Annotated in this window: 97 protein-coding genes, 3 tRNA genes and 1 riboswitch (2 of these 101 cut by a window edge); of the genes, 56 read left to right on the top strand and 44 right to left on the bottom strand. The window is 51.2% G+C overall.

Features of this window, described 5'->3' with window-relative positions; translation table 11 throughout:
- Nucleotides 1-1,433: the 5' portion of an acyl-CoA dehydrogenase FadE gene (fadE, locus tag CX650_RS17270; RefSeq protein ID WP_101096522.1), read on the bottom strand. 1,018 nt of this gene lie to the left of the window's left edge; only the first 1,433 of its 2,451 coding nucleotides appear in the window; it begins with the start codon at nucleotides 1,431-1,433; the stop codon falls past the left edge of the window.
- A gap of 253 nt (nucleotides 1,434-1,686) precedes the next feature.
- Between fadE and CX650_RS17265 the strand changes: the two genes are divergently transcribed.
- The gene (locus CX650_RS17265; RefSeq protein ID WP_039035273.1) at nucleotides 1,687-2,487 is read left to right on the top strand and encodes a class II glutamine amidotransferase; all 801 of its coding nucleotides are present in this window, start codon (nucleotides 1,687-1,689) and stop codon (nucleotides 2,485-2,487) included.
- Here CX650_RS17265 and CX650_RS17260 read toward each other — a convergent pair.
- Both CX650_RS17260 and CX650_RS17255 read right to left on the bottom strand, forming a co-directional pair.
- Complete coding sequence (locus tag CX650_RS17260) at nucleotides 2,431-3,159, bottom strand: DUF3108 domain-containing protein (protein WP_373297498.1); 729 nt, start codon at nucleotides 3,157-3,159, stop codon at nucleotides 2,431-2,433. The two genes, CX650_RS17265 and CX650_RS17260, sit on opposite strands and share 57 nt — an antisense overlap.
- Before the next feature lie 19 nt (nucleotides 3,160-3,178).
- Nucleotides 3,179-3,541 carry an MGMT family protein gene (locus tag CX650_RS17255; RefSeq protein ID WP_101096520.1) on the bottom strand — a complete coding sequence of 121 codons (363 nt, stop codon included), beginning with the start codon at nucleotides 3,539-3,541 and terminating at the stop codon, nucleotides 3,179-3,181.
- Between the two features lie 176 nt (nucleotides 3,542-3,717).
- On the opposite strand from CX650_RS17255, the gene def reads away from it, so the two are divergent.
- Entirely contained in the window at nucleotides 3,718-4,212 is a 495-nt protein-coding gene (def, locus tag CX650_RS17250; protein ID WP_101096519.1) for a peptide deformylase, read from the top strand.
- On the opposite strand, the gene CX650_RS17245 is transcribed toward def, so the two are convergent.
- Complete coding sequence (locus tag CX650_RS17245) at nucleotides 4,209-5,636, bottom strand: HAMP domain-containing sensor histidine kinase (RefSeq protein WP_229799932.1); 1,428 nt, start codon at nucleotides 5,634-5,636, stop codon at nucleotides 4,209-4,211. The two genes, def and CX650_RS17245, sit on opposite strands and share 4 nt — an antisense overlap.
- A 536-nt stretch (nucleotides 5,637-6,172) precedes the next feature.
- Here CX650_RS17245 and CX650_RS17240 point away from each other — a divergent pair.
- The 4 genes from CX650_RS17240 to CX650_RS17225 are packed head-to-tail and all read left to right on the top strand — an operon-like array spanning nucleotide 6,173 to nucleotide 12,616.
- Complete coding sequence (locus CX650_RS17240) at nucleotides 6,173-6,985, top strand: ImuA family protein (protein ID WP_157823074.1); 813 nt, start codon at nucleotides 6,173-6,175, stop codon at nucleotides 6,983-6,985.
- A 1-nt stretch (nucleotide 6,986) separates the two neighbouring features.
- The gene (locus tag CX650_RS17235; RefSeq protein ID WP_101096517.1) at nucleotides 6,987-8,708 is read left to right on the top strand and encodes a Y-family DNA polymerase; all 1,722 of its coding nucleotides are present in this window, start codon (nucleotides 6,987-6,989) and stop codon (nucleotides 8,706-8,708) included.
- Nucleotides 8,708-11,926 carry an error-prone DNA polymerase gene (locus CX650_RS17230; RefSeq protein ID WP_101096516.1) on the top strand — a complete coding sequence of 1,073 codons (3,219 nt, stop codon included), beginning with the start codon at nucleotides 8,708-8,710 and terminating at the stop codon, nucleotides 11,924-11,926. The genes CX650_RS17235 and CX650_RS17230 overlap by 1 nt, the downstream gene beginning before the upstream one ends.
- 27 nt (nucleotides 11,927-11,953) lie before the next feature.
- Nucleotides 11,954-12,616, top strand: a complete 663-nt coding sequence (locus CX650_RS17225; RefSeq protein ID WP_157823072.1) for a tRNA-uridine aminocarboxypropyltransferase — start codon at nucleotides 11,954-11,956, stop codon at nucleotides 12,614-12,616.
- A gap of 74 nt (nucleotides 12,617-12,690) precedes the next feature.
- Here CX650_RS17225 and trhA read toward each other — a convergent pair whose 3' ends face one another.
- The gene (gene trhA, locus CX650_RS17220) at nucleotides 12,691-13,371 is read right to left on the bottom strand and encodes a PAQR family membrane homeostasis protein TrhA (RefSeq protein ID WP_101096515.1); all 681 of its coding nucleotides are present in this window, start codon (nucleotides 13,369-13,371) and stop codon (nucleotides 12,691-12,693) included.
- 605 nt (nucleotides 13,372-13,976) lie between these two features.
- Between trhA and CX650_RS17215 the strand changes: the two genes are divergently transcribed.
- From CX650_RS17215 to CX650_RS17180, 8 genes are all read left to right on the top strand, one after another.
- A complete protein-coding gene (locus CX650_RS17215; protein WP_101096514.1) occupies nucleotides 13,977-14,936 on the top strand; it encodes a hypothetical protein in 960 nt (319 codons plus the stop codon).
- A 164-nt stretch (nucleotides 14,937-15,100) separates the two neighbouring features.
- A riboswitch (TPP riboswitch) is annotated at nucleotides 15,101-15,200 on the top strand.
- A gap of 228 nt (nucleotides 15,201-15,428) precedes the next feature.
- Complete coding sequence (gene thiC / locus CX650_RS17210; RefSeq protein ID WP_101096513.1) at nucleotides 15,429-17,537, top strand: phosphomethylpyrimidine synthase ThiC; 2,109 nt, start codon at nucleotides 15,429-15,431, stop codon at nucleotides 17,535-17,537.
- Between the two features lies 1 nt (nucleotide 17,538).
- Nucleotides 17,539-20,202 (top strand): bifunctional hydroxymethylpyrimidine kinase/phosphomethylpyrimidine kinase, encoded by a 2,664-nt coding sequence (locus tag CX650_RS17205; protein WP_229799931.1) that lies wholly within the window; start codon nucleotides 17,539-17,541, stop codon nucleotides 20,200-20,202.
- A complete protein-coding gene (gene thiS / locus CX650_RS17200) occupies nucleotides 20,192-20,392 on the top strand; it encodes a sulfur carrier protein ThiS (protein ID WP_101096511.1) in 201 nt (66 codons plus the stop codon). The genes CX650_RS17205 and thiS overlap by 11 nt, the downstream gene beginning before the upstream one ends.
- A 1-nt stretch (nucleotide 20,393) precedes the next feature.
- Nucleotides 20,394-21,173, top strand: coding sequence for a thiazole synthase (locus CX650_RS17195; protein ID WP_039035259.1), 780 nt, complete (start codon nucleotides 20,394-20,396; stop codon nucleotides 21,171-21,173).
- Nucleotides 21,166-22,323: a 2-iminoacetate synthase ThiH gene (thiH, locus tag CX650_RS17190; protein WP_101096510.1), complete on the top strand. Its 1,158-nt coding sequence runs from the start codon at nucleotides 21,166-21,168 to the stop codon at nucleotides 22,321-22,323. Before CX650_RS17195 ends, thiH begins: the two co-directional genes overlap by 8 nt.
- Before the next feature lie 124 nt (nucleotides 22,324-22,447).
- Nucleotides 22,448-22,702 carry a hypothetical protein gene (locus CX650_RS17185; protein ID WP_025888106.1) on the top strand — a complete coding sequence of 85 codons (255 nt, stop codon included), beginning with the start codon at nucleotides 22,448-22,450 and terminating at the stop codon, nucleotides 22,700-22,702.
- A 3-nt stretch (nucleotides 22,703-22,705) separates the two neighbouring features.
- Nucleotides 22,706-24,088, top strand: coding sequence for a putative metalloprotease CJM1_0395 family protein (locus tag CX650_RS17180; protein WP_101096509.1), 1,383 nt, complete (start codon nucleotides 22,706-22,708; stop codon nucleotides 24,086-24,088).
- 140 nt (nucleotides 24,089-24,228) lie between these two features.
- On the opposite strand, the gene CX650_RS17175 is transcribed toward CX650_RS17180, so the two are convergent.
- From CX650_RS17175 to cmoA, 9 genes are all read right to left on the bottom strand, one after another.
- Nucleotides 24,229-24,774 (bottom strand): NMCC_0638 family (lipo)protein, encoded by a 546-nt coding sequence (locus tag CX650_RS17175; RefSeq protein WP_101096508.1) that lies wholly within the window; start codon nucleotides 24,772-24,774, stop codon nucleotides 24,229-24,231.
- Between the two features lie 428 nt (nucleotides 24,775-25,202).
- Nucleotides 25,203-26,099 (bottom strand): LysR family transcriptional regulator, encoded by an 897-nt coding sequence (locus CX650_RS17170; protein WP_028779246.1) that lies wholly within the window; start codon nucleotides 26,097-26,099, stop codon nucleotides 25,203-25,205.
- A 58-nt stretch (nucleotides 26,100-26,157) separates the two neighbouring features.
- Nucleotides 26,158-27,228 (bottom strand): DUF3541 domain-containing protein, encoded by a 1,071-nt coding sequence (locus CX650_RS17165; RefSeq protein WP_229799951.1) that lies wholly within the window; start codon nucleotides 27,226-27,228, stop codon nucleotides 26,158-26,160.
- Nucleotides 27,188-29,026, bottom strand: a complete 1,839-nt coding sequence (locus CX650_RS20250; protein WP_157823070.1) for a M3 family metallopeptidase — start codon at nucleotides 29,024-29,026, stop codon at nucleotides 27,188-27,190. The genes CX650_RS17165 and CX650_RS20250 overlap by 41 nt, the downstream gene beginning before the upstream one ends.
- A complete protein-coding gene (locus CX650_RS17160; RefSeq protein ID WP_039032903.1) occupies nucleotides 28,998-29,945 on the bottom strand; it encodes an alpha-L-glutamate ligase-like protein in 948 nt (315 codons plus the stop codon). Before CX650_RS17160 ends, CX650_RS20250 begins: the two co-directional genes overlap by 29 nt.
- A gap of 1 nt (nucleotide 29,946) precedes the next feature.
- The gene (locus tag CX650_RS17155) at nucleotides 29,947-31,452 is read right to left on the bottom strand and encodes an inactive transglutaminase family protein (protein ID WP_039032904.1); all 1,506 of its coding nucleotides are present in this window, start codon (nucleotides 31,450-31,452) and stop codon (nucleotides 29,947-29,949) included.
- An 8-nt stretch (nucleotides 31,453-31,460) separates the two neighbouring features.
- Entirely contained in the window at nucleotides 31,461-32,225 is a 765-nt protein-coding gene (locus CX650_RS17150) for an ATP-dependent zinc protease family protein (RefSeq protein ID WP_039032905.1), read from the bottom strand.
- A 63-nt stretch (nucleotides 32,226-32,288) separates the two neighbouring features.
- Nucleotides 32,289-33,257: a tRNA 5-methoxyuridine(34)/uridine 5-oxyacetic acid(34) synthase CmoB gene (gene cmoB / locus CX650_RS17145; protein ID WP_101096506.1), complete on the bottom strand. Its 969-nt coding sequence runs from the start codon at nucleotides 33,255-33,257 to the stop codon at nucleotides 32,289-32,291.
- Entirely contained in the window at nucleotides 33,254-33,985 is a 732-nt protein-coding gene (gene cmoA / locus CX650_RS17140) for a carboxy-S-adenosyl-L-methionine synthase CmoA (RefSeq protein WP_039032907.1), read from the bottom strand. Before cmoA ends, cmoB begins: the two co-directional genes overlap by 4 nt.
- Before the next feature lie 155 nt (nucleotides 33,986-34,140).
- Between cmoA and CX650_RS17135 the strand changes: the two genes are divergently transcribed.
- The 9 genes from CX650_RS17135 to CX650_RS17095 all read left to right on the top strand — a co-directional run bounded on the left by CX650_RS17135 (nucleotide 34,141) and on the right by CX650_RS17095 (nucleotide 47,219).
- The gene (locus CX650_RS17135; protein ID WP_373297497.1) at nucleotides 34,141-36,948 is read left to right on the top strand and encodes a diguanylate cyclase domain-containing protein; all 2,808 of its coding nucleotides are present in this window, start codon (nucleotides 34,141-34,143) and stop codon (nucleotides 36,946-36,948) included.
- 188 nt (nucleotides 36,949-37,136) lie between these two features.
- A complete protein-coding gene (aspS, locus tag CX650_RS17130; RefSeq protein WP_039032908.1) occupies nucleotides 37,137-38,918 on the top strand; it encodes an aspartate--tRNA ligase in 1,782 nt (593 codons plus the stop codon).
- Nucleotides 38,919-39,024: 106 nt separating this feature from the next.
- On the top strand, nucleotides 39,025-39,771 hold the full coding sequence (locus CX650_RS17125; RefSeq protein ID WP_039032909.1) for a YebC/PmpR family DNA-binding transcriptional regulator: 747 nt from the start codon (nucleotides 39,025-39,027) through the stop codon (nucleotides 39,769-39,771).
- An 11-nt stretch (nucleotides 39,772-39,782) separates the two neighbouring features.
- Nucleotides 39,783-40,304, top strand: a complete 522-nt coding sequence (ruvC, locus tag CX650_RS17120) for a crossover junction endodeoxyribonuclease RuvC (protein WP_100143737.1) — start codon at nucleotides 39,783-39,785, stop codon at nucleotides 40,302-40,304.
- Nucleotides 40,301-40,918, top strand: a complete 618-nt coding sequence (gene ruvA / locus CX650_RS17115) for a Holliday junction branch migration protein RuvA (RefSeq protein ID WP_101096505.1) — start codon at nucleotides 40,301-40,303, stop codon at nucleotides 40,916-40,918. The genes ruvC and ruvA overlap by 4 nt, the downstream gene beginning before the upstream one ends.
- A 35-nt stretch (nucleotides 40,919-40,953) precedes the next feature.
- Complete coding sequence (gene ruvB, locus CX650_RS17110) at nucleotides 40,954-41,958, top strand: Holliday junction branch migration DNA helicase RuvB (RefSeq protein ID WP_039032912.1); 1,005 nt, start codon at nucleotides 40,954-40,956, stop codon at nucleotides 41,956-41,958.
- A 341-nt stretch (nucleotides 41,959-42,299) separates the two neighbouring features.
- The gene (locus tag CX650_RS17105) at nucleotides 42,300-44,288 is read left to right on the top strand and encodes a cation:proton antiporter domain-containing protein (protein ID WP_101096504.1); all 1,989 of its coding nucleotides are present in this window, start codon (nucleotides 42,300-42,302) and stop codon (nucleotides 44,286-44,288) included.
- Nucleotides 44,289-44,462: 174 nt separating this feature from the next.
- Complete coding sequence (bluB, locus tag CX650_RS17100; protein ID WP_101096503.1) at nucleotides 44,463-45,197, top strand: 5,6-dimethylbenzimidazole synthase; 735 nt, start codon at nucleotides 44,463-44,465, stop codon at nucleotides 45,195-45,197.
- Nucleotides 45,198-45,449: 252 nt separating this feature from the next.
- A complete protein-coding gene (locus CX650_RS17095) occupies nucleotides 45,450-47,219 on the top strand; it encodes an acyl-CoA dehydrogenase family protein (protein WP_101096502.1) in 1,770 nt (589 codons plus the stop codon).
- Nucleotides 47,220-47,323: 104 nt separating this feature from the next.
- Here CX650_RS17095 and dacB read toward each other — a convergent pair whose 3' ends face one another.
- Together dacB and CX650_RS20175 are read right to left on the bottom strand one after the other, a co-directional pair.
- Nucleotides 47,324-48,862, bottom strand: a complete 1,539-nt coding sequence (gene dacB / locus CX650_RS17090; RefSeq protein WP_101096501.1) for a D-alanyl-D-alanine carboxypeptidase/D-alanyl-D-alanine endopeptidase — start codon at nucleotides 48,860-48,862, stop codon at nucleotides 47,324-47,326.
- Nucleotides 48,863-48,913: 51 nt separating this feature from the next.
- A complete protein-coding gene (locus tag CX650_RS20175; RefSeq protein ID WP_100143596.1) occupies nucleotides 48,914-49,078 on the bottom strand; it encodes a hypothetical protein in 165 nt (54 codons plus the stop codon).
- A gap of 348 nt (nucleotides 49,079-49,426) precedes the next feature.
- On the opposite strand from CX650_RS20175, the gene pssA reads away from it, so the two are divergent.
- The gene (gene pssA, locus CX650_RS17085; RefSeq protein ID WP_101096500.1) at nucleotides 49,427-50,740 is read left to right on the top strand and encodes a CDP-diacylglycerol--serine O-phosphatidyltransferase; all 1,314 of its coding nucleotides are present in this window, start codon (nucleotides 49,427-49,429) and stop codon (nucleotides 50,738-50,740) included.
- Between the two features lie 119 nt (nucleotides 50,741-50,859).
- Nucleotides 50,860-51,795: a LysR family transcriptional regulator gene (locus CX650_RS17080; RefSeq protein ID WP_071476677.1), complete on the top strand. Its 936-nt coding sequence runs from the start codon at nucleotides 50,860-50,862 to the stop codon at nucleotides 51,793-51,795.
- Here the strand turns inward: CX650_RS17080 and CX650_RS17075 are convergent.
- From CX650_RS17075 to CX650_RS17060, 4 genes are all read right to left on the bottom strand, one after another.
- Nucleotides 51,782-52,858: a YjjW family glycine radical enzyme activase gene (locus CX650_RS17075; protein WP_101096499.1), complete on the bottom strand. Its 1,077-nt coding sequence runs from the start codon at nucleotides 52,856-52,858 to the stop codon at nucleotides 51,782-51,784. The two genes, CX650_RS17080 and CX650_RS17075, sit on opposite strands and share 14 nt — an antisense overlap.
- Nucleotides 52,859-52,869: 11 nt before the next feature.
- Entirely contained in the window at nucleotides 52,870-54,420 is a 1,551-nt protein-coding gene (locus CX650_RS17070) for a YjjI family glycine radical enzyme (RefSeq protein ID WP_101096498.1), read from the bottom strand.
- A 345-nt stretch (nucleotides 54,421-54,765) separates the two neighbouring features.
- Nucleotides 54,766-55,776, bottom strand: a complete 1,011-nt coding sequence (gap, locus tag CX650_RS17065; protein WP_025010313.1) for a type I glyceraldehyde-3-phosphate dehydrogenase — start codon at nucleotides 55,774-55,776, stop codon at nucleotides 54,766-54,768.
- 211 nt (nucleotides 55,777-55,987) lie between these two features.
- On the bottom strand, nucleotides 55,988-56,884 hold the full coding sequence (locus CX650_RS17060) for a DUF2989 domain-containing protein (RefSeq protein WP_101096497.1): 897 nt from the start codon (nucleotides 56,882-56,884) through the stop codon (nucleotides 55,988-55,990).
- Nucleotides 56,885-57,128: 244 nt separating this feature from the next.
- On the opposite strand from CX650_RS17060, the gene CX650_RS17055 reads away from it, so the two are divergent.
- The 4 genes from CX650_RS17055 (at nucleotide 57,129) to CX650_RS17040 (ending at nucleotide 59,483) form a co-directional block, all read left to right on the top strand.
- A complete protein-coding gene (locus CX650_RS17055) occupies nucleotides 57,129-58,571 on the top strand; it encodes a glyceraldehyde-3-phosphate dehydrogenase (protein ID WP_039032918.1) in 1,443 nt (480 codons plus the stop codon).
- A gap of 613 nt (nucleotides 58,572-59,184) precedes the next feature.
- A tRNA-Gly gene (locus tag CX650_RS17050) sits at nucleotides 59,185-59,260 on the top strand.
- A gap of 20 nt (nucleotides 59,261-59,280) precedes the next feature.
- Nucleotides 59,281-59,354 (top strand) — tRNA-Cys (locus tag CX650_RS17045).
- Between the two features lie 42 nt (nucleotides 59,355-59,396).
- Nucleotides 59,397-59,483: transfer RNA gene (locus tag CX650_RS17040), tRNA-Leu, on the top strand.
- Between the two features lie 85 nt (nucleotides 59,484-59,568).
- Here CX650_RS17040 and CX650_RS17035 read toward each other — a convergent pair.
- The 7 genes from CX650_RS17035 to CX650_RS17010 all read right to left on the bottom strand — a co-directional run bounded on the left by CX650_RS17035 (nucleotide 59,569) and on the right by CX650_RS17010 (nucleotide 67,802).
- Complete coding sequence (locus tag CX650_RS17035; protein WP_101096496.1) at nucleotides 59,569-60,132, bottom strand: tyrosine-type recombinase/integrase; 564 nt, start codon at nucleotides 60,130-60,132, stop codon at nucleotides 59,569-59,571.
- Nucleotides 60,071-60,322 (bottom strand): hypothetical protein, encoded by a 252-nt coding sequence (locus CX650_RS20170; RefSeq protein WP_167388652.1) that lies wholly within the window; start codon nucleotides 60,320-60,322, stop codon nucleotides 60,071-60,073. Before CX650_RS20170 ends, CX650_RS17035 begins: the two co-directional genes overlap by 62 nt.
- 63 nt (nucleotides 60,323-60,385) lie before the next feature.
- Complete coding sequence (locus CX650_RS17030; protein ID WP_101096495.1) at nucleotides 60,386-62,377, bottom strand: S8 family serine peptidase; 1,992 nt, start codon at nucleotides 62,375-62,377, stop codon at nucleotides 60,386-60,388.
- A 24-nt stretch (nucleotides 62,378-62,401) separates the two neighbouring features.
- The gene (locus CX650_RS17025) at nucleotides 62,402-64,273 is read right to left on the bottom strand and encodes a hypothetical protein (protein ID WP_101096494.1); all 1,872 of its coding nucleotides are present in this window, start codon (nucleotides 64,271-64,273) and stop codon (nucleotides 62,402-62,404) included.
- Between the two features lie 585 nt (nucleotides 64,274-64,858).
- A complete protein-coding gene (locus tag CX650_RS17020; RefSeq protein WP_101057783.1) occupies nucleotides 64,859-65,137 on the bottom strand; it encodes a hypothetical protein in 279 nt (92 codons plus the stop codon).
- Between the two features lie 267 nt (nucleotides 65,138-65,404).
- Entirely contained in the window at nucleotides 65,405-66,790 is a 1,386-nt protein-coding gene (locus CX650_RS17015; protein ID WP_101096493.1) for a hypothetical protein, read from the bottom strand.
- Between the two features lie 163 nt (nucleotides 66,791-66,953).
- On the bottom strand, nucleotides 66,954-67,802 hold the full coding sequence (locus CX650_RS17010) for a hypothetical protein (RefSeq protein ID WP_101096492.1): 849 nt from the start codon (nucleotides 67,800-67,802) through the stop codon (nucleotides 66,954-66,956).
- Nucleotides 67,803-68,205: 403 nt separating this feature from the next.
- Between CX650_RS17010 and CX650_RS17005 the strand changes: the two genes are divergently transcribed.
- Both CX650_RS17005 and CX650_RS17000 read left to right on the top strand, forming a co-directional pair.
- Complete coding sequence (locus tag CX650_RS17005) at nucleotides 68,206-68,796, top strand: ECF-type sigma factor (RefSeq protein ID WP_226685260.1); 591 nt, start codon at nucleotides 68,206-68,208, stop codon at nucleotides 68,794-68,796.
- Nucleotides 68,797-68,812: 16 nt separating this feature from the next.
- Nucleotides 68,813-71,635, top strand: a complete 2,823-nt coding sequence (locus CX650_RS17000; protein ID WP_101096490.1) for a serine/threonine protein kinase — start codon at nucleotides 68,813-68,815, stop codon at nucleotides 71,633-71,635.
- 609 nt (nucleotides 71,636-72,244) lie between these two features.
- On the opposite strand, the gene CX650_RS16995 is transcribed toward CX650_RS17000, so the two are convergent.
- The 3 genes from CX650_RS16995 to CX650_RS16985 form a co-directional block, all read right to left on the bottom strand.
- Complete coding sequence (locus CX650_RS16995; protein WP_101096489.1) at nucleotides 72,245-73,579, bottom strand: anti-phage deoxyguanosine triphosphatase; 1,335 nt, start codon at nucleotides 73,577-73,579, stop codon at nucleotides 72,245-72,247.
- A gap of 11 nt (nucleotides 73,580-73,590) precedes the next feature.
- Nucleotides 73,591-74,178, bottom strand: a complete 588-nt coding sequence (gene yfbR, locus CX650_RS16990; RefSeq protein ID WP_039032920.1) for a 5'-deoxynucleotidase — start codon at nucleotides 74,176-74,178, stop codon at nucleotides 73,591-73,593.
- A gap of 108 nt (nucleotides 74,179-74,286) precedes the next feature.
- Nucleotides 74,287-75,501, bottom strand: coding sequence for a pyridoxal phosphate-dependent aminotransferase (locus tag CX650_RS16985; protein ID WP_039032921.1), 1,215 nt, complete (start codon nucleotides 75,499-75,501; stop codon nucleotides 74,287-74,289).
- A gap of 576 nt (nucleotides 75,502-76,077) precedes the next feature.
- On the opposite strand from CX650_RS16985, the gene CX650_RS16980 reads away from it, so the two are divergent.
- Complete coding sequence (locus CX650_RS16980) at nucleotides 76,078-77,460, top strand: Na+/H+ antiporter NhaC family protein (protein ID WP_071475537.1); 1,383 nt, start codon at nucleotides 76,078-76,080, stop codon at nucleotides 77,458-77,460.
- Between the two features lie 217 nt (nucleotides 77,461-77,677).
- Here CX650_RS16980 and CX650_RS16975 read toward each other — a convergent pair whose 3' ends face one another.
- On the bottom strand, nucleotides 77,678-78,931 hold the full coding sequence (locus CX650_RS16975) for a uracil-xanthine permease family protein (RefSeq protein ID WP_039032923.1): 1,254 nt from the start codon (nucleotides 78,929-78,931) through the stop codon (nucleotides 77,678-77,680).
- 211 nt (nucleotides 78,932-79,142) lie between these two features.
- On the opposite strand from CX650_RS16975, the gene CX650_RS16970 reads away from it, so the two are divergent.
- Nucleotides 79,143-80,288 (top strand): DUF2066 domain-containing protein, encoded by a 1,146-nt coding sequence (locus tag CX650_RS16970; RefSeq protein WP_101096488.1) that lies wholly within the window; start codon nucleotides 79,143-79,145, stop codon nucleotides 80,286-80,288.
- A 76-nt stretch (nucleotides 80,289-80,364) separates the two neighbouring features.
- Nucleotides 80,365-81,075 (top strand): DnaA inactivator Hda, encoded by a 711-nt coding sequence (gene hda / locus CX650_RS16965; protein WP_101096487.1) that lies wholly within the window; start codon nucleotides 80,365-80,367, stop codon nucleotides 81,073-81,075.
- A 79-nt stretch (nucleotides 81,076-81,154) separates the two neighbouring features.
- On the opposite strand, the gene CX650_RS16960 is transcribed toward hda, so the two are convergent.
- Entirely contained in the window at nucleotides 81,155-83,104 is a 1,950-nt protein-coding gene (locus CX650_RS16960; protein ID WP_101096486.1) for a PKD domain-containing protein, read from the bottom strand.
- A 311-nt stretch (nucleotides 83,105-83,415) separates the two neighbouring features.
- On the opposite strand from CX650_RS16960, the gene CX650_RS16955 reads away from it, so the two are divergent.
- A complete protein-coding gene (locus CX650_RS16955) occupies nucleotides 83,416-83,694 on the top strand; it encodes a peptidylprolyl isomerase (protein ID WP_101096485.1) in 279 nt (92 codons plus the stop codon).
- A 1-nt stretch (nucleotide 83,695) separates the two neighbouring features.
- Here the strand turns inward: CX650_RS16955 and CX650_RS16950 are convergent, their stop codons facing one another.
- Nucleotides 83,696-84,283 carry a class I SAM-dependent methyltransferase gene (locus CX650_RS16950; protein ID WP_101096484.1) on the bottom strand — a complete coding sequence of 196 codons (588 nt, stop codon included), beginning with the start codon at nucleotides 84,281-84,283 and terminating at the stop codon, nucleotides 83,696-83,698.
- Complete coding sequence (locus CX650_RS16945; protein WP_101096483.1) at nucleotides 84,280-84,753, bottom strand: mechanosensitive ion channel family protein; 474 nt, start codon at nucleotides 84,751-84,753, stop codon at nucleotides 84,280-84,282. The genes CX650_RS16950 and CX650_RS16945 overlap by 4 nt, the downstream gene beginning before the upstream one ends.
- 275 nt (nucleotides 84,754-85,028) lie before the next feature.
- On the opposite strand from CX650_RS16945, the gene CX650_RS16940 reads away from it, so the two are divergent.
- The 5 genes from CX650_RS16940 to CX650_RS16920 all read left to right on the top strand — a co-directional run bounded on the left by CX650_RS16940 (nucleotide 85,029) and on the right by CX650_RS16920 (nucleotide 90,547).
- Nucleotides 85,029-86,534 carry an EAL domain-containing protein gene (locus CX650_RS16940; protein WP_167388654.1) on the top strand — a complete coding sequence of 502 codons (1,506 nt, stop codon included), beginning with the start codon at nucleotides 85,029-85,031 and terminating at the stop codon, nucleotides 86,532-86,534.
- Nucleotides 86,534-88,417: a VRR-NUC domain-containing protein gene (locus CX650_RS16935; RefSeq protein ID WP_101096482.1), complete on the top strand. Its 1,884-nt coding sequence runs from the start codon at nucleotides 86,534-86,536 to the stop codon at nucleotides 88,415-88,417. The genes CX650_RS16940 and CX650_RS16935 overlap by 1 nt, the downstream gene beginning before the upstream one ends.
- 165 nt (nucleotides 88,418-88,582) lie before the next feature.
- Nucleotides 88,583-89,116 (top strand): PepSY-associated TM helix domain-containing protein, encoded by a 534-nt coding sequence (locus tag CX650_RS16930; RefSeq protein ID WP_373297496.1) that lies wholly within the window; start codon nucleotides 88,583-88,585, stop codon nucleotides 89,114-89,116.
- Between the two features lie 69 nt (nucleotides 89,117-89,185).
- Nucleotides 89,186-89,719, top strand: coding sequence for a DUF2271 domain-containing protein (locus tag CX650_RS16925; protein WP_101096480.1), 534 nt, complete (start codon nucleotides 89,186-89,188; stop codon nucleotides 89,717-89,719).
- A 3-nt stretch (nucleotides 89,720-89,722) separates the two neighbouring features.
- Nucleotides 89,723-90,547, top strand: a complete 825-nt coding sequence (locus CX650_RS16920) for a DUF4198 domain-containing protein (protein ID WP_226684286.1) — start codon at nucleotides 89,723-89,725, stop codon at nucleotides 90,545-90,547.
- A 284-nt stretch (nucleotides 90,548-90,831) separates the two neighbouring features.
- On the opposite strand, the gene CX650_RS16915 is transcribed toward CX650_RS16920, so the two are convergent.
- The 3 genes from CX650_RS16915 to bepA all read right to left on the bottom strand — a co-directional run bounded on the left by CX650_RS16915 (nucleotide 90,832) and on the right by bepA (nucleotide 93,152).
- Entirely contained in the window at nucleotides 90,832-91,209 is a 378-nt protein-coding gene (locus CX650_RS16915; RefSeq protein WP_101096479.1) for a DUF2069 domain-containing protein, read from the bottom strand.
- Complete coding sequence (gene arsC / locus CX650_RS16910; RefSeq protein WP_101056322.1) at nucleotides 91,210-91,560, bottom strand: arsenate reductase (glutaredoxin); 351 nt, start codon at nucleotides 91,558-91,560, stop codon at nucleotides 91,210-91,212. It lies immediately after the preceding gene.
- 122 nt (nucleotides 91,561-91,682) lie between these two features.
- On the bottom strand, nucleotides 91,683-93,152 hold the full coding sequence (gene bepA / locus CX650_RS16905) for a beta-barrel assembly-enhancing protease (RefSeq protein WP_039032942.1): 1,470 nt from the start codon (nucleotides 93,150-93,152) through the stop codon (nucleotides 91,683-91,685).
- A 102-nt stretch (nucleotides 93,153-93,254) separates the two neighbouring features.
- On the opposite strand from bepA, the gene CX650_RS16900 reads away from it, so the two are divergent.
- Both CX650_RS16900 and CX650_RS16895 read left to right on the top strand, forming a co-directional pair.
- Complete coding sequence (locus tag CX650_RS16900) at nucleotides 93,255-93,500, top strand: sulfurtransferase TusA family protein (RefSeq protein ID WP_039033027.1); 246 nt, start codon at nucleotides 93,255-93,257, stop codon at nucleotides 93,498-93,500.
- Nucleotides 93,501-93,561: 61 nt separating this feature from the next.
- On the top strand, nucleotides 93,562-94,653 hold the full coding sequence (locus CX650_RS16895; protein ID WP_101096478.1) for an AI-2E family transporter: 1,092 nt from the start codon (nucleotides 93,562-93,564) through the stop codon (nucleotides 94,651-94,653).
- A gap of 102 nt (nucleotides 94,654-94,755) precedes the next feature.
- On the opposite strand, the gene CX650_RS16890 is transcribed toward CX650_RS16895, so the two are convergent.
- Nucleotides 94,756-95,649: a LysR family transcriptional regulator ArgP gene (locus CX650_RS16890; RefSeq protein WP_039032944.1), complete on the bottom strand. Its 894-nt coding sequence runs from the start codon at nucleotides 95,647-95,649 to the stop codon at nucleotides 94,756-94,758.
- 155 nt (nucleotides 95,650-95,804) lie between these two features.
- Between CX650_RS16890 and CX650_RS16885 the strand changes: the two genes are divergently transcribed.
- Nucleotides 95,805-96,431, top strand: coding sequence for a LysE/ArgO family amino acid transporter (locus tag CX650_RS16885; protein ID WP_101056326.1), 627 nt, complete (start codon nucleotides 95,805-95,807; stop codon nucleotides 96,429-96,431).
- 76 nt (nucleotides 96,432-96,507) lie between these two features.
- On the opposite strand, the gene CX650_RS16880 is transcribed toward CX650_RS16885, so the two are convergent.
- The 4 genes from CX650_RS16880 to CX650_RS16865 form a co-directional block, all read right to left on the bottom strand.
- Nucleotides 96,508-98,145 carry a PepSY-associated TM helix domain-containing protein gene (locus CX650_RS16880; protein WP_101096477.1) on the bottom strand — a complete coding sequence of 546 codons (1,638 nt, stop codon included), beginning with the start codon at nucleotides 98,143-98,145 and terminating at the stop codon, nucleotides 96,508-96,510.
- The gene (locus CX650_RS16875) at nucleotides 98,146-98,433 is read right to left on the bottom strand and encodes a hypothetical protein (RefSeq protein ID WP_071475549.1); all 288 of its coding nucleotides are present in this window, start codon (nucleotides 98,431-98,433) and stop codon (nucleotides 98,146-98,148) included. It abuts the gene before it with no gap.
- Nucleotides 98,430-98,687, bottom strand: a complete 258-nt coding sequence (locus tag CX650_RS16870) for a hypothetical protein (protein ID WP_039032947.1) — start codon at nucleotides 98,685-98,687, stop codon at nucleotides 98,430-98,432. Before CX650_RS16870 ends, CX650_RS16875 begins: the two co-directional genes overlap by 4 nt.
- 950 nt (nucleotides 98,688-99,637) lie before the next feature.
- Nucleotides 99,638-100,915: a tyrosine-type recombinase/integrase gene (locus CX650_RS16865; RefSeq protein WP_039032948.1), complete on the bottom strand. Its 1,278-nt coding sequence runs from the start codon at nucleotides 100,913-100,915 to the stop codon at nucleotides 99,638-99,640.
- A 505-nt stretch (nucleotides 100,916-101,420) separates the two neighbouring features.
- Here CX650_RS16865 and CX650_RS16855 point away from each other — a divergent pair.
- On the top strand, nucleotides 101,421-102,998 hold the full coding sequence (locus CX650_RS16855; RefSeq protein ID WP_101096476.1) for a response regulator: 1,578 nt from the start codon (nucleotides 101,421-101,423) through the stop codon (nucleotides 102,996-102,998).
- Nucleotides 102,999-103,034: 36 nt separating this feature from the next.
- On the opposite strand, the gene CX650_RS20095 is transcribed toward CX650_RS16855, so the two are convergent.
- Nucleotides 103,035-103,322, bottom strand: a complete 288-nt coding sequence (locus CX650_RS20095; protein WP_157823068.1) for a hypothetical protein — start codon at nucleotides 103,320-103,322, stop codon at nucleotides 103,035-103,037.
- A gap of 439 nt (nucleotides 103,323-103,761) precedes the next feature.
- Here CX650_RS20095 and ccoN point away from each other — a divergent pair, with 439 nt between their 5' ends.
- From ccoN to ttcA, 11 genes are all read left to right on the top strand, one after another.
- Nucleotides 103,762-105,198, top strand: a complete 1,437-nt coding sequence (gene ccoN / locus CX650_RS16845) for a cytochrome-c oxidase, cbb3-type subunit I (RefSeq protein ID WP_028779894.1) — start codon at nucleotides 103,762-103,764, stop codon at nucleotides 105,196-105,198.
- A 12-nt stretch (nucleotides 105,199-105,210) separates the two neighbouring features.
- Nucleotides 105,211-105,816 (top strand): cytochrome-c oxidase, cbb3-type subunit II, encoded by a 606-nt coding sequence (gene ccoO / locus CX650_RS16840; RefSeq protein WP_025010382.1) that lies wholly within the window; start codon nucleotides 105,211-105,213, stop codon nucleotides 105,814-105,816.
- Nucleotides 105,817-105,826: 10 nt separating this feature from the next.
- Nucleotides 105,827-106,003, top strand: a complete 177-nt coding sequence (locus tag CX650_RS16835; RefSeq protein WP_039032950.1) for a CcoQ/FixQ family Cbb3-type cytochrome c oxidase assembly chaperone — start codon at nucleotides 105,827-105,829, stop codon at nucleotides 106,001-106,003.
- A gap of 5 nt (nucleotides 106,004-106,008) precedes the next feature.
- On the top strand, nucleotides 106,009-106,989 hold the full coding sequence (gene ccoP, locus CX650_RS16830; RefSeq protein WP_101096544.1) for a cytochrome-c oxidase, cbb3-type subunit III: 981 nt from the start codon (nucleotides 106,009-106,011) through the stop codon (nucleotides 106,987-106,989).
- Between the two features lie 104 nt (nucleotides 106,990-107,093).
- Nucleotides 107,094-107,573, top strand: a complete 480-nt coding sequence (locus CX650_RS16825) for a FixH family protein (protein ID WP_039032951.1) — start codon at nucleotides 107,094-107,096, stop codon at nucleotides 107,571-107,573.
- Between the two features lie 8 nt (nucleotides 107,574-107,581).
- Nucleotides 107,582-109,978, top strand: coding sequence for a heavy metal translocating P-type ATPase (locus tag CX650_RS16820; RefSeq protein WP_101096474.1), 2,397 nt, complete (start codon nucleotides 107,582-107,584; stop codon nucleotides 109,976-109,978).
- Nucleotides 109,975-110,202 (top strand): cbb3-type cytochrome oxidase assembly protein CcoS, encoded by a 228-nt coding sequence (ccoS, locus tag CX650_RS16815; protein ID WP_039032953.1) that lies wholly within the window; start codon nucleotides 109,975-109,977, stop codon nucleotides 110,200-110,202. Before CX650_RS16820 ends, ccoS begins: the two co-directional genes overlap by 4 nt.
- A complete protein-coding gene (locus CX650_RS16810; protein WP_039032954.1) occupies nucleotides 110,192-110,884 on the top strand; it encodes a sulfite exporter TauE/SafE family protein in 693 nt (230 codons plus the stop codon). Before ccoS ends, CX650_RS16810 begins: the two co-directional genes overlap by 11 nt.
- A gap of 55 nt (nucleotides 110,885-110,939) precedes the next feature.
- A complete protein-coding gene (etrA, locus tag CX650_RS16805) occupies nucleotides 110,940-111,692 on the top strand; it encodes an electron transport transcriptional regulator EtrA (protein ID WP_025010389.1) in 753 nt (250 codons plus the stop codon).
- 89 nt (nucleotides 111,693-111,781) lie between these two features.
- Nucleotides 111,782-112,708 (top strand): universal stress protein UspE, encoded by a 927-nt coding sequence (gene uspE, locus CX650_RS16800; protein WP_039032955.1) that lies wholly within the window; start codon nucleotides 111,782-111,784, stop codon nucleotides 112,706-112,708.
- Between the two features lie 77 nt (nucleotides 112,709-112,785).
- The gene (gene ttcA, locus CX650_RS16795) at nucleotides 112,786-113,748 is read left to right on the top strand and encodes a tRNA 2-thiocytidine(32) synthetase TtcA (protein WP_101096473.1); all 963 of its coding nucleotides are present in this window, start codon (nucleotides 112,786-112,788) and stop codon (nucleotides 113,746-113,748) included.
- A gap of 174 nt (nucleotides 113,749-113,922) precedes the next feature.
- On the opposite strand, the gene CX650_RS16790 is transcribed toward ttcA, so the two are convergent.
- Entirely contained in the window at nucleotides 113,923-114,384 is a 462-nt protein-coding gene (locus CX650_RS16790; protein ID WP_143078331.1) for a hypothetical protein, read from the bottom strand.
- A gap of 190 nt (nucleotides 114,385-114,574) precedes the next feature.
- On the opposite strand from CX650_RS16790, the gene dgt reads away from it, so the two are divergent.
- Nucleotides 114,575-115,343 carry the 5' portion of a dGTPase gene (gene dgt / locus CX650_RS16785; protein WP_226684295.1) on the top strand. It continues 689 nt past the right edge of the window, so 769 of the gene's 1,458 nt are visible here — the first part of the coding sequence; its start codon is at nucleotides 114,575-114,577; the stop codon falls past the right edge of the window.

Below are 115,343 nucleotides of genomic sequence, written 5' to 3'. Positions count from 1 at the left end.
AGACATACCCCTTTACCACCGTGAATATCCATGGCGTCGATAACGCATTTCTGCATTCTGTCGGTCAGGTGATATTTGACTATCGCCGAGATGACGGAAGGCTTTTCACCCAGATCAATACCTGTGGTGGTCAAGGAGGTTACAGCGTCCATCAGGTAGGCGTTACCGCCGATACGCGCCATAGGCTCTTCAATGCCTTCCAGCTTACCGATAGGCAGCTTGAACTGACGACGAATGCGGGCATAGGCACCGGTTGCCAAAGCCGCGGTTTTAACGCCACCGGCTGAGTTGGAGGGCAGGGTGATGCCGCGGCCAACCGACAGGCATTCCACCAGCATGCGCCAGCCTTGTCCCGCCATTTTCGGGCCACCTATGATAAAGCTCAGAGGAACAAACACCTCATTGCCTCGGGTTGGACCATTTTGGAACATACAGTTGAGCGGGAAGTGACGACGGCCGGTTTCCACACCTTCAACATCGGTCGGGATCAAGGCGCAGGTAATGCCCAGCTCTTCCTTATCGCCAAGCAGATGCTCGGGATCTTTAAGCTTGAATGCCAACCCCAAAACTGTGGCAACAGGTGCCAGGGTGATATAGCGCTTGTTCCAGGTCAGTTTCATCCCCAGCACTTCTTCACCTTGCCATTGGCCTTTGCAGACTACACCGAAATCCGGAATGGCACCGGCATCTGAGCCGGCTTCAGGGCTGGTCAGGGCAAAGCAGGGAACTTCCAAGCCTTTGGCCAGGCGGGGCAGGTAGTGATCCTGCTGCTCCGGGGTACCATAGTGCTGCAGCAGTTCGCCAGGGCCCAGTGAGTTGGGCACACCTACGGTCGAGGCCAGCTCACTGCTGACACCGGCCAGCTTTTGTAATACCCGGGATTGGGCGTAGGCAGAGAATTCCAGACCACCGTACTTCTTCTTGATGATCATCGCAAAGAAGCCTTTGTCTTTGAGGAACTGCCATACTTCGGCAGGCAAGTCCGCCAATTGATGGGAAACCATATGCTGGTTAACCATGCGGCAGACCTCCTCCACAGGTCCTTCCAGGAAGGCATGCTCTTCGGCGCTCAGACGGGCAACCGGATAGTTGTGCAGCTTCTTCCAGTTGGGATTACCGGCGAAGAGATCGGCCTCCCACCAGGTAGTACCGGCTTCAATCGCCTCTTTTTCGGTGGAAGACATCTCCGGCATGATGCCGCGATAGAGTTTAAGTAATGGCCGGGTTATCACACTCTGCCTGAAGGCACTCAGATTCAGCGGCAGGGCAATAACCAGGAAAATTATCCAGCTAATCAGTCCAGTTACATCCAGCAGGCTGCCTGCTGCCATGACCACTGCGGCGGCTATGGTTGCAGTCAGCAGGGATACTCTGAGGTACGCTGCTGCTCCTAAAACCAAGAGCAATGCCAGGATCCATAGTAGGGTAGTCACTGTTTGTTCTCCTTAATAAAACGACCACTTTATTCAGTGTAGAACGCCTCGCCTGAGAGCGATCAAGATCACAATTATAGTGTGTGGTCAGACCTGTGTCGCAATAAAATTAAACCTAAGCGAAATCGAATACAAGCATTTTTCAAACAATTGTTTAAATTTTTTATTGCAAGCAATAATTCCCCTGCCGACAAGGCTTGGCTACAATGCCGCAGATAATGAAATAACAGATTCAGTGACAGGAAAAACCAAGATGTGTGAGCTGCTGGCGATGAGTGCCAATGTGCCAACGGATATTGTCTTCAGCTTTACCGGGCTGGCAGAGCGAGGCGGGGTGACCGGGCCCCATGTGGATGGTTGGGGGATCACCTTTTATGAAGGCAAGGGCAGTCGCACCTTCAAGGATGCCAGCCCCAGCAGCCAGTCCCATGTGGCAAGCCTTATCAAGTCATACCCGATCAAGAGTGAAGTGGTGGTCAGCCATATTCGGCAGGCCAACCGCGGTGAAGTCTCGTTGGAAAATACCCACCCCTTTACCCGCGAGCTTTGGGGGCGCTACTGGACCTATGCCCACAACGGCCAGTTGTCTGACTATGAACAGAAGTTTCAAAGCGGCCGCTTTCAGGCCGTGGGTGATACAGACAGTGAACAGGCCTTTTGCTGGATAATGAGCCGCCTGGCCGAGCGTTTCGGTGAATCCGAGCCGGATGATATTTTGCCCGTGTTTGAATATGTCGCCCAGCTTGCCGAGGAGATCCGCACTCTAGGGGTGTTTAATATGATCCTCAGCGATGGCCGTTATTTGATGAGTTATTGCAGCAATAACCTTTGCTACATCACCCGCCGGGCGCCCTTTGGCCGGGCGCAGCTGATAGACACGGATGTGGTGATTGATTTCGACACCCAGACCACCCCCAAGGATGTGGTCACTGTCATAGCCACCCGGCCGCTGACCGGCAATGAAAACTGGCAGCTATTGGCGCCGGGGGATTGGAAATTATTCCGTCTTGGCGAGCTGGTTATTGACTTCCGAGCCCAGGCTCAGCTTGGCTAACTTGATATCGAGCTGCTTGCTGCCTGACTCGAAATGGGTCAGGCGCACCGGCAGCCAGCCGAGATCCGGTGCCATCCAAATAAAGGTCTGCCGTTTGCTGCTGTCGCGGACCACTTCCAGTTTCACCGTGTTATAAACGCCACTGTCCAGTGTCATCCGCTCCTTGCCGACTATCTTGAAACTATAGTCATCTATCTCGTTGTCCTTGACCAGCTCATAGGCCAGTGGCTCCTTGCCGGCGGCGAGATCCAGCCGAAACTGCAGCTGTACCATCAGGGCATCGTAGAGGGCGCCTGAGTAGTCCAGCTTGCTCTTTTCATCCTTGTAGCGACTGAAAATTTTGCCTTGCTCCTTGGCAAAGGCTATCTGCTCATTGAAGTTGGGGCCTGTGCCGGTTCGCTGATGGCTGAAGCGCAGCGGCGTCAGCTGACCATCCTGATAGGTAAATTCACTGCGGATATGGCGTTTATCGCTCAGCACCAGCAGGCTGAGATCGCTGTCCAATTTGTATTGATAGAAGTCGCCCTCTGGCGGCAACAGCATAAAACGGGCGCCACCGAGATTGATTTCGCCATAATTGACCTGATATTCGGCGGTGTGGGGTGCCAGGGGGCTGGTCTGCGCCCATAGCGACAAGGGCAGTAACAGTACCAAGAGTAGAAGTGAACGGATCAAAGGCAGTCTCCTGTGGTTAAAACGGCATGGACAAGACCAGAGTGGCCATATCCGGCCGCCACTCATATTCAGACAGAGTAATTTTGCCTTGGTTCACTTGTACGCCTTCGCTGCGCAGCATGCTCATCTGTAGCTGAAACGGATGGGTATCCTTGGCAAAGGAGATTTTCCCCTGACTGTTGATCACCCTGTGCCAGGGCAGTGCCAGGCTGTCCGGCGCCTGTTTCAGTGCCCGGGAAACATAGCGTGCCCGTCCGGGCAAGCCGGCATAGTCGGCAATCTTGCCATAGCTTGCCACCCGGCCTTCGGGGATCAATGCAACTATGTGCCAAATCTTCTGCATTGGACTTAGTGGTGGGGCGCTCGTTTCCGGGGTCATCTTGGCTCCTGATGCTATTGGCGCAAATTATAATACCATTCCATAGCGGAGGTTACTCACTTGGCAAAAGTGTCATGGCGGCTCTGCGCTGCACATGCAAGATTTGCCTTTTGATGCTTTTTCGCCATAATGGCGCCCATTGAACGCCAAGTCGAGTAAATTGAGAATATAACCCTATGGCAATTATGGATATTTTGACGGTTCCCGATCCCAGGCTCAAGCGTAAAGCCAAGCCTGTTACCGAAATAGAAGCCGTGCAGCCTTTCATCGATGATCTGTTGCAAACCATGTATCACACAGACGATGGTATCGGCTTGGCCGCGACCCAGGTGGGCAGTGAACACGCAATAGTCGTCATTGATATCTCAGAAGAGCGCAATCAACCTTTGGTGCTGATAAATCCGCAGATCACTGAGTCCAGCGGCGAATTTATCGGTGAAGAGGGCTGCTTGTCCATTCCCGGTTATCGCTCCAAGGTAAAACGCTTCGAGTCGGTCACTGTCAATTATCTGGATCGCCAGGGCCAAACCCAGACGCTCCACAGTGATGATTTCCTGGCAATAGTGCTGCAACATGAAATCGATCATCTGCACGGCAAGGTATTTATCGAGCATCTCTCCCGCCTTAAACAGGAGATGGCACTGAAGAAGGTGCGTAAGTTTACCGCTTAAGCGATAGACTTAAGTTGGGCTTCGCTGCAGCTTGGCAGTTGCAGCGGCAGCTCAAGCAATATGCTCAAACCGCCCTGAGGCCGGTTGACCGCTAGGGCCGAGCCGCCCAGGAGCTGCATACACTGGCGCACAATCGCCAATCCCAGCCCATAACCTCCCTGAGAGCTGTGACGCGCTTCATCCAAACGGGTGAAAGGGTTGAACAAGGCTTCCAGTTGCTCCTTGGGGATCCCGGGTCCATTATCGCTGACACTCAGCTGCAGCCTGCTATCACCCAATTTGTCGTCACCCAACTGAGATACCTGGATTTCCACCCGGCAGGTTTCACCTGCATATTTGAGGGCATTGCGACAGACATTTTCCAGCGCCCGCTTCAAGTAGGCCATATCGGTATGCAAAGTTTGCTCATCAATGGGGGCCTGTGCCCAGACTATGCTTTGCTTGGGGCCAGACTCAAACTCCAGATCCTGCAGCAGTGAGCGGCGTAATTCTGTCAGGGTAAAAGACGCTGCCGTCAGCTTGATGAAGCCGTTGCTCAGGCGGCTGAAGTCTAAAATAGTGTTAATCAATTGCGCCATCTCTTCACCCTGGCGTCTTAGCCTGGCAAGCGGTTGTTGATGTTCCTCCCCCAAGCGATTTTCCAACAGATGTAAGGCCAGCTCCTGCCGGGCAAGGGGAGTGCGCAGTTCGTGGGAGACATCCCTCAGTAACCGCTGCTGGGTTTGAATGCTTTTTTGCAGCTGCTCGGCCATATGGTCAAAGTCGGTCGCCAACTGGAAAAACTCCGGCTGCTTTATCGAAAAATGGCCGGCAATCCGGGTATCGAGTTGGCCCTGTGCCAGCTGACGGGTGGCACTGCGCAATAAACTCAGTGGCTGGATCAGATAGCGGCTCAGCAGACGACTGAACAACAAGAGCACCAGTAGTCCTACCAGGATACGGATAAGCCAGAGGCTTTTATCCAGTTGCTGCGCCGGATGTAAAGAGGCGTTGAGCTGCACCACCAAAAGCAGGGGATTGTCCGGCTCCAGGCTATTGCGTAATGGCAGACCTATCAAAGGTTTTTGCACCCTGTCCCCCATAGGCTGCTGCAACTGCTTGAGGAAATTGAGTTTGTAAACAAAGTGCGGGTGCATTTCCCGCTGACTCACCGCCTGCTGCTTGCTATCCAGTACATAGAGTACAAATGCCTGCCGTCCCTCCCAATCCGCAAGTCCCGTAATATCGCCCCTGACGATATAGTCGTTGGCCTCATCGGCCAGTTGCTGTAACTGGCTTTGGGTCTGCTGGGGCAGCAGTAACAGGCGGTTTAGCAGCATGGCTTCAATACCACTGGCGAGCAGCAGGATAAGCAGTAATGACACACCAAAATAGCCAAACAGTCGCCATTGGAGTTGGGAAAACAGGCCGGAAAAGGGCAGCAAGGCAAGCTCCTGAATTATTCGCTGAAGTCGAGAATATGTTTCGATAATCATTCTCATTTATTCTATCTTGGGTTAAGGCTTTGGCGCCAGCACGACTTGTTAGTTGGCTAAAGTTAGTTATACTGTATAAAAATACAGTATCGGTGTTTTTCATGCCTGTTTCAGCCAAAACTCACTCTGTAAAATCTAATTCAGCAAAATCTCAGGCCTTGAACAGCCTGCTGGAGCGCCGGGATCTCTGGTTGGGGCCGGGCAGTCAGGGCAAAACATTGGGGTATCCCAGTGGTTTTGAAAGATTGGATGCGCAGCTCAGTGATGCAGGGTGGCCAAGGCAGGGCATTTGTGAACTCTTCAGTCAGTCTCCTGGGCACGGGGAACTCAGCCTGTTGTTGCCTTTGATGCGTTATTTACTGCCGGCTCAGTGTGGCTCTTATTCCGAAAGAAATCATTCCGAAATAAATCATTCGACAACAAGTCAGTCCGCAAAAAATCAGTCCAAAAGAAATCAATTTAGAGGGGATGAGTCCAGAGATGCCATGATAATGCTGATAGCGCCGCCATTGCAGCCGCTGGCACAGAGCTTTGCCCAGCACGGTATTGCCGCCGAGCGTATTTTGTGGCTGGAGTTAACCCAGCGTAAAGAGGTGCTCTGGGCCATGGAGCAAGGGCTGAGCAGCGGCGCCTGTTCTTTGGTGCTGGCTTGGCTGGACAAGTTGACACTGAGTGAGGCCAGAAGGTTGCAACTTGCCGCAGAGCAGGGCAAAGCTCTGGGAATTTGCCAGTTGCCTATGGCTCAGGCTGACAGCAATCATCCTGTCACCCTAAAGCTGGCTATCAGCGCGGCTGGCGTTAATACCGCCAGGCTGCAAATTTTAAAGCGTCGCGGTGGTTGGCCCGTCCCTGAATTGCATCTGCGTGGCTTGCCGGCACTGGCGCTTGAACTGCCCCATGTCGAGCCGGGTGTGGTAACCCTGAGAAACGGCAAGGCGGGTCTCAATCATAGATTCAGTAACTCGACTTGCTCAAATCATTCAAACCATTCAAACCATTCCGGCAACAAGGCCAATGGCACTGTGCTTCACGACTCTGGTTTACATGGCACTGGTTTTCATAGCACTGGTCTTCACAACTCTGGTTTTCATAGCACTGTGCTTCATGGTCCTTGGGGGATGGCGCAGTCAAGGATTGCTGCATCCAATGAATGCGCGGCTAATCCCTGGACGGCACGGCAAGAATCAAATAAACCCGCGGGGCTTTTCCCAAGCGCTAATCCGCAACCGGCCAATTCTCAAACGGCCCAGAGCCAAGCCGCTCAAAGCCATACTGCTCAGAGTCAAGAGGCTATCTGAGATGCCCCAGGTATGGATGGGAGTCTGGTTTCCACAGCTATTGCTGCAATATCAGCGTTACCGCCTGGCTGTGCTGGGCAATATGGCGGGCACTATTACCGGTACTATGACCGACACTGTGACAGGTACTATGACCGGTACTATGACTGGAAGTATGACAGGCAGAGGTGCGGCTCAGGTTCAAACACGCGTTCAAACTCAGCCCCAAACCCAAAATCAACCAAAAGCAGTGCCAACCGCTGCGGCGTCAGAGCCTTTTGATCCCCAAGTCCCCATGGCCTTGTATGACAGCCGGAAGCTGGTTATACATTCGGCCTGTCCCGCCGCTCAAGCAAAAGGCGTTACAGCTGGGATGAGTATCGGCAGCGCTCAGTCGCTGCTCGGAGAGTTGCAACTCTGGCCGCTGCAGGAGGTGGACAGCGAGGCGTTGCGGGATTGGTTATGTCAGTGGAGCTATGATTTCAGCGCCAGAGTCTGGCCGCCGTTGTTATCCGGACTTACTGAACAAGCGGCTCAAAGTGCGGCCGATGCGCGCTGGCCTACAGATACACTGCTGCTGGAAGTGGGGTCCATGGTCAAACTGTTTGGCAGTTTGAGCGCCATTGTCGAGGCTTATCTCAACAAAGTCGCCGCCTATGGTCTGGAATGCTCATTGGTGCTGGCACACAGACCGCTGGATGCGGCGATATTGGCGCGGCATACTCACGCCAGCATCAGCGCGGTATCAGCTGCCTTCATGAGCACGCCCACAGATGAAAAAGCCGGGCGCCTCAAGGTGCATCACGGCTTACCGCCAGATTTACCACTGGATTTGCTGCCATTAACCCAAGAGGAGCGGCAACGACTCGGCGCGCTTGGGCTGACGACTCTAGCCATGCTTGATGCCTTACCCCTTGCCGAGTTGGGGCGACGCTTTGGTCAAGGTTTGCTGCAGCTGCTGGCACAAATCCAGGGGCGTTTGCCCTGTTGCCGCAAGGGATATGAGTTACCCGAACAGTTTCAGGCCAGGTTGACCTTGCTGCATGATGTTGAGTGGGTTCAGGGATTGCTGTTTCCATTGCAAAAGCTGCTGGGGGAATTGGCAACCTATTTGCGGATCAGGCAGTTGGCGGTGCAACAGTTGGAGCTGTGGCTGAAGTTTCGCGAGCCAGAGACGCCGGCGCTGCAACTGACACTCAACTATCCCTTCGGGGAATATCAACTGCAGGGACTATCTCAGCTCTGCCGCTTACAGCTGGAAGGATTGCAACTGCCGAGCCCGGTCGTCGATATTGAGCTGCGAGCCAGGCAGTTTGTGTCGCAGCAGCTGGGTAGTCGAGAGTTGACCGAGTCCAGAGAAGGGCTGCAGCAGGATGCCAATCAATTACTCGCCAGATTACAGGCCAGGTTAGGTAGCCATAAGGTGCGCTCTTTGGTGTTGGCGGCCGATCCCATGCCTGAACTGGCCAGTACTGCAGATCCCCTGACTCGTTGGCCGCCACCGGCAAGGCCGCCCGTTCAGCCGTCGCTGGCGCTGCGGCCTCTTTGGCTGCTGCAAGAGCCGCAAGCCATTGCTCCTGAAGCCGTGGAGCTGCTTAGGGGGCCGGAAAGGTTACAGAGCCCCTGGCATTCAGGGCCTTTTCCCTGCCGAGATTATTTTCTTGCCCATCATAAGGAGAATGGCGGTCTGTGTTGGCTGTTTCGCACCGCTAATGGGCTCTTTCTTCACGCTTGGTTCAGCTGATGTACGCCGAATTGCATGCTATTTCCAATTACAGCTTTTTGCGCGGGGCTTCCCACCCGGATGAGTTGGTGCAGCAGGCCGCCAAACTGGGCTATGAGGCCATCGCCATTACCGACGAGTGCTCTCTGGCGGGAGTGGTCAAGGCGCATGAGGCCACCAAACAAAGCGGTATCAAGCTGATTGTCGGCGCCGAATTCCACCTGCCGGAAGGCTGCCTGGTACTGCTGGCAAGAAATCGCCGGGGCTATGGTCTTATCAGCACTCTGATAACCCGGGGGCGGCGCCGGGCCGAAAAGGGCAAGTATCGGTTAACCCTGGATGATTTTGCGACCATTGACCGCGGCTGCTTTTGCCTGTGGCGGCCACCATCTGTGAGCGAGTTGCTGGTGCAGGCCGACTTGCAAAGCTCTGCTCACCAGAGCCTTGAACAGCAGAATGTCGATAATCAGAACTCTACAAACCAGGGATTAAGCAACCAAAGCCCAAGTCAGCAAACCCCTTGGTTGACGCAGCTGCAGCAGCGCAGTCTGGCTCAGTTGAATGCCCTGGCGACACGGGTCAAAGCCGCGTTTTCACTGCCGCTTTATCTCTTGATGGAGCGGCAATTGCAACCCGGAGAGGCTTGGTATTTCGAGGCCTGTGAGGCGCTGTCGAATCGTTTTTCCCTTCCCTGTGTCGCCGCCGGTAATGTGCAGATGCATCTTGCAGAGCGGCAAAGGCTGCACGATGTGCTCAGCTGTATCCGCCATGGTCGCGCCGTGCCCATGGCCGGTGAGCTGTTATCGGGCAATGCCGAAATGGCGCTTAAGCCGATAACCGCCATGGCCAGGCGTCACCCTCAAGCCTGGTTGGCAAGGAGCTGTGAGCTGGCGTCCCGGTGCCATTTCAACTTGGATGAACTCAAGTATGAGTACCCGGCCGAGTTGGTGCCAAGCGGCCTAAGCGCCAGTGAATATCTGGCGCAGGAGGTGGAAAAGGGCGCCCGCAGGCGTTTTGGCGAGGCGGTACCACCTGAAGTGCAGACTCAGTATCGGCGCGAGCTCAAGCTGATTGCCGAGCTCAATTACGAATACTTTTTCCTGACTATTTATGATCTGGTCTGTTTTGCCGCCAGGCAAGGGATACTGCATCAGGGACGTGGCTCGGCCGCCAACTCTGTGGTCTGTTATTGCCTCGGGATCACCGAGGTGGATCCCACCAAGGTCAACATGCTGTTTGAGCGTTTTATTTCCAAGGAGCGCCATGAGCCGCCGGATATCGATGTCGATTTTGAACATGAACGCCGCGAAGAGGTGATCCAGTATATCTACCAAAAATATGGTCGTGAACGTGCAGCCCTGGCCGCCAGTGTGATCACTTATCGTTTCAAGAGTGCCATGAAAGATGTTGGTAAGGCTCTGGGGCTCAGCGAGCAACGGCTGGATGAGCTGATAGGCGCTGTCGATCGCCGCGATCCGCAAGTGCCTTGGCAGCAGCAGTTGCAACAAGGCAAGCTGTTGCCACAACAAGGTTTGGGGCAGTGGTTGTTGCCGCTGGTGGAGACCCTGATGGGTTTTCCAAGGCACTTGTCGCAACATGTCGGCGGCTTTGTGATTTCGGCCGGGCCATTGGCCGAGCTGGTGCCGGTAGAGAATGCCGCCATGGCCAAGCGCACTGTGATCCAATGGGACAAGGATGATCTCGAGAGTCTGGGGCTGTTAAAGGTCGATGTATTGGCGTTGGGAATGCTGACCGCGATCCGCAAATGTTTCGATTTGATCTCCCGTCACATTCGTCCCTTTGCCATGTCGGATATTCGCTGGGAAGATCAGGCCGTCTATCGTATGTTGCAGCAGGGCGACAGTATGGGGGTGTTTCAGGTGGAGTCACGAGCCCAGACCAGCATGCTGCCCAGGCTCAAACCCGCCTGTTATTACGATCTGGTAATACAGATAGCCATAGTGCGCCCGGGTCCAATTCAAGGAGACATGGTGCATCCCTTTCTGCGCCGCCGCGATAAAATCGAGCCGGTTACTTTTCCTTCGGCCGAGGTGGAAGGCGTGTTGTCACGCACTATGGGGGTGCCCATTTTCCAGGAGCAGGTGATCCAATTGGCCATGGTCGCCGCCGGTTTCAGTGGCGGGGAAGCCGATCAGCTGCGCCGAGCCATGGCCAGCTGGAAACGCAGTGGCGAGCTGGAGCAATTTGAACACAAGTTGCTTCAGGGGATGACGGCCCGAGGCTATAGTGACACCTTTGCCAGGCAGATATTCAACCAGATCCGCGGCTTCGGCGAATATGGTTTTCCCGAGTCTCATTCGGCCAGCTTTGCGCTCCTGGCCTATGTTTCGGCCTTTCTCAAACACTATTACCCGGTGGCGTTTTGCTGCGCCTTACTCAACAGTCAACCCATGGGCTTTTACAGCCCGTCACAGCTTATTCAGGATCTTCGTCATCATGGCGGCCTGGTGTTGCCGGTTTGCATCAACCTCAGTCAGTGGCACAGCACACTGGAGCGACAAACCGATGGCTCCTTGGCACTGCGCCTCGGGTTCAGGTTGGTCAAGGGATTATCCGAGCACAGCGCCGCCAAGATAGTAGCGGGTCGGGACGAGGGCTTTACCCACTTGTCGCAGTTGGCGGCTCTGGCACTGCCAAGGCGTGAGCAGGAAGCGCTGGCCAGCGCCAATGCCTTTGCTACCCTGGGGGGCGATCGCCATCAGATCAGGTGGCAGTTGGCCGCCCGTCAGCAGAGTTTGCCTTTGTTTGAGCAGCCGGACGAGGCCGATTTTCGCCTTGAAACCGCCTTGCCTGAGGTCACCGAAGTCGATGCCTTGCTGGCTGACTACGCCTGTACCGGGCTGACCCTTGGACGCCATCCTCTGGCACTGCTCAGAGAGCAGGGGTTACTCGGCAAGTGTCACAGCGCCGCCTCTTTGTGGCAGTGTCGTCATGGGCAGAATGTGACTGTGGCCGGGTTGGTGGTCGGCAGGCAAAGGCCTGGCACCGCCAGTGGAGTCACCTTCATCACCCTCGAAGATGAAACCGGCAATGTTAATCTGGTGGTATGGAGTGATACGGCCAGAGCCCAGAGACAGGCTTATTTGAGCGCCAGGATCCTTAAGGTGAGTGGGGTCGTGGAATTTTCGTCCGGCGTATTGCATCTGCTGGCCGGTCGGCTGGAGGATATCTCGGGCAGTATGCATGCGCTGGTGGTACACTCGCGGGATTTCCATTAGCCTATAACCCATTTTAAGCTGCTGCCTGTGAAAATAATCCTGCTGACCCATGAAAGAGAGCTGAATCGAGCCAGTAATACAGCCACCCTGGTGCTTAAGGCTTATCCGACTCTCTGTAAGCGGGTATTGTGGGCGCGTAAAGCCCCAAATGCTTGGTTAATGGAGCACTTGTCTTTGGGGCGAACTGCCTTACTCTATCCGCAAACCGAAGAAAGTACTTCTGAAGAAAGTATTTCGCGAGCTCAAGCTGTAAATGAAAGCCCAAACTTAAGCCAAAACTTAAGCCAAAACCAAGACCCAAATCCAACTCCAGACCCAAGTTCAAAGCTAAACCCAAGCCCGGCTCAGGGCGCAACATTGCCTCAAGACGCTACTCAGGAAGCCGCTCAGAAAGCTGCTCTGAAATTAGGGAAGCCGCTAAATTCGCTGGTCATACTCGATGCAACCTGGCAGGAGGCCGGCAAGATGTATCGCCAAAGCCCCTATCTGCAGTCGCTTGCCAGAGTCGAACTGCAAGCAGAGCAGGGCTCAGCGTTTCGGTTACGGCGCAATCAGCGCCAGGGCGGGTTATGTACCTTGGAATGTATTGCGGCTGTTTGGCAAGACTTGGGTGGAGGCTATAGTATCGCCGCTCGGAGGTTACTCAGTGAATTTAATCAATGGCAGGCTGAGATAAGAGCTCCGGCCTAGCTGCACTAGAGTTGGCACAGCAAGCCGGAAGCTGTCTCTCTAGGGCGGCGCTGAGTTAAGCCTATTCGCCTGCGTTAGATCACCGTCAGATAAACACACAGGAAATGGCAAACGGCGCCGCCCAATACAAATAGATGCCAGATGGCATGATTGAAAGGGATCGCCTTGGTGGCGTAGAAGATCACCCCCAAGCTGTAGCTCAGGCCTCCGGCCAACAGCAAGTTGAACCCGGCAGTTGACAGGTTATCGATAAGCTCAGGCAACACGGCGACGCAGAGCCAGCCCATGGCCAAATACAATATCAGGCTCAGCGCCTTGAATCTGTGAATAAAGCAGCTCTTGAATACTATTCCCCCCAGTGCCAACGACCAGATGGCTACCAGTACCCATTCTTCCTGGGCATCTGCCAAAGTAATTAACATCAGCGGGGTATAGGTTCCGGCTATCAACAGATAGATGGCGCAGTGATCCAGCATCTTGAGGCGCCGCTTCCACACTGGCTGAGGAATGCTGTGATACAGGGTCGAGCAGAGAAACAGCAGGATAATACTGCTGCCATAGATGGTTACACCTGTTAACTGAATGGCATCCAGCGAATGCCAGCTCTTGAGCAACATCAGCACCAAGCCCAGAATGCCGGCAATCACCCCCAAACCATGGCTGACGGCATTGGCTATCTCTTCATTCAGACTATATCCAGCTGAAAATTGGCTATTAAATTGAGATGCAGTGACTGAAGCTTTACTGTTGGGCATGATTGACTCTTCTGGTTCGACCTCATTGAAAGTGAGTCTAACAGCGCTATGGCACTCTGGCTAGATAAAAGTGTACAGCTGTTCGCTGAGATTGATTTGTTCTTTAAACCGTATCATCTGCATTTTTTGCAAACGTCTAATGCTGCACCTTAACAACTCGTTGCCCGGCTTCCAAGTCGCTTTTTACAGTTAATTTGTTCAGAGGATCCCGTCAGCCTTATTCGACAAAGGTTTTACCTGTTTTGTTTGAAGCCGTCGATTTGAGTTTGTAGCGTAAATTGCTTTTCAAACAAGGGAATGAACTTTTTACCGAGGGTTTTCTCTAACGCTGAGTTTACATTTGGCGAAAGATAAATCAGCGGCTTATGCCTTCACATTCAGATAAATTGATTGCCAGCCGAGACGAAAGCCCGGCGACAATGGCAAGCTTGAGCTTCAGCATTCCGGGTAGGGATGCTGCCTTTGAGCTTGATCTGGATGAAATCCTTAACACAGGTTCCTGCCAACCAAGCCATTTTCAAATACATTCGATTGACCCTTTCTTTGACCAATCGCTTTTTAGTCAACAGCTTGGGGTTCAACCCCAATGCCTGGCGCAAGTTGGCATGACTAAAAAAGCAGAGCAGGGGGATGCTGAGGCAAAGGGCAACGCCTTCAGTAGTTGGACCGTGGCGGGAGCCGCGCACTTAGTGCTATTGCTGGGGTTATCCTGGTTTTGGCAGCAGGCCGAATGGCGAAGAGTGGTGACTAAGCCTGCCAAACCCAAGGCGTTGCAATCCTATCTTTATTTCAGTCAGCCCAGCCCCAAACCGTTAACGCCAGTGCCGGAAGCCTTGGCCGAAGAAGCAATAATCCAGTCCAAAGAAGCGATAGAGGTTAAAAAAGCTGACTCAAGCAAGCGTTCTGAGCCACAAAAAACCGAGCAACAAAACACTGAGCCACAAAAGCAGGCTGCCGAAGAGCCGCTGCAAGAGACTGAACAAGTGGCTGTGCAAGAAACTGTTCAAGAAGCTGGGCAAAACACTTGGCAAGACAGGGTTCAAGACCAGAATGAGCAAAGCATCCCCAAGACTCGGGCTCAAAGCGTTAAGCCTATTGGTAGAGTCATTGAAGAAACGAAAAATGCAGCCGTACCTGCGCCAGAGCGAGCATATGACTTTAAACCGCAGCCGGCAGAGCAAGCTCAGCTGGACTTCAGTTCAAGCGCATTAAAGTCTGCCCGAAAAGTATTGCAACACTCGCAACAGCAGGCGCTGCAGCAGCTATCACAGCAATATGCGGATAAGGCCACGGGACGCAAGAGCCTCAGTGAAATGGATGGGGAGATGGAGGAGCTTTGGGTCAATGACGCCGATGATTTCAATAAAGTGGCCAGTCTTGATCTGCCGCTCGACCCCAACCGTATCGTCAAGGATGGTGATACCTGCTATCGGGTCGTCAAGGTGCCGACTCCGCTCAATCCCTACGCCGAAAATTTGGGGTTTCCATTTAAGTGCGGTCAGACAGAGATGGAAAAAGCACTCAAGGAGGCGGTGGTCAGCCGTCTAAAGCGGCTTGGTAAGTGAGTTTTGTAATCAATTTATTTGATTGGAAATAGATTGGTTTCCAGATTTTTGTAAATATTTTTATTAAATTCAAATAATTAACTTATGATTTTAATGGATTAGATTCTGCGGCGCGTTTTGCTGTCGGGCTTGTTTCCCGCTTCCGCTTGTGCTTATACTCGGCAGTAATCTTGTCGGAGTGCCCTCTGGGCTGAGACCGTTTATTCGGGATCCGTTGAACCTGATCAGGCTAGCACCTGCGAAGGAAACAAGCATTCAGCTGCAGCATTACCGCAGCCACTGCGAGCAAAAATCTATGCCAAAGGCTTTAAAGAGCCGAGGCGATATCTGGCTTCTCCAGCGGACATTGAACTGACCTGAAACCACGAGGTCAGTCTGCCAACACCGCCGGAGGAGGACTCCAAATTAAGGAGTTTAATCAGTCAGCTTGCGCCGCTTATTATTCAACTCTCCTGACAAGCAATTTCATTTTCCAAAAGAGTGAGCTTGCTTATGTCAAATCGTCAATCCAATCGTCGTCAAACCCGTGAGGCCGCCCAGGCTTTTATCGATAACCTTAAACCTTTGCAGCATCCCAATTCACAGAAGCTGTTTGTTCAGGGCTCCCGGGCAGATATTCAGGTTGCCATGCGCCAAATCAGGCAGACAGACACCCGAATACCAACCCAAGATGGCAGTGAGCAATTTGAACCCAATCCCGCTGTACGTGTTTATGATTGTGCCGGCCCTTACTCAGATCCCAACGCCGCTATCAATGTGCGCCAGGGCCTGGATAAACTGCGCCAGGGCTGGATCTTAGAGCGTGATGATACGCAAGAGCTGACCGAGGTCAGTTCCAGTTTTACCCAGCAGCGACTGGCGGATGAAGGGCTGGAACATTTGAGATTCGACGCTTTGCCCAAACCGCGCCGGGCCAAGCCGGGTAAGCGGGTGACCCAATTGCATTACGCCCGCGCCGGCATTATCACTCCTGAAATGGAATATATCGCCATTCGTGAGAATATGGCCCGGGCCAATGAAGCGCTTGCCAAAGATCCGCAACTGGCCCGCAAGGCCAAAGGAGAAGCCTTTGGCGCTATAGTTGCCACGCCGATAACCCCTGAGTTCGTTCGCAGCGAAGTGGCCCGTGGCCGCGCCATTATTCCCGCCAACATCAACCATCCGGAAGCCGAGCCTATGATTATCGGCCGTAACTTTTTGGTGAAGGTTAACGCCAATATCGGCAATTCGGCGGTGACCTCTTCCATCGAGGAAGAGGTGGAAAAACTGGTGTGGGCCACCCGTTGGGGCGCCGATACGGTGATGGATCTGTCCACCGGCCGTTATATCCACGAAACCCGCGAATGGATAGTGCGCAACTCGCCTGTGCCCATAGGTACCGTGCCCATCTATCAGGCGCTGGAAAAGGTCAACGGCATTGCCGAAGATCTCAGTTGGGAAGTGTTTCGCGACACCCTGATAGAGCAGGCCGAACAAGGAGTGGATTACTTCACCATTCATGCCGGGGTCTTGCTGCGCTATGTGCCCATGACGGCCAATCGGGTGACCGGCATGGTATCCCGCGGCGGCTCCATTATGGCCAAGTGGTGCCTGAGCCATCATAAGGAAAACTTCCTCTACAGCCATTTCCGCGACATCTGTGAGCTTTGCGCCGCCTATGATGTTTCTCTGTCGCTCGGTGACGGCATGCGCCCCGGCTCGATTGCCGATGCCAACGACGAGGCTCAGTTTGCCGAGCTGGAAACCTTGGGTGAGCTGGTGAAAATCGCCTGGGAGTACGATGTGCAGACCATAATCGAAGGACCGGGCCATATTCCTATGCAGCTGATCAAGGAGAATATGGACAAGCAGCTTGAGTACTGTGATGAGGCGCCTTTCTACACCTTGGGGCCCCAGACCACGGATATTGCGCCCGGCTATGATCATTTCACCTCTGGCATAGGCGCGGCGATGATTGCCTGGTACGGTTGCGCCATGCTCTGTTATGTGACCCCCAAGGAGCATCTGGGCTTGCCCAACAAGGAAGACGTTAAACAAGGGCTTATTGCATACAAAATTGCGGCGCATGCCGCCGATGTTGCCAAGGGACACCCAGGTGCCCAGCTGCGCGACAATGCGTTGTCAAAGGCCAGATTCGAGTTTCGCTGGGAAGATCAATACAACCTGGGGTTGGATCCCGATACCGCCCGGGCGTTCCACGATGAATCCCTGCCTCAGGAGTCTGCCAAGGTGGCGCATTTTTGCTCCATGTGCGGCCCCAAGTTCTGCTCGATGAAAATCACCCAGGATGTACGCGACTATGCAGCGTCTTTGGCTGCATCCTTGTCTGCATCTCAGCTAGCTTCGGGGGATTCGTCAGGGCCAGACGCGGCAGAGCGCCAAACCGAGCCTGTGCAGGCAGAAGAATTGACGGTACAGCCGCTGGAAGTACTGGATGCCGAGGCAGGGATGGCGCGGATGTCGGCGCAGTTCAAGGCCGCTGGCAGCGCCCTGTATCAACCGGCAACAGTAGGCGAAAAGTCCGAGTCCAATCCCAACCCAAAGCCTAAGTCCAAGTCCAAGTCCAAGCCAGAGGCTACACGCTATGAAGAGGAAGCCTGAAATGGCGGCTGATAAAAGGCCGATAGTCTGGAGCATAGCCGGCTCAGACAGTGGCGGCGGCGCCGGTATCCAGGCCGATCTTGCCACCTTGAGTAATCTTGGCTGCCATGGCTGCTCTGTTATCACCACTTTGACCGCCCAAAGCAGTGTGGCAGTGACGCTAACAGAGGCGGTGAGCGAGGAGATGTTGCTGGCGCAGCTCAATGCTCTGCTCGGTGACTTGCCGCCCAAGGCGATAAAAATCGGCTTGCTTGCCAATCAAGCGCAGCTGCAGCTGCTTTGTGACTGGTTGGCTCGGCACCTGCCTGATGTTCCTTTGGTGGTCGACCCCGTCATGGTCGCCAGTTGCGGCGATGCACTCTCTAAGAGTACTGCAACGGGCGCAGCGCGGCTGGATTACCGGCCGCTGGCGGCGCTCGCCACTGTGCTGACCCCCAATATTCACGAGCTGGCGTTGCTGAGTCGCAGCGATATTCATGACTTTCCTTCCTGGCAAGATGCGGCAACTTGCCTGGCAAACGAACTGCCTTGCCATCTCTTGGCCAAGGGGGGGGATTTCGAGGCGGGGATCGCGCGCGGTCTGGCAGAAGACTTATTGCTTTTTAAAGACTTGCCTCACAGCTCAGGGTTGCATCAACGGCAGGGGTTTGTGTTGGCGAGCCCAAGGCAAGCATCCAGCAACAACCATGGCAGCGGTTGCACGCTATCCAGTGCCATAGCGGCATTTTTGGCCCACGACTGGATCTTGCCCGATGCCCTAATTCTGGCCAAGGCCTATATCAATGGCGCTTTGGCGCAGAGTTATCGGGTAGGCAGTGGTCCCGGCCCCTTAGGTCGCCCCGGGGCTTGTCTGGCCGCCGAGCTTATGCCTGTCATTTGGCCGCTGGAGGATTATCCCTGGGCCAACCCAGCCCTGGTGCTCGGCGCCCCTTTGCTTGCAGCGCCAACCTCTGCTGATGCTGTTAGTGTTAAAGGCGTTAGTGCTGAAGGCTTTAAAACACTGCCCCATAATCTGGGTATCTACCCGGTCGTGGCCGATGTCGAATTGCTGGAAGCCTTACTCAAGGCAGGTTGCCGCACTATTCAATTGCGGCTCAAGGAGGAAGTGCTGCCCGGCTCGAGCGCCGAGCGGGCGATCATTCGCGCCATCGCGCTCGGGCGCCAATATCAGGCGCGGGTATTTATCAATGATCACTGGCAACTGGCCATTGCCCACGGCGCCTTTGGTGTGCATTTGGGCCAGGAGGATCTCAGCCAGGCATCCCTTGAGGCCATCCAAGGGGCGGGTATGGCGCTGGGGTTATCCAGTCATGGTTATTTCGAGGCGCTGCTTGCATTGCGCCACAGGCCCAGTTATCTGGCCCTCGGGCATATCTTTGCCACCAAGACCAAAGTGATGCCGTCCCTGCCCCAGGGACTGACGCGCCTTGGCGCCTATAGCGAAACTTTCGGCTCCTTGCTGCCGACGGTCGCCATTGGCGGCATTGACGAGCATAACCTTGATGCCGTCAAGCATACCGGTGTGGCCAATGTCGCCGTGGTGCGGGCCATTACCGAGGCCGCCGAACCGGTAACGGCCTTCAGGCGCCTGACACAAAGCTGGTTAGGGCGAGCAGCCGCTATTGCAAGTGGGATTAGCCATGCTCAACAAAATGGCGGGGGTCAGGAAGGTGCAGCTGAGCGGGATGGTACTGGAGTTCTGGGCCGTGCTGGGGTTGAGGACTGTACCGGAGCTCAGGACTGTACCGGAGTTCAGGACTGTGCCGGAGTTCAGGACTGTGCTGGGGTTCAGGACTGTGCTGGGGTTCAGGACTGTGCTGGGGGTCAGGACTGTACCGGGCTGAGCGATCGCGACTTTATCCGTTACGGTAGCCAGTTGCTGCTGCCCAGAGTCTCAGAAGCGGGGCAGCTCGCCTTACAGGTAAAGATGGTCGCCATAGTGGGGCTCGGAGGTCTTGGTCATCATCTGGCGCGCTCTTTGGCCGCCGCCGGAGTAGGGCGTCTCATTCTAATCGATCCCGATATTGTTGAGTTGGGTAATCTGCCGAGGCAACTGCTCTACAACGAGCAGGATATCGGCCGTTTGAAGGTCGACGTGGCCAAGGAAAAGCTGGGGCGCGATTATCCAAACTGCCTGATTGAGATTGAGCCCAAGCTATTTGGCCCCAAGAGTGCGGAGCTTATTCGTGAGGCGTCACTGGTATTGGATGCCAGCGACAATTTTCTTTGCCGTCATAACCTTAACCAAGCCTGTGTGAAGTTGGGCAAAGAGCTGATTGCGGCGGCGATCAGCGCCGATTCCGGCCTATTGTGTCATACCGCCCCTTGGCTTAACCCAGAGGCGGGCTGTTATGAATGCCTGTTCCCGCGAGACAGCACTGGCTCGGGGCGCTGCCGCGACATGGGGGTGCTGGGGCCTGCGGTGCAAACCCTGGCGGCGATGCAGTCGCTGGCAGCCATCAATACTCTGCTTGGAGAGCGCAGCACCCTGGGACGGCTCATCAGCTTGGATTGCCGAACGTTAAGCGTACGTGAGGCTGCGCTTTGCGCCGACCCGGCATGTCTTTGCTGTCAAACCCACACTCAGGCTGGACATAAAACACAAACCCAATTCATGAAAGGGCGCCCAGAGCTTAGCCGTGAGGAGAATTGCGATGCAAATTAAGATAAACAATCAAGTCAAAGAGTTGCCTGAAGCTATGACGCTGTTACAGCTGCTCGAGTGGTGTGAGATAGCGCCTGGCAGCGTGGCGCTGGTGCGTAATGGCGCCATAGTGCCCAGATCTCAGTGGCCAGAGCTTGAATGTCAAAGCGGAGACAGCCTCGAGCTGTTTTCCGCCGTTGCCGGAGGTTGATATGTTGCAAATTGGCGAGTTTGAGTTTCAATCCAGGCTGTTTGGCGGCACCGGCAAGTTTGCTTCGGCAGAGCTGATGCAACGCTCGCTCGTGGCCAGCGGCGCCGAGTTGGTTACTGTGGCGATGAAGCGGCTCGATTTTAACCAGGGCAGTGATGAATTGCTGGCACCGCTCAAAGAGCGCGGCGTGCAGCTGCTGCCCAATACCGCCGGGGCCCGCAATGCCAGGGAGGCAATTTTTGCTGCCGAGCTGGCGCGGGAGATGCTGGGCACTCAACTATTGAAGCTGGAGATCCACCCGGATCCCCGTTATCTATTGCCGGATCCGGTAGAAACACTGGAAGCGGCCCGAGTCTTGTGCAGCGATGGCTTTACCGTACTGCCTTATGTGCATGCCGATCCCGTGCTGTGCTTGCGCCTCGAAGAGGTAGGCTGCGCCGCCGTGATGCCGCTTGGCAGTCCCATAGGTTCCAATCAGGGGCTGGCCACAGAACCCTTTTTGAAGATCATCATAGAGCAGGCCAATGTACCTGTGGTGGTGGATGCCGGGATTGGGGCGCCGTCTCAGGCGATGCGGGCAATGGAGTTGGGCGCCGATGCCGTGCTGGTTAATACTGCCATCGCCTCCAGCTTGGATCCCGTGACCATGGCGAGTAGCTTCAAAGATGCGGTGCGCGCCGGGCGAGCGGCCTATCTTGCCGGACTTGGGGCCATCAGCAATCGAGCCCAAAACACCAGTCCGCTGACCGGGTTTCTCAATCTGGGAGAAAACCATGGCTGATTTTCTCGAGCGTTTTACCGCTATCGACAGAGATCTACTGCGCCTTGCTATTGCCAGTGTCAGCGCCGCCGAGGTTGAGCGTTGTCTGGCGCGGCCCGAGACGATAGCGCACAATCCCTCGGCCTTGCCCATTCTTTTGTCACCGGCGGCCCGGGAATTTCTCGAGCCTATGGCGCAGCTCTCTGCAGCGCTCACCCGCAAGAAGTTCGGCGCCAACATAGGTCTCTATGCGCCGCTCTATGTTTCCAATCTATGCGCCAATGATTGCGACTACTGCGGTTTCAGCATGAGCAATAAAATTCGCCGCAAGACCCTAAGCCAGGCCGAACTGGATGCTGAAATTGCCATTCTCAAGCAGCGCGGCTTTGATTCTGTATTGCTGGTTTCCGGCGAACATGAAACCAAGGTAGGGCTGGATTATTTTGCCAAGGCGCTTTTGAGGTTCAAGCAGGACTTCAGCTATCTGGCGATTGAAGTGCAACCCCTCGCCGAAGCGGGCTATCGGCGCCTGGTTGATGAGGGACTGGATGCCGTGATGGTATATCAGGAAACCTATCAGCCCGCCACCTATGACCGCCATCATCTCAGAGGCAATAAAAAGGACTTTAGTTTCAGGCTTAATACACCGGACAGGGCCGCCAGGGCCGGGGTCGACAAGATAGGCCTGGGGGTTTTGCTCGGGCTGGATGATTGGCGCCTGGACTCGGCACTGATGGGATTACACCTGGACTATCTGCAGCAAAAGTACTGGCGTAGCCGCTTCAGCGTGTCGCTGCCAAGGCTCAGGCCGTGCGTTGGTGGGGTAACGCCGGCTGTGACTCTGGATGATGCCGGATTGGTGCAGTTAATCTGCGCCATGCGCTTGTTCAGCCCGGCGCTGGAGTTGAGTCTCTCTACCCGGGAGAGCGCCTCACTCAGGGACAATCTATTGCCCCTTGGGATCACTCATGTGAGTGCCGCCAGCTCAACAGAGCCAGGTGGTTACAGCAATCCCAAGTTGCAGCTGGATCAGTTCCAGATAAGTGATGAGCGAACTGTCCCTGAGGTAGTCAGCGCCATTCGAGCACAAGGCATGCAACCTGTGTGGAAAGATTGGGACGCGAGTTGGTTCGCAGGCGCCTCTTTTGCGGTAACCCATCAAGGCGCATGAACCTTTCGGGCTGTACATCTGCATCGAATTGACCAATAATCGTTCAAAGCTGTGGTTGAAATGGTAGCAACTGATTTTAACCACAGAACGACAATCCACAGTCCAATACAGACAAGGGGCAATCATGCAAATTCCATCGGCTTTTTCGGCGGGAGTTCAAGGGCTGCAAAGCGCCCAGTCCGGCCTGACTCAGGCAACAGTGGATATCGCCCGTCCGGCACCTGCGCAGCAGGCCGATTCGGCCCGCCCAGTTGAGGAGGCAGATAAAACCTCGGCACTGGTATCGGCATTGGAATCCAAGGCCCAGGGTCAAGCTTCAGTAGAGGTGATTGAACGCGCATCCGACACCTTGGGCAGTATCATAGATATCGAGGTGTAATATATGGTTGGCGCGCTGGCCGGCGCGGGGCTGACGGCAACAGCCGTGTCCCGGCGGCCAAGCTCGTCAATTGCCAACTTAAGCAGTGGCAGCTCCATAAACCAATCGCCTCTCAGCGCCCACCCTGCCGGTAAAATCTCCGCCAGTCAAAATCCCTCTCAGGAAAATCCCTCTCAGATAAGTGGCGTAAAGCCCAGCTCAATAAACCCGAGCCCAATAAACCCGAGCTCGGGAAATCAAAGCCCAGTCAATATAAGTTCAGTCAATTCGAGCCCGCACCAAGGTTCAGCTGCGCAACATTCAGAGCCTCAAATTGCAAAGCCGCCGCGGGAAGCACTCGTCAGTTTGACTAAAGGAGCCCTTGGGGCAGCGGCCTTGTCCAGCTCCGGCCATTGGCACGGAGAGGTTCAAGCATCGATGCCGCTCGTGGGGACATCGGCTCAAGCATCTGCCTTTTCCGGCCAAGGTGCAGATGTTGCCGGCGGCCCTGCGATACCAGTGACTTTAGCGGGAGAAGCTCCTGAGGTTCCCGCTTTTAATGGCACAAATACTTCCGCCAACTCTATGAGTGGGGCAGAACAGGCTTTTGGCAACACTTCCGGCAGCTCTTCGAGTCGCTCATCGAGCCAGGCAGGCAGCGAAGTAAAAGAAGGGGATTATGGGGCAGCTCATCAGTCAACCGGGGAGCCGAATAAGACAAGCGCCGCTGAACCCAAGCCGGATGAGGCGCAACAGAAACAGCAGCAGAACCGTGAGAGTCGTGAGCAACAGGCGTTTGAGCGGGAGATCGACTCCCTGATGAAGCGCGATACCCTGGTGCGCTCCCATGAACAGGCTCATGCCGCGGTAGGCGGGATCCATGCCGGACAACCGGCATTTGAATTCGAGAAAGGACCCGATGGCAAACGTTACGCGGTGGAAGGTGAAGTTCAGATAGATGTCTCTGTAGTGAACGGCGATCCACTGGCGACCATGGCGAAAATGAAACAGGTCTATGCGGCGGCGATGGCACCTGTCGATCCCTCCGTGGCCGATATCCGGGTCGCCGCCGAGGCAATGCGTAAATATAACCAGGCAAGAGAAGAGGCCGGGATCCAGAGACTTGCCGCCGCGCCAAAGCCTGAGCTGAGTCAAAACCTGTTGGGAGCCGCAGATCCGGCTGCTGAAAAGTCCGCGCCTTCCTTTGATCCCAAGGCCGGCGACTCTGCAAACTTTCCCATAGGCCTGTCTCGTCTGATGGGCGCCATAGCACAGCAGTCAAATGCCTTGAATGAACAGACTTTCAGTCCACCCAAGGCCGAGTTGCAGCTTGAGTCGGGTTCAGTTGCCGATGTGATAGCCGCTGAGCAACAACAGGCGCAACGCATTCGGGATGAGAGTCGTTAGCGCTTCACATATCTTCAAGGCCAATTTGAGTTCGGCGATGGCGCGGCATAATAACCTTCTTGTTAAATGCTTAACAAAGCATAGTCGGGGGTTTACTTCCGCATCATTAACGCTGGGTGTCCATATTCTCGCAAGGCATACTAGACGCCTTTGTATGACATTACAGCAACTAAATCACTAGGTTTAGCACTATTTATTGTTATTACCCATTGCTCTAGAAAACTACTGCCTTGATACAATGTATATGAAGTTGTACTCAGGTTGGCAGATTGAGAAATTAGTTCTTTTTTATATGTAAAACCGCTACCTTTGGGTGGTAACCAAGCCTCCATGCCCGCTTGAATAGTATTTGGGTCACCTTGATGTACGTATAGGGAACAAAGTTTATTTTGCAGTAGTGCTAACCCGAAACTACCCTCACTATTATTCAAGTGCCACGCTTTACCAGCATTGCCCTTTAAGTAATTTTGAGCAATTTGTTTAGGAGCGAGTACGAAACCTTTTCTTTTAGCTGACTCTTCAAGAGCCGCTGGGCTTTGGCGACCAACTACACATGTCCCCATGAACAGTTGAATTGGTGTTGATTTTCGTAAAGCAAGACTTTCATCTTCTTTTTCTGAAGTTGATTTACACCCAGCAACTGATACTAGAAAAATTGCAATAATATAAGACTTAACTCGATTCATATTCCGTATGCCTAACAGTTGTATAGTACGCTTACGCGTTTTAGTCCTCGGAGGAGTGAAACGCGCATCGCTATTTTTTTGTATCCTATCTATTTGTATCGATTGGTTAAATAGGCTTTAGTCCTAATATCCCTCGCAGCTAAACGCACATACGCGGTTTCCAAACCTATTATCTACTAACAGTGTTTTATATCTATATGACTTTAATGATATTTTCTGTGATGTTACAGAAATAATGCGCCAGATTATCTTAAAATTTCCGGGGCTTTTGTCAAAACCTCAATAATACTGTGTGAAAAACCAGCGTTATGGTGTGCTTCCGGAGCAGTTCGAGTCACTTTCTAACTGATATTCGTGACGTCATACCTTACGGACACAGGGTAAAGATGAAGTTGCTCCGTTTCTTACTATTTATAATGAGCTCAGATTTATACTGAGCCAGATTTATGTTGAGCCAGGATCAGTGATTCCAGCAGCTTACAGGCCGGGCCTTGTTTATCTCTCTGTGGCACCACCAGACTGAGCAGTATCTTGCGGCTGCTGGAACCTTTGAGACTGAGCCGTACCAACTCTCCATTTTCCAGCTCCTGCTTTACCAGATGCGCCGGGATCCAGCAAAAACCTATGCCTTTGGCCAGGATCACCTTGGCTTCGTGGAAGTTGCTGACGGTCCAGCGCTGCTCGGCCTTGAGCCAGCCGATTTCCTGCTGACTATTGACGCCGGTATCTTTGATCACAATTTGCAGATGCTGGGCCAGCACTCTGTCATCTTCAATTTCCACTTGAGCCGCCAGCGGATGGGAAGGGTGGCAGAGCAGGTAGAAGTCCAAGTCGCAAAGGGGCTCAGAGATATAACCCATGGGCGGGGTACCGCAAATCGCAATATCCACCTGATGGTTTTTGATCATCTCCTGGGTGCCGCTGATCACTGTGTCCCGCACTGTGACCCGGGTTCCGCGGCTTTGGGGCAGAAAGGCGGCCAGCGCCTCGGTCAGGGTTTCCATGGGGTAGACCAGCTCCCTGGCGATACTCAGACTCGGCTCCCAGCCCTGTTCCAGATTGCTGGCGAGCTGCTCCAATTCCCCCACAGCTTGAGTGACGTGACGAGAGCGGCGCAGCAATACTTCGCCGCATTCGGTCAGATAGGCCTTGCGGCCACGCACTTCGAGGAGTTGGATCCCCAACTGATGCTGCAGCTTGGCCACAGCATGGTTGAGGGATGATTGGCTCTTGTTGAGCTGCTCGGCGGCCTGGGCGTAACCACCGAAGTCGACGACGGCCTGCAGGATCCGCCACTGTTCCAATGTGGACTTGGGTCTGTTCATTTTCTAAAAACTCGTCAGATTTCGGCCTATCATGGGTGGAAACTGCCAGTTTTTCAAACTATTTAGCCTTTTTCGTCGACTCGGTCGCCTGTTTGACCGACTCGAGTGGCGTCACCTGCATCGGCAGGTATTTCCGGGTCGCCTTGAGCTCACTCAAATAGGGGCCTTTATGCAGTTTTTCCGGCCATTTGAGCAGCATCATCGCCAGCACATTACGGTGTTCCCCCAGGGCCAGCGCCGGGTTACCTTTAGGGGAGCGAATAAAGTCTACCTCAGGATCGAAGGACTTGATGATGTGCGCCTGGGTGGCTTTCACCATGGGATGATCTTTGTCCTTGCCGGCGAGCAGATAGCTTATTCCTACTTCGGCAATAATATCGTCGGTGGCATCACTGAGGATCCGCTGGCGGTTGGCTTCGAAGTAGTCGAGGATCCAGGCGAACTCCTTGGCATCTACCGGGTGCTGATAGTATTCACTGGCGGCGAAGATAAAGTGAGTCATGCCATAGAGCTTATTGCGATATTGTGCCTTACTGAGCTTGCCATCCTCGGCATCCGGGTAGACACGTTTGAAGGCGGCTTTGTAGTCTTCCAGGTAATCGCCAACGCCAAGTTGCTTGGCCCAGTAAACATAATTGATCAGCTGCGCCGCCCAGGCTTCAATCATGGCTTCGTCGGTCAGGCCGTGCTCCAGATCTGTACTTTTGAGCCCTTTGAGCAACTTGTCGTGGCAGGGGCCGGTAAAACCAAACTCATTTATACGGCTGGCGTAGCGCAGCAGCACATCGGTATAAAACAGAAATTCGGGGAAGGGTTTGAGCGCTTTTTTGCGTGCCTTGGCCCGGGGGCCATTGCCCAGTTGGGATATCGCCTTGAGCGATTCACTTTTGACAAATTCAGGGTCGTCCAGTTGGCAGGCATAGAAGCTTTGCGCTTCAGTAACCGCAAACAGATCCACCAAGGCGGCGTTGGCGTACTGCTCGTCACCTGTCATCCGATAGAGGCGGATCCCGTAATGGCCCTGCACCCTTGGGGGCAGCTGGTAGAGATGTTGCTCCAGATTCTGCTGAATGCGTTGATAAACCTCATCAGCGCTGGGCTGGCTCTTGGCGGCCAGGGTACTGCTCATCACTCCCAGGCAGAGGGCAAGTGTCAGTTGACCGGTTCTCTTGAGTATTGGCATCGCGTATCCTCCGGATGAGTGTGGCCGCATCGGCAGCGCCAAACAGGCTTTGCAAACGGGCGGCCATAGGTTGGGCTGATTCGTTGACCAGCAAGAGATCAAATAGTTGCGCCGGGTTGCAGCCCCGGGTGTGAACATCTATGGCTTTGGCAAGTTGCTGTTGCCAGAGCCATAGATAATAGAGCGGCCCCTGATCGCTGATGGCGCCAAAGCTGTAGCTATAATCACTGACTTCGGGCCAGGAGCCATTAAAACTGGCTTCAAACGCCTTGTGCAGCTGTGGGTATTGGCTGTTGCCAAAGGCTTCAAAGCTGGCGAGGGCCACTTTGGCACGAAACACCTTGAGCTGCTGCTGGTATTCTTCGGCCAGTTGTTCGCGCGAGCCGGGAGCCGGCTTGAGTGAAAATGCAAAGGCGCCGCTCAGATAGCGTTCCAGCCAGGCTTTGCCCACTCCGGCGCCATCCTGAGGCAACTCCAGACTGTTGTTGAGATAATAACGGCCGCCGCCACTGAGTTGGGCTATGGCGGCGCTCAGGGAAGAAACTGCGGTCTGATAATCTTTTAGCCTAAGTTGCTGAGGCTTAAGCACCAGCTCGCTCTGGCCGGTTTGTTGGCCGACAACAGCGCGGCGCAGCATTTTATGGCGGTTGTGTTTGCCTTCGCTGATAAGCAGTTCACCCAGCAGCCGACCATGGTGATACACCCTGAGCCAGTCGTCGTTAATCTGCTCTGCGGTTAATCCCAGCGGTTTGAGATGGTCAAACAGGGCTTTTAGTACTTCAGAGCCTTTGAGCGCGACCATTTCGGTCGAGTGGGCCTGTTGTAACTCACGGCCCAGATCCCAAGGGGCGTAATCCAGTTTTTGAGTGCTGGCATTGAGAAACCTGGCCACATCGCTTGGCGTGCTCAGCAACTGAGTACTGAGGATAAAATCACTGTAGCTCGGGTAACCATGCGCCTTGGCTTGCTCCTGTCTGAGGGCAAAAATGGATGACAGCGGCAGTTGATTGCGTAATCTGGCGCGGCCCTGATAAGTGCGCCAAACCTTGGCGCGACAATCACTATTGGCCTGTTGCATCAAGTAAGAGGCGATATTGACTGCAAAAAAGCCGGGCTTTTGGGCTGATTGAGCGGCTTCCTGCTCCGCTGAATTATCTTCGGGATTGAGAGCCTGTTGCATGCCGGGCAGGGCGCATTGTCCCAACTCCAGCTTGAGATCGTCACTGCGCATTCCCTGGCGAATGCTGGCCTGGGCGCCATGAAGACGGGCCTTTTCCTCTATGCCCAGATGTTGCTGCATCAACCAGTCCAACCTCTGGGCCAATGCCTGAAGCTGTGGCTCATCATCCTGGGTCAGTTCGGATGTCAGGCTTGTCAGCGCCGGTTCGCTCAGGAATCTATCCATGGTGTCGGCCAGTTTCAACTGACATTGCAACAGCAGCTCATGCTGTGCCGCTGACAGGGGGAAACTCCGATAATAACCGAGGCGGTCATTGATATTGTGCAGCCCTAGGGTTTGCCGCTCCAGCAGCTGCAGATCCTGAAATTCAGGTTGAAAATTGTTGCTGTATTCGACACATTGAGCCGTCAGCAAGGGGACGGCATTAGGCGCGGCCAGGGCGGGGTAAATGCCCGAGGCCATTGTCGATGCCAGCAGGGAAGCCAACACCGACAGTGGCAGTCTGGACTTGAGGCGAGATGGACTCAGGCCGGAGTTAGCGGCTGGCAAAGTGCTTCTTGGCATAAGCGACCCGTTCTTCCACTGACATGGGTTTGCCTGTCATTCTTTCCACATGCTGCAGCCTTGGCAATATCCCCATGCCATTGGCTATCTGGATAGCAAGCCCGGGACGGGCGTTGAGCTCCAGCAGCAGTGGTCCCTTGTTTTGATCCAGTACCATATCGGTTCCCAGATAACCCAGTTCGCACATCTCATAGGCGCTCGAGGCCGTGTGCAGCAAGGTATCCCAGTGGGGCACCTCGATTTCAATCAGGTTACGCCCCGTGTCCGGATGCAAATCGACCGGGCGGTCAAACTGCACCGCATGCAGACCGCGGCCGGTGGCGATATCCAAGCCGACACCAACCGCGCCCTGGTGCAGGTTGGCCTTGCCATCGGAAGCGGCGGTGGACAATCTGAGCATTCCCATCACAGGAAACCCCTTGAACACTATCAGGCGGATATCCGGAACCCCTTCATAGCTGAAGCCATCGAAGACGGGATCGAACTCAATCAAGCCCTCGATAATGGCCACATCCGGCTTGCCACCGAGGGAGAACAGACCGCTGAGGATGTTGGAAACGTGGCGGTCGACCTCGCTCGGGGTGACTTCATTGCCATTGGGCTTATAGAAGCGACCATTCTCCACATGGGTGATCACCAAGATCCCTTTGCCGCCCGAGCCTTTGGAGGGTTTGATCACAAAGCCACTGCGATCTTTTACCTGCTCGGGAATGCTATTGATACCGTGTTGCTCGCGCACCACACCTATGAGATCGGGCACGGCAATATCATTGGCAAGCGCAAGTTGCTTGGTGGTGAGCTTGTCGTCCACCCGTTTGTAAAACTTGCGCGGATTGTAGCGGCCAATATAGTCGATATTGCGCTTGTTCATATTCAGCACGCCAGCGCGGCGTAGCTGCCATGGCCAGGCAAAATTCATTTTATTCTCCTGCCAGTGGCTTGAAGCGCTTGAGCTCCAGCAGTCGATAACCCGTGTACTGACCCATCAGCAGCACCAGCGCCAGGATCACCAAATGAATACCCAGGAAGTTGAACACCCAGTGCTGTACCCAAGTGGCGCTCATGGCCAGATAAGCCAGAGTGGCTACCAGAAGTGAACCGCCACCTTGCACCATCACCTCTTTGGCGCCTTCCTCTTCCCAGAGGATAGACATACGTTCAATGGTCCAGGCGAGAATGATCATCGGGAAGAAGGTGATAGTCAGGCCTTCACTGAGGCCAAACTTGTACGACAGCAGGGTAAACAGGCCAATAATGCCTATCACCACTATGATCACCGCCGATATTCGCGAAATCAGCAACAGGTTCAGATGCGATAGATAGGAGCGGATCATCAAGCCAAAGGCCACAATCAGCAGGAAACCTATCAGGCCGGTCAGCAGTGTGGTCTGGATAAAGGCCAGGGCGATAAGCACAGGCATAAAGGTACCTGAAGTCTTTATTCCTATGATAACCCTAAGGAATACCACCATCAGCACTCCGATGGGGATCAGCAAAATCCCCTTGAACAGGCTCTGCTCTTCCAGCGGCAGTTGGTAGAGAGAGAAGTCGAAGGCGCTGTTTTTGGCCATCATATCAATGGAGGTCGCCAGGGCTGAACGTGTGTCTTTCAGCATGGAGAAGTTGACCTGGGAGTTGCTGCCACCCAGTACGTCCAATACCGATTTGCCATTGCGCTCCCACAGCACCATGTTTTCCGGACGGCCCTCTGTGCCTTTGACCAGATCGAACAGGTGCCATTTACCGTCCTGATAGACTTCGACAAAGGGAGACAGTTGCTGCCGACGACGCTGATCTTCCAGATACAGACCATTGACTTCCTGAGTTGGAATACCGCGGCTATTGAGCATATGGACAAACAGTTTGGTGGGTGAGTTGGCCGACAGCAGCAGCTCTATGTTCTGACTGCGATCACGGCCGGCAATGGCGCGCATGATCTCACGGGCAAAAGAGAGGTTACCGGCACTGCGGGCCCAGGCTTCGTCCATCACCTGTTCGGCGGCGGCTTTCTCGGTCGCAGACCAGATATAAGGTGCCGGCGGCAGGGGTTCTTCCTGTGCCTTGAGTTCTTCTCGGCCTGTGGGGATCAGGGTGACCTTGTAGTAGAGGTCCTGTTGGCCATTGGCTTGACGAATCGACCAAAGCGCGCGGCGGCCCTGTTCATTGTTGCTGATAGTCAGGCCATAACCCGGGGAGGTGGCATTTTCCATCAAGACTTCAAATGCCGGGTCTTGTGGCAGGGAGAAAGAGACTTCTGCCGGGCCACCCGTGCCCTGAAAACTCACCTTGGCATCGACAGCCCAACTTTGCACCTGCTCACCGGGCAGGAAGGGCACATTGTGTTCAATACCACGATAAATACTGGCGCTTAGCCCAACAATAAACAGCAGAGCTACCACCAGGTAGAAAGGTTTCCGTGAATGCATTACCGCTCCTATTTATGGCTCGAAATCACTAAGTCTTTGGCTTTGCCATGCAGATAGGCTTGGCCTACATCGACAACGGCTATGTCTTTCATAAACTTGCGGCCAAGCAGCAAAGGATATTCGAGGTGACTGCGGTCGGTAAGGTTAAGATCGGTTTCGGCGGCATATTTGCCTATTTTGAGGTGGGCGTGGATTACCGGACGACGATCGTCCTTTTCATCGGCCTCTTGTTTGATACGCACAAAACGCACCACCTTGGATTCGAAGGTTTTTCCCGGTGCATCTGCGCCATTGATCATCACATCGAATCTAACCCACTGGGCGCCGTCACGCTCAAACAGAATTATGTTGCGGGCATCGAGTGACGAAGATTCGGCGCCGGTATCGATACGGGTGTCGAAACTGGCATTCAATTCATCGATAAAGACGCTTTCGACTTCACCGAGAATATATTTGTCGCCAATAGGTGAAGCTTCGCAGGGCGCAGGCACCTGTACTTCCTTGATGGTTTCCTTGGGGGGCTGCTGCAGTTTCTTCATCTGCTGTTGCAAACTCTGAAGCTGAGTATTCAAGGCATCCAGATGCTGTTGCTGTTGATTCTGCGCCTGAGCAATCACATTGACTATGCTGGCTTCCTGAGAGGCGAGGTTGGACTGCAAGGTCTGGGCGTCGACCGGCACCGGGGCATTGGCCACTTCCTGAGTGCTGGCGCAGCCGCCGGCAAGTGTTGCCATGGAGGCCATGACGGCGATTGAAATCGTCTGTTTCAACATGTTGCTTCCTGTATTCTGTTTTCCAGATTGCGTCACTTTTATATAGGGCTCGGTGAGCTCGATTTACTTAATCGCGATAAAGGTAGCCCGTTTGGGAGCGGGGTAACCTTCCACTGTTAAATTGATGTCGGTCGGATCGAGGTAATCCACCAGAGATTCGTTGCGCATCCAAGGCGTGGAGCGTTGCTCGGCCAGTGAAGTGACATCGACGTCGACACAGCGAACCTCACGAAAATCGCACTTCTCAAGCCAGAGTTGCAACGCGGCAACGGACGGAATAAACCATACATTATTCATCTTTCCATATCTATCCCGTGGCAGCAGTACGGCATTTTCATCACCTTCTATGACCAAAGTCTCCAACACGAGTTCACCTCCGGTTCGCAATTGATCACGCAATTGCAACAAGTGGTCAATTGGTGAGCGCCTGTGGTACAGCACCCCCATGGAGAACACAGTATCGAAGGCGTCCAGTGGCGGCAGTTCTTCTATACCCAAAGGCAGCAGATGTACCGGCGGAGTCCCGCCGGCCAGGCGTTTGACCGCTTCAAACTGACATAAAAACAGTGAGGAGGGATCGACACCGACCACCATTTTGGCGCCTTCACCATACATGCGCCACATGTGATAGCCGCTGCCGCAGCCTACATCCAGCACGGTTCTACCTGCCAGCGGGCTGATATGGGGCGCGACGCGCTCCCACTTCCAATCAGAGCGCCATTCGGTATCGATATGAATGCCGTGAATATGAAATGGTCCCTTGCGCCAGGGATGCAGTAACTGCAGCAGGTTTTCCAGCTTTTCCCGCTGCCCTGTTGCCAATTGCTCACCTGAACCTATGGTGACACTGTCTTTGAAATCCAGACGGTCGGGGGTGGGGTAGTTGAGCTTGGCGAGTACTTTTTCCCACTTGGGCAGGGCGCCGTGTTTGTGTTCTCTTTGCCAGTCGCCGAGTTTGGCCGGCAGTGTTTCCAGCCAATGCTGCAGATTGGAATCGGCAATCTGTTGATAGAAATTACTGAAACTGATCACTTGATAGCTACCATGGATGTGAAATTGAAGCACTGGAACCAGACACCGTAATGGCCAAAACCGGCCTGGGATAATCTGTTGTAGTGATTGTCGAGTTGATCGGGTTTCATCACGTTTTCCAGTGCGCTGCGCTTTTGGCTGATCTCCAACTCGCTATAGCCATTGGCGCGTTTGAAATCCAGATGATGTTCATCCAGTACTTGCTGGATAACTTCATCGCCGAAGCGGATTTTTTCCGACAGTACCAAGGCACCACCGGGGCGTAAGCCGGCATATATTTTCTGGATCAGGGTATCGCGATCCTCGGGTGGCAGAAACTGCAAGGTAAAGTTGAGTACCACCAAGGAGGCGTCTTCGATGGCGACATCACGAATATCACCACAAATAAGCTGCACTTGGGTATCACTGACATAAGCATTGAGATACTCCTGACAGCGCTCGGTCATCGCCGGTGAGTTGTCGACGGCGATAATCTCGCAGCCCTTGCCTTCAATACGCCTACGAATACTTAAAGTCGCCGCGCCAAGAGAACACCCTAAATCATAGACTTTACTGTCTTGTGTCACAAAGCGTTCGGCGAAATCGCCTATGGTGTTGATGATCTGGCCGTAACCCGGCACAGAGCGACGGATCATATCGCTGAATACGCCGGCCACCCTATCATCAAAAGCAAAGTCTGAGACCTGACCGCAGTCAGTTGCATATATGGTGTCTTGAGAAGTGTTCATCTGAAATCTTGTGCGGGAAAATCAGTGACGTATTTTACCGAATCCCGCCTGAAAGCAGCAAGTGTGCTCTGGTAATTGACGCAAATTTTTTGTCTAATGATGGGGAATAACAAAATAATTACATCGCCTTATCAGGAAATAAGCACTTGAAATCGCTGACCTCTCTTTTGAGTCTATTGTGGGTGCTCGTATGTCTGCCGCTGGAAGCGGCCACCCAAGATCTGTCTTCTGCCCCCCCTCTTGTCATAGTCATGGGGGAGGACAGCTATCCCTACCAATTTGTTGATGATGCCGGCCAGCCACGGGGGATATTGGTTGACCTTTGGCAGGAATGGAGCCGGATCAATCAAAGACCCATCACACTAGTGGCACGGCACTGGAACGACTCTTTGAAACAGCTCAAAGAAGGCAAGGCGGATGTGCACCTGGCGTTGGCGCTGACCCCGGAGCGCGAAGCCGAGTTTGAATTTGCCAAGCCCATCAGTCGTATTGACACCTACCTTTATCTGCACTCTGAACTAAGACGCAAGGACAGTTTCGATGAGCTGCTGCCGTATCGGATAGGGATAGTCACAGGCTCGTCCCACGAATCGGATCTTAAGGCTCAGCAGTCCGGCCTTTCATTTGCCTTATACCCAGGTCGCGACGCTTTGCTCAAGGCGGTATCCCGCGGAGAGATCAAGGTGTTTGCCGGCATGGAAGGGTATCTTCGTGATCGGCAATTGGCGCGCAGTATTGCCCAGCAATATCCAACTGCCAACCGGATGCTGATAAAGCATTCGCCGGTGGCGCCGGCTGTTGCCAAGGGCAGGCAGGCCTTGGTGGCCGAAATCGATAGTGGCTTTGCCCAGATCACTCCTGAGTTTATCGTCCAGACTCAAAGGCGCTGGCTGGGCTATCGCACCGATCAGCATGGGATCACGGTTGCCATGCCACTGAATATGGAGCCGTTTTCCGATCTTGGCCCGGATGGTTTACCCCATGGTCTGTATGTGGATATCTGGCACAAATGGTCTGCCAAAACCGGGGTGCCGGTGGAGTTTGTTGCCGGTAGCATGAACAGCACTCTGGAGCAGGTCAAGCAGGGGATTGTTGATGCCCATATAGGCTATCCGGAAAGTGATGACCTCAGCTCAGGACTCAAGCGGGCCTGGCACTTGCACACCCAAAACAGTCGGTTATTTCTCAAAGGGCAGGTGGTGGATTCGCCTGCACTTTTGGACGGCAAACGCTTAGGCATTTTCCCGTCATCACCTTATATCACAGAGCTGAAACAGGCCTTGCCCAAGGTACAGCTCAAATATTTCGACTCTCTCGATGCCATGGTCAATGCCGCCGACCGCGGTGATATCTCAGGCTTCGTCTCGCCCTCGGCCTGGACTCAGCACTACCTGTTGACTCATGGACTCTGGGCCGGTTACCAGCAAGCAAAAGCCTTGCAATTCAGCTCAGATATCTATGTGTTGACCCGCAGGCAGGACCATGGCCTGACCCAAAGACTGAGCGCGGGCTTTAATCTGTTGACCCGCGACGAGTTGGCGGCGCTGGAAAACAAATGGATGCTCAATGGTGACGATCATGTTTACAACAAGGAGCAGAGTCGGCTGCCATTGACCCAGATAGAGCAGCGCTATCTTGAAAGCTTGCCCGAGCTTAAAGTGGGCTATCTCAAGGATTGGCCGCCCTTTGAATTCAAGGATGACCAGGGGCAGTTTGCCGGAATTAATGCCGACGTGATGACCAGGGTGGCGCAACAGTTGCGGCTTAAACTCGCGCCCGTGGCTTTCGATGAGTGGCGCGATCTCCTCAAGGCGCTTGGCAGCGGCGATGTGGTGATGGCCGCCAGCCTGGCGGCGAGGGATGAGCAAGATGCTGCGCTGGCTTTTTCCGATGGTTATTGGCCATCGCCCTGGGCCATGGTATCCACTGTAAATCATCTGAATCTTTATAGCCTGGGGCAACTCAATGGCCAGCGGGTGGCGATTGTTGAAGGTTATCAGCTCGCCGGTGAACTTATGGCCAAGAGCCAGGGGATAATCCCGGTATTGGTGCCCGGCATGCGTGAAGGATTGGAGGCGGTCAACCAGGGAAGGGCGGATCTCTTTATCGATAAAGTGATATCGCTGGCCTCGGCACTTTCTACCGGGCAATATCCGGCACTGAAGATGAACCTGATAACCGATATGGCCGATCAAAAGAGCCATATTGGCGTCACGTCAGGCTACAAACCTTTGGTGCCTTTGATTAACCGGGTAATAAGCGGTATAGATGACAGCCAAAGGCAAAGGATCCATGAAAAATGGATTGGCACTGTGATTACCGACAAGAGCCAACAATATAAGGAGTGGCTTGGCTATTTTCTGCTGGCACTCTTGATTGCGCTGTTTATTGCACTGCTGGTGTTGCAGCTCAATCGGCGCCTCAGCCGGGAAACGAGCTTAAGGCGCGAGGCCGAGCTCAAGATGAAGCATCTTGCCAATCACGATCCGCTCACCGGCTTACCCAATAGGGCGCTACTCGATGACAGGCTGGAGCAGGCGTTTTTGCAACATGCCAGAGAGCAGGAGCGCTTTGCTGTGCTGTTTTTGGGTGTCGATGGCTTTAAGGCCATTAACGACACCTATGGCCATGAGGTTGGGGATAGAATGCTGGTACAAGTAACGGAACGCTTGGCTACTGTTATTCGCAAATCTGATACCCTGGTACGCTTTGGTGGCGACGAATTTGTGGTGATCCTCAATCGGATTCAGGATTTCGATGCTGTTTGCCAGGTGGCGGAAAACTTGATCCAATCGCTGGCAGGACCTCTTAAGTGGCAAGATATCAGTGTGCAGTTGTCGCTCAGTATCGGGATCAGCGTGTATCCGATGGATGGTGACAACGCCATCGAACTGCTCAAACGGGCCGATCAACTCATGTATCGCGCCAAGAAGGGCGGCGGTAACTGTTATCGCAGTGCCTGATTGTTGTTATTTTGAACGCTCGTGCCTTGACCTGGTTTCAGCCACTGGTCAAAGGGAGCAAACTGTTTGATACTTCACCGTCTGAAAGTGAAGTACTTTGGTAAGCGGCAGATTTTCTCTATAATGCCGCTCTTATCGTGTTGAATCGTTCCAGAGCTCAGCAGGCCGGAATAAAGGATATAAAGCAGATGCGCAGTCATTATTGTGGGGACGTAAACAAGTCCCACGTTGGACAAGAAGTGACCCTGGTGGGTTGGGTAAACCGTAGCCGCGACTTGGGTGGTGTGGTGTTTTTGGATCTCCGGGATCGTGAAGGATTGATCCAGGTAGTATATGACCCGGACTTGCCTGAGGTTTTCGATGTCGCCAGCACACTGCGCAACGAATTCTGTGTCCAGGTTAAAGGTGTGGTCAGAGCCCGTCCCGACAGCCAGGTCAACGCCCATATGCGTACCGGTGAAATTGAGGTGCTGGGTAAGGAACTGACTATAATCAACGCCGCCGACCCTCTGCCGCTGAGTATGGATAACTTCCAGAACAACAGCGAAGAGCAGCGTCTCAAGTATCGCTATCTGGATCTGCGTCGTCCGGAAATGGCCCAGCGACTGATTTTCCGCGCCAAGGTCACCAGTGCCGTGCGTCGTTTTATGGACAGCAACGGCTTTTTGGATATCGAAACCCCCATTCTGACCAAGGCCACGCCGGAAGGCGCCCGTGACTATCTGGTGCCAAGCCGCACATACAAGGGGCAGTTTTTTGCCTTGCCTCAGTCGCCTCAGCTGTTCAAACAGCTGTTGATGATGTCCGGTTTCGACCGTTACTACCAAATCGTCAAATGTTTCCGCGACGAAGACTTGCGCGCCGACCGTCAGCCTGAATTTACCCAGATTGATATCGAAACCTCTTTCATGAGCTCTGAGCAGGTGATGCAAAAGACCGAGGAGATGGTGCGCAGTCTGTTCCTCGAACTGCTCAACGTGGACCTGGGTGAATTCCCGACCATGACCTATGCCGAAGCCATGCGCCGTTTCGGCTCCGACAAGCCGGATCTGCGTAACCCGCTGGAACTGGTGGACGTGGCCGATCTGGTCAAGGATGTTGAGTTTGCGGTATTCAACGGCCCGGCCAACGATGTCGAAGGCCGTGTGGCGGTTATCCGGGTGCCGGGTGGTGCCGAGTTGTCCCGTAAGCAGATAGACGACTACACCAAGTATGTCGGTATCTACGGTGCCCGCGGTTTGGCCTGGATGAAGGTCAACGATCTGGCTGCAGGCATGGAAGGCATTCAGTCACCTGTGCTCAAGTTCCTCAATGAAGATATCGTCAAGGCGCTGCTGGAACGCACCGGCGCGCAAAGCGGCGATATCATACTGTTTGGTGCCGACAAGGCCAACGTGGTTGCCGAAGCCATGGGCGCGCTGCGTCTGAAACTGGGCGAAGATTTCAACCTGCTCCAGGGCGAGTGGGCTCCGCTGTGGGTGGTGGACTTCCCTATGTTCGAAAAGGCCGATGGTCGTTTGTACGCAGTGCACCATCCGTTTACCGCGCCGCGGGGCGTGACTCCAGCCGAGCTGGAAGCCAACCCGGCCGAGACGGTATCCGACGCTTATGATATGGTACTCAACGGTACCGAACTCGGTGGCGGCTCTGTACGTATCCATAATCAGGAGATGCAGGCCACAGTATTCCGTATTCTCGGGATCACAGATGAAGAAGCCAAAGAAAAATTCGGCTTCCTGCTGGAAGCGCTGCGCTACGGCACACCACCGCACGCAGGTTTGGCCTTCGGTCTCGACCGTCTGGTAATGCTGATGACAGGCGCCAGCTCGATTCGTGACGTAATGGCGTTCCCGAAAACCACTACCGCAGCCTGCCCGCTGACCAATGCACCGGGTGAGGCCAATCCACAACAACTGGTGGAATTGGGTATCAAGGTTGCTGAAAAGGCGGCCGACAAAGCTGAAGTCTGAATGACTGAGCTTGAAGTCATAAAAGTGTGAATCAAACCGGGGCATAAGCCTCGGTCTGTTTTTTTACCGGTCTGAATTTAAGCCGGTATTGAGAGGAGATATACCTATGGCAGGTCATAGTAAATGGGCCAACATCAAACACCGCAAGGCCGCTCAGGATGCCAAGCGCGGTAAACTGTTCACCAAACTTATCCGCGAGCTGACAGTTTCAGCCCGCGAAGGTGGCTCAGATCCGGATTCCAACCCCCGTTTACGTGCCGCTATCGACAAAGCGCTGTCCAACAACATGACCCGTGACACAGTCGATCGTGCGGTTAAGCGCGGTGCCGGTGAGCTCGACGGCCAGGCGCTGGAAACCGTGGTTTATGAAGGTTATGGCCCAGGCGGCACCGCCGTTATGGTCGAGTGCATGACAGACAACCGCAACCGCACTGTGACCGGCGTACGTAACGCCTTCAATAAGTCAGGTGGTAACCTGGGCACAGACGGCTCAGTGGCGTATCTGTTCACCAAGCAGGGCGTTATCAGCTACGAAGAAGGCGTTGATGAGGATGCCATCATGGAAGCCGCGCTGGAAGCCGGCGCCGAGGATGTGGTCAGCAATGATGATGGCTCTGTGGATGTATACACTGCACCTGCCGATTTCGGTGCGGTAAAAGATGCGCTGGATGCGATTGGGGTTGAAGCGGTGAATGCTGAAGTGACCATGGTGCCATCGACCAAGGCCGATCTGGATGAAGATACCGCCGCCAAGTTCCTGCGTCTTATCGACACACTGGAAGATCACGACGACGTTCAGGAAGTTTATCACAACGCGGAAATTGCCGATGATGTGATGGAACGCCTCGGCTGATAAGGCGGACTATGGCGATTATTTTGGGTGTTGACCCTGGCTCGCGGATCACTGGCTACGGCGTGATCCAGTGTCAGGGAAGACACCAGATTTACCTCGGCAGCGGTTGCATTCGCACCAGCTGCGAGGACCTTCCCTCCCGTCTCAAACAGATATTCGACGGCCTGTCGGAGATTATCCGCCAATATCAGCCGGAGCAGTTTGCCATTGAGAAAGTGTTCCTGGCCAAAAATGCCGATTCGGCGCTGAAATTGGGCCAGGCCAGAGGCGCGGCCATAGTGGCCGCCACTGCGGCGAATTTGCCGGTGGCTGAATACACGGCAACCCAGATCAAAAGCGCCGTGGTCGGGACAGGCAGGGCTCAGAAAACCCAGGTACAACACATGATCCAGCAGCTGCTCAAACTGCCGGCCGCCCCGCAGGCGGATGCGGCAGATGCGCTCGCCGTGGCCGTGTGTCATTATCATACTTGCCAGAGTCTGGTTGCCCTCGGCGGCCGGGCAACGGCTCGCAGCTATGGAAGATACAGATGATAGGGCGTTTACAGGGAATATTGCTGGAAAAGCAAGCTCCGGAAGTGTTGTTGGATGTGCATGGCGTGGGCTATGAACTGCAAATGCCGCTGACCAGCTTTTATGAGCTGCCGGAACTGCAACAGAGTGCAACCCTCTATACCCACTTTGTGGTGCGTGAAGATGCTCAGCTGCTGTATGGTTTTATTACCAAGCAGGAAAGAGCGCTGTTCAGGTTACTTATCAAGGCCAATGGGGTCGGCCCCAAGTTGGCGCTGACCATACTGTCGGGGCTGACGGCGCAGGAATTTGTCAGCTGTGTCGAGCGCGATGATATCGCCACTTTGGTAAAACTGCCGGGGGTGGGCAAGAAGACCGCCGAGCGTTTATTGGTTGAGATGCGCGACAAGCTCAAGAGCCTGATGGAAGCCTCCAGCGGCAATGAGCGTGAGTTTGTGCTCAAGTCCAATTTTACCCCGGCAGAAGCGCCCAACAGCGCCGAAGAAGATGCCATTGCAGCCTTGCTCTCTTTGGGTTATAAACCCGCCCAGGCCAGCAAAGCGGTTTCCAGCGCCTTTGTTGAAGGCATAGATTCAGAAACCCTGATCAAGGCCGCACTCAAATCCATGCTGTAACATGGAGCGGATAACTGAGGAATGAAGGTAAAGGCATGATAGAGGCCGACAGACTGATCCAACCCCAAAGCTCTCCTCAGGAGGAGCTTATCGATCGGGCAATGCGTCCCAAGTTGCTGGACGAGTATACAGGTCAGAATGAGGCTCGCGCTCAGCTCAAGGTGTTTATTCAAGCCGCCAAAAACCGCCAGGAAGCCTTGGATCACATGTTGATCTACGGCCCGCCGGGGCTTGGCAAGACCACCTTGGCAATGATAGTGGCCAATGAGATGGGGGTGAATATCAAGTCCACCTCGGGGCCAGTGCTGGAAAAAGCCGGCGATCTGGCAGCATTGCTGACCAATCTCGAGCCGGGCGATGTCCTGTTTATCGATGAAATTCATCGTCTCAGCCCTGTGGTGGAAGAAATTCTCTATCCGGCGATGGAAGATTATCAGCTGGATATCATGATAGGCGAGGGCCCGGCGGCCCGCTCCATCAAACTGGACTTGCCGCCATTTACCCTGGTGGGCGCTACCACCCGCGCCGGTGCGCTCACTTCGCCGTTAAGGGCTCGTTTCGGGATCCCGCTGCGGCTAGAGTTTTACAATGTGGACGACCTCAGCACCATAGTTGCCCGCTCTGCCAAGATGTTGGAACTGCAGATGGACTCGGACGGCGCCAGGGAAATCGCTCGCCGTGCCCGCGGAACCCCGCGGATCGCCAACCGCCTGCTCAGACGGGTGCGTGACTTTGCCGAGGTGAAACACGATGGCCGGATCACCAAGTTGGTGGCCGAGCAAGCGCTGGATATGCTGGATGTGGACGGCGAAGGCTTCGATTACATGGACCGCAAGTTGCTGCTGGCGATCATCGACAAGTTTATGGGCGGCCCAGTGGGGCTCGACAACCTGGCGGCGGCTATAGGCGAAGAGCGGGAAACCATAGAGGATGTGCTGGAGCCATTTCTTATTCAGCAAGGTTTTATCCAGCGTACTCCCAGGGGCAGGATAGCCACTGCCAGGGCCTACAGCCATTTTGAGATGATAAAGCCGGAATAGTCAGAAAAGGGAAAGGTCTTAACGACTTTTCCCTGTCTAATCACGCAAAATAGGTAAACCCTGCATCTTGGCAAACTGAAAATCGATAGTTAACTTATTGTTTTTATAAAGTTAGTTTTGCAGCCTTATCAACTTCCTTGGAAAAGCACTTTTGCTTAATATTATGTGCATCTTCCAGTTCTTATCAGATTTTGTTCTTGTATAACCGGCTTTTGAAAATCATTGATATTCAAAGCTGGTACATATTTCGTTAACTCATATATGCTCATAATGCGAATGCGGCTTTTACTGGGCTGATGGTAGAACGGCTTTCGGGGCGAGCCAAACAAAAGGATTCATTTATGGTTGAAAAAATCACCGCTATGCTGGCGTTGATAGGAGTCTTGTCTCTGGCGTGTCAGTGGATTGGCTGGCGGATGCGTCTGCCGGCGATATTGCCGCTGCTATTGTGTGGTTTATTGCTGGGGCCTGGACTGGGTTTACTTAATCCCGACGCGATTTTCGGTGATCTGCTGTTCCCGATAATTTCCCTCGGGGTGGCGGTGATTCTGTTTGAGGGGGCGTTGACACTCAACTTCAAGGAGATCAAAGATCACGGCCGGATGGTGACGCATTTAGTGTCTGTGGGGGCATTGATTACCTGGGGCTGCATCGCCTCGGCGGCGCATTTTTTGTTGAGCTTTGACTGGCCGCTGGCGTTGCTGTTTGGTGCCTTGGTCGTGGTGACCGGCCCGACTGTAATAGTCCCCATGCTCAGAACTGTTAAACCCAAGTCTCAGTTGGCCAGCATTCTGCGCTGGGAGGGGATAGTCATAGATCCGATAGGCGCCATGCTGGCGGTATTGGTGTTTGAGTATATTACTGTCAGCGCCGGGCAGACGGCGCATGTACTGCTGGCGCTCGGCTCCATGCTGGGGATAGGCCTGGGCCTGGGGGCTCTGGCCGGTTATCTTGTTGGTCGGATGCTGAGAAGTAACCTCTTGCCTCATTATCTCACCAATACGGCAGTGTTAACCATAATGCTCGGGGTCTTTGTCGGCTCGAACCTGCTTCAGGAGGAGTCCGGCCTGCTGACAGTGACAGTAATGGGGATTTGGCTGGCCAATATGCGCGGCGTGGATATTGCCGATATTCTCGAGTTTAAAGAGACGCTAACGGTACTGCTTATCTCGGCGCTGTTTATTTTGCTCGCCGCCAGGTTGGACTCATCTGCCATGCTGGACTTAGGGCTGGGCGGTCTTGGGGTACTGGCAGTGGTACTCTTGGTGGCTAGGCCGCTGAGCATTTGGCTATCGGGTATAGGAACGTCTCTTAGTAGCCCTGAAAAGTGGTTTTTGAGCTGGGTGGCACCAAGAGGGATAGTAGCGGCGGCAGTGTCATCACTGTTTGCCATCAAGCTGGAGAAGATGCAAGTGCCCGGGGCTGAAACTATAGTGCCGTTGGTGTTCTTAATCATCATAGGCACGGTTGTGATCCAGTCACTCACGGCCAGACGCTGGGCCAATATGCTTGGGGTACAAGCGGGGTCCGCCCGCGGCCTGCTTATCTTTGGCGCTTCCAAGTTTTCCCGAGAACTGGCCAAGGTGCTCAAGAGCAAGGATATCAAGGTCATCCTCGCCGACAGTAACTGGGATAATATTCGTTTGGCACGAATGGATAATATTCCGGTTTATTTCGGTAATCCGGCTTCCGAACATGCCGACACTTATCTGGATTTGACCGGTATCGGTAAGGTGCTGATCCTCTCCCCATATCGTCAGCTCAATCCTTTGGTCTATTTCCATTTCCAGGATATCCTCGGGCAGAAGAAGGTTTATGGTCTCAGTAACTCGGAGAACAACGGTACCAGCGCTCGCCATCAGTTATCTGAATCTTACTTGAAGCGTATGTGCCTATTCGGGGAGACAGTTTCCTACGCTAAACTGGCCAGCTTGATGTCTAAGGGCGGAGTGCTTAAGAGCACTAATCTGACGGAGAGCTTCGGCTACATAGATTTTTACCGTCGTTATGGTGAAACTGTAGTACCACTGATGTATTTGAAAAACGGCAAGGTCACTATGTTGACCGGTAACACGACAGACTTGCCAACGGGAATTGAACTTATCAGCCTTATCCCTAAAGAGGCGATGGCAGAAGCTTCAGCACTCAAGGAAGCTGAAGAAACCCTCAAGCAGGCAAGGGCTGAAGCCGAGCAAAAGGCCAAAGAGCTGGAAGCAAAAGAGCAGCAAGCCGCATTAACGGCATCTGATGAACAAGGCAAGAACGGCAATGAAGATGGAAAAGCCGGAGGCACGGACAATAAACAAGATCGTGGAGAAGTGAGTGTCTGATAAAGCCTGAATCTTTGCCTTGAACTGTATTGAAAATACCGGGTCATTCAAACGACCTGGTATTTTTCCATAAAGCGCTTGCTGATATGGCATCAAATCCGCGAACGTCGGATTGGCCCAATCAGTAAAATGCCTGCTATAGTCCGGGCACTGCAGTCATCAAAGAGGTGAACCATGTCTGATTTTACCGTTTCCTCCGAAGCACAGGCGTTTTCTCTGCAAGAAAGAGAAGCCCTCTACAAGGCGATATTTGCCCGTCGTGACGTACGTAGCCAATTTTTGTCAAAACCGGTTGCCGAGGATAGTTTACAGCGGATCCTTGATGCCGCGCACCATGCGCCCAGCGTTGGCTTTATGCAGCCTTGGGACTTTATTCTGGTGCGTAGTGACGCCAAGCGCCAGGCAATTAAAGAAGGGTTTGACGCCGCCAATGCGCGTTCTGCCGAGCAGTTCAGTGGTGAAAGACGACGCCATTATCAGCGACTAAAACTAGAAGGTATTGTTGAAGCGCCTTTGGGTATCTGCGTGACTTGCGATCCAAGCCGCAGCGGGCCTGTGGTACTTGGGCGCACCATCAAACCGGAAATGGACAACTACAGTGCGGTTTGTGCCGTGCAAAATTTGTGGCTTGCCGCCAGAGCGGAAGGTCTTGGGGTGGGTTGGGTCAGTATTCTCGACGATGAAGTGCTGCGTGAGACCTTGGGGATCCCGGAGCAGATAAGAATTATCGCCTATCTGTGTCTGGGGCGTGTAAGTGCCTTTAGCGATATCCCTGAGCTTGAACGTAAAGGCTGGTTGCCACGGCGACCACTTGAGTTGGCTGTCCATGAAGATGGCTGGAAAGCGACCCAGCAGCAACAAACAGAGCAACTTTTGGCTGAATATCTCCATGAAAAGGGATATGAATAGATTTCACAACTCAATGCGACAGTTTTGACTGTAACTACTTGATGAGACTGAAGAGTGGCCCGACGGAAAGCGGCAGGGGATATCCGCTTTGGGTTTGGTCGTTGTGCTTGATAATCAGAATATGATTATACCCATAAAACCCTCATTTCTGTGGATATCGCCTCGGTAATTCTACCTTTGGCGCATTGTATTACTGCGCTAACTGAGTTAGATTGAAACAAGTGTTTAAATCCAACGTTTAAGAGTCTTTAGATGAATCCCTACCAAGCTCCGTTAACTGACATGCGCTTCTTGCTTGAACATGTTTTTGATGCCGAACAAACCTGGTCTTCATTGCCGGCAATGGCCGATATGGTCGATCTCGATACTGCCGCTGCCATCCTCGAAGAAGGCGCCAAACTGTGCCGCGATCTTATTCATCCTATAAACCGCAATGGCGATGAACAAGGAGTCCGTTTCGAGGCTGCCAAGGTGATCACACCCGATGGTTATAAAGAAGCTTATGCCGAGTTTGCCGCCGGTGGTTGGGTAGGGCTGTGCGGCGACCCTGAGCTGGGGGGGATGGGGATGCCGAAAATGCTCGGTGTCATGGTCGATGAAATGGGCTATAGCGCCTGTAACGCCTTTACACTTTACAGTGCACTGACTTCAGGTGCTGCACTGTGTATTCACGCCCACGGTAGTGAGGAGCTCAAGGCCAAATATCTGCCTAAACTCTACTCAGGTGAATGGGCCGGCGCCATGGATATGACAGAGCCTCAGGCCGGTTCGGACTTGCGTAATATCCGCACCCGCGCTGAACCAACTGACAGCGGCAGTTTCCTTATCAGTGGTTCAAAAATTTTCATCACAGGTGGCGATCAGGACTTGACCGAGAACCTGGTTCACCTGGTGCTGGCCAAAATCAGCGGCAGCAAAGGCATCTCGCTATTCCTGGTACCTAAGTTCAAAGTGGCCGATGACGGCAGTTTGGGCGCAGCCAACGGTGTAACCGTCGGTGCCATCGAGCACAAGATGGGTCTCAAGGGTTCGGCGACTTGTGTGATGAATTTTGATGATGCCGAGGGGTATCTTATCGGCGAGCCCAATCGTGGCCTGGTGTGCATGTTCACCATGATGAACTATGAACGTCTGTCCATAGGTATCCAGGGGCTTGGCAGTGCTCAGGGCGCTTATCAGATGGCGGCCGATTATGCCAAAGAGCGCCTCCAGGGCGTCGCCGCCGGTGGCTCACCCACCGGCAGCGATTCAGATCCTATTTTGGTACATGGGGACGTAAGGCGCATGCTGCTGAATATCCGCGCCATGACAGAAGCGGGTAGGGCCTTGGCTATGCTCACAGGTAAACAGCTGGATCTGGCCAAGTTTGCCGAAGATGAAGCGATTAAAGCCAAAGCCAGTCGTTACGTGGGTCTCTTGACTCCGGTCGCTAAGGCGTTCCTGACCGATCGCGGTCTGGACGCTACCATATTGGCGCAGCAGGTATTCGGTGGCCACGGCTATATTCGTGAGACCGGCATAGAGCAATTGGTGCGTGATACCCGTATCGCCCAGATTTATGAGGGCACCAATGGTATTCAGGCCATCGACTTTTTGGGGCGCAAGCTGACAGGTGATCGCTTGGCAACCTTGAATGAGTTTATCGCCGATATCAAGGCCGATATGGCGACTTTTGGACAAGTATCAAGTGAGCAGAAACAGCGCGTTGAAAGCCTGTTTGACCAGTTCGCCAGCGCGATTGCCGCTATTAACGAGCAAAAAGGCGATAAGCCTGCGCTTATTAACGCCTTGGCGGTTGAAGCCTTGGATGCCTTTGGTTACATACTCTACGGTTACCTGTGGCTGTTGATGGCAGATAAGGCACTCGCTGCAACCGATACCCTTGAGCCAGGCTTTGCCGAGGTCAAGAACCAACTGAAGGAGTTCTACTTTGCCAAATTGTTGGCCAAAGCCGATTTCCATTTGAGTCAGCTGGCCGGTGGTGATGACAGTGTGATGGCCCTTGCGCCCGAGCTGTTCTGAGAACGCAGAAGTATTCAAGCTGAATCGAAAGAGCCGCTATAAGCGGCTCTTTTCTCATGGCTTTGTTGGCGTTTTATCTAAGTACAAGCTTTGACGTTGCTCTACTAACGGGCGCTGACATTCAGCTCGGCCTGGGCTTTTTCCTGTTGTGCAGCTTTGGGTTTGTCTTGCCCTTTTGTCGCCAGTTGGCCTTCTGCGCGGCTGTTTGTGCGAAAATCTGTCAGCCCCTGCAGCAAAAGTGTGGCAAAGGGCGCGGCTTCAAGCTCCTTGCTCTGGGGGCTCAAACCATTTTCCAGCACTACAAACAGGTATCTGGGCACTTGCTTGTCACTGCCATCGGTAACATAACCGGCCAGATTCACCACACCCTGCATACTGCCGGTTTTGGCCCAGACTCTGCCCTTGAGCGGCTTGTTGGCATAGCGCTTGCGGTACTTTAAGGTGCCGCTGTGGCCGGAAACCGGTAGCTTGTGCATCAACCATTGGTAATCCGGGGTATCGGCAATTAATCGCAGCAACTGCGCCAACTGCCTGGCATTGAGCAGGTTATAGCGTGACAGTCCGGAGCCATCTATCAACTGGGCTCTTTCCAGCACTACACCTTTTTCTGCCAGCACTTCCCTGATGGCTTTGGCGCCGGCACTGAAACTGGCGCCATCACCATAATAATGTTTCCCCAGCTGTTTAAGTAGGCTGTCGGCAATCAGGTTGTCAGATTCCAGTAACATGATTTCCAACAGCTCGGGCAGGGCATCCGAGGCATGACTGGCTACCACCCTGGAGCTGGCCGGCAGCTGATTGGAGGTCAGTATCTTGCCTTTGATACTGAGTTTACCCTTGATAATGCCGGCGACGCTGTCGATGGCATATTGGCCGGGGTCGTTGACCGCCAGCGCCAGCGGTAATACCTGAGCGCCCGGGAAACAGCCACTGAAATGAAAGTGGTTGCCGGGTAATCGGTCCAGTTGCAGTTCGCAAAAGCCCTGCTTGTGACCTTTGTCGAAAATGGCGTTGGTGGTCAGCTTGACCGGCAGATAAACCGGCGCTGAAATTTTGGCTTTGTCCGAGGCGAGTGTGGGTTCGAGTTTGCCATGGACACAGTTTTGGTTAATCACATAACTGGAGACGGGGGCTGCGTAACAGATCCCCAAGTCATCCCATACCCAACCGGGTGCTCTAAGCTGCTCATGGGTTTCTCCTATCAAGATAAGGTTGCCCTGTACCTGGTTGATACCCGCTTCGGTGACACGCTTGAACAGTTCCATCAGATCCTGGCGCTTTAAGGTAGGATCGCCACTGAACAGTAGATAGAGATCGCCTTGAAGTACGCCATTTTTGGGCGAATTGGTACTGAGAATGCTGGTGTGATAACGAAACTCCTCTCCCAGCAGCTCAGTGGCCGTTACCGCGGTCAGCAGTTTTTGAGTACTGGCCGGGATCATCAGGGTTTCACTGTTGTGGCTCAGCAGTTGCTCGCCGTTTTGCAGATCTTCTATCCAGACGGCAGTTTGTGATGAAGCCGGAGTAATCAGAGCCAAAAGATCATCAAGAGAGGTATTATCGGCCTTCAAAGGGGAAGACAGCGCTATGGCGCTCAATAACAACAGTGGACGTGCCAAGCCCTGCAGGGACAACTGTGGCATAAAAAAGCCTCCGGTTCCGTGAATGCTTTTGAGAGTATAACCTGCAGAGCCTTAGCTGTCGTCCTTGTCCATCAGTGCATAGAGTTTAAGTGTGACTATCAATACCAAACCGATAAACAGCGGCAGTACCAAAGGGCCGAGATAGGTTTTGAAGTGAAACAAGGCCCAGGCCGCGAGCAGGGTACCGATAAGCGTCAACCAGAATTGTTTGTTCATTGCCGTCCAGGTTTGAGTTAAGTGAGTGAGGGATTAAGGGCATATTAGTGTATAAGGCTAATGCTGTGATAACAGGGCTGCCATCACAAAAGCGTGATCTGGGTCGGTTTTACTCTTGGCGCGGTGTCCTCATAGCCTCTTTTGATACAAATTGCGCCGAAATCGTGAACCAATAGCGGCTGTTGACTAGAAAAGGCTTGCCGGATAGAAGACAAGTGGGTAATTTCTATTGCCTTATTCGCCCCGCCGTGGATCTTTATCGATTACGCCATCACAGGGGAAGGACATTTTGCCGGGAAACACAAGGAGCGAGTGGATTGCCGGAACATACAGTGACAGGAGGATACCTTGCTGGATAAGCTGGGTGGAATTGCCATAGCGCCGGATGCATTGCACTGGCTGCTGACCCCAAGTAACTTCAAACAGACCTTGATTGAGCGGATCCGTAGCGCCAAAGAGGCCATCTATATTGCGGCACTCTATCTGGAAGACGATGAGGCCGGACGCGAAATACTTGCCGAACTGCTGGCGGCCAAGGCAGCCAGACCCGAACTCGAAATCAAAGTGTTGGTAGATTTTCACCGTGCCCGCCGCGGCCTTATCGGCCACAAGGGCGATGGCGGCAACAACCTGATGTACCGTCAGGTGATGGCGCAAGCGCAGCAGCGTTTCAACATCTATGGCGTACCGGTGAAATCCCGTGAGTTTATGGGAGTACTGCACCTCAAGGGCTTTATTGTCGATGATGCCGTGATATACAGCGGCGCCAGCCTCAATAATATCTACCTGCAGCAGAAAGACAGATACCGTTTCGATCGCTATCACTTGCTGGAATCGGCCGAGCTGGCTGCCAGCATGCGAGAGATGATTGACAGTGCTATTTTAAGCGACAAAGCGGTCAGTTGCCTGAGCTGTCCGGAAGAAGAGGAAGTGCTGCCGGAAAAAATTGATGTCAGAAGCTTTAAGCAGCGATTGTCGGCGGCAAGCTATCAATTCAAGGGCGTTGAAGAGGGATTGCGGGTCACGCCGCTTTTGGGGCTTGGACGCAAGCGCAATCCGCTCAACAAGGCGGTACTCGCCATGGTTGAGGAGTCCAAGGAATCGCTTTTTATCTGCACTCCCTATTTTAACCCGCCCTATGCTTTGGTGCGGGCGTTGGTTAAACATCTGCGTAACGGCAAGCGTCTGGATATTTTGGTGGGTGACAAGACGGCCAATGACTTCTATATTCCGGCGGATCAGGATTTTTCCACCATAGGTGCATTGCCGTACCTCTATGAGCAGTCGCTGCGCAAGTTTGTCAAACGCCAGCAGTGGGCGGTTGATCAAGGACTACTCAATATCCATCTGTGGAAGCATGACAACAACAGTTATCACCTCAAAGGGGTGAGCATGGATGGTCGCAAACATCTGCTCACCGGCAGCAATCTCAATCCGCGGGCCTGGGCCCTGGATCTGGAAAATGGTTTACTGCTGCATGATGACAAACAAGAGCTGGCCGAGTCTTTTGCCAAAGAGCAGCAACATCTGCTGCTGCACAGCCAGCGTTTGTATCATTACAGCCAGATAGATACCTTGCAGAGTTACCCCAAGCCGGTAAAAAAAATCATGAATCGCATTCGCAGGCTCAAGGCCGACTTTCTGCTGCGGCGTATTCTCTGACAGCGCTTTACCAAGCGCTTGGCTGAATGAGAGCCTGATTGCAGAACTTGATTCAGTTTTGGTTTAGCCTTGGCTTATTCAGTCAAGGTTAAATCCAGCCAAGGTTAAACACAGCCAGAATGAGTGATATCGTCCGCTTATCCCGCATTAATTTCCGTCATCTTCTGGTGCTCAGACAGCTGCTGGAAGAGCAAAGCGTCACCCAGGCGGCCACGCGTCTGTGTTTGAGCCCTTCGGCGGTCAGCAAAATACTCTCCCAGCTCAGGGATTGCCTCGATGATGAGCTCTTCTACCGTCAGGGTAATCAGTTGTTGCCGACTGCCAAGGCCAAACGACTCGGGCCGGTTATCAGCGCCATGCTCAGAGAGATGGACAACCTGTTTACCGAAGAGGGCTTTCGCCCGGAAGGATTTCAAGGGCGGATGAATTTGGCGCTGAGAGAAAGTAGCTTCGAACTGCTTGCGGGCGCTATAGCCAGCGTGCAACAGCAGGCGCCGGGAATGAAACTGGCAGTGCATGCCAAAGAGAGCACGGGTTTTCAGTCCCTGTGTGAAGGACGGGTGGACTTGCTGGTTCTGCCACACGACTTGGGACAGCCGCCAACTGGCCGCAACGAACTGATTTGGGAGCGTTTGGCAGAGGACGAGATGTGTTGCCTGATGCGAGCCGGGCACCCGCTGGCAACAAAAAAGTTGACACTGGATGCCTATCTGAGCTTTGCCCATGTGGGCATTTTGGACGCCGATCTGCAGCAACCCTTTTTCGAGCAGTCATTGGCACAATTGAGCCGCAGGCGGGAGCTGGCGCTGGAAGTCGCCGACTTCGGCGCCGCCGCCAGTATCTGCCGCCACTCGGACTTGTTGTTTACCTGCTCGGCGCTGTGGGCTTCAATGGCGGCGCAGGCAAGCGGCATGGTAGTTAAGCCATTGCCCTTTGCCTATGGCAAGGTGGGCTATAGCATGGTGCATCATCAAAGTGGTAGCCGAGATCCGGCGCTACAATGGCTAAAAGCAACCCTCCTCAGTGGCTTTAAGCAGTCCATCAGCCAAGGTTAACCGGTGGCAGACTGATATTGGCTATACCGGCGCGGCTGAGCGCCTTGGCCAGGTCATCAATCTGCTGTTGGCTCGACTTGGGCCAGCGCAAGGCCTCGCCTTTGACACCATGATGATTGTAACCGTTTAGGCGCAGCCGCATCGGCTCCCCCTTCAGCGCTTGCCGGCGTTGCAAGTCGAGCAAAAACAACGCCAGAGCGTCAAAGTGCTGCCAATAATCACTTTTTCCGGGGACTTCCAGTAGCCTGACTTCCGCCAGTTTTCCTGCTTCGGCCAGCAGTTGCAGGCTCTGCTTGACCTTGATATTGCCACGGCCTGTCAGTCGTCGGTGAGCTGGCTCATCCCAGGCTTTCAGGTCAACCATAGCGCCATCAAGCCAAGGGATCAGACGCTGCCAACCACTTGCTCCCAGGCTACCATTGGTATCCAAAAGGCAAGTCAGGTGTTTGAGCTCTGGGCTTTGTTTGATGGCTTTGAACAAGGTGCTGACAAATTTCAGCTGCAAGCTGGCCTCTCCGCCACTCAAGGTGATACCGCGGATAAAAGCTTTCTGCCTTTTAATCAGTGTCAACGCTTTTCCGACTGACAGGCGTTGGGTTTTGGGTTGGCTGCTCGAAGGGCAAACATCGAGACAGGTGTTGCAGCCGATGCAGCTTGTACTATCCCAGGCAAGCCTGAGAGATGCCTTGCTATTTGAAACTGCTTGAATGTCAGCCGCAGCTGATTTTAGGCTCAAGGCACCTGCCGGGCAGTGCGTAATACACTCCTGGCAGGCGTCACACAGAGTGATGGTTTCCGGATTATGGCAACCGGGGCAGCGAAAGTTGCAACCCTGAAGGAAAAACACCATGCGATTGCCCGGGCCATCAACGGTCGAGAAGGGCAACACTCTGGCGACGTCGGCACTGGTAACCTCGGAACTTATAGCCAATACCGAAGTGCCAGTGTCGCCGCTATTTAACTCACGGCGATTCGACTGACGCCCATTCAGCTCATCGCGATTAAGCTCAGAATGATTAGACGGGCTATCAAATATTCCTATTCCCGGGGCTGCACTCTTCATAGCTTGCGTCCTTACACCTGGGACTTGTCGGCGGCATGGAACTCTGCGCTCACTACCCGCGGTGCCCTTTGGGTCACGGCCGTGGTTTCACTGGCTTCTGTGCCCAGAAAGGTGGTGTTGGTACGTGAGCCTTGTTGGCGGTAACTGGCGATCTGCGACTTTTTCACCATATAACCTGTGATGCGCACCAGATCGGTATCGGCGGTATTGGCGGTAAATTCACGAAAGCCGGCATCCAGGGCGCCAATACACAGCTCAAGCAGGGCTTCAGGATTTGCCTTGATGGTTTCATCCAGGGTCAGGATCTCGCTGATCCCGGAAGGATAGAAAGCGTGTTGCGGCGCAAGCGCCAATACATGAGTGACAGGGTCCGGCTCGTGGCCGTAGGTTATTCTGACTCCCGGAGTGGTGCCTTTATCGATGGAAAGGCCCCCCTGGGCATGAAGTAAGGCGCGGCCATTAAAGCCGAAACTGACTTGGGTAGTGGTCACTCTGTCACTGAGCGCGCGGGTAATGGCTAAACCGAGTGCATTGGCCTGCTCGTTGTGACCATATTCGCCACTCATACCTGCCAACTGCTGCAGATGATTGACGGCTTCGGCCATGGCATAAACGCCGAACATGGGGGCAAAGCGGGATTCGTCAATGAGGCCTTCTTTTACCAGGAAGGAGTCGAAGAAATGGGACCTATGGTGTAAAAACTCACAGCGTAGCTCAATCAGTTCATACATCAGGTTGCAGTAATGGGGCAGGGTGCGCTCGAGCATTTCCTCCAGGGTACCGGCTTCTTCGGCGACGGCTTTGAGGTTAAGTCTGACCAGCGTATTGGCACCGCCTCGGGTGGGGAGCGCGTTATAACAGCTGACAATGCCGAACGTTTGATTTGGCGCCTCACCGGGAGCACAGGCAAAGGTTTGGGCATGTATCGGCCAGTTGCCGATATGAGGTTTGCTGCAGGCAATGATATTGTCTGTCGCCAATCGCAGCAGCGCTTTGGGCGTGCGCCTGGGGTCATACATAAAGGTTAGATTGGGAGCCACCTGCTTGAGCTCGGCATCAATGCGTAAAATAGTGCGGCAGACACGGTTGTCCTCTGGGCCTATATTGGCATGCATAAAGGCGTCCGGCAGGGTGCGATCCAACTGGATCCAGAAGCGTTTCAGTTTCTGATATAGGGCTTCATCACTGACGTCCTGGCAGTAAGGCAACAATAAACTATCGAGATAGCCGAGAAAAACCGGGATATTGGTAACTGACGGCACATGGTGATACAGCACCATCAGCTTCATCAGGGCATCATCCAGATCTTCGGCCGGTGTCAACTCCAGATACTCGGAGCCTTGCTCGAGAAAACGTTGGTAATCGGGCAAAACATATCTGGGTTTGAACGGGGCATGGCCCTCAAACATATCGCAAATAATGCCTTTATCCATGGCTTGGGTCAGTGCTTCACTGCGAGGCAGATAGGGAATACTGGCATCGGCGGCACCGGCCAGCGCCAGGGTCTTTTGCTTGGGGTCAAGCAGGGGATCGGTAATAAGACTAAGAAATTGATTGTCCATAGTGAGGCTCCGCTAAAGGCAAGGCGCTAACCGGCGCAATGGCCGAATTGGCTTTCAAACACAATAATTGAAATGGCTTTTAACCTGAGTTTAAGTAGGGACTTTATTTTCCGGAAGTGAAATGTGTTTGATGGCGCTTGTCTAAAATGGAAATCCGCTGCTTTACATCAAATATTGAAAGAGCAATGAGACAGCAGGGGGATATCGGGAGAAGCACTGCTGACAGACGGATAAAACGGGCTATGGAAGTTTGAGAAATAAAGACCTAGTCTGTGGCAAGACAAAGCTAGTACAACTGGCATAAAAAACGCCTGCACTCGGCAGGCGTTCGGCTTTGAACTTATATTACTTGGCTGTCATCAAGGCAACGGCGTTGTCCAGCATACGGTTGCTGAACCCCCACTCGTTGTCGTACCAGGCCATGACTTTCACCAGGCGTCCCTTGACGCGAGTCTGGGTGGCGTCGAAGTTGGATGAGAAGGCGTTGTGGTTGAAGTCGATGGAAACCAGAGGCTCCTTATTAACCGCCAGCACTTCGTTCATGGGGGAAGTCTTGGCTGCCGCTTCTATAATGGCGTTAACTTCTTCCACTGTGGTGTCGCGGGAAGCGATAAAGGACAGGTCAACCAGAGACACGTTGACAGTCGGAACCCGAACTGCCAGACCGTCAAACTTGCCCTGAAGCTCAGGTACAACCAAACCAACTGCCGCAGCAGCACCTGTTTTGGTTGGGATCATCGACAAAGCCGCCGCGCGGGCACGACGCATATCGCTGTGATACACATCAGACAGACGCTGGTCATTGGTGTAGGCGTGAATCGTGGTCATCAGGCCGGATTCAATGCCGATGGCATCGTTCAATGGCTTGGCCACTGGTGCCAGACAGTTAGTGGTACAGGAAGCATTGGAGATAACAGTCATCTCTTTGGTGATTTCCTGGTTGTTAACCCCGTATACCACGGTGGCATCAACATTCTTACCGGGAGCTGAGATGATAACCTTCTTGGCGCCGGCATCCAGGTGTGGTTGTACCGCTTCTTTGGAAGTGAAGATACCGGTACATTCGAAAACCACATCTACCTGCAGCTCGGCCCATGGCAGTTTGGATGGATCGCGTTCCTGGAAGGTCGGGATCTTGTCGCCATTGACATAAATAGCTTCATCGTCGTGTTCTACTTTGGCGTTGAAGCGGCCGTGAACAGAGTCATATTTGGTCAGGTGAGCGTTGATGGAAGCGTCTCCGAGATCGTTGATGGCAACGATTTGAATAGGATAGTCTTTCTCGCTCTCGTATAGAGCACGCAGAACATTGCGTCCGATACGGCCATAACCGTTAATTGCTACGCGGATAGTCATCTCATATCCCTCTGGTGAATGTAAAAACAGTAATTGGTAGTAAAATTACAAAAATGTCGCGGGTCGTCAAGTTAAATCACGCTGTAACTGGCTATTCCGTTAACAAATTAGGTGTTTTTATTACAGCGGTCGCGAAACAATGCTTTAATTGTGCGACCGACAGGCGTAAATTACAAACTGGCAAGTAATTTGCCGCCCGGAGAATAGATCATCAGTTTTGTTTGGCCGCTTCGGCGCTTTTCTCAAGCTTACTGTCGCTATCAATGGGTTTGCTATTTGCGGCTTGTGTTGTTCCAACCTCAGGAGCAACTTGTGTCCCCGCATTGCCTTGCAGGCGTTTGGGCCAGTCACTCTCAAGGTAATCACCGCTTTTGAGAGCGTCCGCCAGACTACTTGCCTGTTGATCCAAATGAATACTCAGCTGACTGTTGTTGCCTATCATGGCCTGAAGCTGGACCTCATCGACCGGGTTGTCGGTCAACAGTAGATTGGTTCTTGAAAGCAGATAGGCCTGCTCCATATCCTGCAACTGCCGGTAAGCACTCGCCAGCCCCAATAACCAATCGGGGTCGAAGTTCTTATCTGTACTTTTTAAAAACACTTTAAGATAGAGTTGTTTCGCTTTGATGGCATCAAACTTGAGATAATAGCCCGCTAGCCCGGCAAGGATCTCGGATGAATCTATCTGTTGCTGTTTCTCTGCTTCAAGCAATACCTTGAGCGCCGCATCGTCACCTAAATGTGCCCAGTGATAGAAGGCAATATAAATGTCATTACTGCCCTTGGTGGAGGCCTGCAGCTCAGACAGGCTTTGCGCGCTTAAACCATAGGCTCTGGCTCTGTCATTGGTGCGCTCTGGATTGAGAATATGTTGTACTCCGGACGCAAGTCCCACACAGCGGTTGTAGTTTTCCAGTTTAGTGAGCAAGTGATAAATTTGCTCACCTGAGGGTTCAGCGGTGGTTTTGACCTGGTAGCGCTGAATAATCAGACTGTTTTTTTCCCGCCTGCACCAGCTATCCTTATGCAAATCGTCACAAAGTTCAGGATTATTCTTACAAATAGTGGCGGGGTTACCGCCGTTATCACAGCCACTAACCCATGCCATAAGGATAAATGATGTAATTATTACTAGATTACGCGTCAAAATACGCTCCACATGGTTAAACCTGTAATTTAATTAGAGATTTAGCGAAAATCTCCTACTAGCTTGAAGCTGCAGTTTTCATTACAATAGCGCCGACCAAAGAGGGGCAGGTTAGCTGTCATAAATATGATTATTGGTCTTTTCTTTTTGTTACTCAAACCTTTCCCGTTAATTTAAGTGGAAAAGTGAGATAAAGGATCTGTAAATGAGCGCTGATAAACACCTACAAAGTTGGCAAGAACGCTTCGAACTGGCAGAGGCCATGCAGCCCCTGTTGGGCAAGTTGTATCGCAATCAGGGCGTAGAAGTTGTGGTTTATGGTAAACCCCTGCTGATCGCCTCCACTATCGATATTATCAAGGCCCATCGTCTGGTTCGTCGCCATGTGGGCGACAAGCTGCGCCTGCGTGAGAGCTTCCCCTTCGTAGAAGCCCTGAGCAAACTGGATGTCAAACAGTGCAAAGTGGATATAGGTAAACTGGCGGTTAAGTACTGGCGTAATCATACCGATGGCAGCGAAATCGAGGCTTATATGAGCCGCGAGCTGGCCAGTGCCATTGAAAGCAAAGATGAAGTTGAACCACGCAACGTCGTACTGTACGGCTTCGGCCGTATCGGTCGTCTGCTGGCCCGTCTGTTGATCGAAAAAACCGGTCGCAGCAACAAGTTGCGCCTGCGCGCTATCGTTCTGCGCGGTGGCCGTAAGGGCGATCTGGAAAAACGTGCCAGCCTACTGCGCCGTGATTCAGTACACGGACCTTTTAACGGTTCTGTTGAGGTGGATGAAGAGAACAACGCCATCATCGCCAACGGTACTTATATTCAGGTGATTTACGCCAACTCACCCGATGAAGTGGATTACACCAAGTATGGTATTACTGATGCCTTGGTGGTCGATAACACAGGTATCTGGAAAGATGAAGACGGTTTGGGTCTGCACCTTAAGAGCCCTGGTGCATCCAAGGTTCTACTGACTGCACCTGCCAAAGGCAGTATCAAGAACATAGTCTTTGGTGTTAACGACAGCGATATTCTGCCGGAAGACGTTATTGTTTCTGCTGCCAGCTGTACCACCAACGCCATTACGCCTGTATTGAAGGCCGTTAATGATAAGTACGGTATCGAAAATGGTCACGTGGAAACTATCCACTCGTATACCAATGACCAAAACCTGATTGATAACTACCACAAAGCCGACCGTCGTGGTCGCAGCGCGCCGCTGAATATGGTGATCACCGAAACCGGTGCCGCCAAAGCCGTTGCCAAGGCCTTGCCGGTGCTTTCCGGTAAGCTGACCGGTAATGCGATTCGGGTGCCGACTCCTAATGTGTCTATGGCCATCATTAGTCTGAACCTGAATGCTGAAACCAGCAAAGAAGATATGAACGCGTATCTGCGTGATATCGCGCTGCATTCAGAGCTGCAAAACCAGGTTGACTTCACCGAGTCTACGGAAATCGTTTCTTGTGATCTGGTGGGTTCACGCTACGCCGGCGTGGTCGACTCTCAAGCCACTATCGCCGATGGCAAGCGCGCCATCCTCTACGTATGGTATGACAATGAGTTTGGTTATAGCTGCCAGGTGGTGGGTGTAATGCAGAAGATGTTAGGTCTTAACTACTTGTCTCTGCCATTGTCTGAAGATTAATTCCGACTCTTAATAGCCAAGGCCCGGTCTGAGTACCGGGCCTTGTTATATCCAAGCCTGAATATTATTGGATTCACCCCGGACCGTTTGAGAAGTGATTTTAGAGAGGCGTTGTACAAGGTTTTTTAGGATGTCATTTGATAGGGAAGGGAGTCGACAAGCTACTGAATCAGATTGCATTTTAATCATTTTGACCGAAAATAGTCCCCTGTTGAGTAAATTGCCAGCATTCAAGCCATTTTGATATAAAAATGCTTATTTGCCGATTGACTCCCGCCCTTAAATCGGTAGAATGCCATTCCGCAGTCAGGGGATAAGACTCTGGCTTCCGCTTGGATAGCGGAACTGGTATGCGGCATTAGCTCAGTTGATAAAACAGAAGGTCGGTACCTTTGTTGATTGTCAACTCGGAAGATGAAGCAAACAAGCGATGCGGCATTAGCTCAGTTGGTAAAACAGAAGGTCGGTACCTTTGTTGATTGTCAACTCGGAAGATGAAGCAAACNACTCGGAAGATGAAGCAAACAAGCGATGCGGCATTAGCTCAGTTGGTAAAACAGAAGGTCGGTACCTTTGTTGATTGTCAACTCGGAAGATGAAGCAAACAAGTGATGCGACATTAGCTCAGTTGGTAGAGCGGTACCTTGCCAAGGTACAGGTCATCGGTTCGAACCCGATATGTCGCTCCAATCCCAGCCTTACGGCTTGGGGCGCGATGGCAGAATGGCTATGCTGCGGATTGCAAATCCGTCGATCTCGGTTCGACTCCGGGTCGCGCCTCCACTCTTTCAGCGACGATGAGATATGCTCCTTGTCGCACAATTTGCCCGAGTGGTGGAATCGGTAGACACAAGGGATTTAAAATCCCTCGCTGGTAACAGCGTGACGGTTCAAGTCCGTCCTCGGGTACCAATTCAATCAACAGGTTACAAAAAGTTTCCTGTTTGAAATAATCATCTTCAGAACAATTTCAGAAGATGATTTCAGAAGAAAAGCGCTACTTCTTGGCGCTATCTACTGCATAAACTTGCTTAATCTTACGGTCATAGATGGCCGTTTGATTGGCATTTTTGTGCCCTGATATCGCTTGCTTTTCCGCCAGAGTGCCTTTGATGTCGGATATGCCCTTGGCCTTTAGGTCGTGGAAGGTAAAGTCCAATGCCAGACCGGTAGCCTTTCTAGCCTTACTTCTGTCGCTAGCCCAACGGCCGTTGAAGCCATCCCTAGACCACTTGCTGCCGTCCTCTTTACATACAACAAAAGTAGAGCTCACCCCAGGCTGGGGTAAAGACTTTGCCAGTTCAATTGCAGCACGTAACCGCGGTGACCAGAGTTTGATCTGCTCGGTGCCTGTCTTACTTTGGGCAATGAAAATGCCGTTTTCAAGCAGTTGTGAGGTACGCATCATTAGTATATCGCCTTGTCGTGCACAGCATAAATATGACAATTCCATGGCCACTTTAATTGCAGGGGAGGCATGACTAAATAGAGCTTCATATTCAACGTCTGTTTTGGCCTTGAAGTAGCACCAGTCTATGTCCTTCTCGTGCTTCAACTTCATCGTTAAACAGCTTTACCTTTTTTTCAGTGCCATCGAGGCATTTGAACCAAAATTCATGAATGGTGGTCTTTACAGGTTCAATTTTGACAGGGTCCAGGCGAGTGCCGCGACCGCTGGTGTACACATCGGTTTCGGAGTGCTTTGTGCCACTAAGCATAATACCTTCGAGTACCTTGACTGAGAGTTCCATATTCACCTCAAAGATTAACAGCATTTACTGAGGGGGAGGCAGCCCAAATGGGCTGCATGTGTCTTATAAACAGGAAGAGTTCACTTCGGCAGAACTAAAACTGAAAGGTTCTATCGCAGAGCAATTGTTGCCTTTGCAAACTCTTACACCGTAGTTGGCATACTGCTTGGTAATTACCATGCTGTTTTCAGTCCGTGGTGACATATCCTCAGTTTCTATCAGTGTGGAGTTGGCATCCGTCATGGAACCAGCAATATTGTTTCCATACACTTCAAACGTTACATCGTGGGAATTCGACTGATAGATATCGCTCCAATCAAGCTTATATGTTGAGCAGACCTTTTCTTTACCGTACTTACTAATCATGTCATTTGCATAATTATCAGTAACATTACCCATTAACTGAGTCACTGATTTTTCACCAACATGCAATTTATAATTTGCAGCGATGAGTGCATTTTTAAAGTTAACAATTCTATTGTCTGGTGCCTTTCTGAACATTGAGGTCACACTACCGACTTCACTTTCATGAAATTCGTTACCAGAATTATAAATCACTTCAAAAATTTCATCAGGATTCAAACTGGGGTTTTGCATCTTAACCAAAGCCACCAAACCAGATACTATTGGCGCAGCAATACTTGTACCTTGTTTTTCAGCATAACAACTGGTAGTTTCACCTTGGCAATATATACTGTAGTTTTCTGGATCTTTGTAGATGTGGGTGTTAATTGTTGGCGTTACAACTTGTTGACCTACGGTGGATACCGTTTGTTGCTCACTTAAGAAGTTTGAGAAGTCTGTCAACTGGCCGAAAGAATCATTTGCTGCAACAGGGATAATTCCGTGACATGTAGCAGGAGTAAATGTTTCACCTGCAATACCTTCGTTACCCAATGAAGCCACAACAACAATACCTTTTTCATTTGCATATTTTACAGCATCTGCCAAAAGGTTATATCCTGACTCACAAATTTCTGGCTTTGATGAACCCAAACTTAAATTAATAACATCAGCAGCACTTGAAATTTTGGTTACACCTTCAAAAACATCATCACTTTCAGAAGCCCAATAAATTGCTTTGATAATATCTGAACTCCACGCATCATTGCTGCATGAGTCAATAACTTTTACTGGAACAATTTCAACATAATCAGAACCGATAGCAGAAGAAACACCTTTGCCATTGTTTTGAATTGCTGCAATTGTACCTGCAACACTCAAACCGTGACCATTGACACAAATTTCATATTCAACTGGAACATTTTCACCTTTTCCAGCATCATATTCAAATTTTGATGGTTTCCATGATTTATCAAGTGCATTATTGCTTTGTTCTGTAATTTCAACGATATTTGATGCAGAGCATACAGAATCAAGACCGCTGTTGTTAGGATCTTTTGTTGTGCAATCTACCGCATTTTTATATGTGTAATTTCCACTTGAAACATAATATGATTCTGCTCTCACAAATCTGGCTTGCTCAACAGGAGCAACCATATCTTCATGAGGAAAATAACCTGAGTCAATAATGGCAACTCTGGCTTTTCTACCTAAATTATTTTCAAAAACCGTCATTGCATCAAATGCTGATGTTGCACCATTGGCAAACGCTTTTTGCACATCATGGTAAAACTCTTTCTCAACAAGCGGATCTTTATATTTGTTAAGATCAATCGAATAAGTAATTGGCGTTTTACTTTTGTTTGATCTCTTCGTTGGTGTGCCAGTAACCAGGTTTGTCGACTGAGGTTTTTCAATCGATACCTTTTTATCTTCCACAACATAGGAGAAGAGACCGCTTTCCTGTAATAGCTTGATGATCGCATTTACATCAATTTCACTATCATCTGCAACCAATACAGAATAGCCGCCGAATGTGGACTTTTCGAATTTTTTAACTAAAACCCCGTTAACGAGACTATTGTCTTCTACGCTGTTAAGTTCACGAATGTCATTCCACTTAACGATTACTTGACTGTTGGCTAACGCAGAGGTAGCCAAGAGTAGCAGCGGCAAACCCATTACACCTTGAAATACACTGATTTTTTTCATGCTATGATCCGTTTATGTAAGTGGTTACATTAAAATACGATTTAAAAAGTCGTACTTAGCGCTGAACTGCCAACGACCGTCGACATATTCGCCATAAAGCGTATTGCCGATAAAGCGTGAATAACTGCCGTCTTCGAGTTTTATCAGCGGCTGCTCGTCAAAGCGATATTCGTTTGGATGCAGAACGTTTATCAGTTGGTTCACCAGGGCTACTGATTGAGAAGGCGCGTTTACTCCTGCGTCAAACATGGCTATTTGGCCGGTGATGAAGCTGTCTATTGTGCTCGGCATGCCTTCTTCTTGTTGATAAAATTGGTTAATGGCATTTTCATATCTGGCATTGGTATACTGAGCTGATTTGTAGATATTCCCATAATCAGAAAGCTTTATTTTTCTTGCATTGGTTATGTAATCATTGCTGCTGATGTTGCCAGAGAAAAACAACTCGTGATTAATATAGTTGGCAATCTTTTGGTACTCGAAAGCGTATTTGAGTTTATTGTTCATCTCTGCAATCTGTTGACTCCAGGATTCTTCCAGCGATCCTGCAAGTAGCGTTTTTATTTTTATGTCTTGCTCCGAGTAGCTTGATACACCATTAGCCTCGCCCATAAAGAACCTTGCTTTCAGGACCACCAACTCGCCTGCTACAGCCTCGGTTGGCGTTATCGTGAACTGGCTCTTGCTGATGCCGCTGATGTTGAGCGGGTCGGAGAGTATATAGTCGGGGTTTGCGTACTCAACTGAGGCCAGGCTGGTCTGGCTGGTCTGGCTGGTCTCGTTAGATGAGATAAAGAAAAGTGACACAGTAGAGCTGATACCAACCGAGGGATACTTGCCGGTGTAATCATCTAGGTAGCCGATACTGTCTCTTTGGTTGAAGTGTAACCTCATCTCGCTTGTGGCGGCAGTATTGCCTTTTTCATCGGTTGCGGTGAGTGCAATGGCAACGGATGCGCGGCCGTCAACGTTCGGAATAGTGGCTCTGGCGACACCGGTTACTTTATCAACCACTAATGAAAAGTTGTCTGCAATACGCTGTTTTTCGTAGTCACTCGCTGCGTTGAGGACGGTGACCGTGCCGGTAACAGTAAGGTTTGTGATGTCACTGTCTTCATCGGACAAGGTAAATACGAAGTCCTCTAAGGTCTTTTCGTTAACGGCGAACAGAGGCTCGGTGCCATAGTCGGCCGCCCATGAGATAACCGGTGCTTTGGTTGGCACAGGTTTGTCGGTGATGCTGAGCGTAAACGACGTATGGGCGCTGTTTTGGCCGTCGTTGGCTGTGAGGGTGATAGTGGATGTGACGTCCTGAGCGATTTCTCCTGCCACCAGCAACAGCGAATTGCCGTTATGGCTGACGGTGACTTCGGGGGCTGAAGATATTGCAGACACTGTAATGGTGTCATCCTCTGCGTCTGTCACAGTGAAGGGCACGGTTAATTGGGCGTTTTCCTCCATCTGGTAACTGCCTGACAGACCGCTTATCAGCGGCGCTTGGTTGTTGGTCACTTTAAGCGTGAATGATTTACTGGAACTGGTTTTACCGTCATTTGCTTTTAAGGTGATGGTGACCGACATGGTTTGACTGATGTCAGCCGCAACCAACTTAAGTGTATTGTCAGTGTGGCTGACGGTTACGGCCGCGTTAGATGAGGTTGCCGACAGGGTGATGGTGTCACCTTCTGCATCCGTCACAGTAAAGGGGATGGATAATTCAGTGCGTTCCATCATTTGGTACGCGTCTGACAGACCGCTGATCACCGGCGCCGTATTTGGTGCAGATGGTGGCGTGGTAGTGCCGCCGTTATTTCCAGATGATTCGTCGCCACCGCCGCCACAGGCAGTGAGGGCGAGTGCCAATAATATGGAAAGTGGAACATCTTTACGCTTCATAGACTGTACTCTCAGGTATGTTGCAGATTTTTCTCTTTCAGACTCAGTCGCCACAGTGGGGGAAATGAGTTTCTATGCTTGCGGTTTTTGGCTTTGGCACACTGGGCTGTGCGGCATTTAGCCAATTAATGCAATGACTTATTTGGGTTTTATCGGAATACCATGAGACAATTGGAGCTTGTTTTCCAGCTACGGGATCTGTGGAAAAAGGCGTAAGAGCCGTGTTGAAATTTGAGATGTCAGTCAAAAACAGGGTATTTGTTTCTGAATGGATTGTTATCGGCTGGCTATTTAAACTGGGGTGATCGTTAGTTCATCATAAGATAAAAGCTGGCGACTATTGACCCAAGCAGACCCGGGCAGACCGGCATGGTTTGGCTGTAAAATACGGATTGCCTTGGTGTTGTTCTTGACCTTGACCAAGGCAATCTTACTTTGATACATGCGATATCCAACATTGGCTGTATCAGCATGAACTGCATCATCTTGACTTCAAAATGCCGGGATGCACCAACCGGACATTGGCCCAAAAATATTGCACTTACTAAATCTGATGTAAAGTGAGCTTAGCTTGACGGAAATATGTCAAGCTCCCTGACTTTCCATCTTCTTGATCACTTCATTGTTGAATGCAATGACACCTTTATAGCCCCAGTACATTGAAAGTGCCCAGAGTATAAATGCAATAGGGCTGGCAACAATAGTGATAGCAAGTACCACGCAAAGAATAAAATTAATAACTCCGAATCCTACACTGCCAGCGTACATTTGGGCGGCACCTGGAATGAAGAATCCCAGCACTAACGCCGTGGTTGAGTTTTTCATTTCATTTTGTAAGCGGGCTAGTTTAATTGCGTCATTCATCTGTTACTCTCCATGCTTTTTTATAAAATATTTATAACCTGACGCACACACTAATTGATCTTTATGGTCGATTTGGTGTAAGCGGTCACGGTCATGTTGGTGGTTCTTATATTATGAGCACTTATATAAAAAGCGATGATGAATGCAAGATACGTATTTTTACAGATTTCCCGTAAATATTTTTAGCTTTTGTCATCACGTAACTATTTTAATCGTTGAATTGTTAAGTCCCTTTGTGATTACACAGGGACTTTCAGGTATTCATGTTTAGCCTTTCTCAAATAGCCTTCCTGCAAGCCCTTGTGCAAAATTTTTGAATTTTTCATATTGCCTAGGGGCTGATGCTATTAGCATAACTTCCTGCTCCTTAAACTTGTTGGCGTCAATCAACGTATAGGTTGGTCTGGTTGGGTCAATCTCATTGATAAGTACATATTGGCCACTCCCGGTAAGTTGCAGTTCGCCATTTTCGTCAAAAGTAAGTAATTCATGATCTTCAGCAAGCAGGTAAATAGCATAGCGAGTAAATAATTGTTGAACGGAGTCGGCTAGGTTTTCTCTATAAATTCGTTGACGATTAACATCAGAATTATCGTCCTCAAGCATTTTAATATATTCTTGCTCTGATTCAATTCTCTTTTGTGCCTGTTCCCAGGTTCTGCGCTCTGAATAGCTCATCAAATTGATCTGGGATTTTAAGTCAGTTTCGGCTCGTTCCGCATTTTTGCGTTGGTCGGTTACATAGTCTGTATCAACGTCCAATATAACCGATGCTTTAACATAATTTATCACCGCTTTGTCTATGCCTGAGGACTTCAGTGCGGCAACAAAATGGGCCTGAGTATTTTGCCCACCACCAATAGAATCCATATAGGAACAATAAAATTTGCCATCGGCTCCTTTCACGGCAGGTAATGGCAGAATACCACCGGCGCGGCTATAATTTTTATAGCGATTTTCGATAATGGACACACAATCAGGCGCAGTATCATTATTTACTTTGAAATTGATCCAACTGGCTTTTATATTAAAATCTCTGACATTAAAGTCCAGTGGGTTCAGTTGCTTTAGTGCAGTATTCATAGCTTCTTGCGCGGATATGGCTTCGGATTTTAATGCTGCCAGTTTTTCATCATATGGCTTCAATATGGCGTTGAGCTTTGCGGTTGCTGCTGAACTGCGTTCGTGTACATCTTTCAATTGTGCCAAGATTTCTTGGTTGCTCTGAATCGCTGCTTTGTGTCTATTAATAGACTCGTTCAGTGTTTTATCGTGTAAATAAAGCTGGCCTTCTAGTGTAAGAAACTGCGCGACTGTGCCTATTTCACCGTTCGGCGCAGGGCGTTTTCCCAGTGGACTTTCAGTCATCTTTTTAGCAATAGATAATACGTCTTTGAAGGTTTCATCCGTGATTTCATGACCACGAATTTCCTTGAGTGTGCCTTGTTCCAGTTCTTTTAGCTGTGTCAACCACTCTTTTAGGTCAACATCGTCTACCGGGATCAGATGTACATTTTTTGCAGCTGAGGATATCTGGTGTTGGGGTATATCTGATTGAAAATCGAGCTTTGCTTGGTCAGGATAATTATTGCATCCTGTTAATGTTATTAATCCAAGGAAAAATATGGTTAGGTAACTTATATCTTTTTTCACTTTAAAATCCTTACTTTTCTAGCTTGTTAAACTCTTATCGCCATATATTTTTGTTATTCGTATCGCCATATATTTTTGTTATTCGTTCGGTTAACGCAGTTATTACATGTAATAATCTGCTTTTGTAGCTGTATTTCTAAATTATATTTTTAAGGTTTGGGGTTTAGTTATCTGAAGATACAGAAAACAAGGACGACGTTTTGTAGCGAGGCAACAGGGTAGTGACAAAGAAGAGCAGAATCGAGATGACCAGTATAGGTAAACCAATCTCTATAGCTTTAGTTAACTGTTTGGAAATACTTTTTTCTTTGATACCGAACTCTCGCCCTGCGTCAACAAGTCCAGAAATTGAGTCATAAACGTCAGAAAGTGGCGCTACAACTGTAACCAGACAGATAACGCACAACGCTTTGCTGATAAAGCGTGGGGCGCCAATTGCCAAACTGACAGCCGATGCCAGAATGAATATGACTTGCAGTGTAACGCTGTCGACTAAATCGAAGTAGCTGGCGGGTGTATCGAATCCCAAGTATTCAAGGTTAACTGCTGGCAGTAGCATTGAAATAAACAGACATGTCAGGCTGAAGAGCGCAAATTTGTTGTGAACCGTGAGTCCGGATACAGAACTTAACGTTGGCATTTCGACCGAGGTCAATGTCTCTTTTGCTTTGGACAGGTCTATAGCTTGCAGCTTTTCTTTGGCTTTGCCTGTTGCCTTTGCGGCGAGTTCCTTGGCTCTATCCAGGTTTTCTTCATTGATGTTGCTTTTAACTTTTTGATAAATGTGATTGGCGGTATCTTTGGCGGCAGAAAGGTGCTCGTCAATAGAGGCGGACTGTCTGAGTATATAAACAGACGTTACCTTTCCTTCCACCAGATCAAAGTCAACATCATCACCAACACGCGGCGAAAGCTCAGATTTTATCTCTGAGAGTGGCACCTCAAATTTGTCCTGATTTTCTGCACGGATCAGGGCGAATACACCGCTAATATTGAGTATTTTTCCTTGCATATCACTCACCTTGCTAATTGAGTATTGTTATCGGTGCACAATAAAAAGCCCTAGTCACTTTATAAAGATACGTATTTTAAGTAGAAATTCGTAACTGCTGACAGCAACGGTGATCAGATTAGGTTGAGGGGGAAGGGGAAGGTTTTAACGGTAGGGGAATGGATGCCTGGCTGGGCGAGGGTAAGGTAAGACCGGCGGTTGATTTACGGGATGATTACCCGGCCATACATCCTCATAGGTGAACAGCAGAACAGCAGAACAGCAGAGCCAAGATAACTGTGAATGAGATCACCCTACAGAACGGAACTTGTTAAACGACCAACTTTCTGATTTAAATCTGATTGTTAAAAGCAGGGTTTATTGTTACATTTTAGTAGGTTAATCAGTCACGGATGTCTAAATTTTGAACCAATTGGCTATGCACAGCACAGATGATTTGCAGCTGTTGACTGATATAGTGATCCGTTGGGAGCAGGAACCCAAACAAGTTGAAGACCAGTTGTATCGCTTCGCGTACCAGAAATTTCGAAGTATCGCGTCTGAGGTCCGGACCAAGTCTTTGGCTGAGTTTGATGACAATACCTGGCTAAGGATATCGTGCAACACGACGTCACTTGTCCATGATGCCTTTATTCGAGTAGCGCAAAGCAGAGACGTTACAGTTGAAAACAGTAGAGAGCTGTTCACGCTGTTCTCACAGGTCATCTACTCGATACTGATTGATCATTTGCGCAAGTCTCAGGCGAAAAAGCGGCAAGTTGAAACTGCCGGTGAGCTACAAACCTCCTCTGTTTTCCAACAATTGTTTGAAATTGAGCACGCGCTAAAAAAACTGTCGCTTGACTATCCAAGGCAAGTGTCTGTTTTTATATATAAATATGTTTGTTTGAGTTCATTGAAAGAGATTTCCAGCATGTTGGGCATTTCGGAATCTTCGGTCGACAAGGATCTCTCTTTCATCAAGAAATGCTTATCTGTACACCTTAACGATTAAACGGGATGGAACCTGGATGTCTTCTCTTTACGAACATTATTCACGCCTGCTGGAACTTACTTCTACTGAACAAGAGAGCTACCTGCAAACACTGAAGCAAGATGACAACGACTTGTATCAGCGCCTGCGTATTATGCTTGATATACCCGAAGTTAATGTAACTCAATTGTTTAAGGATGGTCTTGAGCAGGCTTCACAGGGAATGGCTGATGTGCTCAGTGAAGGGGATATAATCGGTAAGTACCAAGTCATCCGCCGGATAGCGCAAGGTGGTATGGGGTATGTTTATCTTGGCGAGCGTCAGGATGGTACCTATTCTCAAGTGGTGGCCATTAAGGCGGTGTCCCTGTCTCTAATGTCGTCAGAGGCTGGCTCGCTATTCAATTATGAAGCTCAGGCCTTGGCTTCTCTTAATCATCCCAATGTGGTGACTATACTCGATGCCGGTCAGGATAGTCGCGGTATTGCCTATGTGGTGATGCCCTACATCAATGGTGAGTCCATCACCGAATACTGCAATAAGCTGGATTCAGCATCTGAAAAAGTCAGGGTGTTTATTCAAGTACTGGATGGCATTGTGCACTCTCATGCCAATCAGGTGCTACATCGAGACATCAAGCCCGACAATCTTTTGGTCGACGCTGAAGGGCGGGTGCATGTGATTGATTTTGGCATCTCGAAGCTGATGGGTGGGCAGGGTAGCCTCAGCCAGTCTTATCTCAATGCGATGTCACTTGATTATGCTTCTCCCGAACAAAAATCCGGCGAGAGAATTACCGTTGCATCCGATATCTATAGTTTGGGCAAGGTGCTTAAGGTGTTACTGCCCGGTGATGCGATAATCAGCTTGATTGCCGCCAAAGCGTCTGCCGATCGTGTTGAAGACAGGTATCAAACGGTGGCAGAGCTCAAGACAGAACTGTGCAACTATCTTAATTGCCGTCCAATTCTTGCCAATCCCAGCCGGTCCTACAATGCCGGTTTATGGTTTAAACGGCATCGGTTTGCTGTCGCCATGACTATTGGGCTCGGTATCGCCGCTTCTGTTACCGGCTACCATTACTACGGGGTTAAGTTGGAGTCGATGCAACAGGCGCAGCTGGCTGACCGTAACTTGAAGTTGGCTGAGGCTATGCTTGCTCAGGTTGACGTGAAAGTAGTGAGTGAAATCGAGCGACAACGTGCATTGGTGGCGTCAGCAAGTCAGGTTCAGCTTGAGCTGCTTCCTAAGGCGCAAGCCGTTCGTTTCACGCAGTCCTTGATGGAAGCTAACAAAGTAATTGGTGATTACACCAATGCCAGGGTTGAGAATGAAAAGCTTCTTGAGCTTACATCTGGTCTGCCCGAGTATGCCATTGAGCATTTGATTGCATCCAAATTCGCATTGGAGTTGGATATTCTGGACAATCATCACAAGGACACAGATAAGCGGCTGACAGGGTTAATCGAAATGGCTTCGGCGCTGCCTGATGCCCGAGATGCCAGATTATTTGCGTTAGTGGATTGGGAGATTGGGACGGCTCCTTTATCGAACCAACAGTATCATCAGCTGTTTGCATCATTGATACCTCATCTGGAGCCGAATGATATAAATCAGGCCATGCTGTTGCAGCAGGTTAAAATCATCTCTGCACCTGATGTACTTGACCAGGATAAGTTACAACAGATGGAGGCACTGCTCGACAAGAGTGAAAGCGATATCGCGTCAGTGTCGGCCAAACGCTGGGCAAGTGTGTTGCACGATTGGTATATCATGTCAAATCTTCAAGGAAAACAGTCTGTTGAAAGCCTAAATAATCGCATCGTCAGCAATACTGGGCTGTTAAACTCGCTATACGATAACAAACACCCATCGGTCTATGTGCTGGCGATTTTGGCCAAGCAATCCGCTTCTGTTAATCGATTTAAGCTCGGCGATATCATTGATGAAATTTACACGAGCGTCGATCCCGATTCGCTACCGGCTGTGTATCGGACCAACTACTTCATCATCGAGCTGACAAATGCAATCAACGAGAGAAGGTTCGCCGATGCCTATGAGGTAATGGCAACCGTGTCTCCGGAATTATCAAGTTACGGTGAAAACGCGCTGAATTACTATTTGCAGTTTTCGGTGTTCGCGAATGCCTTCGACAAGCAAGGTCTATATTTGGCGCAGTTACAACTATTGAGAGAGCATTATAAGGCTAAAGGCAACATCGGGCATGCCGGTTACTTCTCCTACTCTCTGTGTAGCAGCTCAGCCAAACAATTCGCACCGAATGAACAGGACATACAGACTGGGGTAGCTGCATGTGATGACGCTATTGAGTTTTATAAAAAGCACTACGGTGAAACCAGCAATTTTTATGTTCTGTCGCTGCTTTCCAAGCTCCATAATCACATCAAACTTGGTGATATGGATAAAGTGCGGCAGCTTACCGAAGAGTTGAATAAAAAGTCAGGTTCTGCCTATCCGGCAACTCAGGTGAGCTATCTTAAAATCATGACGTTGGCACATTTGGCCTTGGGGGAATGGGACGTCGCAGATAGGTTGATAAGCCAGCTTGCAGGTCTTAGTAATGTCAGTACTTATGATTTGCTGTTGGTAAAGCTTGAGCGTCTACAGTCCGCTGGTGATAGTTTTGATCTGAAAACTGAAATCGGTAATGTTGGTGCGTTGAACTGTGATGGGCTTACAAAGGATCAGTTGTACCGGTTTAAGAAGTACACCAGCGATGGAGAGTTTGACGCAATGGATCTCTGCCCTGGCTCGCTGAAGTGGGATGATATTGTTAAATCCGAGGATGAAGCACTCAAAATCTACAGTTCCGCAGAGGCGTTTATTCCGTACCTCTAACGGTGTTAAACGGCGTTGATTGCCGTTGACTTTTATGGGTTAAAAAGTTCAGTCAACGGCAAAAATCTTTCCGAAGATGGTTTTTAATATTCTTTAATAACAACAGGTTAAAGAGTAAGAAATTATGGGTTATGTTTGGAATATCTAAATAAGCATTTGAAATATAACATTTTTTCAAGGGGTTTAAAATCCCTCGCTGGTAACAGCGTGACGGTTCAAGTCCGTCCTCGGGTACCATATTAAAAAAGAGGCCAAGCAAATTTGCGGCCTCTTTTTTATTTCTATAGCTAGCTTTCCGAATATTTCCCTAGATGGCTACCCAACAAAGGTAACCCTCTTTTTCAATCACGTTTTAACATCAAGCGGCTATGCAGCCATCTAGAGTGATTGCTCATGATCAATCATGTAGTGGTTCATGATGGTAAAACTACCGCCATGTCCTCCTTGGTATAAATCATCAAAAAATAACAGCTATTATACGGCCTGCCTTGATGAGTTCGCCCCTTCGCAACGATATGGCAAAGCCTGCGTAAATCGTATTCCCCTCATGTGAAATGAAGATCAATTTTTTCGACCCATTATTAACTGAACGGCATTGGTTTGATGTGGTCAATAATTCTGGCTCAAGTCTATGATGGCACCACTCTTGGGGCTGAACAGTTGCTGATGTAACCTGGCGGCAAACTCATCTGTCATTCCCGAGATATAGTCTGCTATTACTCTGTGGCTGTTTTCGCCCTTGTTGTTGGCTTGCTGCCAACGAGATTGTGTGTTGTGAGGCAAAAGCCTCAGGGGATCCGAGACAAAGGCTTCAAACAGCTCCATCACTATCTGTTGCCCCTTGTACTCCAGCATCTGGATCTCGGGCTTACGTACCACATGTTTAAGTACAAACTGCTTCAATAGTTCCAATAGCTCGGCAAAGGCCGGCTCCAACTTAGCATTGAATCTCAGCAAGGGTTCGGCAAAGTCCGGAGTTTGGTCGATTCTGATGGCGGTTACCAGCGCATTTACCAAGGTTCCTATGGCATCCTTACGCAAGTGATGTTTGCGGGAAAACAGCTTGAGCTCAATATTCCCGAGCTGGCTTTGGATCCATTCATCCTCAATGGCTTGCAGCGGTGCACGCATATCCTCATGCCAATTGGAGCAGGTGACAATTCCCATCACTATGGCATCTTCGAGATCGTGCACCGCATAGGCGATATCATCGGCCAGCTCCATAATGGTGCAGTCGAATGATTTATAGCGGGTGCGATGGTGCAGCCCTTCGCCCGGGCTATAGTGGTTGAGAAAGCCTTGCTTGTCTTTACTATCCAGCGGCTCAAGCACCCAATCGAGGATAGCTTCATCATCATCGAAAACCCCTTTGACCGGCGGCCATTGGCTCGGCCTTAACTGACGATAGTGACTCAGTTCCGGCTGGGGTCTATCGACTCTCAGCGTACGTACCGGCGCTGGGTATTTGAGTACACCGAGCAGGGTACGCCGGGTTAGGTTCATGCCAAAGTGTTCGGTATAGGGTTCGAGCCGGGTAAGAATTCTGAAGGTCTGGCCATTGCCTTCAAAGCCGCCGTGCTCACGCATCATGTAGTTGAGCGCCACCTCACCGCCATGGCCATAGGGTGGGTGGCCGATATCGTGGGCGAGACACAGGGCTTCGAGCAGACTCATGGAATCGAGCAAAAAGGCCATTTCGGGATAGCGCTGCTTCAGCTGGGCGGCTATGCCCGTGCCTATTTGCGAGACTTCCAGTGAGTGGGTCAGGCGGGTGCGGTAAAAGTCGTTCATGCCCACCCCAAGTACCTGAGTCTTGGCCTGTAAGCGCCGAAAGGCGGCAGAGTGCAGAATTCTGGCTCTGTCTCTCTGATAGGGACTGCGATTATCGTCGCGGCGCTGACTGTTATTGGGCTCGCGCCTGGCTTGCCAGTGGGCTTGGCTCATAATATCTCCTGCTAGAGCAGTTGATTGATCTCATCCAGATCCAGGGTGAAACTGGGAATAAAATGCTCGCGAAAATACGCCACTGCCGGGTCGGGGTTGGCATCCAGCATGGTTTCGAGTCGCTTGCGGGCACTATTGAACTCGTTGTTGCCTGCACGCTTTTCTTCGAGACACTTAAGATAGGCGCACAGAGTATCGGCGGACTTGACCAACTTGCGATGGCTGAGCTCGGCGTTATCACTGATAAACAGCGAGCGGTAGTCGTCACGAAACTCTTCGGGCACCATCTCCAGCAGCCTGGCTTCGGCTATGGCTTCAATCTTCTTGTATTCGGCTTCTATCTCGGCATTGAAGTATTTGACCGGAGTGGGCAGATCGCCGGTAAGAATTTCGCCGGCATCGTGAAAGATGGCCAGGGTAGCGGCGCGATCGGGCGAATACTGACCATTGAATTTACGGTTACTGATGATGGCCAGCGCATGGGCCACCATGGCGACCTGCAATGAGTGTTCCTGCACATTCTCGGGGCGGACGTTATACATTAAAGGCCAACGCTGAATTAACTTCATCCTGGCCAGGTGGGCAAAAAGGTGACTCATACAACTTCTCTAAGTTTTTGCGCGTTTCCCTTACTTTACCTCAGTGGTTAAAGGCTGTCAGTGCCGGGCGGCGATAAAAAAGCCGCCTCGACGGGCGGCTGGCATTTGTTATTGGCGGTAGTACTCGAGGAAGTCACCGAAGGCGAGCAGGGCCCGCTGTAAGTCTTCCTTATGAGGGAGAAACACCACTCGTAAGTGATCCGGCTCTGACCAGTTAAAGGCAGTGCCCTGTACCAAGAGAATTTTCTTATCTTTCAGTAGATCCAGCACCAGGCGCTCATCGTCCCTGAGGCCGAAACGCTTGCTGTCGAGGCGAGGGAATGCATACATGGCACCCTTGGGTTTCACCACGCTCACGCCGGGAATTTGATTGAGTAGCTCATAACAGATATCCCGCTGTTGGGTCAGGCGGCCATCTATGGCGGTAAGCTCATTGATACTTTGATAACCACCTAATGCGGTTTGAATCGCGTGCTGATTGGGCACGTTGGCACAAAGGCGCATAGAGGAGAGCATCTCCAGCCCTTCAATATAACTTCGCGCCGCCTTGAGATTGCCGGACAGCATCATCCAACCGACCCGGAAACCGGCGGCTCTATAGGCTTTGGAAAGGCCATTAAACGTCACTGTGAGAATATCGTCCGACAAGCTGCAGGCCGGGATATGCACAGCGCCATCGTAAAGAATTTTGTCATAAATCTCATCGGCAAACAGTATGATGGAGTGTTGCCGGCACAACTCAACAATCTCCAGCAACAGCTCGCGACTGTATACGGCACCGGTTGGATTGTTGGGGTTGATAATCACAATTCCGCGGGTTCTTGGGCCAATCTTGCTCTTGATATCCTCAAGATCGGGAAACCAGTCGGCCGCTTCATCGCAGCGATAGTGGCGCGCCTTGCCGCCGGCCAGGTTAACCGCCGCGGTCCATAGTGGATAGTCAGGGGAGGGAACCAACACCTCATCATCGGTATTGAGTAGCCCTTGCATGGCCATCACTATCAGTTCGGAAACACCATTACCTATATAGATATCTTCAATATCGACACCGAAGATCCCCTGGGACTGGTAATGCTGCACTATCGCCTTACGGGCAGAAAACAAACCTTTGGACTCACAATACCCTTGAGCCGATGGCAGGTTGAGGATGACGTCACGAACTATCTCTTCCGGGGCTTCAAAGCCAAAGGGGGCCGGGTTACCTATATTGAGTTTAAGAATACGATGCCCTTCATCTTCCAACCGACGTGCTTCTTTATGTACCGGTCCTCGAATATCGTAACAAACACTGTCGAGCTTATTGGATTTGATGATTGGCCGCATTACTACCTCGAAACTGGCTGATATGAAAGAGTTTAACCTTCGGCACGATACCTAATTTAAAGCATCTTAGAAAGGGGGGGGTGAGCCATATTTTTTGCTTTTAACAGAATTTTTATCTTTTCACGTCAAACAAATATGCCAGTTAAAAGATGATGCGACTGCTAATTTGTTGGATATCAGTATTTAAAACTGCTTAATCGCCAAGGTGCTGGTGATTAGCACAAAACTCATTTGACATTGTTTAAAATAAAAAGGCAGTTTAACTGAATGCTTATATGTCAATAGCACTAAAAGGGCTTAAAATGTGCATGTAAAAGCTATTGAATCATATAGAAATTTTTTGGCAATTGCCTACAAGGTCAAAATTTGCGCTGACTGATTCAGATTATGGTTGACTCATATGCAGTTGAGCATTATTTTCTGCGCGATGTTTTTAGCAAGGCTCCAACAAAAGCGACCAGTTGTTACTGTCCGTCTGGCGGAAAGCCGTAAATAAAGCAGTTGTTTTGGCGGTGTCTTGAACGCCCCACATGACTTTATAGGGCCGTAAGGCCATCTTTTTGAGGACCTAAGTGCATGTCTGAGCCGACAGCGTTAAGTCTTGTTCCCCCCATTGTTGTATTGGTGCTGGCCATTTGGCTGCGTCGTCCCATTTTGGCGTTGATCATAGGCGCGGTCAGTGGTCTGTTACTTTTGGATCCCAGTCAGGTACTGAATAACTTCGCCGATATTTCACTCAAAGTGATGGCCGATGAGACCATAGGTTGGTTAATCCTGGTGTGTGGCAGTTTCGGTGCCCTGATTGCCTTATTGGTGCGCACCGGCGGTGCCTTGGCCTTTGGCCGCAAGGCAATTAAGTTAGCCAAGGGGCCGCGCTCGTCCCTGCTAATGACCTTTGTACTTGGCCTGGTTATCTTCATTGATGATTACCTGAATGCGCTCACGGTCGGTGAAACCATGAAACGGGTCACCGACAGATTCAAGATCTCCCGTGAGATGCTGGCCTATGTGGTCGACTCTACCGCTGCGCCAGTGTGCGTGTTGGTGCCGCTATCTACCTGGGCGGTCTTTTTCGGCGGGCTCTTGGTCAACAACGGAGTGGCTGCCGAAGGTGAGGGGATCCAAATCTATATGCAGGCAATCCCGTACATGTTTTATGCCTGGTTGGCAGTTGCCATGGTGCTGTTGGTGATTCTCGGAATAGTCCCGGCCATAGGGCCAATGAAAAAAGCACAGCTTGCTGCGGCTGCCGGTAGTCCAGCCAAAGAACAAACAAATTTTGATGAAGTCCAGACCTTGGATGAATATGCCGTGCGCGCGATGGAAGAGGAGTTTGAGCTGGCCGATAAGCAAGGACAATTACATAATTTCCTGGTACCTATTTTGCTGTTGGTTGGCTTTACCGTCTACTTCGATATCGATGTATGGAAAGGCTTGTTGGCAACCTTGGTGATTACCTTGCCATATTACGCGGTACAGCGTTTGATGCCCTTGTCCGAAATGATGGATCAGATGATAGATGGCTTTAAGAGCATGCTACCGGCTATAGGCACTGTTATCGCCGCCTTTGTGTTCAAGGATGTTTGCGACCAACTGCTGCTACCTCAGTATGTCATCGACTCCCTGAGTCCCTTTATGACACCTAAGCTCTTGCCGGCAGTAGTATTTGTAGCCATGGCAATTCTGGCCTTTGCCACAGGTTCCAGTTGGGGTATTTTTGCGGTAACCATTCCTATTGTAATGCCGCTGGCGCAATCTGTTGGTGCCGATATCCCCTTGGTGATAGGCGCCTTGTTGTCAGCTTCATCCTTTGGTAGCCAGGCATGTTTCTACTCAGACTCCACCGTCCTTGCGGCGCAAGGCTCCGGCTGTAATCTGGTAAGTCACGCAGTCACTCAACTGCCTTATGCCTTAATCGCAGCGGCACTGACTTTTGTTGGCTTTATCATAGTGGCTTGAGCCCTAACCTGAACTCTAAACAGTGACCTAAAATCCCCGGGTATGTCCTGGGGATTTTTGTTTTCTGCACATCCCAGACGGTTTTTATTCGAGTCTGTGAGGCTCGTTATGTGTTCTTATGCTTCCCATTGGGAAATGACAGATTATAATTAAAAAAACCGATGACAACGCCATCGGTTTTTTTAATTAATATGTTCTAACGCAGCCAGTACTCAGCTTAGGTTTCATCTGCTACAGAGTTACCTGTTTTGCTCGCGTGAGGTTTGCTGTTTGGCAGCAACAGGTTCATCAATATAGCTACGATACCGCAAAGGCTGATGCCGGTCAGGCTGAATGAACCGATACCGAAAGCCATACCCCCGATACCGAATACCAGTGTCACTCCAACGATAGAAAGGTTGCGAGGTTCGCTGAGATCCACCTGGTGTTTGATCAATGAGTTGAGGCCCACTGCAGCGATAGAGCCGAACAACAGACACATGATACCGCCCATTACAGGTACCGGAATGGTCTGCATCAGAGCCCCCAACTTGCCGACGAAGGCCAGCAAAATAGCAGTAATGGCTGTCCAGGTCATAATTCTCGGATCAAAGTTGCGCGTCAGGGTTACTGCGCCTGTGACCTCAGAATAAGTGGTATTGGGTGGGCCGCCAAAAGCGGTAGCTGCTATGGTGGCAACACCGTCACCGGCAAGAGTGCGATGTAAGCCGGGCTTTTTCAGGTAATCTTTACCGGTAACATTGGAGATAGCCAGAATATCCCCTATGTGCTCCACCGCCGGGGCGATGGCAACCGGGATCATGAAGGCTATGGCGTGCCAGTTAAATTCGGGAGCGACGAAGTTAGGCATGGCCAGCCAGGCGGCTTCGTGTACAACATTGAAGTCCACTATGCCGTAATACAGACTCAAGCTGTAACCGACTATAATGCCGGCCAGGATCGGCATCAGCCTCAACAGTCCCTTGGCAAAGATGGCCACGGCTATGGTGGTCAGGAGTGATGCCAGAGAAACAAATAGCGCGGTATCTTGGGCAACAAGCACCTGGCTGCCATCTCCACTTTTACCAAGCGCCATATTCACCGCAACCGGTGCCAAGCCGAGACCTATGATGATGATAACCGGCCCCACAACCACAGGGGGCAGAAGCCTCATAATAATGCCGCTGCCACGCAGTTTTACCACAGAGGCCAGCATTAGGTAGACACAGCCGGCTGCCATCAACCCGCCCATGGTGGCAGGGATACCCCAAGTTTGGACGCCATACATAACAGGTGGAATAAAAGCAAAAGACGACGCGAGGAAAACAGGGATTTGACGTTTGGTGATCAGTTGGAATAACAGGGTGCCGAATCCGGCGGTAAACAGGGCTACGCTGGTATCGAGGCCGGTGAGCAACGGCATCAGCACCAGGGCTCCGAAAGCGACAAATAACATTTGTGCGCCTTGCAGAGGACGGGCAAGGTATTTCATTTTTTTATCCGTATTGTGGTTAAACCGGCCAATATTACCAGATGGCCACAAAGCGTGGGGGGCTATTTGCCGTTTTAGATCAAATTTTTCACAATTTCCATAGTTGAACCCGAGATGAACCAAGAGGCAGGTTTTTCATCTCCACCGGCTCGCCAAGTGGGGCATATATGATACACTTTTGCCATTCCGACCACTTTTTACCGTCGCAAAGATGCTGAATTTATTTGTAAAGCCAGTTGTTTTTCTTTCCCTGTTCTGCGCCACGACTTTGGTTCAGGCTGTTGAGGTTAAACAGCTGGATGAAGCTACTGTAGCCGTTGGGTCCAGATCCAGTGCCGAGAAGAGCAAGGGGCTCAAGAAGGCATTGGAAGATGTTATTTTAAAAAATTCCGGCTCACGCAGTGCTCTCGAAAGCCCGGAGATCCAAGCCAAACTTGCCAATGCCAATGCCCTGGTCAGTCAGTTTGGTTATCTTGATACTGAAGAAGGGCTCAAGCTAAAAGCTAATTTCGAACACCGGAAGATAGTCGACATGTTGCGTGAAGCCGGCTTGCCTGTATGGGGCAAACAGCGTCCCTTAACTCTGTTTTGGCTCAGTACGGATATCAACAATGAAAGAGTTATCCTAAGTGATGACTCAAGCGCTGAAGAGCGCAAGGCGTTTGCCGATGCTTCGATGGAACGTGGTGTGCCGCTGATGTTTCCTTTGATGGATCTTGATGATTTGATGCGTATCAATGTCAATGACGTGCGCGGTTTATTTGCCGATACTGTTGCTACCGCCTCAACTCGCTATCAGGCGGACTTCTTTGCGATGGGCGCACTTGAGGCAAATGGCAGTGAATTTAACTATCAATTGGTACTTTATCCCAAGACGGATATCAGTCAGTCCTTCGGCCAGCCTCTGCTCAATCGTCAGGGACAAGCTGCCAGTAAAGACGAGGCTGTGGCCGAGATGATGTTGTCACTGTCCGATTACTTTGTGTCCCGGTACGCCATAGCCGACTCTGGGGATGGTTTGCTGAGCAAGGTACGTTTTACCGGCATCAGCCAGATGAAGCAGTTGGTGGAAATTGAAGCGTTTCTCGATCAACTCAGCGCGGTGCGTGAAGTAAGCCTTAGCACTTTGCAGGGTGATAGCGCTACTTTTAAGGTGCAACTTTTTGGCTCGGAAGACGACTTGAAAAACCTGTTGCGTTTGGAGCCTCGGTTATCTTCGGCCCAGAGCGGTTTTCAAGATGTTGCCGACGGCCAGGGTTACGATGGTATTAACTCATTGCCGCAGGCATCCGAGACCACAAAATTCAACGAGAATGTGAGCCAGCCCTTAGGTCCTTACCAGTGGCGCAGCCGTTGAGGTTTTAACCGCGGCGCCAGTCATGCTAGACTTGGCGCCCGCATTTTTGATTGACCGCGATTGGGAACGATCCTGAGTGACACAAAACTCACCCTTGCAACTTTCACTGCCCGTTCACTTGCCGGACGATGAGACTTTTAACAGTTACTATCCAGCGGCAGGAAACGATGAACTTATCCAGACTCTGAGGGCCTGTGCCGAAGGCCACAGCCAGGGAGCCGTTTATTTATGGGGACCGGTAAAATCGGGTAGAACCCATTTGATGCACGCCGCCTGTGCTCACGCCAATGAGTTGGAACGCAGCAGTTTTTATATTCCTTTGGGTATTCATGCCAGTATCTCTACCGCTTTACTTGAAGGGTTGGAGCAGATCGATCTGGTTTGTATTGATGATGTCGATGCGATTGCCGGCCATCCTTTATGGGAAGAGGCGATATTCGATCTCTATAACCGGGTAGCCGAACAGAAACATTGTGCTCTGGTGGTCAGTGGCAGCGCAGCGCCTATAGATGCCGGTTTTGCCTTGCCGGATCTGGTCTCAAGGATGCAGTGGGGACTCAATTATCAGCTCCAGCCCATGGCCGATGAAGAAAAGTTGGTGGCATTGCAACGTCGCGCTGCCATGCGTGGCCTACAGTTACCGGAAGATGTAGGCCGCTTTCTGCTTAATCGTTTAGCCAGAGACTTACGTACCCTGTTCGATGTACTGGATAGGCTGGACAAGGCGTCTATGGTTCATCAACGTAAGTTGACCATTCCCTTTATCAAAGAGATGCTACGGCTTTAGTCTTTAAGTCGCTAAAGATAGTAAAAAAGCGCTGCTCTAGGGCAGCGCTTTTTTATACTATGACAAACTAAAATAACAATCAGTGTCTGTTTACACCCACAGGAGCTCTGTGGCGATCGCCACTCAAACGCAGCGGCACTTGAGTTTGTTCACGCTGTTGTTGATGTTGGATATTGCTCTTTGGCGCCATGGGCGTGGGTGATATGCCGAGGTTGGCCGCCCAACTCAAGCCTGGTTGCATCTGCAGCGGCGCCGGCAAACTATCCAGCAGCAGCTGATTATTGAGCTCAGGCATCATCTCGCTCAGCACCAAGCCTGTTCGGTTTCTAAGTTCGGTGGCACCGATCCGTCCCCGTTGGCCTCTGTCGACACTGATGCTGTTTGCGGTCACGGTTGCGGGTTTGTCTGTGACAGCCACATCCCGCTGTACCCCAAGGCGGTAACTCATCATGGCTTCTTCAAACAGCATGGCCGCATCTTCCCTGGAGGTACTGTAGTTGTAAAAGTCATTGGCTCTGTCGGCAAAGAAGAAGCCGCTGACATCCCCGGGCGAGTATGCCTTTTGGGTTGCTGTGGCGGTTTCGCCCATAAAGCTTACGCTGGCCAGGGCTCTCATTTCTGTGCTATTAAGCGGATAAGCGCTACTGAGCTGATCCGATATCAAGGCTTTTTGCGCCGTGCGCCGGTAATAATCATCCAGCAAAGTTGGTCCCTCAAGGCTTGAATGAACACTGCGCGGGAAAAAGTCATTGGCATGAGCCAACTCATGGTATAGCAGCGAGGAAAGATCGGTAGTCAACTCACTGATAGGACGATTGCTGCGCTGGTTGCGATCACGATAGACAGAAGCATAATCGTTGTCTTTGACATAACGCCAGGGGATCAGGAACTGCAGCTCATTACCGAAACCGGCACGGTAATCCGGCGCTTCATTGATGCTGTCGCGCTCAGTAGCCGTCAACCAAAGATCTTCCGGATCCAGATAGATGGCGCCGGTAACCACCCAATAAAAGGAGGGACGGACATCGTAGCTTATCACCACGGCGGTGACAGATTGCAATAAGGTGGCAAAGTCACCATGAGTGTCCATTTGATCGATAAAGGCTTCAAAATTACGCCCCATCCAATCGTGGGATACCAGTACCCGGTCCATTATCGCTTCTTTATCACTGATGCCGGTGCCGACTTGTCCAATCAAGGGCAGGGTACTAAGCTGGCAAGCGCTCAGCTGATTGGAATAAGTGCAGCGTTTTAGTACATCGGCATAGGGCGAGTTTCGCCTGTAGGCATGAGTGCGGGCAACTGGCGCATCAAAGTACTCTGAGGTAATTTGCGCTTCATCAGTTATCAGTATGCTGACTTCATCGCTTAAGATCTCGCCATTGGCACTGGCGCTGGCTCTCAAGATCACCCCCGTATCCTGGCTAACCCCGGGGGCGACAAATAAGGGACGCTCAAGATTGGACAAGTCCAGATTAAGGTCAGGCCCGGCAGCAATACACCAGTTGATATTGTTTGCTGCAGCGCCATTGACTCTATCCAGTCGTATGCTGACATTATTGCCTTCTACCACTTGGTGATCCTGGCGGATATTTAGGCCACTTCCCGCTGCTACAGTCAGGGTAACCGTCTCCTGCAGGCTGAGATCATTGCCGCTGACATTTAACTGAAAACGGTAATCACCGCTTTGTGGCGGTACAAACGCCAGCACTGGGCTGTCATTGATGCCCATATCGACACCGGGCCCGGACAACTGCTGCCATTGGAACTGCATATTACGGCTGTTGAGTGTGCCCATAGTGGCAATAACACTGCTTTGCTGGCCGGCTAAATAACGGCTTTGCAACTTAAAAACCAGACCGGATGCTGTTGTTTGATTGTTGAATTCACTTTGTTGCTCACAGCGCGACAAGGCCTGAGGTGGAGTAACGACAGGAGGGATAAGGTCGCCGCCATTATCGTTGCCACCACCGCCACAGGCGCTGAGCAATAGGGTACAGCTTAAAGGGAGGTAAGACAGTATCTTCATGGCACGACTCCACTTGGTTGACAGTTTGTTGTTGCTTGTTTTTGTTTTATATCAAAATTGTTGTAACCATTGGGCACTATAGCACGGGCTGTTAGGGTCACCAATAGTCCGGGAGGAATGGGACTTTTGTAGTAGGAGAGCGGTGGCAGAACCTATTTTGAAGCTCTGACATAGGTTTGGCTAAAGCTTGCCCCAGGCAAATAAGGTCAACATAGTGCAGCTTGTTTAATATCGAATGAGGGGAGGATTCAAGATTATGGTAAAATCGTCTGCTAATGGTTAGCTAACGAAGATGACTCAGGAGAAACAACATGGCCCGAGCTTGTGCCCGACACATTTTGGTTAAAACCCGTGAAGAGGCGGAAAAACTCAAGGCCCGGATCGCCAAAGGAGAGGACTTTGGCAAGCTGGCGAAACAATACTCTCAGTGCCCTTCAAAAAAACGCGGTGGCGATCTCGGGGAGTTTGCTCCGGGCCAGATGGTTAAGGCCTTCGATCAAGTGGTGTTCAAAAAGCCTGTGCTGGAAGTGCATGGCCCGGTCAAAACCCAGTTTGGTTTTCATCTGATCCAGACTATTTATCGTAATTAAGCTAAAGCTGCTGCGGTTTTCTGGCAAAGGCTCGATAGCATTGAGCCGTATCGCCGGCCAAAGTTCTACAGGCTGTGACTTCATCTTTCAGGTCGACAAAGTCTTCCAGCAGCTCCTGCAACTGCATGGGCGTGTGGTAACACATGGGAGTACCCAGCCCTGAGGTGAAACGTTTCGCAATGGGGGAGCAAAACTCACTCAGGTGGAACAAGCCACCCGGCTTAAGCACGCGTTTAAGCTCCAATATGGCGGCTTTTTGCGCCATTTCAGATGACATGCAGGTTAAAACGGCGCAGCTCAGCACTACATCGAATGTTTCATCGGCAAAAGGCAATGGAAGTTGTGGCAGCTGAGTTAAATTGATGTCCGGGTACAGACTGAGGCCGCGCTTTATCATGGCGGTTGAGGGATCGACCCCCAGCACTTCAGGATAGCCTAACTGTTTCAGCTGCTTGGCTATCCGGCCATAACCGCATCCAAAGTCCAGTATTCTGGCGTCGGGTTTTACCAAGTGGCAGAAGCGCTGCACATCGATTTCCAGATTGAAATTGACCTGATTGGCAACCTTATCCCAAAGCTGCGCCGTCATTGCTTATCCTCATCAATAATGGAAACTTTATTGTTTAGGAACAAAGAGTTTGGCACCAGGTGTGTCACACCGTCATCCTTCACCGTGATATAACGCAGATTGAGATCCACCACAGTCCCCCTGGAGCCGGTAATATCGATTTTATTGCCCAGCTTTATCGGCTTATAGAGCACTATCATAATACCGGCAATCAGGTTGGAGATGGCGTCTTTGAGGGCGAAACCCAGCGCAAAGCCAGTGAGTCCGAGGCCGGCAACCAGGGCGCCAACATCAAAGCCCAACTTGGATAAGGCCAAGACAGCACCGATAAATATCAGTACCACGCGCTGGGAGTTGGAGATCAAGCGAAACGATTCGCTGGCCGCCGAGTCAAAGCGGGTGGCCACTTGTTTCAGGCAACGGTCGATAATCAGGCTGAACACTACAAATGCGGCAAACACCAGGATTGCCTGAATGACATTCTCATTCATTTTCTGCTCCGAATAATAAAATCTTAGTCGCTGAAATGTTCGGCTTGGCGCACAAAGGCATGCCAAACTCAAAGGCGCCCAAATTAACAAAAGGTTGAGATAGAGACAAGAGTCAATCAATAAATTTCAGTGGCTTACCTAAATTGCCCAAGGCCGTTTTCCCTACTCAGGCTGCAAAAGGTTTTGCCGCAGAGTAGGGTATTTGCTGCATGCGTCATTGTATCTGGCGCTCTGGCTGGGTATAAGGGAAGTGACATTCTACAAGGACGATAATCATGAAGGCTGTATCCGAGAACAAACGGGTTTTGCTGCTGTTGCTGTTACCTGTTGCTCTCTTGCTGTTGTCATCGGAGTTATTGCTAAGGCCAGTGACCTCAATGATAGTCAAAAATCAGTTCAAACTCATGGAAGAGTATCTTAGCCAGAGACAGCGTTCCATCAATGACATTATTCTCCATCAAGTACCTGAGTTTCATTTTGATTGTGGTCCGAAAGACGCAAAATTATTGCGGGTACCTGAAAACTACAATCGCTATTTTCGGGTGATGGGGATAAAAACCAAAACCGGCATAGGCTGCAGTTCGCTCGGCTCGGATTTACTATTGCCGGATCTTCCCAATGACACCCCCATAGGGCAGGGCTTTGGCCTAACCACCACAGGTGCCATGCATGACACCGAGCAGGAACTCTTGGTTTATTTCAGAAGTAATGGCAATACCGCTTACTGGATTTTGGACAGCAGTTGGATCCGTGAAATTATCAATCTTCCCTGCCGCGATTGTTTTTACATAGAGTTTCTGCATCATGCTCCAGGCTCCGAAGGGCTGGTATTTGAGCGCGGCAATCCTTCGGTACCCAGAGAAGCCAATGTGCATTTTTTCAGCGTGATGAACAAGCAGCAAATGGAGCAAAAACTCTGGTTTGGTGAGAAACTCGATGATTACGCCAGAGAAAAGATCTTTGTTTACGGTTTACCCTTGAGCATTTTACTCGGCGCGCTGCTCGCCGGGGCTTATTGGCTTTATCTGAGTTACCACCGTTCGCTCAAGAGCATGATCCAAAGAGGCATTGCCCGGCAGGAGTTTATCCCTTTTTATCAACCCATAGTCGATATTAATCAGAATAAAGTGGTCGGTTATGAAGTGCTGGTGCGCTGGAAGAAGGGCAAAGAGTTTATTCCACCTGTTGCCTTTGTTGAGCATGCAGAAGCCTGTGGCCTGATCATTCCCATTACCGAATCTTTGCTGCAGCAGGTACTGCAACAACTGCCGGAGCTGGAGAGCGGCACTTGGGTTAGCATCAACCTGGTGGCAGAACATCTGGAGCAGGCTCATGTCAGTCGCGTGCTGCAACAGCATAATTGGCCAGAGCCGGACAGACTTAAATTTGAGCTCACCGAACGCTTGCCCATTGCCGACATTGATGCCGCCAAGCAGGAAATCGCCAGGCTGACCGAGAAGGGCTACAGCTTTAAAATTGATGACTTTGGCACCGGATATGGCGGCTTTAAGTATATTCAAACCTTGGGGATTGACAGCATCAAGATAGATAAGATGTTTATCGATACCATAGGCACCAACGATCTCAAGCGTGGTGTGCTGGATGCCATTATCGCCTTTGGTTTGGAGTCAGAGCTTGAGATGATAGTCGAAGGCGTGGAGACGGCGGAGCAGGTGGAGTACCTCAAAAAGCGCGGTATATTCCTGCTGCAGGGATACTATTTCGCCCGCCCCATGCCGGTTGAAGAACTGAAAACCGTGAAATCAGACGAAGTTCCCTAATGGCAGAAACCTTAGCGGCAGAAACCTTAGCGGCAAAAACCTTAGTGAAACCAGCTGCCCCTGAACTTGCAAGCGACTATTACCTGAGCAATTTTGAACTCTTGCTGGAGGGTAGCCGCCGCTATCTGGATATTTTGCCAAGCGAGCTTGCCAGGTTACGCGCGGCGTACCTGGCCTGCTCCAAACCTTCGCGGATGTTGCTGGTGCGTCTCTTGTCCCGCAAGGGCGAGTGGTTTCGCGCCGATAAGCTTAACTACCCGGAAATAGGGGCTCTTGAACCTGCGATAAAGGGGCTTGAGCAAGCGGAGCTTATCAGCACTTCATCATTGCCAAACACTGAAACCTGGCTCAAAGGCGTCACCCTCACAGAGCTGCGCCGGGCGCTTCTCAAACTGCAACAGAGTCAAGCCCCGGTGGGCAAAAACTGTCTTGGGGGCCTGGTCGATATTGCGCTGCATCTAGGTAAAAGCATGAAATGTGCCTCAAAGGAGACGCTGAAACGTACCCTGCTGGCGCTCGGGCCCCAAGACTCACAGTTATTGATTGACGAACTGAACTCTCTACTGGGCATTGACTGGCTTGAGCTTAAATGCCAGCGGCTTCTCGATGGCCTATTGCTACTCTATTTTGGCAACCGTTATCAGGATCTGAGCCAGTTTGTGCTCAGCGATCTGGGTTTGCAACGCTTTGAAGTCACAGTGCTGGACAAGGCCCACCGCGCCTATGACAGCCCAGAGCAGCTTAACGCTGCGTTGGCATTTGGCCTTATGAGTCAGCAGATAGAAGAGGCGATACTGGCCAAACAGGTGCTGGATATTCCATTGCGGCTTCAGCAGCTTAACGCCATTTCAGCAGTACCCGAGGCTAACCCCTTACTCGAGCGGCGCCGGCAAAAACTACTGACTCTGATAGGCCGCGAAGCCGAAAGGCAAGGCCAAACCACTCTTGCCATCAGTGTCTATTCGCAGTGTGAACATTGGCAGGCAAGGGAACGCCTGTGTCGCTGTCTGGAAAAACAGGCTCAGTGGCAGGCTCTGACTCATGCGCTGCTGCACCTTTGCGACCTTGCCGGTAATGAGAGTCAGTGGCAAATCATAGAACGTATTGGCAAACGCCTGCTTAAAAAGTTGCCAAATGGCAACGACAGCAAGTTTGCCTCACCATCAGGCCATGGTGAAGCGCTTGATTCCTTGGCGCTTGAATCTTTGATGTTAAGGCTGCAAGCGCTGAGTGAAAGTGTGCAGGGTAGACTGGGTGCGCTGCAAACGATAATACTGCAACTTACTCCCAATGGTGAACGAGTTGAAATGCGTGTCGCTGCTCACTTTGAAGCGCTCGGCTACCGGGTGTTTTTTCTGGAGAATACCTTGCTTTGTGGCCTTTTCGGGCTGGCCTTTTGGGACATTATTTTTGCCCCCATTAAGGCGGTATTCGATAACCCATTTCAACGCAGCCCACGGGATATGTTCACCGAGGAGTTTGTTAGCCGCCGCCAAGAGGCCATCACGGCGCGTCTTGATGAAATCGCTCGGGAGCCCGGCGCTGTTATTTGGCGCCATTTTCAGCAAAAGCAAGGGCTGGCAAACGATTGGGTTTACTGGGAAAATCTGCCGCAACAGGCGCTGGAACTGACGCTGGCGGCACTTTCCGGCGCCAGGCTCGCTCAGGTATTTGAACGTATGCTTGGCGATCTCAAGCATTACCGCAGTGGCCATCCGGATCTTGTGTTATTTGACGCCGAAGGGCGCATCAGTTGGCTTGAAGTCAAAGGCCCGGGCGATAAGTTGGCCGATCACCAAATATACTGGCTCAACTTCCTCAGTGACTTGGGAGAGGCCCGGGTTTGCTATGTCGACTGGGCAACTGCCGGCGAGTGTAAATAAGGTAAATAGCATTAAGGCAAGAATGATTGTTATTTAGTATTGACCAATAACAGTCAATTAACAGGCAGCCCAGTAGCGGCCTGCGCTATGTGGAAACCTTAATTGAAGTTCAGAGTCAGCAAGTCATCGCTCCATTTCGCCCGCGTCGTTCATATCTATGTCTCTATGGCACTGCTGCTGTTGATGCTGTTCTTTGCCTTTACCGGTATCACTCTCAATCATCCGGATTGGTTTATCCGCCAGGGCGGAGAAAGCCTGGCATCGGAAGAAGCCTTGCCGGGATTTTTGTTGCCGGTGAATAGTGAAGACCCGGATTGGCGCGACGCCACTGCGCATTGGCTCAGTAGCCACTGGGGAGTGGATGGTCACAGTGCCGAGTTCAGTGAAGATGAAGTGGCACTGGTGCACAAGGGGCCGGGGCGCTATCAGAGCATTACCCTGGATCTGCTGGACGGGAAAGCCTATGTCGAGCAGATAGATTATGGTGTTATCGCAGTACTCAATGATCTGCATAAGGGCCGTAACAGTGGCACCCTGTGGGTATGGCTGCTGGATCTTTGTTCAATTCTTATCATCCTGTTTTCCCTGACCGGTGCTTTCCTGCTGTTGCCTCAGAGCCGTAGATTGAAAAAATCCTTACTGGCCATGGCCGGTGTCAGCAGTGCCTGTGCCCTTATTTATCTGTTGTTTGTTCCTTGAGTTCAAAGTGACAGACGGCAAAGCACGAACTCGTGCCCCTACCTTTGGTGTGTTGTGAATGGAGAATGTATGAGTGGCAAACCTTTGAAAACCAGATTGTCTCTGTCTCTGGCGGTATTACTGAGTAGTAGCTTAACTCTGGCGCAGGCCAATGCCGATTCGCTGGAGATTAATCTGACACTGCCGGAAATCACCACGGGCCAATACCATAGGCCTTACACAGCCGTGTGGGTGGAAGATACCAAAGGGCAGAGCGTGCGAACCTTGAGCCTTTGGGTCATGCAGGAAGGCGAGGGATACAAGTGGCTGAAAGACATTCGTCGCTGGTGGCGCAAGGCCGGGCGGGATGACATGAACTTTGTCGATGCCATTGCATCGGCAACAAGGCCGGCGGGCAAGTATCCCATCAGCTGGGACCTCAAAGATGACCAAGGGGCTAAGGTTGCCAACGGTAAATATACCTTGCTGGTGGAAGTGGTACGTGAGCACGGCGGCCGGGATTTGGTACGGCACAAGTTTCAGCTCGACGGCAAGCCTTTCAAAGCTGAAATAGCGCCCACCATAGAAACCGGCACGATTAGCCTTCAATACCTAGTGGAGTAAAAGATGATGAAAACAAGCAAACTCTTGTTGGCCCTGGGGGCCTGTCTGGTGGCACAAACGGCGCAGGCCCATGACAGATTTATACTGCCCAGCCAGTTCAATGTCTCGGCCGATCCCGGCAAAGGTGTGTGGATCACTTCAGATGTCAGCGCCAGTAATGAAGTCTTCCTGTTTGATAAACCTTTTGGCTCTGAAGATGTGCAAATCGTCACGCCGTCCGGCACCAAGGAGCGGCCATCCTCAAGCTATCGCGGCAGCCGTAAGTCTGTGTTTGACTATCGCCTGACCGAAGACGGCACCTACAGATTCGAGAAAGAGACCCAGCCAAGATATATGTCGCGCTATAAGCTCAAGGGCCAGCAAGACAGCGTCCGCAGCCGTACTGACAAGCAAACCACCAAGGCAATGATGCCCAAAGGGGCGTACGATCTCGAAGGGGCGCTGTATTTCTCGCGTGTCGAGTCCTATGTCACCCTCAACAAACCAAGCGACAAGGCTTTTGAAGTGAAAGGGGAATACCTGGAACTCAAACCTTTGACCCATCCGGCTGACATAGTCGAGCAGGAGCCCACTGAGCTGCAATTCTATTTCCAGGGTAAAGTGATTGCCGGTGTGGAAGTCGCGATTGTGAAGGAAGGCACACTTTATCGTAACCAGAAACAGCAATTGACGCTGAAGTCAGACAAAGAAGGCAAGGTGAGTTTTGAACTGCCCAGCGCCGGCCGCTATATGTTGCATGCATCATTCGAGCAACTTAACGCCGATACTCGCCTTGCGGATAAGACAGTCAGTGAAATTTTCCTCACTTTCGAGGCCGGTTTGCAATAACCTAAATAGCCCGAAGCAGGCACTTTTAAGGCTTATCACCTTGTGAGTGCCTGTCAAAGTGAAGCTGTGGTGTCGCTTGCATTGCTGCTGTTTTAAGCTGCATTGGTTTTTGTGAGAGCTGTACGCTGTATCTTATGATTTGAACTTTCAATTATCTTGGAAAGCTTTCCTGCTTGGTTATCGACAACATAGTCAGTTCTTGGGCTAGGGAATGATGAGATTTCCGTTGGATCATTTCGAGCTATCAATCCCCCCTTGGAAGTCTCGGTTTCAGGGGGGAACTTTCAGTTTTTGGTGCGTTTCTTGAGCCCAAGCCCCAACTCGCGGCCGCGTTTTCGGGTGTAGAAGGGCATGCTGATAAGCAAGCATGCGATCAACAGGCTCTCAATCAACGCAAACCACCATTCATTGCCCTGGGCTATATAGAGCAAGGTCAAGCCGTGCAGAAAATAGAGGCAAAGAATGAAGCTGGCCCAGGCAAAGGTATAGGGATTGCCTTTGAGGATACCCGGTAGCGGCAGCAGCAAGGGCACCAGCCAAAGACTGGTAAACAGCAGTGAGTATTCGCTGTTGAGCCCCTTATCGATAAAGGCATAGGCCAACAAGGCTGTCAGTAATAGATAGCCGCTCCGTGAGATTTGCAATAGCGCGTGACTGCTCATTTACAGGATCGCCAACACGTTTTCCGGTGGACGGCCAATGGCGGCCTTACCTTTGGCAAGCACGATTGGTCGCTCGATCAACTTGGGAGTGGCTACCATGGCGGCAATCAACTGGGCTTCTGTCAGCTCAGGATTATTCAACCCCTGGGCTTTGTATTCTTCTTCTTTGGTGCGCATCAGTTCACGGGCGCTGATACCCAGTTTGGCCAACAGTTCACTGATTGTGGCAGCATCCGGAACTTGTTTCAGATACTCGACAATCTGGATCTCGACGCCTTTGGACTCCAGCAGTGCCAGTGTTTCGCGGCTCTTGGAGCAGCGTGGATTATGGAAAATAGTGACCTGGGTCATGGGTTTTCTCTTTACCTTGGCTGAAAAGTGCGACGATGATAGCAAAAATCTGCGCAGACGTCAGGGGAAAGTGGCCCGGTGAACGGGCCAATGAAAACCTGCATAATCAAAGTTTAAGCAAACTATTTCTTCAATTCGTCCAGCGCCCTGTCGGCGATTCGGAATTGGCGTATCTTGGCCTCGATTCTGGCAATTTGCAGAGGCTGGCCATCGGCGGCCTTGTAGGCAAAGTTGAGCTGATCGATAGCCCCCTTATAATTGGCCCGCAGCGCCATGGATTCGGCATTGGAAAAGTGTTCCAGCGTCTTGTTACCGGTTTGTTTGTAAGCTTCGGTCAGCAATTGATAGGGTAAGGGATTTTGCTTATCCAGAAACGCCATATCCTCGAGAATAGGGATAGCCAGCTGCGGCTGTTTACTTTCGAGATAAACGCTGGCCAGGTTGGCGTTGATCACTTGAGAGGTGGGTTTGAGGCGTCTTTGGGCTTCCAACATCTTTATCGCGCCCTGATAATCGTTACGCTCCACCAGCAGATCGGTTTTGGTGTCGAGATAGAAGAGGTTGTCCTGATCTTTTTCCAATAATTGATCTATCAGTTGTTCAGACTGTTTGAAGTCCTTGAGGCGAAACAGTGCCAATGCTTTGCCATAGAGGGCCGCATCTTTAAAGGCGTAGTTGTGCTTGGCTAGCTGGGTTTCAAACAGCGACAGTGCCGCATCGTCGCTATAGCTGGAAAAGCGCACCTGGATCCTGGCCTTGGCCAAATGGAAATTAAGGTTGTCTGCCACATATCTGTGGGGGTACTGAGCCGCGCGGTTACGGGCATCGGTTATCCGCGATTCGGGCAGTGGGTGAGTCAGCAGCATTTGCGGCGGCTTGGAGGTAAAGCGATAACGGGCTGCCAGTTTACCGAAGAAGTTGGCCGAGGCATTGGGATCGAAACCGGATTCCACCAGAATTTGCATGCCTATCCTGTCGGCTTCTTTTTCATGCAGCCGGGTATAGTTTATTTTGGACTGGGTCGATAATGCCTGAGTGGTGGCCAGCGCCGCCATCCCGGCCTGAGGCGCCGCTATGGTCAGCAAGATAGCGCCGAGTAGCCCGGCAATGGTGGCCGGACTGGCTTTCTCCTGGGCTTCGAGTGAGCGCGCCAAGTGCCTCTGGGTTACGTGGGTAATTTCGTGCGCCAGTACCGAGGCCAATTCACTTTCGTTGTCGGCGTTGAGAAACAATCCGGTGTGGATTGCCACATGGCCGCCAAAGAAGGCAAAGGCGTTGATTTCATCGTTTCGTAGCAGGAAGAAATAGAAGGGGGTCTTAACCCCGGTGGCATGCGCCACCAATTTGTTACCCAGTTCAGTGGCGTATTGGCTTAACACAGGATCGGATAACACAGGCGCCTGGGAACGAATGACCCGCATATAGGCGTCACCATAGACCATCTCTTTTTCGAGACTGAAGGTATTGACGGCGGCGGTACCGAGATCCGGCAGGTCGTTATTGGCGAAACTATGGCTGGCGGTGGCGAGTAAAAGAGTAGTGGCACCGGCCAGAATGGATTGTCGAAACTTGGAAAAAGTCAAAGTACTCAAGCTGATTAGATTTCCTGTATGCCACTAATGCATAACTGCCTGGCTTGTGGTTTCAGTTGCAACTTAGGATAATAGCCGAGGTTTATGTTTAGCAAGCTCATCATGGTTTTAATTGATTTAACTCAGAGTCGTTGTCCCGAAGCCCTGGTCAAGGCCAAGATGGCGATGAAACGTTTGCTGCCCGGTGAAACTCTGTGTCTCTTGCTTTCAGACCCAGGATCGCGGCAGGATGTTCCCCGTTTCGCCAAAAAACAGGGTTATGATTGTCGGATAGCGTCCGATGAGTCGGCCGTTTTGCGTTTACATGTCTCAGTTGCCCAACAGGGTAGAAGCGCAGAATCTAACTAGACAGCTTCTTGATGAAGCGATAATCAAGATGGCGTAGCCATCATCAGCACAGGAATCCCGGATGTTTAGCTATTTGAGTCGTTGGTACCAAGCCCGCTTCAGTGATCCTCAGGCTCTGACACTATTGTTTATTCTGCTTGGCATTGCGTTGACCATCTACTTTGCCGGTGGTTTGTTGATGCCGCTGCTGGTCGCTCTGGTATTGGCCTTTTTGCTGGAGTGGCCGGTGGCACAAATGGCGAGGATAGGGGTAAGCCGCACTGCGGCCGCCTCTTTGGTATTGGTCCTCTTTATCGGCTTAATGATCCTGTTGTCATTTGGCCTGATCCCCAGCATCTGGCGCCAAGGGGCAGCACTGCTTAGCGATCTGCCCAACATGCTCGATAAGGGAATAATCCTGCTGCAGGAGCAGGCGCAACAGTATCCGCAGTTTATCTCAACAGATCAGCTCGATACCATGGTGTCCGAACTCAAAAAATTGCTCGATACCCAGCATCTTTTGGATATTGCCACTCAGCTCCTCGGCTATTCGGCCTCTTTGCTGGTATTGATGGTTTACGCCATCCTGGTGCCGCTGCTGGTATTCTTCTTCCTCAAGGATAAAGATGAGCTGATCCGCGGCAGCAAGCGTTTCTTCCCCAGCAATCGTGACCTGGCCCGTAAGGTTTGGTTCGAGATGAATCAACAGATCTTTAACTACATTCGCGGCAAAGTGATAGAAATTGTGATTGTCGGAGTCGTAAGTTACGTGTTCTTTGCCCTGATGGATCTGCGTTATGCGGCGCTGCTCGGGGTGTTGACCGGACTTTCAGTGCTGATCCCATACGTTGGTGCCACCTTGGTGACCTTACCGATTGCCCTGGTTGCCTTCTTCCAGTGGGGTGTCAGCCCTGAGTTCGGTTATTTGATGCTGGGTTACGGTATTATTCAGGCGCTGGATGGCAACCTGCTGGTACCTTTATTGTTCTCCGATGCGGTGGACTTGCATCCGGTGATCATTATCGCAGCAGTGTTGGTCTTCGGCGGCCTTTGGGGCGTTTGGGGCGTGTTCTTCGCCATCCCGTTGGCCTCGCTGGTCAAGGCTGTACTGAACGCCTGGCCCAATGCCGAAGCCGATGCTGCCAAAGCCGCTTTAGAGGCGCAAGCCGAATAAGGCGGTCAATTTAAAGGTAACTGATACAGGCGGCCTAAGGTCGCCTGTGTTTTAAGCTACGGCAGTGGTTATTCCAATGACTATTGCTATTGATAAACCAGTTTATTCCGGCAGCAGGTAGTTTCTGGCACTCGCCGCCAATGCCCTGAATACCAGCGTGGTCTGCTTGGCCTTGAGGTTCCAGTGCTGCCAATAGAGTGGCACCCGCATCCGCATCATGGGTGTCAGCTCTATCAGGCGCCCGGATGCCAGCAGCGGCTGTGCTTGCAGATGGCCCACCAGTCCATAACCCAACCCTTGTAAAATCGCTTCCAGAAAGCCTTCCGATGAAGGTACTGTGTGTTGCCACCATTGTCCCGGCAGCATCTCGAAGTAGCGCTTCAAGTACTTTTCATGCAGCTTGTCGCGGGTGGAGAACACCACTGCCGGTGCCGAGGCAAGTGAGTCGGTATTCGGCAGACCGTCGAAATAGCGTTCGGCAAACTCAGGCGTGGCCACACAGGCATACTCCATCACCCCGAGAAACTCGCTGGAGCAGCCGTTCATCGCTTGCCCTAAGGTGGTCACGCAGCCCACCGCTTCACCGTTTTTCAATAGGTGATGAGTGTAAGACTCGTCATCCACAATCAGCTCCAACAACCAACCGCGGCGGGCGAACATGGCACTAATAGCCGGCAGAAACCAAGTCGCTAGACTGTCGGCGTTCACCGCAATTCTCACTACAGTGGGCATGGCCGGATCGTCGGCGTCCATTTCGGCCCTGAGTTCAGTCTCCAGCAATTCGACCTGAGCATAGTGGCGCAAGAGCCGTTTGCCTGTTGGTGTCGGCACTACAGGGTTACTTCTGATGAGCAGCGCTTGTCCCACTCTTTCTTCCAGCTGCTTTATCCGCTGTGATACCGCCGATTGGGTCACATGCAGCCGTTTGGCGGCCCGCTCAAAACCGCCTTCGGCGACCACTACTGACAAAGCCTTGAGATGACTGTAGTCCAGCATAACGACTCCTTGGGTTAATCCTTGCTCGATTATAAGTTTTGCTAATGACCAATAAAAACATTAGTTATATTAATTTTCTTGCCGGGAGTAAACTGCCGCCATTGAAAACCTTTATTGGTCGCCGATTATTGCGACGACCTGCTGTTGGAGAGATTATGCAAACCGCTTTCATTCAGGGCATGGGGATAGGTGCCAGTCTGATCATTGCCGTGGGAGCTCAGAACGCCTTTGTATTGAAGCAAGGCATCAAACGTGCCTATCCGTTTCCTATCGCCTTGACCTGTTCTTTGATAGATGCCCTGATGATTACTGCTGGGGTTGCCGGGCTTGGTCAGTTGATCTTGGCCGTACCGGCCATTAAACATCTCGCGAGCTTTGGCGGTGCAGCCTTTCTGCTGTGGTACGGCTTTAATGCGCTGCGTTCCTCGTTCAAGAGTCAAGGATTGCAGACAGGGGATACCGAAGCCGCGGATTCATTTCGCAAGGCGATGATCACCACCTTGGCGATAAGCTTTTTGAACCCGCATCTTTATCTGGATACTGTGGTTTTACTGGGCAGCATAAGCACAAAGTTTGATACCGAGGTCAGGGGCTGGTTTGGTGCCGGGGCCGTGCTGGCTTCCTTTATCTGGTTCTTTAGTTTGAGCTTTGGTGCGCGCCTGTTGGCTCCCGTGTTCAGCCGTCCCGCGGCCTGGCGTTATCTGGACAGATTTATCTGGTTGACCATGTGGTCAATCGCCTTGGCTATCCTGTGGCCCTATTTTCAGGGTAGGGGTTTCTGAGGCAAGCTTAAGTATTTTGCAAAACACAAAAGCCCGCATCGCGGGCTTTTGTTATGGTTTGATTCAAACGAATGGACTAAGACTGAATGCTGGTTTGCAGCCCAGCAACAGGCTGTTTTTGCGGCATGGCCCAGATACTGTCAGTCGGACCCTGGGTCGCACGTTTAAAGGTTTTGAGTGCGCCAAAGGCAAAGATGGCGGCAAAACCGAATGCAGTAAGATCCACCGCCCAGGTGCCCGGGGTCTGCGGTGCCCAAATTCCAAGGCCGGGTGCCAGCAACGCCAGCATGGATGTCAGCGGCATTGCCACACAGACCAGCGCCGATAGTGCTTGCAGCGTTACCGCGGCTCTGGCAGCACCACGCCAGAAAGCATAAGCCAGGGCGAAAAGGAAACTGGCGTAGTAGCTCCACAGATAGAGATGATTGATATTCTCTACATGAGCATATCCCCATTTGCCCAGCAACATGGCCAGCGCAACGCCTAACATTGAACCCAAGCAAATTCCCACAGTAGCGGCCCCAAGGAGCCTGACTCTTCTTGGTTGCTGTGGAATAGGCTCTCCCTTGCGCTGTTTACTGCGGCGCTTTTCCAGCCATAACAGATTACCGCTGTAAAACAGTATGGCACCACTCATTCCGAGGAAAAAATAGAGCCAGCGACCGGGATAGCCGCCGTAGGAGCCAAAGTGAAGCCCAAAGAACACCGAAACCATCCGGCCCCAAACGCCTTCTTCACCCGGAGTAAAGGTGCTGTTGCCTACCTCAAAGGTGTAGGGATTGATATAAAGGAAGTCACCTATGGGGCCGCGCATCAAGGCTTCTTCGTTATACATGGCCATCCGGACCATGGGCGTCGGAGTATCCATACCCATATAGGTCAAACTGAGTGCCTGATAACCGGGCGCAAAGCTTTCGGCCCGAGCAACCAGTTCAGTTACCGGGGGCAGGGTGCTCAGTGAGCGAACTTCGCCCTTGGGCGCTTCGCGGTTGAACATCGGCTTATCGCCATAAACAAACTGCCCCAAGGCGCCGTACAATTGATCGTGAAACACAAACACCACCACAGTCACACTGATAATGATATGAAATGGCAGGGCAGTGATGCCAAGCAGGTTGTGGCTGTCGAGCCAAAAACGATTGGGGCCTTTCTTGCGCCTTAAGGCAAACAGCGTTTTCACCAGAGTTGGCAGCAGGAAGATCACCCCGGAAACCAACGCCAGAAAATAGAGAATGCCGGCAACCCCCATAAAATAAGCACCGAGCTGCTCGTGTCCCATATCACCAGGAATACCGCCGGTGCGGTGCAGCTCATCTATCAAGCGTGCCAGTTGGCTCTTGGGTTCCTTATGGGAGATGAGCTCACCTTGATTGTTTAAACTGGCATGCCAAAGCTCATCGCCCAGACCCCATTGCCGCTCACTGCCGGAGGCGTACCAACTCAAAGGCGAATGCTTGTCGCTGGCAATATGGAGGCTGAAACCCTTACTTAACTCAGGGTGTTGCGCTCTGGCTTCGCTGAGTAGTTGGTCCATCTGTTCCAGTTTTACCTGTGGCAAAATGGTTTGCGGTGGTGATGACCAGGCGGCAATCTCTTCCTTGAACATGGTCAGGGCGCCGGCATAAAAACCGATAAACAGTAAAATCCCGGCCAGTATGCCCACCCAGGTATGAAGTGTTTGATAAATTCTGAGAATATCGCTGCGGATCTGCATTTACTTAACCCACCATAGCAACAGCCATGCAAGCAGGTTGGCCGCCATTAACCAGAAAATGGCGCGGCGGGCACTGTAGAACAAATAGCTGAAGCTGAAGAATGAAAGCCAGAGTGGCGCTATCAGCCACATATTGAATTGCACCTTATCTTTGGCATCTATTCCACCAGGCCCCACCCAGGCAAAGATACCACTGAGTGCTACTGCCAGTGCAAAGCCCAGCAAGGCGCCGGCAAGGGTTTTCCCCAGCCAATCAGGGCGGATTTTATCTTTTTTAATGGTTGTCATTCGTTGTCTCCCTTGAGCAGGGAAATAAAGGGCAGGGAGCCCAGCAGCATGGAAAGCAACATTAGCCAAAAGAACAGTGCGGCCGAAGCCGTCAGCAGTAAACCCCAGCCGAGCAGAGTCAGCAGCAATAATAAAGTGCCCAGTAGATTGGCCTGCCAGGGCAAAGGTTTGGCAAGCAAGGCCTGGTGTTTACTGCCTAAATAGATAAGCAGTGAACCCAGGGTCATCGCCAGGATCAACAGGAGGTACCACATGAGTTGCGATGTCCGAAGAAGTGGTTTGATGAAGAATAGCAACATAGCACAAGTACTAGAATCATTAAATGATATTTGTTCGCATTTACAATTAGAGCTGGCTTAAACACAGGCTACTGATATTAATGCTTAAACCTATGAATAACTCACATCAAACCTTTGAAATGAGACTGGGGATGTGACCCCACATATGGTCGTGGCCAGGAAGTTAAGCCGCTATGTGGAGCTGGCACTGCATTTTTGATTGACAGCTGTTGTTTAAAGGCGCTGTAAGCCTTTCTTGGGAACATCTCCAATGGAGGATCTAATCTGGTATTCAGGGATGTCGTTCATAGCTCAATGCATTGTTGAGGTCACTGGAATTACCGGAGCCATTTGACCGACAAATGGAAACTTAGCCTCTTGATAACTATGTTGAATAGAGTAAAGCATCCGAGATCCTGGTTATTTCAGACCAGCTAGCTATAAGGTGTAGAGACAATCGCGATGAAGCAAGGGTTATGGGGAAAGCAACTCATAAGCTAAGTGGGACAAATTAATTAAATTGATGGGGCAAATCGGTGGCAAGTACTTAGTCTTAATGACGTCAGTAACTATCTGGTGTAGTTGCAAAATAAGCAATATGAGAAAGTAGACTTAAAGGCTGCCGTAAAATCCGAGTCAACGCAACGGCGGTTGGGCTTAACTCAACTCAGGACATTCTTGGTTATTGTATGTTTTACATGAGACAGGCATCCATGATGCAGGGTGCGGGGGCATGGATTTGTAGGGAAAGCAGAAAGAATAAAAGAATATATGTAGATAGATTCATTCAGACTCTATTTAACATAATATACATTGTACGCATTTATATGTGCAGCTGTTTGAAATCTGGAGTGTTATTACCGGTAATCCCCAGGTTTAAGGTAACTTTTGCTCCTAAGCCACCTTAACCTCTCGATATCCTTGGATTAACTCTCAATTCCTTGCAGTCGATCCAATGGTTTGGCGGATGCGCTCTGGTGCCTTTCTTCTTGGCTGGTGTGCAGGTACTGCGATGTTGTGTCTATGCTTTCATGACCGGCGTCAGCTTGTACGTGTGATAAAGGTCGACCGTTGAGATTGATGTCATGGGTGATCCCGGTGTGGCGGATGCTGTGCGCTGTGAGTTGCCGCATTTCATTTGCTTCACGGATAAAGCCATCCTTCTCGGCATCATCGGCGGCGCAGTTTATCAGAAACTGAATTTCATCCCGCAGTTGACGTATACCGAGGTTGGCATTGAGCACGCCGCTTTCCCGCCCTCGGCCGGCGGCGCGATGCCGTATAAACAGCGGCGTGGTTTCATTGGCTTCGGGATAATCGCTCAGTCCCAGATGGCGCCGGTAACATTGCAGTGATTGCAGCAACGCCTTGGATACGGCTACGTTTCTGGCCTTGCCGCCTTTGCTCCTGGGAATATGAAAATACCAGATGCCACTGTGATTATGACGCTTGAATTGACTCATGGTTGGTGCATAACCGGCGCGGGCGGCAATTTCCGAGATCCGCAGATAACAGCCGTACATCAGGTTAATCAAGAACAGACTGCGTTGGTGTTGTGCCGGCAGCGTTTCCGCCAGTCGCTGTACGCAAGCCACAAGATAAGACCATTGCAACTCACTGAACACCTTAAGTTGCTCTTCGGCAGGATCTAACCTGAACTTACTCTTATTAGCAAAGCGGCTGTGATTGAGCCAGAGCTGCGCCGGGTTGCGCTCGCAATACTCTTCGCTCATAAGATAAGTATAAAATGATGAAAGTATGGCAATTTTCGTCTTCAAGGCATTATCGCTCAGACTGTATGGCAAAGGTTTTCCAAGCGCCTTGCGCCCAATAAACGGTCGCCAGCTGGGATTGGGTTCCCGGCTCTGACTGAGCTTATCCGTCTTGAATTGTGGGACGTTGAAATAACCCACTAATTCTGTCGGTGGCGCCTGACAATAAGCCACGTAACGTCCTATTTCCCGTCTGCCTACCTTGGCTGCTGATATACCTGCAACATCGAAACACCAATGAAAAAAGGTTGTCAGTTCACTCCGGTAAGCCTTGTAGTTGTTTTCACTATCTCTTTGTTCGTAAAGCCAGTCTGTTGCATGCTCAAGCAAGAGACCCGCATCGGCCACTTTACCCAGGCTTAAATGGGTTATATAGCTGTTGACCACAGGATTGCCCTGCAAAAGTAAGTCTGCGCGGTCAAACAACGGCATGGCAGATAACGGCTGATTGTCTTCCAAGGTAAAGCCTATCCTATAGCAATGATTATTATAGATTTTACCCTTTTTTCACTAATGCCGATAATGTTATTTATCGGCACTAATCTCTGTCTCACATTGGCTGCACTGGTGATCGCAATGGACTCTTTGCTTACAGCACCAAAGGCACAATTGCCAAACCTGCTTTTTGGATTGACTGTCGAGACAACGAAAATCCGCTGCACATAACTCACCCTTGTGGATCAACTCAGCCAGTTTGGCGACGGGTATCGCCATGCAGACTTCCTGATCGGTTTTATACGCTATTGTTCTGCTGTTGGCTTTCATTTTTCACCCCTCGTTAATGAGAATTATTCTCAATATAGTAGATATTGACGCTGCTGAAAATCCCCTATCCCACCGTGAGCCAATTTTGTGAACAATTGCTAGCCCTTCTCTAGGCTTGGACTACACTTTTGATTGGTAAATCAAAACTATTCAAATGATTGGAGTCAGACCGATGCTGATCGACACGGCCAAGAAAGGCCCTTTATTTGCCTCTAAGACAGCTTCAACCCCCACAGATAATCTGCCCCCTTGGAAAATACTTGTGGTGGATGATGAACCTGATGTGCACACAGTCACTAAACTTGCCCTCTCCCGCTTCAAACTCGACGGCCGCGGGTTGAGCTTTATCAACGCTTATAGCGGCGAACAGGCCAAAGAGCTACTGCAAGGTGAAGAAGATGTCGCCGTCGCCTTTATTGATGTGGTGATGGAAAGCGATCATGCCGGGCTTGAATTGGTACGTTGGATCCGTGAAAGGCTGCAAAATAAAGCTATCAGGCTGATTCTCCGCACCGGCCAACCCGGGCAAGCGCCGGAAGAGGACGTGATAGTCAACTATGACATCAATGACTATAAAGCCAAGGCCGAGCTGGACTCCCGTAAACTGACAACCTGTGTCTACTCTGCCCTGCGTTCTTTCAGGGACATTACTGAAATTGAGCAGGCGCGGCAGATGCAGCTCAATCATCGTCGCGGACTGGAACGTGTACTCGGAGCGACTTCTGGCCTGTTTGAACTGCGCACTCTGCACAAATTTGCCGATGGCTTACTGACTCAGGTCGCCAACTTGTTGGAGTTAAAAGGCACTACAACCATACTCGGTTGTAACGCTATGGATGCAGTGACTGAGCCTGGTGAAAACAAAAAAATTCAAATCATTGCCGCCACAGGCGAATTTACCAACCACCACGAAAAGACCTTGCCTGCAGAGATCCGCTCACTGATGGAAGAAGCCCTGAAAGAGCAGCGCTGCCTTTATCGGGATAACTGCTTTGTGGGCTACTTTCCGGCCAAGAATAACTGGGTCAACCTGCTTTATATGGATTCTGTCAGCCAGTTGACCGATCTGGATAAACAGCTTATCGACATCTTTGCCATCAATGTCGGGATGGCGTTTGAAAACCTGTTGCTGAACCAAGAGGTGGAAGATACTCAGTCGGAGCTTATTCTACGTCTTGGTGATGTGGTGGAAAGCCGCTCCAAGGAAGCGGCCAATCATGTAAAACGCATGGCCGAATATTGCCACGCGCTGGCGCTGATAGCCGGTTTGCCGGAGCCTGAAGCCGATCTGCTCAAGCGGGCAGCACCTATGCATGATATAGGGAAAATAGCCATTCCCGACAATGTGCTGCTCAAACCGGGGAAACTGGACGATATTGAATGGGATGTAATGCGCCAACACCCGATAATCGGCCATCAGATCCTGGCTAATTCTGAAAGGCCCATTTTAAAGGCTGCCGGCACCATAGCCTTGCAACATCATGAGAAATACGATGGCAGTGGCTATCCCAGAGGTCTCTCGGGCGAAGAGATCCACCCTTTTGCCAGAATCGTTGCCATTGCCGATGTGTTCGATGCGCTATCCCATGCCCGCTGCTATAAGCCGGCCTGGCCGCTCGATGACGTACTGAGTGAGATGCAATCCTGCAGCGGAAACCATTTTGATCCGAACTTTTTAAAGCTGTTTATCGATAACATAGATGTTTTCATCAAAATCAAAAACAGCTGGCGTGATGACGCGGGATCTTGAGTTGTTGCCAATGGCGCGTCAATAAGGTGATTCCTATTACTTTTGCTTGTGACTATCAGCAAGAAAGTCGAACCAAGTGGAGTACTGTTCTGTACCTTGCTGCCAACTGACAAACACCCGCCATACCATATAACCACTGCTGCAGGAGCCAAAAATCAGCTGGCCCTCAAATGATTCCCCTTCGGTGGCAGATGGCGTCATAGGAATGACGCCCATAAACATATCTCTGCCTTCTACACGAAGTTTGAGATTGGACACCGGGCGATCAAAGCCAAGCTGCCAGTGAATAGGCTTTTCGCTGGGGGCATATTCTGGGTTTAACATCAAAGAGACCTGCTGCTCGCCCAATTTCTTAACACAAGCAGACACGGAAAAATCACACAAACTGGGATCGCTGGCAGATTGGGTTGTGCTTGGAACTTGAGCCTGGTCACACCCAAGAAGCGCGAACAGGCTGAAAACGGCGCAAAATAGCTTGGAAAGAGTCACGCTATGCATAAAATTTCACCTTATGCTGCAAGGTGTTAACATTCTATGGTCAAGTTTGATCTGGATCAACAATGTGTCCGGCAGATTGGTATCTTTTTTGATGTAGCTCAAGTATCATTGCATCGCCTGACGTTTTATTCCAAATATGCAGGCCAAGCCATTGACACAAGAGTGTGACTCTCATAGGGGACGCCTTCACTCGAGTCATTTTATAACAGGTAAAGGCCAGTCCTTTACTGAACAACAAGTAAAAGTAATAAGCAGTGGAAGCAATATGATGAACCATTCCCAGCCAACAGGCGCTGATTACAATTACACCGTTGTCCGCCAATTTGCCTTAACCACAGTTTTGTGGGGCATTATTGGTATGTCATTAGGTGTACTTATCGCGGCTCAGTTAATCTGGCCACAGCTGAACTTTGAGACTCCTTGGTTAACTTTCAGTCGTTTAAGACCGTTACATACCAATGCTGTGATCTTTGCGTTCGGCACATCAGCCCTTTTCGCCACATCCTATTATGTCGTTCAACGCACCTGTCAGACCCGTCTGTTTGCACCTAAGCTGGCTGCATTCACGTTCTGGGGATGGCAAGCCATCATCCTTTCGGCCGTAATCACTCTGCCGCTGGGTATCACCAGCAGTAAAGAATATGCCGAACTGGAATGGCCGATTGATATCGCCATCGCCGTAGTCTGGATCGCTTATGCGACCGTGTTCTTCGGTACCATTATCAAACGAACCACTTCCCACATCTATGTGGCCAACTGGTTCTTTGGCGCCTTCATTATCACAGTAGCCGTACTGCACATAGTGAACTCCATGGCTGTTCCTGTCAGTCTGTGGAAATCATACTCGCTGTACAGTGGCGCCGTCGATGCTATGGTGCAATGGTGGTACGGCCATAACGCGGTAGGCTTCCTGCTGACTGCCGGTTTCCTCGGAATGATGTATTACTTCGTTCCCAAACAAGCCGGGCGTCCCGTTTACTCATATCGTCTGTCGATTGTCCACTTCTGGGCACTTATCGCCCTGTACATCTGGGCCGGTCCTCACCATTTGCATTACACTGCCCTGCCCGATTGGACTCAGTCTCTGGGTATGGTGATGTCACTGATCCTGTTCGCACCTTCTTGGGGCGGCATGATCAACGGTATCATGACCCTGTCCGGTGCTTGGCATAAACTGCGTACCGATCCGGTTCTGCGCTTCCTGGTGGTATCTCTGTCCTTCTACGGTATGTCTACCTTCGAAGGCCCTATGATGGCCATCAAGACAGTAAACGCACTGTCTCACTACACCGACTGGACCATTGGTCACGTTCACTCTGGTGCACTTGGCTGGGTTGCGATGGTGTCTATCGGTTCTCTGTACCACCTGATCCCTGTGCTGTTCGGTCATGGCCGCATGTACTCTACCAAGCTGGTGAACCTGCACTTCTGGCTGGCGACTATCGGTACCGTACTTTATATCGTTGCCATGTGGATCTCCGGTGTAATGCAAGGTCTGATGTGGCGCGCTGTGAACGCAGACGGCACCCTGACTTACAGCTTTGTTGAAAGTCTGGAAGCCTCTTATCCGTTCTACTTCGTCCGCTTCCTGGGTGGTTGTTTCTTCGTAACGGGTATGCTGATCATGGCTTACAACGTGCTGCGCACTGTTTATGCCCCTAAAGACTCTCTGCCTGCCATCGCAGAAGCCAAAGCCGCATAAGGAGCAGTAACGATGAAATTCAATCATGAAATAGTTGAGAAGAACGTCGGCCTGCTGGGTATCTTCACTGTGATTGCCATCAGTATTGGTGGCCTGGTGCAGATCACGCCGCTTATCTTCCAAAAAGATACCACTGAGCCGGTTGCCGGTCTCAAGCCTTACACAGCCCTGCAGCTGGAAGGCCGTGATATCTATATCCGTGAAGGATGTAACAACTGTCACAGTCAGATGATCCGTCCGCTGCGTGCCGAAACCGAGCGTTACGGCCACTATTCGGTTGCCGGTGAATCTGTTTGGGATCACCCATTCCTGTGGGGCTCCAAGCGCACCGGTCCCGACCTGGCCCGTGTGGGTGGTCGTTACAGTGACAAATGGCATGAAGTTCACCTGATCGATCCCCGTGCCGTTGTTCCTCAGTCCAACATGCCTGCCTTCCCTTGGCTTGCTGAAAACACCCTAACAGGTGAATACACAGCCAAGAAAATGGAAGTGATGCGTGGTTTTGGTGTGCCATACGAAGATAAAGATATCGAAGGCGCCCAAAAAGCCGTTGAAGGCAAGACAGAGCTGCAGGCGCTGATCGCCTATCTGCAGTCGCTGGGACACGCACTGAAATAAGGAGGCAAATATGGACTACGGCACTATACAAGGGATTATAACGCTGGTTTTGATCCTGGTTTTTGTCGGGATATTTGCTTGGGCATATAGCTCGCGTCGTCAAAAGCAATTCGACGAAGCGGCTAACCTGGTGTTTTCCGATGAAGAACAACACCAGAATGCGAAGGACTCAGGAGAACACAAATAATGTTAATGAGTAACTTCTGGAGTATCTGGATCACCGTACTCAGCTTACTGGTGATCGCAGGATGTTTTATTCTGCTACGGCTCTGCTCCAAAAACACCACGCCGGAGATTAAAGAAGGCGACCTGATGGACCACAGCTATGATGGTATCCAGGAGATCAACAACCCACTGCCTAAATGGTGGAGCTATCTCTTTTATATCACCATCGTCTTTGGTCTGCTCTACCTGGTACTCTACCCAGGCCTGGGTAATTACAAAGGCCTGCTCGGCTGGAGTAGTTCCAACCAGAGCATAGGTACAGAGCAAGGCATCAAGGCCGACTCTGCCAAGGCGATTGCCGACGCAACAGAAGAAGGCCGTTGGGTGCAGTACGATCAGGAAGTGAAGCTTGCCGATGAGAAGTACGGCCCTATCTTCGAAGCCTATAAAGCAACGCCATTGGCCGAGCTGGTTAAGAACGAAGAAGCTCTCAAAGTAGGTGGCCGTCTGTTCCTGCAGAACTGTGCCCAGTGTCACGGCTCTGCCGGTCGTGGTGGCAAAGGTTTCCCTAACCTGACCGACGGTGACTGGTTGTACGGCGGCGAGTTGGAAACCATCAAGACCACCATAATGAACGGTCGTCACGGTATGATGCCACCTAAAGGTGGTCTGCCTATCGATGACAGCGAGATTGAAGGTTTGGCCGAATATGTGATTAGCCTGTCCGGTCGTGAACACGACGCGGCTTTGGCTGCCAAAGGCCAGGGTTCATTCATGAAGGGCTGTTTTGCCTGTCACGGTATGGACGGCAAAGGCAACAAGCTGATGGGTGCCCCTAACCTGACCGACAATGTCTGGCTCTACGGCGGCAGCCGTGGCGTGATAATGGAATCCATTAAGAACGGCCGCAGTGGCGTTATGCCACCTTGGAAAGACGTTCTCGGTGAAGAGAAAGTTCACGTTATCGCCGCTTACGTATACAGCTTGTCACATCAGGCAGAGAAGTAAGTTCGCTTGACTTTTCAAAGGCCTCGATAATTTCGGGGCCTTTGTTTTTAAAAAACCGCTTTCGCGATAGAATAGCCGCCCAAATAGAATAGTAGGTAAACAGTATGAGCGCTCCACAAGCCTGGTATAAGCAGTTCTGGCCTTGGTTTCTTATCGTTTTGCCCATGTGCGCCGTTATAGCCAGTTTTGCCACTCTGCGTATTGCCCTCACCAACTCCGATTCCCTGGTTGCCGACGACTACTATAAAAACGGTAAGGCAATTAACCAGGACATCCACAAAATTCAATATGCCCGTCAACTGGGGATGCAGTTTTCCCTTGAATGGCATAATGGTGAACTTTTGATAACCCAACACGGCGGCCCGGAATATCTCGCGGCAATGAATCTGGAGTTTTACCACCCAACTCTGGCAGAAAAGGATTTTACCCAAATGCTGACGGCTGATGCCTCCAAGGTCTATCGCTATATCCCCAATGAGTCGCTTGATGGCGCCTGGGTTGTGCGAATCGAAGGATTTGACCGTAAATGGCGTTTGCAGCAAAGACTGCAAATAGAAGCGGATAAAACCTACTGGCTCAATTGAGTGCTGTCATGACACATACAGTCTGTTTTCATTGTGGGGAGCCCGTGACCACGGGTATGCAGTTCAGTACAGTGATTGATGGTCAGGCTCAGCCCATGTGTTGTCTTGGCTGTCAGGCAGTGGCTCAGGCCATCATGGATGCCGGACTGACCAATTACTATAAATTTCGCTCCGAACCCGGCAGCAGGCAAAACGCTCTGGTGCCGGACGAGCTCAAGACCTTCAGTGCCTACGATCTTCCCGAAGTGCAGCAGGATTTTGTGCATGATCAAGGCAATCAAACCTCAGTCTCGCTATCGATTGACGGCATTACCTGTGCCGCCTGCGCCTGGCTCATCGAGCATAAAGTTAAACAGTTGCCCGGCATAGATTCGGTGCAGGTTAACTCCACCACCCAAAGAGCCCTCATCAGTTGGCGTCCGGCCGACATTAAGCTGTCTGAAATACTTAATCAAATCGGCCGTATCGGTTATCAGGCGGCGCCTTATCAGTTGGATGATCAGGAAGTTCAGAGTAAAAAGAACAGCCGTAAGTTTCTGCTGAGGCTTGGCTTGGCGGGCTTTGCCACCATGCAGGTGATGATGTTTGCCCTGGCGCTGTACGCCGGTTACTTTACCGGGCTTGAAGTGGAATATCGCGACTATTTCCGCTGGGTAAGCATGATGTTTGCCGCACCTGTGGTGTTCTATTCGGCGCAGCCTTTTTATTTCAGTGCGCTGCGGGCCCTGCTTGCCGGCAGGCTCAATATGGATGTGTCTGTCTCCATCGCCATCTGCGGCGCCTATATCGCCAGCTGTATTGCGACAGTACAAGGCACTGGCGAAGTCTATTTCGAGTCTGTGTCCATGTTCACCTTCTTCCTGTTGCTTGGGCGCTATTTTGAACAGGCGGCGCGGCAGAAAGCCTCGGTCAGTTCGAGTAACCTGCATAAGTTGGTGCCCTTGACCGCCCAACGTATTACGGAAGATGGCAGCAACGAAGAGATCCCCGCCAAACGCCTGCAAATAGACGACGTGGTGCTGGTAAGACCGGGGGAAGTGATCCCCGCCGACGGCTCGGTTGAGCACGGCCATTCTGCGGTGAACGAGGCCATGCTTACCGGCGAGCAGATGCCGCAGAGCAAACAGCCTGGAGACCAGGTTTATGCCGGTACCATCAATCAGGATCAACCACTGAAAGTACGGGTGAACGCCATAGGCCAAGATCAACTGGTGGCAGAAATCATCCGCTTGCAGGAACTGGCCTCCAATAACAAACCCGCCGTCGCCATGACGGCCGACAAGCTGTCGCGTTATTTCACCGGCACCATACTCAGCATAGCGGTTATCACTTATCTGGTGTGGCACCAGTTCTCACCCGAAGATGCTTTCTGGGTCACGCTGTCTGTATTGGTAGCTACCTGCCCATGCGCGCTGGCCCTGGCAACCCCGACTGCTGTGACCTGTGCTACAGCACTGTTTACCCGCCTCGGGGTGATTACCCGTAAAGCGGGGGTATTTGAAAAATTGCCACAAATTGATGCTGTCGTCTTTGACAAGACCGGCACCCTCACCTGCGGTAATCTGACCTTATTGGAAACCCGCATCAACAAAGGCCGTGAAGCTGAGTACAGCGAGTTGCAGGTAAAACAAGTGGCGGCAGCGCTCGAAGCCGGTTCATTGCATCCGATAGCTCTGGCTTTCAGCCCTTATGGGGGCACACTTGAGGCTGAAAACGTGCATCATCAAGTGGCTCGCGGCATCAGCGGCCAAATCAATGGTCGCGATTTTAAGATAGGCAACGCCGAGTTTGTCGGTATCAAGTTTGCGCCAAGTCAGCAGCAACAGGTGTTCCTCGCCGATGAGCAAGGTTTGGTGGCCAGTTTTATTTTGCAAGACAGGCTGAGAGAAGACGCCAAGGATACGGTCGAGGCACTCAAGGCAAACAATATCCGTCTGGCGATTGCCAGCGGTGATACCCGGCCCCATGTCGAATCTCTGGCCCGGCAAGTTGGCATAACTGAAGTGCACGCAGACATGAGCCCGGCAGACAAGCTCGACTATGTACGCAGTTTGCAACAACAACATAAGGTAGCCATGTTCGGCGATGGCATCAATGATGCCCCAGTGCTTGCCGGCGCCGATCTCTCTATCGCCATGGGCAGTGGCACCGCGCTGGCGAAAAACAGTGCTGATCTGATTCTGCTTGGCGATCATCTGTGGCGCTTTACCCAAGCCATAGCCGTTGCCCGCAAAGCCAATCGTATCATTCGTCAAAATCTTGCCTGGGCTTTGGGATATAACCTTCTTATACTGCCTCTGGCCGTAACAGGTCATGTCGCACCATATATCGCCGCCATCGGCATGTCGGCCAGTTCGCTGATCGTTGTCAGCAACAGCCTCAGACTTCTCAGGGTCCGCTTATGAGTATTATTTACGTACTAATCCCCATCGCCATGCTGTTTGTGCTGATTGCTGTTGGTGTGTTTTTCTGGGCGGTAAAATCGGATCAATTTGACGATCTTGAGCGCCACAGTGTGTCGATTCTGTTTGATGAGGAACCAATGGACAGCAAGACGCAACAGGAGCAATCTCAAACGGCTGAAACTGAAGTCACTCAAGCTCCTCAGGATAGAGGCAATGGAATATAACCTCACAGGTGCCTTTTTAGTGGGCCTAATGGGAGCCGGACACTGCTTTGGTATGTGCGGTGGTTTGGTGGGCGCCTTTTCCAGCCAGCTTCCCGCTGCCCGTCGAGGCCAGAATCCGCTGGCGCAACAACTCTCGTTTCTGCTTCCCTATAATCTTGGCCGTATTCTCAGTTACAGCCTGGCCGGCGCTTTGGTGGGCGGTTCTGCTGCTGGGCTTGGCATGCTGTTTGATATCGATATTTACCTCTTGGTGCTCAGGCTCATTGCCGGTGTGATGATGATCGCCATGGGGCTCTATATTGCCCGCATCTGGGTAGGGCTGGTGCAGATTGAGCGCCTGGGGCAGGGATTGTGGCATTTACTTAAACCATTGTCCCAAAAAGTGTTACCCGTGACTCACCCCGGGCAGGCTTTATTGGCTGGTATGGTCTGGGGCTGGTTGCCTTGTGGGCTGGTATACAGCACTCTTACCTGGGCCGTGGCCAGCGGCAGCGCCAGCCAGGGCGCGCTTATTATGCTTTGTTTCGGTTTGGGAACATTACCTGCCCTGCTCAGCGCCGGGGTTGCCGCCAAGGCGCTGGCCGACTGGGCTCAAAAGCGCGCCGTGCGTTTAATTGCCGGTTTACTCTTGGTTGGATTCGGGATCCAAACACTCTATATCGCCTTGGCTCAGCTCGACTAGCCGGGGTCAGTGAATTGGTTTAACATGGGAAGAGTCGCTTTACTTGAGAAAGACTATGACAATAGACAACAACAAGCATCGTCGCCCTGCTGCCGGGGGCTGTACCATTCATTGTCATGATTGCAGCATGGGGACCTTGTGTATTCCCTTTACGCTCAACACTAATGAGTTGGATCAGCTTGACAACATTATCGAACGCAAGAAACCCATTCAGAAAGGTGAACAGCTGTTCAAGTCCGGAGATCCGCTAAAGTCTCTATATGCTATTCGCTCCGGAACGATTAAAAGCTATACCATCACAGAACAGGGTGATGAGCAGATCACCGGCTTCCATCTGGCCGGTGATGTCATAGGCTTTGACGGTATCCATGCCCAGTCACACCAGAGTTTTGCCCAGGCCCTGGAAACCTCTATGGTCTGTGAAATCCCCTTCAATACTCTGGATGAGCTCTCAGGTACCATGCCCAAACTCAGACAACAGATCATGCGCTTGATGAGTAATGAAATCATGAGTGACCAAGGGATGATCCTGCTGCTAAGCAAAAAGAATGCCGAGGAACGCTTGGCCGCTTTCATCAGTAACCTGGCCGCTCGTTTTGGCAGCCGTGGCTTCTCCCCTAGGGAATTTCGCCTCACCATGACCCGTGGTGATATAGGCAACTATCTTGGCCTGACGGTAGAAACTATCAGTCGTTTGCTGGGACGGTTCCAAAAGGCCGGACTAATTGAAGTGAAAGGCAAATATATCACTATACTGGATCTGGAAGAGCTCGACAGGTTGGCTGGAGCTGCCCGGATAGCAAGATAGCAAGCGATTCAATATATTGATCTCAAGCAATACAAATCACAGCCAATATCGCATGATATAGGTATATCCTGCGGAATAAGGAAAAAGCCATGAGGGACTATCAAAAGCTATTGGTCGTAGTCGACCCTACATCAGAACAGCAACCTGCTCTTGCCCGCGCGGTGGAACTCGCCACCCGCAGCAAGGCCAAGATCACTGTCTTTCTGTCTATCTTTGATTTCTCCTATGAAATGACCTCAATTCTTTCCAATCAGGAACGTGAGGCCATGCGTCAAGGGGTGATTAACCAACGTAAAGCCTGGATCGCTGATCTGCTCAAACCGCACCAGCAAGCCGGACTCGAGATAGACAGTGAAGTACTGTGGCACAACCGCCCGTTTGAGAGCATCATCAACTTTGCCATTCAGGGAGAATATGACCTGATAGTCAAAGGCACCCATGAGCACGACAAACTCAAAGCGGTTATTTTCACCCCCACCGACTGGCACTTGTTGCGTAAGGCTCCCGTGCCTGTGTTGCTGGTAAAACAGCATGACTGGCCGGTAAAAGGTAAAATTCTCTGCGCCGTCAACGTTGCTTCTGAAGATGAAGAACATCAATCCCTGAACGGCAAGATCATTGAACATGCTCAAGAGCTTGCAGCCAAGTTCGATGCCGAGGTGCACCTGGTTAACGGTTATCCGGGAACTCCGGTCAACCTGGCGATTGAACTGCCGGACTTTGATGCCCACACTTACAACGAAACCATTCGCATGCAGCACGAGCAACGGGTCAATTATCTGGCCAACAGCTACGGGGTTGATACCGCCCACTGTCACGTGAAAGAAGGTCTGCCTGAGGATGTTATCCCTGAGCTGGCAGAGCAATTGGACGCCGAATTGGTCGTTCTCGGCACTGTGGGTCGTACCGGATTCTCTGCCGCGCTTATCGGCAACACAGCAGAACATGTGATAGATTCGGTCAACTGCGATCTGCTGGCGGTCAAACCCGACGGTTATAAGTCGCCTCTGGCCTGAGTCGCCCCTTTACCCGACCGGCTTTAGCTGGAATAATACGCGCCCTGAACCATAGTGTTACTGGGCGCTTATTTTTTATGTCTGAAGTTATGCAAGAGCTGGATAAGAAACAAATCACTCGTCTCAACAAACTGCAAAAGCGTTTACGCCGCGAAGTAGGCAGCGCCATTGCCGATTACAATATGATTGAAGAAGGCGATCGCGTGATGTGCTGCCTCTCCGGCGGCAAAGACAGCTATGCCATGCTGGACATTTTGTTGAATCTGCAGCAGCGTGCACCTGTGCAGTTTGAAATTGTCGCCGTCAATCTGGATCAGAAACAGCCCGGTTTCCCGGAAGATGTGCTGCCGGCCTATCTGGATAGTTTAGGCGTGGCCTACCATATTCTTGAAAAAGACACTTATTCGATAGTCAAAGATAAGATCCCCGAAGGCAAGACCACCTGCTCGCTTTGTTCCAGGCTGCGCCGCGGTACCCTTTATGGGTTTGCCCAGCGAATAGGAGCCACCAAGATAGCACTCGGCCACCACAGAGACGACATCATAGAAACCCTGTTCCTTAACATGTTCTATGGTGGCAAGATGAAGGCCATGCCACCCAAGCTGCTATCGGATGACGGGGCCAATATGGTGATCCGTCCCCTCGCCTATTGCCGTGAAAAAGACATTGCCGAATACGCCAAGCTGAAAGCCTTCCCTATCATTCCATGTAACCTTTGCGGCTCCCAGGAAAACCTCAAGCGCGCCGAGGTCAAAAATATGCTCAAGCTGTGGGACAAACAGTTCCCCGGCCGCATCGAAACCATTTTTACTGCGATGCAAAATACTGCACCATCCCAAGGCGTTGATAGAAACGTGTTTGACTTTTTGGCTCTGGAGCGTAATCCGGATGCTCCTGCCAGCGGTGAAGTTGCCGAAGCAGATTTACCAGCCTTTGACTTTATGGATGTCAGCAACAGCGGCCATATCGATCTCGATAATGCAGCAAAACATGCAGACTCGAGTCAACGTATTGAAGTAGTGGGCGTTTATCAGCCCTGATCACGCTATTATCCGAACAAGCTGCCATTGCTTGTTCGGAACCATTACCGCATATTACGACGGCCATTAAAATACGAAATACTGCCAGGATCTGAATGGCTTTTCGTCGAATGGCGAATTTCAGCGCAGATGGGGCTGGAACAAATCTGCCCCATCCCCTGCAGCTTGGTTGGATTATTTACTACGGTGGAACTTGGCGTCCTGATCGAGACACCACTGAGCCGCTGCACTCTTGTCTTCATTGGGCCGTCCGGTCAACAGTTCTCCTTGTTCATTGATGTAATAGACAAACGCTTTGGCATCCCCCAGTTCATCCCAATACAGCATGGCTTCATCTGCTTCAAGGCCTTCACAAGTCGTGATTTTATCCCCAATGGATTCAACATAAGCACTGCCCTTTATCTGACTCAGCGGCACGCCTGTGCATTGGTTATTATCATAGAGATTAGCCACACTATGGTAGCGGTTTTCCTCAAAGCGCATGATAAACTCCTTACCCAGTTTTTCGTCACTGAGACAACCGGTTGTCCACTCCCCTTGGAGTCTGTCCGGCATGGTATCATCGCCATGGAACACCAGGAAACCGAGGGTCGCCGCTAAAATAAGCAGCAACATCACACTTAAAGACTTGAGCATTAACACTTCTCTGACAAAGGATTTGTCAGGATAGTACTCTGCGATCGCCAAAGACGCTATCGAACTCATCGCAAATTTACATAGAGTGTCACAAATTGGCTCCATGGGATAAACTGTGGCACATTGAAAGTATTTACAAATTGCTGAGTTTTTTCTTTTTCAGGCAACCACTTATTTGGAGGTTTTCTCGGTGTCATCCACATTTTCTGAGATAGATTTTCGTCGTAAAATTACAGCACAACGTCCATTTGGCAAAGTGGACGCTCGGGTCGATAATCCAGAAAAACTGCAGTTGGCACTGGAGAGTGATCGCGGCCGTATCATTAACTCGGCCGCCATTCGCCGTCTACAGCAAAAGACTCAGGTATTCCCGCTGGAGCGCAATGCCGCGGTACGAAGTCGTTTGACACATTCGTTGGAAGTACAACAAGTTGGACGCTTTATCGCACAGAGGATATTTAGATACCTGGGGCCGGATGCTGAGCTATACGGTCTGCAAGAATTGGAGCGGCAACTGGAAACCCTGGTGGAAATGAGTTGTCTGATGCACGACGTCGGTAATCCTCCCTTTGGTCACTTCGGTGAAGCCGCTATCAGTCATTGGTTCAGTCGTAATCTTACTTCTCTTGTTCCTTCAGGGTTTGATTCCGAGTATCCTGAATTAATTCAAGATTTATCTCATTTTGAGGGTAATGCCCAAGGTATACGCTTAATCCACACCTTGTTAGGGCTCAACCTCACCTACAGTCAACTGGCCGGCATTTTGAAATACACTCGCCCGGGCACGCTAGTGAAAGATAAAGCCAGTCCTGAGCATAGCTATTTGATGAAAAAAGTTGGTTATTACGCCAGTGAGTCCAGCTTTGTTGCCGAACTGACACAAGCCATGGAAATGGCACCCGGTTGTCGTCACCCAGTGAGTTACATCATGGAGGCCGCCGATGATATTTCATACTGCC

The sequence above is a fragment of the Shewanella indica genome, from assembly GCF_002836975.1.
Lineage (GTDB): Bacteria > Pseudomonadota > Gammaproteobacteria > Enterobacterales > Shewanellaceae > Shewanella > Shewanella indica.
The sequence above is the reverse complement of the archived record's forward strand: the minus strand, read 5'-3'. Positions and strand labels throughout refer to the sequence as shown.

What these genes read in the sequence shown, in the direction of transcription:
- CX650_RS16950 (WP_101096484.1), bottom strand. Translation starts at nt 84,283, where the DNA reads ATGACGGCGCAGCTTTGGGATAAGGTTGCCAATCAGGTCAATTTCAAT.
- CX650_RS16930 (WP_373297496.1), top strand. Translation starts at nt 88,583, where the DNA reads ATGGCACTGCTGCTGTTGATGCTGTTCTTTGCCTTTACCGGTATCACT.
- CX650_RS16790 (WP_143078331.1), bottom strand. Translation starts at nt 114,384, where the DNA reads ATGCTCAAGTCTTTAAGTGTGATGTTGCTGCTTATTTTAGCGGCGACC.
- CX650_RS17020 (WP_101057783.1), bottom strand. Translation starts at nt 65,137, where the DNA reads ATGAATGACGCAATTAAACTAGCCCGCTTACAAAATGAAATGAAAAAC.
- CX650_RS16995 (WP_101096489.1), bottom strand. Translation starts at nt 73,579, where the DNA reads ATGAGCCAAGCCCACTGGCAAGCCAGGCGCGAGCCCAATAACAGTCAG.
- CX650_RS17055 (WP_039032918.1), top strand. Translation starts at nt 57,129, where the DNA reads ATGAGCGCTGATAAACACCTACAAAGTTGGCAAGAACGCTTCGAACTG.
- CX650_RS17175 (WP_101096508.1), bottom strand. Translation starts at nt 24,774, where the DNA reads ATGAATCGAGTTAAGTCTTATATTATTGCAATTTTTCTAGTATCAGTT.
- CX650_RS16875 (WP_071475549.1), bottom strand. Translation starts at nt 98,433, where the DNA reads ATGACAACCATTAAAAAAGATAAAATCCGCCCTGATTGGCTGGGGAAA.
- CX650_RS16940 (WP_167388654.1), top strand. Translation starts at nt 85,029, where the DNA reads ATGAAGGCTGTATCCGAGAACAAACGGGTTTTGCTGCTGTTGCTGTTA.
- dacB (WP_101096501.1), bottom strand. Translation starts at nt 48,862, where the DNA reads ATGCCACAGTTGTCCCTGCAGGGCTTGGCACGTCCACTGTTGTTATTG.
- CX650_RS17030 (WP_101096495.1), bottom strand. Translation starts at nt 62,377, where the DNA reads ATGAAAAAAATCAGTGTATTTCAAGGTGTAATGGGTTTGCCGCTGCTA.
- CX650_RS17060 (WP_101096497.1), bottom strand. Translation starts at nt 56,884, where the DNA reads ATGGCATGGGTTAGTGGCTGTGATAACGGCGGTAACCCCGCCACTATT.
- CX650_RS20170 (WP_167388652.1), bottom strand. Translation starts at nt 60,322, where the DNA reads ATGGAACTCTCAGTCAAGGTACTCGAAGGTATTATGCTTAGTGGCACA.
- aspS (WP_039032908.1), top strand. Translation starts at nt 37,137, where the DNA reads ATGCGCAGTCATTATTGTGGGGACGTAAACAAGTCCCACGTTGGACAA.
- CX650_RS17125 (WP_039032909.1), top strand. Translation starts at nt 39,025, where the DNA reads ATGGCAGGTCATAGTAAATGGGCCAACATCAAACACCGCAAGGCCGCT.
- etrA (WP_025010389.1), top strand. Translation starts at nt 110,940, where the DNA reads ATGACAATAGACAACAACAAGCATCGTCGCCCTGCTGCCGGGGGCTGT.
- CX650_RS17185 (WP_025888106.1), top strand. Translation starts at nt 22,448, where the DNA reads ATGCAAATTCCATCGGCTTTTTCGGCGGGAGTTCAAGGGCTGCAAAGC.
- CX650_RS20175 (WP_100143596.1), bottom strand. Translation starts at nt 49,078, where the DNA reads ATGAACAAACAATTCTGGTTGACGCTTATCGGTACCCTGCTCGCGGCC.
- CX650_RS17160 (WP_039032903.1), bottom strand. Translation starts at nt 29,945, where the DNA reads ATGAATTTTGCCTGGCCATGGCAGCTACGCCGCGCTGGCGTGCTGAAT.
- CX650_RS17240 (WP_157823074.1), top strand. Translation starts at nt 6,173, where the DNA reads ATGATAATGCTGATAGCGCCGCCATTGCAGCCGCTGGCACAGAGCTTT.
- ccoS (WP_039032953.1), top strand. Translation starts at nt 109,975, where the DNA reads ATGAGTATTATTTACGTACTAATCCCCATCGCCATGCTGTTTGTGCTG.
- CX650_RS16835 (WP_039032950.1), top strand. Translation starts at nt 105,827, where the DNA reads ATGGACTACGGCACTATACAAGGGATTATAACGCTGGTTTTGATCCTG.
- yfbR (WP_039032920.1), bottom strand. Translation starts at nt 74,178, where the DNA reads ATGAGTCACCTTTTTGCCCACCTGGCCAGGATGAAGTTAATTCAGCGT.
- CX650_RS17150 (WP_039032905.1), bottom strand. Translation starts at nt 32,225, where the DNA reads ATGTTGAAACAGACGATTTCAATCGCCGTCATGGCCTCCATGGCAACA.
- ttcA (WP_101096473.1), top strand. Translation starts at nt 112,786, where the DNA reads ATGTCTGAAGTTATGCAAGAGCTGGATAAGAAACAAATCACTCGTCTC.
- CX650_RS17095 (WP_101096502.1), top strand. Translation starts at nt 45,450, where the DNA reads ATGAATCCCTACCAAGCTCCGTTAACTGACATGCGCTTCTTGCTTGAA.
- CX650_RS17105 (WP_101096504.1), top strand. Translation starts at nt 42,300, where the DNA reads ATGGTTGAAAAAATCACCGCTATGCTGGCGTTGATAGGAGTCTTGTCT.
- CX650_RS17010 (WP_101096492.1), bottom strand. Translation starts at nt 67,802, where the DNA reads ATGCAAGGAAAAATACTCAATATTAGCGGTGTATTCGCCCTGATCCGT.
- CX650_RS17080 (WP_071476677.1), top strand. Translation starts at nt 50,860, where the DNA reads ATGAGTGATATCGTCCGCTTATCCCGCATTAATTTCCGTCATCTTCTG.
- CX650_RS16870 (WP_039032947.1), bottom strand. Translation starts at nt 98,687, where the DNA reads ATGTGGTACCTCCTGTTGATCCTGGCGATGACCCTGGGTTCACTGCTT.
- thiH (WP_101096510.1), top strand. Translation starts at nt 21,166, where the DNA reads ATGGCTGATTTTCTCGAGCGTTTTACCGCTATCGACAGAGATCTACTG.
- cmoA (WP_039032907.1), bottom strand. Translation starts at nt 33,985, where the DNA reads ATGAACACTTCTCAAGACACCATATATGCAACTGACTGCGGTCAGGTC.
- ccoN (WP_028779894.1), top strand. Translation starts at nt 103,762, where the DNA reads ATGATGAACCATTCCCAGCCAACAGGCGCTGATTACAATTACACCGTT.
- CX650_RS16935 (WP_101096482.1), top strand. Translation starts at nt 86,534, where the DNA reads ATGGCAGAAACCTTAGCGGCAGAAACCTTAGCGGCAAAAACCTTAGTG.
- CX650_RS17170 (WP_028779246.1), bottom strand. Translation starts at nt 26,099, where the DNA reads ATGAACAGACCCAAGTCCACATTGGAACAGTGGCGGATCCTGCAGGCC.
- CX650_RS16925 (WP_101096480.1), top strand. Translation starts at nt 89,186, where the DNA reads ATGAGTGGCAAACCTTTGAAAACCAGATTGTCTCTGTCTCTGGCGGTA.
- CX650_RS16970 (WP_101096488.1), top strand. Translation starts at nt 79,143, where the DNA reads ATGCTGAATTTATTTGTAAAGCCAGTTGTTTTTCTTTCCCTGTTCTGC.
- CX650_RS16820 (WP_101096474.1), top strand. Translation starts at nt 107,582, where the DNA reads ATGACACATACAGTCTGTTTTCATTGTGGGGAGCCCGTGACCACGGGT.
- CX650_RS17070 (WP_101096498.1), bottom strand. Translation starts at nt 54,420, where the DNA reads ATGGACAATCAATTTCTTAGTCTTATTACCGATCCCCTGCTTGACCCC.
- ruvC (WP_100143737.1), top strand. Translation starts at nt 39,783, where the DNA reads ATGGCGATTATTTTGGGTGTTGACCCTGGCTCGCGGATCACTGGCTAC.
- CX650_RS17165 (WP_229799951.1), bottom strand. Translation starts at nt 27,228, where the DNA reads ATGAGCAGTACCCTGGCCGCCAAGAGCCAGCCCAGCGCTGATGAGGTT.
- CX650_RS17025 (WP_101096494.1), bottom strand. Translation starts at nt 64,273, where the DNA reads ATGAAGCGTAAAGATGTTCCACTTTCCATATTATTGGCACTCGCCCTC.
- CX650_RS17265 (WP_039035273.1), top strand. Translation starts at nt 1,687, where the DNA reads ATGTGTGAGCTGCTGGCGATGAGTGCCAATGTGCCAACGGATATTGTC.
- trhA (WP_101096515.1), bottom strand. Translation starts at nt 13,371, where the DNA reads ATGCCCAACAGTAAAGCTTCAGTCACTGCATCTCAATTTAATAGCCAA.
- CX650_RS17035 (WP_101096496.1), bottom strand. Translation starts at nt 60,132, where the DNA reads ATGAAGTTGAAGCACGAGAAGGACATAGACTGGTGCTACTTCAAGGCC.
- CX650_RS16890 (WP_039032944.1), bottom strand. Translation starts at nt 95,649, where the DNA reads ATGCTGGACTACAGTCATCTCAAGGCTTTGTCAGTAGTGGTCGCCGAA.
- arsC (WP_101056322.1), bottom strand. Translation starts at nt 91,560, where the DNA reads ATGACCCAGGTCACTATTTTCCATAATCCACGCTGCTCCAAGAGCCGC.
- ruvB (WP_039032912.1), top strand. Translation starts at nt 40,954, where the DNA reads ATGATAGAGGCCGACAGACTGATCCAACCCCAAAGCTCTCCTCAGGAG.
- ruvA (WP_101096505.1), top strand. Translation starts at nt 40,301, where the DNA reads ATGATAGGGCGTTTACAGGGAATATTGCTGGAAAAGCAAGCTCCGGAA.
- CX650_RS17075 (WP_101096499.1), bottom strand. Translation starts at nt 52,858, where the DNA reads ATGAAGAGTGCAGCCCCGGGAATAGGAATATTTGATAGCCCGTCTAAT.
- ccoO (WP_025010382.1), top strand. Translation starts at nt 105,211, where the DNA reads ATGAAATTCAATCATGAAATAGTTGAGAAGAACGTCGGCCTGCTGGGT.
- uspE (WP_039032955.1), top strand. Translation starts at nt 111,782, where the DNA reads ATGAGGGACTATCAAAAGCTATTGGTCGTAGTCGACCCTACATCAGAA.
- CX650_RS16955 (WP_101096485.1), top strand. Translation starts at nt 83,416, where the DNA reads ATGGCCCGAGCTTGTGCCCGACACATTTTGGTTAAAACCCGTGAAGAG.
- CX650_RS16960 (WP_101096486.1), bottom strand. Translation starts at nt 83,104, where the DNA reads ATGAAGATACTGTCTTACCTCCCTTTAAGCTGTACCCTATTGCTCAGC.
- CX650_RS17230 (WP_101096516.1), top strand. Translation starts at nt 8,708, where the DNA reads ATGTACGCCGAATTGCATGCTATTTCCAATTACAGCTTTTTGCGCGGG.
- CX650_RS16980 (WP_071475537.1), top strand. Translation starts at nt 76,078, where the DNA reads ATGTCTGAGCCGACAGCGTTAAGTCTTGTTCCCCCCATTGTTGTATTG.
- bluB (WP_101096503.1), top strand. Translation starts at nt 44,463, where the DNA reads ATGTCTGATTTTACCGTTTCCTCCGAAGCACAGGCGTTTTCTCTGCAA.
- CX650_RS20095 (WP_157823068.1), bottom strand. Translation starts at nt 103,322, where the DNA reads ATGTTAAACCCAGAATATGCCCCCAGCGAAAAGCCTATTCACTGGCAG.
- CX650_RS17195 (WP_039035259.1), top strand. Translation starts at nt 20,394, where the DNA reads ATGTTGCAAATTGGCGAGTTTGAGTTTCAATCCAGGCTGTTTGGCGGC.
- CX650_RS17215 (WP_101096514.1), top strand. Translation starts at nt 13,977, where the DNA reads ATGACTAAAAAAGCAGAGCAGGGGGATGCTGAGGCAAAGGGCAACGCC.
- CX650_RS16915 (WP_101096479.1), bottom strand. Translation starts at nt 91,209, where the DNA reads ATGAGCAGTCACGCGCTATTGCAAATCTCACGGAGCGGCTATCTATTA.
- CX650_RS16880 (WP_101096477.1), bottom strand. Translation starts at nt 98,145, where the DNA reads ATGCAGATCCGCAGCGATATTCTCAGAATTTATCAAACACTTCATACC.
- ccoP (WP_101096544.1), top strand. Translation starts at nt 106,009, where the DNA reads ATGAGTAACTTCTGGAGTATCTGGATCACCGTACTCAGCTTACTGGTG.
- CX650_RS17205 (WP_229799931.1), top strand. Translation starts at nt 17,539, where the DNA reads ATGGCGGCTGATAAAAGGCCGATAGTCTGGAGCATAGCCGGCTCAGAC.
- CX650_RS16855 (WP_101096476.1), top strand. Translation starts at nt 101,421, where the DNA reads ATGCTGATCGACACGGCCAAGAAAGGCCCTTTATTTGCCTCTAAGACA.
- CX650_RS17235 (WP_101096517.1), top strand. Translation starts at nt 6,987, where the DNA reads ATGCCCCAGGTATGGATGGGAGTCTGGTTTCCACAGCTATTGCTGCAA.
- CX650_RS16945 (WP_101096483.1), bottom strand. Translation starts at nt 84,753, where the DNA reads ATGAATGAGAATGTCATTCAGGCAATCCTGGTGTTTGCCGCATTTGTA.
- CX650_RS20250 (WP_157823070.1), bottom strand. Translation starts at nt 29,026, where the DNA reads ATGCCAAGAAGCACTTTGCCAGCCGCTAACTCCGGCCTGAGTCCATCT.
- CX650_RS16920 (WP_226684286.1), top strand. Translation starts at nt 89,723, where the DNA reads ATGATGAAAACAAGCAAACTCTTGTTGGCCCTGGGGGCCTGTCTGGTG.
- def (WP_101096519.1), top strand. Translation starts at nt 3,718, where the DNA reads ATGGCAATTATGGATATTTTGACGGTTCCCGATCCCAGGCTCAAGCGT.
- gap (WP_025010313.1), bottom strand. Translation starts at nt 55,776, where the DNA reads ATGACTATCCGCGTAGCAATTAACGGTTATGGCCGTATCGGACGCAAT.
- CX650_RS17180 (WP_101096509.1), top strand. Translation starts at nt 22,706, where the DNA reads ATGGTTGGCGCGCTGGCCGGCGCGGGGCTGACGGCAACAGCCGTGTCC.
- CX650_RS16885 (WP_101056326.1), top strand. Translation starts at nt 95,805, where the DNA reads ATGCAAACCGCTTTCATTCAGGGCATGGGGATAGGTGCCAGTCTGATC.
- CX650_RS16825 (WP_039032951.1), top strand. Translation starts at nt 107,094, where the DNA reads ATGAGCGCTCCACAAGCCTGGTATAAGCAGTTCTGGCCTTGGTTTCTT.
- CX650_RS17255 (WP_101096520.1), bottom strand. Translation starts at nt 3,541, where the DNA reads ATGACCCCGGAAACGAGCGCCCCACCACTAAGTCCAATGCAGAAGATT.
- thiC (WP_101096513.1), top strand. Translation starts at nt 15,429, where the DNA reads ATGTCAAATCGTCAATCCAATCGTCGTCAAACCCGTGAGGCCGCCCAG.
- CX650_RS16810 (WP_039032954.1), top strand. Translation starts at nt 110,192, where the DNA reads ATGGAATATAACCTCACAGGTGCCTTTTTAGTGGGCCTAATGGGAGCC.
- CX650_RS17000 (WP_101096490.1), top strand. Translation starts at nt 68,813, where the DNA reads ATGTCTTCTCTTTACGAACATTATTCACGCCTGCTGGAACTTACTTCT.
- CX650_RS16865 (WP_039032948.1), bottom strand. Translation starts at nt 100,915, where the DNA reads ATGCCGTTGTTTGACCGCGCAGACTTACTTTTGCAGGGCAATCCTGTG.
- CX650_RS17155 (WP_039032904.1), bottom strand. Translation starts at nt 31,452, where the DNA reads ATGCATTCACGGAAACCTTTCTACCTGGTGGTAGCTCTGCTGTTTATT.
- CX650_RS16900 (WP_039033027.1), top strand. Translation starts at nt 93,255, where the DNA reads ATGGTTTTAATTGATTTAACTCAGAGTCGTTGTCCCGAAGCCCTGGTC.
- CX650_RS16895 (WP_101096478.1), top strand. Translation starts at nt 93,562, where the DNA reads ATGTTTAGCTATTTGAGTCGTTGGTACCAAGCCCGCTTCAGTGATCCT.
- CX650_RS16985 (WP_039032921.1), bottom strand. Translation starts at nt 75,501, where the DNA reads ATGCGGCCAATCATCAAATCCAATAAGCTCGACAGTGTTTGTTACGAT.
- thiS (WP_101096511.1), top strand. Translation starts at nt 20,192, where the DNA reads ATGCAAATTAAGATAAACAATCAAGTCAAAGAGTTGCCTGAAGCTATG.
- CX650_RS16975 (WP_039032923.1), bottom strand. Translation starts at nt 78,931, where the DNA reads ATGAAATACCTTGCCCGTCCTCTGCAAGGCGCACAAATGTTATTTGTC.